This is a genomic window from Streptomyces sp. R35, assembly GCF_041053035.1.
GTDB classification, from domain to species: domain Bacteria; phylum Actinomycetota; class Actinomycetes; order Streptomycetales; family Streptomycetaceae; genus Streptomyces; species Streptomyces lutosisoli.
Genome location: NZ_CP163440.1, coordinates 8,849,515 through 8,964,857, shown reverse-complemented (window position 1 = coordinate 8,964,857; position 115,343 = coordinate 8,849,515). Strand labels below are relative to the sequence as shown.

89 protein-coding genes and 6 pseudogenes (2 of these 95 only partly in view) are annotated in these 115,343 nt (G+C 69.4%); 37 read left to right on the top strand and 58 right to left on the bottom strand.

Annotated elements, in window-relative coordinates; genetic code table 11:
• Positions 1-1,385, bottom strand: the 5' end (the start) of a protein-coding gene (locus tag AB5J50_RS40295; RefSeq protein WP_369263595.1) for a polysaccharide lyase family 8 super-sandwich domain-containing protein. Its footprint begins 1,510 nt before the window's first position; only the first 1,385 of its 2,895 coding nucleotides appear in the window; the start codon lies at positions 1,383-1,385; the stop codon falls past the left edge of the window.
• Between the two features lie 242 nt (positions 1,386-1,627).
• Between AB5J50_RS40295 and AB5J50_RS40290 the strand changes: the two genes are divergently transcribed.
• From AB5J50_RS40290 to AB5J50_RS40270, 5 genes are all read left to right on the top strand, one after another.
• Positions 1,628-2,638, top strand: coding sequence for a hydroxyacid dehydrogenase (locus AB5J50_RS40290; protein ID WP_369263594.1), 1,011 nt, complete (start codon positions 1,628-1,630; stop codon positions 2,636-2,638).
• 139 nt (positions 2,639-2,777) lie between these two features.
• Positions 2,778-4,202, top strand: coding sequence for an N-acetylglucosamine/diacetylchitobiose ABC transporter substrate-binding protein (gene ngcE, locus AB5J50_RS40285; RefSeq protein ID WP_369263593.1), 1,425 nt, complete (start codon positions 2,778-2,780; stop codon positions 4,200-4,202).
• A gap of 96 nt (positions 4,203-4,298) precedes the next feature.
• The gene (locus tag AB5J50_RS40280; protein WP_369263592.1) at positions 4,299-5,207 is read left to right on the top strand and encodes a carbohydrate ABC transporter permease; all 909 of its coding nucleotides are present in this window, start codon (positions 4,299-4,301) and stop codon (positions 5,205-5,207) included.
• 11 nt (positions 5,208-5,218) lie between these two features.
• Positions 5,219-6,166: a carbohydrate ABC transporter permease gene (locus tag AB5J50_RS40275; protein WP_369263591.1), complete on the top strand. Its 948-nt coding sequence runs from the start codon at positions 5,219-5,221 to the stop codon at positions 6,164-6,166.
• Between the two features lie 47 nt (positions 6,167-6,213).
• Positions 6,214-7,284 (top strand): LacI family DNA-binding transcriptional regulator, encoded by a 1,071-nt coding sequence (locus tag AB5J50_RS40270; protein WP_327433047.1) that lies wholly within the window; start codon positions 6,214-6,216, stop codon positions 7,282-7,284.
• Positions 7,285-7,553: 269 nt separating this feature from the next.
• Here the strand turns inward: AB5J50_RS40270 and AB5J50_RS40265 are convergent, their stop codons facing one another.
• The 8 genes from AB5J50_RS40265 to AB5J50_RS40230 all read right to left on the bottom strand — a co-directional run bounded on the left by AB5J50_RS40265 (position 7,554) and on the right by AB5J50_RS40230 (position 18,852).
• Complete coding sequence (locus tag AB5J50_RS40265) at positions 7,554-9,638, bottom strand: SWIM zinc finger family protein (protein ID WP_369263590.1); 2,085 nt, start codon at positions 9,636-9,638, stop codon at positions 7,554-7,556.
• Positions 9,639-10,144: 506 nt separating this feature from the next.
• Positions 10,145-12,994, bottom strand: coding sequence for a DEAD/DEAH box helicase (locus AB5J50_RS40260; protein WP_369265646.1), 2,850 nt, complete (start codon positions 12,992-12,994; stop codon positions 10,145-10,147).
• 101 nt (positions 12,995-13,095) lie between these two features.
• Positions 13,096-13,677, bottom strand: coding sequence for a sugar kinase (locus AB5J50_RS40255; protein ID WP_327433044.1), 582 nt, complete (start codon positions 13,675-13,677; stop codon positions 13,096-13,098).
• Entirely contained in the window at positions 13,674-14,816 is a 1,143-nt protein-coding gene (locus AB5J50_RS40250) for an ROK family glucokinase (RefSeq protein ID WP_327433043.1), read from the bottom strand. Before AB5J50_RS40250 ends, AB5J50_RS40255 begins: the two co-directional genes overlap by 4 nt.
• 144 nt (positions 14,817-14,960) lie before the next feature.
• On the bottom strand, positions 14,961-15,764 hold the full coding sequence (locus AB5J50_RS40245) for an ATP-binding cassette domain-containing protein (protein WP_327435277.1): 804 nt from the start codon (positions 15,762-15,764) through the stop codon (positions 14,961-14,963).
• 14 nt (positions 15,765-15,778) lie between these two features.
• The gene (locus tag AB5J50_RS40240) at positions 15,779-16,846 is read right to left on the bottom strand and encodes an ABC transporter permease (protein ID WP_369263589.1); all 1,068 of its coding nucleotides are present in this window, start codon (positions 16,844-16,846) and stop codon (positions 15,779-15,781) included.
• Entirely contained in the window at positions 16,843-17,847 is a 1,005-nt protein-coding gene (locus tag AB5J50_RS40235; RefSeq protein ID WP_369263588.1) for a sugar ABC transporter substrate-binding protein, read from the bottom strand. Before AB5J50_RS40235 ends, AB5J50_RS40240 begins: the two co-directional genes overlap by 4 nt.
• A 267-nt stretch (positions 17,848-18,114) precedes the next feature.
• Complete coding sequence (locus tag AB5J50_RS40230; protein WP_369265645.1) at positions 18,115-18,852, bottom strand: GntR family transcriptional regulator; 738 nt, start codon at positions 18,850-18,852, stop codon at positions 18,115-18,117.
• A gap of 126 nt (positions 18,853-18,978) precedes the next feature.
• On the opposite strand from AB5J50_RS40230, the gene AB5J50_RS40225 reads away from it, so the two are divergent.
• Positions 18,979-19,992, top strand: coding sequence for a Gfo/Idh/MocA family oxidoreductase (locus tag AB5J50_RS40225; RefSeq protein WP_369263587.1), 1,014 nt, complete (start codon positions 18,979-18,981; stop codon positions 19,990-19,992).
• A 318-nt stretch (positions 19,993-20,310) separates the two neighbouring features.
• Here the strand turns inward: AB5J50_RS40225 and AB5J50_RS40220 are convergent, their stop codons facing one another.
• Positions 20,311-21,483: a cytochrome P450 gene (locus AB5J50_RS40220; RefSeq protein WP_369263586.1), complete on the bottom strand. Its 1,173-nt coding sequence runs from the start codon at positions 21,481-21,483 to the stop codon at positions 20,311-20,313.
• 42 nt (positions 21,484-21,525) lie between these two features.
• A complete protein-coding gene (locus AB5J50_RS40215) occupies positions 21,526-22,197 on the bottom strand; it encodes a response regulator (RefSeq protein ID WP_369263585.1) in 672 nt (223 codons plus the stop codon).
• A gap of 275 nt (positions 22,198-22,472) precedes the next feature.
• Between AB5J50_RS40215 and AB5J50_RS40210 the strand changes: the two genes are divergently transcribed.
• The 8 genes from AB5J50_RS40210 to AB5J50_RS40175 all read left to right on the top strand — a co-directional run bounded on the left by AB5J50_RS40210 (position 22,473) and on the right by AB5J50_RS40175 (position 30,831).
• Positions 22,473-23,378 (top strand): arylamine N-acetyltransferase, encoded by a 906-nt coding sequence (locus tag AB5J50_RS40210; protein ID WP_327433036.1) that lies wholly within the window; start codon positions 22,473-22,475, stop codon positions 23,376-23,378.
• Positions 23,379-23,427: 49 nt separating this feature from the next.
• On the top strand, positions 23,428-24,990 hold the full coding sequence (locus tag AB5J50_RS40205; RefSeq protein WP_369263584.1) for a class I adenylate-forming enzyme family protein: 1,563 nt from the start codon (positions 23,428-23,430) through the stop codon (positions 24,988-24,990).
• Positions 24,987-26,549, top strand: a complete 1,563-nt coding sequence (locus tag AB5J50_RS40200) for an FAD-dependent monooxygenase (protein WP_369263583.1) — start codon at positions 24,987-24,989, stop codon at positions 26,547-26,549. The genes AB5J50_RS40205 and AB5J50_RS40200 overlap by 4 nt, the downstream gene beginning before the upstream one ends.
• 20 nt (positions 26,550-26,569) lie before the next feature.
• Positions 26,570-27,145 carry a flavodoxin family protein gene (locus AB5J50_RS40195; RefSeq protein WP_330308343.1) on the top strand — a complete coding sequence of 192 codons (576 nt, stop codon included), beginning with the start codon at positions 26,570-26,572 and terminating at the stop codon, positions 27,143-27,145.
• Complete coding sequence (locus tag AB5J50_RS40190; protein WP_369263582.1) at positions 27,142-27,786, top strand: response regulator transcription factor; 645 nt, start codon at positions 27,142-27,144, stop codon at positions 27,784-27,786. Before AB5J50_RS40195 ends, AB5J50_RS40190 begins: the two co-directional genes overlap by 4 nt.
• A gap of 323 nt (positions 27,787-28,109) precedes the next feature.
• Entirely contained in the window at positions 28,110-29,147 is a 1,038-nt protein-coding gene (locus AB5J50_RS40185) for a ketoacyl-ACP synthase III (protein ID WP_330308341.1), read from the top strand.
• 1 nt (position 29,148) lies between these two features.
• Positions 29,149-29,970 (top strand): enoyl-CoA hydratase-related protein, encoded by an 822-nt coding sequence (locus AB5J50_RS40180; RefSeq protein WP_327433030.1) that lies wholly within the window; start codon positions 29,149-29,151, stop codon positions 29,968-29,970.
• A 99-nt stretch (positions 29,971-30,069) separates the two neighbouring features.
• On the top strand, positions 30,070-30,831 hold the full coding sequence (locus tag AB5J50_RS40175; protein ID WP_369263581.1) for an SDR family NAD(P)-dependent oxidoreductase: 762 nt from the start codon (positions 30,070-30,072) through the stop codon (positions 30,829-30,831).
• 71 nt (positions 30,832-30,902) lie between these two features.
• Here AB5J50_RS40175 and AB5J50_RS40170 read toward each other — a convergent pair whose 3' ends face one another.
• Complete coding sequence (locus AB5J50_RS40170) at positions 30,903-31,856, bottom strand: NAD-dependent epimerase/dehydratase family protein (protein ID WP_369263580.1); 954 nt, start codon at positions 31,854-31,856, stop codon at positions 30,903-30,905.
• Positions 31,857-31,870: 14 nt separating this feature from the next.
• Positions 31,871-32,734 (bottom strand): thioesterase II family protein, encoded by an 864-nt coding sequence (locus AB5J50_RS40165; RefSeq protein ID WP_369263579.1) that lies wholly within the window; start codon positions 32,732-32,734, stop codon positions 31,871-31,873.
• A 284-nt stretch (positions 32,735-33,018) separates the two neighbouring features.
• Here AB5J50_RS40165 and AB5J50_RS40160 point away from each other — a divergent pair, with 284 nt between their 5' ends.
• The gene (locus AB5J50_RS40160) at positions 33,019-34,500 is read left to right on the top strand and encodes a helix-turn-helix domain-containing protein (RefSeq protein ID WP_369263578.1); all 1,482 of its coding nucleotides are present in this window, start codon (positions 33,019-33,021) and stop codon (positions 34,498-34,500) included.
• 82 nt (positions 34,501-34,582) lie between these two features.
• On the opposite strand, the gene AB5J50_RS40155 is transcribed toward AB5J50_RS40160, so the two are convergent.
• A complete protein-coding gene (locus AB5J50_RS40155) occupies positions 34,583-36,052 on the bottom strand; it encodes a flavin monoamine oxidase family protein (protein ID WP_369263577.1) in 1,470 nt (489 codons plus the stop codon).
• Positions 36,053-36,279: 227 nt separating this feature from the next.
• On the opposite strand from AB5J50_RS40155, the gene AB5J50_RS40150 reads away from it, so the two are divergent.
• On the top strand, positions 36,280-36,777 hold the full coding sequence (locus AB5J50_RS40150; RefSeq protein WP_369263576.1) for a cupin domain-containing protein: 498 nt from the start codon (positions 36,280-36,282) through the stop codon (positions 36,775-36,777).
• Positions 36,778-36,897: 120 nt separating this feature from the next.
• Here AB5J50_RS40150 and AB5J50_RS40145 read toward each other — a convergent pair whose 3' ends face one another.
• The 7 genes from AB5J50_RS40145 to AB5J50_RS40115 form a co-directional block, all read right to left on the bottom strand.
• Complete coding sequence (locus tag AB5J50_RS40145; protein WP_369263575.1) at positions 36,898-37,335, bottom strand: TIGR03618 family F420-dependent PPOX class oxidoreductase; 438 nt, start codon at positions 37,333-37,335, stop codon at positions 36,898-36,900.
• 281 nt (positions 37,336-37,616) lie between these two features.
• Positions 37,617-38,870, bottom strand: coding sequence for an IS701 family transposase (locus tag AB5J50_RS40140; RefSeq protein ID WP_369263574.1), 1,254 nt, complete (start codon positions 38,868-38,870; stop codon positions 37,617-37,619).
• Between the two features lie 152 nt (positions 38,871-39,022).
• Positions 39,023-39,478 (bottom strand): nuclear transport factor 2 family protein, encoded by a 456-nt coding sequence (locus AB5J50_RS40135; protein WP_369263573.1) that lies wholly within the window; start codon positions 39,476-39,478, stop codon positions 39,023-39,025.
• Positions 39,479-39,525: 47 nt separating this feature from the next.
• On the bottom strand, positions 39,526-39,930 hold the full coding sequence (locus tag AB5J50_RS40130) for a VOC family protein (protein WP_369263572.1): 405 nt from the start codon (positions 39,928-39,930) through the stop codon (positions 39,526-39,528).
• Positions 39,927-41,519, bottom strand: coding sequence for a GMC family oxidoreductase (locus AB5J50_RS40125; protein WP_369263571.1), 1,593 nt, complete (start codon positions 41,517-41,519; stop codon positions 39,927-39,929). The genes AB5J50_RS40130 and AB5J50_RS40125 overlap by 4 nt, the downstream gene beginning before the upstream one ends.
• A 14-nt stretch (positions 41,520-41,533) precedes the next feature.
• Positions 41,534-41,908 carry a nuclear transport factor 2 family protein gene (locus tag AB5J50_RS40120; protein WP_327433018.1) on the bottom strand — a complete coding sequence of 125 codons (375 nt, stop codon included), beginning with the start codon at positions 41,906-41,908 and terminating at the stop codon, positions 41,534-41,536.
• 22 nt (positions 41,909-41,930) lie between these two features.
• Entirely contained in the window at positions 41,931-42,353 is a 423-nt protein-coding gene (locus tag AB5J50_RS40115; RefSeq protein WP_327433017.1) for a nuclear transport factor 2 family protein, read from the bottom strand.
• 363 nt (positions 42,354-42,716) lie between these two features.
• Here AB5J50_RS40115 and AB5J50_RS40110 point away from each other — a divergent pair, with 363 nt between their 5' ends.
• Complete coding sequence (locus AB5J50_RS40110) at positions 42,717-44,702, top strand: MFS transporter (RefSeq protein ID WP_369263570.1); 1,986 nt, start codon at positions 42,717-42,719, stop codon at positions 44,700-44,702.
• Entirely contained in the window at positions 44,699-45,790 is a 1,092-nt protein-coding gene (locus AB5J50_RS40105) for an AMP-binding protein (protein ID WP_369263569.1), read from the top strand. The genes AB5J50_RS40110 and AB5J50_RS40105 overlap by 4 nt, the downstream gene beginning before the upstream one ends.
• A gap of 112 nt (positions 45,791-45,902) precedes the next feature.
• Here the strand turns inward: AB5J50_RS40105 and AB5J50_RS40100 are convergent, their stop codons facing one another.
• The 7 genes from AB5J50_RS40100 to AB5J50_RS40070 all read right to left on the bottom strand — a co-directional run bounded on the left by AB5J50_RS40100 (position 45,903) and on the right by AB5J50_RS40070 (position 55,132).
• Positions 45,903-47,480 carry a Na+/H+ antiporter gene (locus AB5J50_RS40100; protein ID WP_369263568.1) on the bottom strand — a complete coding sequence of 526 codons (1,578 nt, stop codon included), beginning with the start codon at positions 47,478-47,480 and terminating at the stop codon, positions 45,903-45,905.
• Positions 47,477-48,673, bottom strand: a complete 1,197-nt coding sequence (locus tag AB5J50_RS40095) for a low temperature requirement protein A (RefSeq protein ID WP_369263567.1) — start codon at positions 48,671-48,673, stop codon at positions 47,477-47,479. Before AB5J50_RS40095 ends, AB5J50_RS40100 begins: the two co-directional genes overlap by 4 nt.
• A gap of 1 nt (position 48,674) precedes the next feature.
• Positions 48,675-49,625, bottom strand: a complete 951-nt coding sequence (locus AB5J50_RS40090) for an alpha/beta fold hydrolase (protein WP_327433012.1) — start codon at positions 49,623-49,625, stop codon at positions 48,675-48,677.
• A gap of 90 nt (positions 49,626-49,715) precedes the next feature.
• The gene (locus AB5J50_RS40085; RefSeq protein WP_369263566.1) at positions 49,716-50,654 is read right to left on the bottom strand and encodes an NAD(P)/FAD-dependent oxidoreductase; all 939 of its coding nucleotides are present in this window, start codon (positions 50,652-50,654) and stop codon (positions 49,716-49,718) included.
• Between the two features lie 103 nt (positions 50,655-50,757).
• Positions 50,758-52,917, bottom strand: coding sequence for an AGE family epimerase/isomerase (locus AB5J50_RS40080; protein ID WP_327433010.1), 2,160 nt, complete (start codon positions 52,915-52,917; stop codon positions 50,758-50,760).
• A 132-nt stretch (positions 52,918-53,049) separates the two neighbouring features.
• Positions 53,050-53,736, bottom strand: coding sequence for an NAD(P)H-binding protein (locus AB5J50_RS40075; RefSeq protein ID WP_369263565.1), 687 nt, complete (start codon positions 53,734-53,736; stop codon positions 53,050-53,052).
• Positions 53,737-53,797: 61 nt separating this feature from the next.
• Positions 53,798-55,132, bottom strand: coding sequence for a sugar phosphate nucleotidyltransferase (locus AB5J50_RS40070; RefSeq protein WP_369263564.1), 1,335 nt, complete (start codon positions 55,130-55,132; stop codon positions 53,798-53,800).
• A gap of 383 nt (positions 55,133-55,515) precedes the next feature.
• On the opposite strand from AB5J50_RS40070, the gene AB5J50_RS40065 reads away from it, so the two are divergent.
• Positions 55,516-56,700: an IS701 family transposase gene (locus tag AB5J50_RS40065; protein WP_369263563.1), complete on the top strand. Its 1,185-nt coding sequence runs from the start codon at positions 55,516-55,518 to the stop codon at positions 56,698-56,700.
• On the opposite strand, the gene AB5J50_RS40060 is transcribed toward AB5J50_RS40065, so the two are convergent.
• Positions 56,697-58,637, bottom strand: a complete 1,941-nt coding sequence (locus tag AB5J50_RS40060) for a helix-turn-helix domain-containing protein (protein ID WP_369263562.1) — start codon at positions 58,635-58,637, stop codon at positions 56,697-56,699. The genes AB5J50_RS40065 and AB5J50_RS40060 overlap by 4 nt on opposite strands.
• 40 nt (positions 58,638-58,677) lie before the next feature.
• Positions 58,678-59,787, bottom strand: a complete 1,110-nt coding sequence (locus AB5J50_RS40055; protein WP_369263561.1) for a transaldolase family protein — start codon at positions 59,785-59,787, stop codon at positions 58,678-58,680.
• Positions 59,788-60,027: 240 nt separating this feature from the next.
• Here AB5J50_RS40055 and AB5J50_RS40050 point away from each other — a divergent pair, with 240 nt between their 5' ends.
• The 4 genes from AB5J50_RS40050 to AB5J50_RS40035 are packed head-to-tail and all read left to right on the top strand — an operon-like array spanning position 60,028 to position 64,573.
• The gene (locus AB5J50_RS40050) at positions 60,028-61,200 is read left to right on the top strand and encodes a 3-deoxy-7-phosphoheptulonate synthase (protein ID WP_369263560.1); all 1,173 of its coding nucleotides are present in this window, start codon (positions 60,028-60,030) and stop codon (positions 61,198-61,200) included.
• A 22-nt stretch (positions 61,201-61,222) separates the two neighbouring features.
• Positions 61,223-62,029, top strand: coding sequence for a 2,3-dihydro-2,3-dihydroxybenzoate dehydrogenase (locus AB5J50_RS40045; RefSeq protein WP_369263559.1), 807 nt, complete (start codon positions 61,223-61,225; stop codon positions 62,027-62,029).
• 46 nt (positions 62,030-62,075) lie between these two features.
• Positions 62,076-62,702: an isochorismatase family protein gene (locus AB5J50_RS40040; RefSeq protein ID WP_327433002.1), complete on the top strand. Its 627-nt coding sequence runs from the start codon at positions 62,076-62,078 to the stop codon at positions 62,700-62,702.
• Positions 62,699-64,573 carry an anthranilate synthase family protein gene (locus AB5J50_RS40035; RefSeq protein WP_369263558.1) on the top strand — a complete coding sequence of 625 codons (1,875 nt, stop codon included), beginning with the start codon at positions 62,699-62,701 and terminating at the stop codon, positions 64,571-64,573. Before AB5J50_RS40040 ends, AB5J50_RS40035 begins: the two co-directional genes overlap by 4 nt.
• Before the next feature lie 428 nt (positions 64,574-65,001).
• On the opposite strand, the gene AB5J50_RS40030 is transcribed toward AB5J50_RS40035, so the two are convergent.
• The 5 genes from AB5J50_RS40030 to AB5J50_RS40010 are packed head-to-tail and all read right to left on the bottom strand — an operon-like array spanning position 65,002 to position 71,889.
• A complete protein-coding gene (locus AB5J50_RS40030) occupies positions 65,002-66,513 on the bottom strand; it encodes an adenylosuccinate lyase family protein (protein ID WP_369263557.1) in 1,512 nt (503 codons plus the stop codon).
• On the bottom strand, positions 66,510-68,489 hold the full coding sequence (locus AB5J50_RS40025) for an FAD/NAD(P)-binding protein (RefSeq protein ID WP_369263556.1): 1,980 nt from the start codon (positions 68,487-68,489) through the stop codon (positions 66,510-66,512). The genes AB5J50_RS40030 and AB5J50_RS40025 overlap by 4 nt, the downstream gene beginning before the upstream one ends.
• Positions 68,486-69,724 (bottom strand): FAD-dependent monooxygenase, encoded by a 1,239-nt coding sequence (locus tag AB5J50_RS40020; RefSeq protein ID WP_369263555.1) that lies wholly within the window; start codon positions 69,722-69,724, stop codon positions 68,486-68,488. The genes AB5J50_RS40025 and AB5J50_RS40020 overlap by 4 nt, the downstream gene beginning before the upstream one ends.
• A 4-nt stretch (positions 69,725-69,728) precedes the next feature.
• Positions 69,729-71,297, bottom strand: coding sequence for a class I adenylate-forming enzyme family protein (locus tag AB5J50_RS40015; protein WP_369263554.1), 1,569 nt, complete (start codon positions 71,295-71,297; stop codon positions 69,729-69,731).
• Between the two features lie 40 nt (positions 71,298-71,337).
• Positions 71,338-71,889 (bottom strand): SRPBCC family protein, encoded by a 552-nt coding sequence (locus AB5J50_RS40010; RefSeq protein WP_369263553.1) that lies wholly within the window; start codon positions 71,887-71,889, stop codon positions 71,338-71,340.
• Between the two features lie 198 nt (positions 71,890-72,087).
• Here AB5J50_RS40010 and AB5J50_RS40005 point away from each other — a divergent pair, with 198 nt between their 5' ends.
• Entirely contained in the window at positions 72,088-73,059 is a 972-nt protein-coding gene (locus AB5J50_RS40005) for an NADPH:quinone reductase (RefSeq protein WP_369263552.1), read from the top strand.
• A gap of 260 nt (positions 73,060-73,319) precedes the next feature.
• Here AB5J50_RS40005 and AB5J50_RS40000 read toward each other — a convergent pair whose 3' ends face one another.
• Both AB5J50_RS40000 and AB5J50_RS39995 read right to left on the bottom strand, forming a co-directional pair.
• Positions 73,320-74,561 (bottom strand): sensor histidine kinase, encoded by a 1,242-nt coding sequence (locus AB5J50_RS40000; protein ID WP_369265644.1) that lies wholly within the window; start codon positions 74,559-74,561, stop codon positions 73,320-73,322.
• Between the two features lie 366 nt (positions 74,562-74,927).
• Positions 74,928-75,065, bottom strand: a pseudogene (locus AB5J50_RS39995) (ribonuclease domain-containing protein); the annotation flags it as partial.
• Between the two features lie 409 nt (positions 75,066-75,474).
• Between AB5J50_RS39995 and AB5J50_RS39990 the strand changes: the two are divergent.
• The 7 genes from AB5J50_RS39990 to AB5J50_RS39960 all read left to right on the top strand — a co-directional run bounded on the left by AB5J50_RS39990 (position 75,475) and on the right by AB5J50_RS39960 (position 83,593).
• Positions 75,475-76,980 carry a transcriptional regulator gene (locus AB5J50_RS39990; protein WP_369263551.1) on the top strand — a complete coding sequence of 502 codons (1,506 nt, stop codon included), beginning with the start codon at positions 75,475-75,477 and terminating at the stop codon, positions 76,978-76,980.
• Entirely contained in the window at positions 76,977-77,546 is a 570-nt protein-coding gene (locus AB5J50_RS39985) for a helix-turn-helix domain-containing protein (protein ID WP_369263550.1), read from the top strand. The genes AB5J50_RS39990 and AB5J50_RS39985 overlap by 4 nt, the downstream gene beginning before the upstream one ends.
• 196 nt (positions 77,547-77,742) lie before the next feature.
• Positions 77,743-78,459: a ParA family protein gene (locus AB5J50_RS39980; protein ID WP_369263549.1), complete on the top strand. Its 717-nt coding sequence runs from the start codon at positions 77,743-77,745 to the stop codon at positions 78,457-78,459.
• Complete coding sequence (locus AB5J50_RS39975) at positions 78,456-79,328, top strand: hypothetical protein (protein ID WP_369263548.1); 873 nt, start codon at positions 78,456-78,458, stop codon at positions 79,326-79,328. Before AB5J50_RS39980 ends, AB5J50_RS39975 begins: the two co-directional genes overlap by 4 nt.
• A gap of 122 nt (positions 79,329-79,450) precedes the next feature.
• A complete protein-coding gene (locus AB5J50_RS39970) occupies positions 79,451-79,762 on the top strand; it encodes a hypothetical protein (RefSeq protein WP_369263547.1) in 312 nt (103 codons plus the stop codon).
• 220 nt (positions 79,763-79,982) lie between these two features.
• Positions 79,983-83,180 carry a P-loop NTPase fold protein gene (locus AB5J50_RS39965; protein WP_369263546.1) on the top strand — a complete coding sequence of 1,066 codons (3,198 nt, stop codon included), beginning with the start codon at positions 79,983-79,985 and terminating at the stop codon, positions 83,178-83,180.
• A 17-nt stretch (positions 83,181-83,197) separates the two neighbouring features.
• Positions 83,198-83,593 (top strand): contact-dependent growth inhibition system immunity protein, encoded by a 396-nt coding sequence (locus AB5J50_RS39960; protein ID WP_369263545.1) that lies wholly within the window; start codon positions 83,198-83,200, stop codon positions 83,591-83,593.
• 42 nt (positions 83,594-83,635) lie between these two features.
• On the opposite strand, the gene AB5J50_RS39955 is transcribed toward AB5J50_RS39960, so the two are convergent.
• Positions 83,636-84,529 carry an IS5 family transposase gene (locus AB5J50_RS39955; RefSeq protein WP_369265643.1) on the bottom strand — a complete coding sequence of 298 codons (894 nt, stop codon included), beginning with the start codon at positions 84,527-84,529 and terminating at the stop codon, positions 83,636-83,638.
• Between the two features lie 34 nt (positions 84,530-84,563).
• Between AB5J50_RS39955 and AB5J50_RS39950 the strand changes: the two genes are divergently transcribed.
• Positions 84,564-85,058, top strand: coding sequence for a hypothetical protein (locus AB5J50_RS39950; RefSeq protein ID WP_369263544.1), 495 nt, complete (start codon positions 84,564-84,566; stop codon positions 85,056-85,058).
• Positions 85,059-85,287: 229 nt separating this feature from the next.
• Here the strand turns inward: AB5J50_RS39950 and AB5J50_RS39945 are convergent.
• The 4 genes and pseudogenes from AB5J50_RS39945 to AB5J50_RS39930 all read right to left on the bottom strand — a co-directional run bounded on the left by AB5J50_RS39945 (position 85,288) and on the right by AB5J50_RS39930 (position 90,428).
• Positions 85,288-86,148: pseudogene (locus AB5J50_RS39945) on the bottom strand (IS5 family transposase).
• A 37-nt stretch (positions 86,149-86,185) separates the two neighbouring features.
• Positions 86,186-89,275 carry a hypothetical protein gene (locus AB5J50_RS39940; protein ID WP_369265769.1) on the bottom strand — a complete coding sequence of 1,030 codons (3,090 nt, stop codon included), beginning with the start codon at positions 89,273-89,275 and terminating at the stop codon, positions 86,186-86,188.
• 237 nt (positions 89,276-89,512) lie between these two features.
• A pseudogene (locus AB5J50_RS39935) lies at positions 89,513-90,085 on the bottom strand (trypsin-like peptidase domain-containing protein); the annotation flags it as partial.
• 19 nt (positions 90,086-90,104) lie between these two features.
• A complete protein-coding gene (locus AB5J50_RS39930) occupies positions 90,105-90,428 on the bottom strand; it encodes a CU044_2847 family protein (protein WP_369263543.1) in 324 nt (107 codons plus the stop codon).
• A gap of 100 nt (positions 90,429-90,528) precedes the next feature.
• On the opposite strand from AB5J50_RS39930, the pseudogene AB5J50_RS39925 reads away from it, so the two are divergent.
• Both AB5J50_RS39925 and AB5J50_RS39920 read left to right on the top strand, forming a co-directional pair.
• A pseudogene (locus AB5J50_RS39925) lies at positions 90,529-91,389 on the top strand (IS5 family transposase).
• Positions 91,390-91,577: 188 nt separating this feature from the next.
• Complete coding sequence (locus tag AB5J50_RS39920; protein WP_369263542.1) at positions 91,578-91,964, top strand: ribonuclease; 387 nt, start codon at positions 91,578-91,580, stop codon at positions 91,962-91,964.
• A 428-nt stretch (positions 91,965-92,392) separates the two neighbouring features.
• On the opposite strand, the gene AB5J50_RS39915 is transcribed toward AB5J50_RS39920, so the two are convergent.
• The 4 genes from AB5J50_RS39915 to AB5J50_RS39900 all read right to left on the bottom strand — a co-directional run bounded on the left by AB5J50_RS39915 (position 92,393) and on the right by AB5J50_RS39900 (position 96,636).
• The gene (locus tag AB5J50_RS39915; protein ID WP_369263541.1) at positions 92,393-94,351 is read right to left on the bottom strand and encodes a DUF3732 domain-containing protein; all 1,959 of its coding nucleotides are present in this window, start codon (positions 94,349-94,351) and stop codon (positions 92,393-92,395) included.
• Positions 94,352-94,390: 39 nt separating this feature from the next.
• The gene (locus AB5J50_RS39910) at positions 94,391-94,873 is read right to left on the bottom strand and encodes a three component ABC system middle component (protein WP_369263540.1); all 483 of its coding nucleotides are present in this window, start codon (positions 94,871-94,873) and stop codon (positions 94,391-94,393) included.
• A gap of 2 nt (positions 94,874-94,875) precedes the next feature.
• A complete protein-coding gene (locus AB5J50_RS39905) occupies positions 94,876-96,108 on the bottom strand; it encodes an ABC-three component system protein (RefSeq protein WP_369263539.1) in 1,233 nt (410 codons plus the stop codon).
• A gap of 261 nt (positions 96,109-96,369) precedes the next feature.
• Entirely contained in the window at positions 96,370-96,636 is a 267-nt protein-coding gene (locus AB5J50_RS39900; RefSeq protein ID WP_369263538.1) for a helix-turn-helix domain-containing protein, read from the bottom strand.
• A 254-nt stretch (positions 96,637-96,890) separates the two neighbouring features.
• Between AB5J50_RS39900 and AB5J50_RS39895 the strand changes: the two genes are divergently transcribed.
• Positions 96,891-98,141 (top strand): tyrosine-type recombinase/integrase, encoded by a 1,251-nt coding sequence (locus tag AB5J50_RS39895; protein ID WP_369263537.1) that lies wholly within the window; start codon positions 96,891-96,893, stop codon positions 98,139-98,141.
• A gap of 379 nt (positions 98,142-98,520) precedes the next feature.
• Here the strand turns inward: AB5J50_RS39895 and AB5J50_RS39890 are convergent, their stop codons facing one another.
• The 8 genes and pseudogenes from AB5J50_RS39890 to AB5J50_RS39855 all read right to left on the bottom strand — a co-directional run bounded on the left by AB5J50_RS39890 (position 98,521) and on the right by AB5J50_RS39855 (position 109,579).
• Positions 98,521-99,897 (bottom strand): restriction endonuclease, encoded by a 1,377-nt coding sequence (locus AB5J50_RS39890; RefSeq protein ID WP_369263536.1) that lies wholly within the window; start codon positions 99,895-99,897, stop codon positions 98,521-98,523.
• 389 nt (positions 99,898-100,286) lie between these two features.
• Positions 100,287-101,084: a hypothetical protein gene (locus AB5J50_RS39885; RefSeq protein ID WP_369263535.1), complete on the bottom strand. Its 798-nt coding sequence runs from the start codon at positions 101,082-101,084 to the stop codon at positions 100,287-100,289.
• The gene (locus tag AB5J50_RS39880) at positions 101,081-103,150 is read right to left on the bottom strand and encodes a hypothetical protein (protein ID WP_369263534.1); all 2,070 of its coding nucleotides are present in this window, start codon (positions 103,148-103,150) and stop codon (positions 101,081-101,083) included. Before AB5J50_RS39880 ends, AB5J50_RS39885 begins: the two co-directional genes overlap by 4 nt.
• The gene (locus tag AB5J50_RS39875) at positions 103,150-103,935 is read right to left on the bottom strand and encodes a hypothetical protein (protein WP_369263533.1); all 786 of its coding nucleotides are present in this window, start codon (positions 103,933-103,935) and stop codon (positions 103,150-103,152) included. The genes AB5J50_RS39880 and AB5J50_RS39875 overlap by 1 nt, the downstream gene beginning before the upstream one ends.
• A gap of 115 nt (positions 103,936-104,050) precedes the next feature.
• Positions 104,051-104,779, bottom strand: coding sequence for a Crp/Fnr family transcriptional regulator (locus tag AB5J50_RS39870; protein ID WP_369263532.1), 729 nt, complete (start codon positions 104,777-104,779; stop codon positions 104,051-104,053).
• Positions 104,776-105,255, bottom strand: a complete 480-nt coding sequence (locus AB5J50_RS39865) for a Pycsar system effector family protein (RefSeq protein WP_369263531.1) — start codon at positions 105,253-105,255, stop codon at positions 104,776-104,778. Before AB5J50_RS39865 ends, AB5J50_RS39870 begins: the two co-directional genes overlap by 4 nt.
• A gap of 1,073 nt (positions 105,256-106,328) precedes the next feature.
• Positions 106,329-106,475: pseudogene (locus AB5J50_RS39860) on the bottom strand (IS256 family transposase); the annotation flags it as partial.
• 131 nt (positions 106,476-106,606) lie between these two features.
• Positions 106,607-109,579 (bottom strand): helix-turn-helix domain-containing protein, encoded by a 2,973-nt coding sequence (locus tag AB5J50_RS39855; RefSeq protein ID WP_369263530.1) that lies wholly within the window; start codon positions 109,577-109,579, stop codon positions 106,607-106,609.
• A gap of 127 nt (positions 109,580-109,706) precedes the next feature.
• Between AB5J50_RS39855 and AB5J50_RS39850 the strand changes: the two genes are divergently transcribed.
• A complete protein-coding gene (locus AB5J50_RS39850; RefSeq protein WP_369263529.1) occupies positions 109,707-109,907 on the top strand; it encodes a hypothetical protein in 201 nt (66 codons plus the stop codon).
• A 458-nt stretch (positions 109,908-110,365) separates the two neighbouring features.
• On the opposite strand, the gene AB5J50_RS39845 is transcribed toward AB5J50_RS39850, so the two are convergent.
• The 3 genes from AB5J50_RS39845 to AB5J50_RS39835 all read right to left on the bottom strand — a co-directional run bounded on the left by AB5J50_RS39845 (position 110,366) and on the right by AB5J50_RS39835 (position 113,321).
• Positions 110,366-110,932 carry a hypothetical protein gene (locus AB5J50_RS39845; RefSeq protein ID WP_369263528.1) on the bottom strand — a complete coding sequence of 189 codons (567 nt, stop codon included), beginning with the start codon at positions 110,930-110,932 and terminating at the stop codon, positions 110,366-110,368.
• A 70-nt stretch (positions 110,933-111,002) separates the two neighbouring features.
• Complete coding sequence (locus AB5J50_RS39840; RefSeq protein ID WP_369263527.1) at positions 111,003-113,072, bottom strand: NACHT domain-containing NTPase; 2,070 nt, start codon at positions 113,070-113,072, stop codon at positions 111,003-111,005.
• A gap of 99 nt (positions 113,073-113,171) precedes the next feature.
• Positions 113,172-113,321, bottom strand: coding sequence for a hypothetical protein (locus tag AB5J50_RS39835; protein WP_369263526.1), 150 nt, complete (start codon positions 113,319-113,321; stop codon positions 113,172-113,174).
• Positions 113,322-113,421: 100 nt separating this feature from the next.
• Between AB5J50_RS39835 and AB5J50_RS39830 the strand changes: the two are divergent.
• Positions 113,422-114,176 (top strand): annotated as a pseudogene (locus AB5J50_RS39830) (transposase family protein).
• Between the two features lie 310 nt (positions 114,177-114,486).
• Here AB5J50_RS39830 and AB5J50_RS39825 read toward each other — a convergent pair.
• Positions 114,487-115,343, bottom strand: the final stretch of a protein-coding gene (locus AB5J50_RS39825) for an SAV_2336 N-terminal domain-related protein (protein WP_369263525.1). It continues 2,236 nt past the right edge of the window; the window shows 857 of its 3,093 coding nt (coding positions 2,237-3,093); the start codon falls outside the window, past its right edge; the stop codon is at positions 114,487-114,489.

Below are 115,343 nucleotides of genomic sequence, written 5' to 3'. Positions count from 1 at the left end.
CCCCACCAGTAGGTCATGCCGGAGCCGGTGTGCCAGCCGCGCAGGTTCTCGCCGTTGATGCACTCGTAGAACGCCGTTCGCGCGGAGCACATGGAGACGGCGAGGGCCCAGGCGGCGCGGCGGTGGGTGGCCCGGTCCATGCTGCCGAAGACCCGGGAGGCGACCGGTTCGGCGGTCGCGGTGATCGAGGTGTCGTCGAGGACGGACTTGCCGAGTGCCAGCACGGGCAGCGTCTGATAGAAGTCCTCCAGGAACGGGGCCCAGTAGTCGCGCTCCAGCCAGCCCTTGGCCATCGCCTTCCAGGTGGCGGCCTCGTCGGCCGAGGCGGCGTCCGCGAGCATCAGGATGCTGCCGACGATGAGATGGCCGCGTACGTGGTCGTCCTGCTGGATGCCCAGCGCGTTGTCCACGGTCTTGACGCCGCGGCTGATCGCCCGCCCGGACACGCCGTCCATCATCAGCCCGTTGAACAGGAACGGGGCGAAGGCGTCGGTGACGGCGTCGAGGACGAGCTGCCGGTTGTCGTCGGTCACCTCCCAGGTCGATCCCGCCAGGAGCGAGAGCAGCCCGGCCAGTCCGCTGATCAGGACGGAACCGTAGGACCCGGTGTAGGGCACGTTGGTGTGCTGGATGAACGATCCGTCGGCATAGAGTCCGTCGCCGCTGCGGACCAGCGGGAACACGGCGGAGAGACCGGCGACACCCGTGGCGATCTTCGCCGAGCTCTTGGCGAGGATGCCGCGCAGGATGAGCACGCGGCACAGGTCGACACGGTTGGCTCCGGTGCTCACCCCGCTGTAGGAGGCGACCGCGGAGTCCGGCACGAAGGCGTCTATCGCCGCGAGGTAGTGGGCGAGTTGGGTGCTGCTGAGCTCGTCGTGGACCAGGCAGCTGATGTCGAGCGAGAGCCGCGAGGCGCCGATCTGCCAGTCCCACCAGTTGTCGTAGGTGGTGGTCGTCGGCGTGTACGCGGTCGCGTACATCCAGTCGAGGCCGGTCAGCACGGCGGCGAGCAGGTCGGCGTCGCCTGTCAGCCCGGTGCCGTCGAAGGCCCACGCCTGGGCCATCCACTTCAGGCGTACGTAGCTGGAGGTGACGTTGGCGCTGACCGCGCCGATCGGCAGGTCGTCCCAGAGCGAGGCGGTCGACGGGTTCATGTCGGACAGAAAGCCGGACGCGGTGCTGCCGGTGAGGGCGAGCAGGGTGGCGAACGGTTCCTGCGTGGCGTCGTAGCCGGTGCCCAGCAGGGTTTTGTCGATCCAGCGCAGGCGAAGGGTGTCGTATGCGTCGGCGGCGAAGGCGGGCCGTGAGCCGATCACGGCCACGCCCAGGGTGGCACCGGCCGTGGTGGTGGCGAGGCGTAGCAGCTGTCGGCGAGTGAGCATGGGGGATCCCCTCTGTAGGTGGGGCAGTTGGGCGGGGACGGTAAATCGGTTTCATACGACGAGACAAGACCTCGGGTCCAACTCGCCCTGAACTCACAGCTTTCCCATCAGCAAGGGTTCATTTCTGCGGAGAAGCCCTTGACGGAACGCATCCACGCTCAATAGCTTGACGGCCACCTCGCATGAAACCGGTTGCACGCATTGAAGCAACCATCGCCCAAACCCCAAGGAGCAGTGAATCGGTGAGCCGTCGCATGACCGTCGCGATCGCGATGCAGCCAGAGGTCGCCGCCCTCGCCCTCACCGAAGAGCTCATCGCTCGGCTCGACAAGAACGCGCAGGTCCAGCCCGATGTCATCGTCGACTTCACGGACCCTGCCGCCCGCCGAAACCTGGCGGACGCGGACGTGCTGCTCACCGGCTGGGGCTGTCCGCTCGTCGACGACGCCGTCCTCGACGCGGCACCCCGGCTGCGCGCGATCGTGCACGCCGCGGGATCGGTGAAACACCACCTCGCCCCCGAGGTCTGGCAGCGAGGGATCCTCGTCTCCTCGGCGGCCTCCGCCAACGCCCTCCCCGTCGCGCAGTACACCGTCGGCGCGATCCTGCTCGCCGGCAAGCGCGCATTCCGGCTGGCCCGCGACTACGCACGCGGCCAGTACAAGAACAGGCTCGCCGCCGACACCGGCAACCATGAGCGCGTCGTCGGGATCGTCGGCGCCTCCCGCACCGGACGTCTCGTGCTGGAGCTGCTCGCCCCGCACGGCTTCCAACTGCTGGTCAGCGACCCGACCCTGGACGCGCACGGGGCGGCAGGACTGCATCCGGCCGGACAGGTGGAGCTGGTCGGCCTGGACGACCTGCTGCGCCGCAGCGACATCGTCAGCCTGCACGCCCCGGCCCTGCCCGAGACCCACCACCTGCTCGACGACCGCCGGCTCGCCCTGCTGCGCGACGGTGCCGTCCTGATCAACACCGCACGCGGACAACTGATCGACACCGAGGCGCTGCTACGGCACTGCGCTGACGGCCGGATCGACGCCGTCCTGGACGTCACCGACCCCGAGCCGCTGCCCGCCGGACACCCGCTGCTGTCCCTGCCCAACGTCACGGTCACGCCCCACGTGGCCGGGGCGATGGGCACCGAGATACGCCGGCTCGGCGAGTTCGCCGTCACCGAGATCGAACGCCTCACCGCCGACGAGCCCCTGCACGGGCGCATCCGCGCCGACCAGTTGGCGCAGCTCGCCTGAGCAGGACCCCCCCCCGTACCGCCTCCGGTCCTGCTCGCCCGAGCACGCCCTCCCGTACCGCCCATGGCCCCGCGCCTGAGCACGCCCTCCCCTAACCGCCCCCTCCGCACAGCGAACCCCGCCGCACAAAGGAGCACCCGTGAACACCCAGCCCCCGAAGTTCTCCAGACGATCCCTGTTCAGGGCCACAGCAGTCGCCGCCTTCGCCGTGTCCGGCTCCGGCCTGCTGGCCGCCTGTGCCTCCGCCGACGGTGACACCGACGCCGGCTCGGCCAAGGGCAAGGCCAGCGCCACCAACCCGTTCGGCATCGACGAGAGCGCCCCGCTGGACGTCGTCGTCTTCAAGGGCGGTTACAGCGACGACTACGCCAAGTTCGACGAGAAGCTGTACGCCAAGAAGTACCCGAAGGCGAAGATCAGCCACTCCGGCATCACCGAGGTCCAGACCGAGCTTCAGCCGCGGTTCGTCGCCGGCAACCCGCCGGACGTCATCGACAACAGCGGCGCCAAGAAGATCGCGATGGGCACGCTGGTCGCCGACGGCCAGCTGGCCGAGCTGGCCGATCTGCTGAAGGCCCCCTCGGCCGACGACCAGGACACCGCCGTCGCGGACACGATCCTGCCGGGCGCGCTGGACGCGGCCACGTTCGACGGCAAGGTGATGGGCCTTCCGTACGTCTTCACCGTCAACGGCTTCTGGTACTCCCAGACGCTGTTCGACAAGCACGGCTGGACCTGGCCGACCACGTGGGACGGCCTGACCGAGCTGGCCGCCAAGATCAAGAAGGCGGGCATCGCCCCGTTCGCGTACGGCGGCACGACGGCGCCCGACTACTTCTTCAGCCCGCTCATGGCACTCGCGGCCAAGCAGGGCGGCGTCGACGTGATCAAGGCGATCGACAACCTGGAAGCCAACGCGTGGCAGGCCGAACCGGTCAAGGCCGCCGCCGCGGCGATCGCGGGGCTGGCCTCGTCCGGGTACTTCCTCAAGGGCAGTGAGGGCCTGGACCACACCCAGGCGCAGACCGCGTGGGTCCAGGGCAAGGCCGCGCTGTACCACTCCGGTTCGTTCATCGAGAACGAGATGAAGGCGATCACCCCGGACGGGTTCGACATGGTCTTCGGCCCGGTCCCCCCGCTCTCGGCGGACGGTGCCCTGCCGCAGAGCGCGCTGCACGCCACCGCCGGGGAGATCTACGTCGTCCCGGCCAAGGCCAAGAACGTCCGCGGCGGCAAGGAGTTCCTGCGGATCATGCTCTCCAAGAAGGCCGCGTCCAACTTCACCGAAACGACCCATGCCCTCACCGTCGTCAAGGGGGCCACCGGCGACAAGGACTTCGGTTCCACCGCGCTGGGCTCGGTGCTGAAGGCCGTCACCGCGGCCGGGGACGACCTGTTCGCCTTCCGGTTCACCACCTGGTACGCCGACCTGCTCACCACGCTGAAGTCCGAGATCGCCAACCTGCTCGCCGGACGCATCGACGCGAGTGAGTTCCTCTCCAAGATGCAGGCCAAGGCAGACGCCGTCGCCGCCGACTCCTCCATCACGAAGTTCAAGATCTAAGGCCTGTCCGGCCGCTCACGCCGCAGAGACAGAGGATCCGCCGCTCCTGGCCCACCGGGGCGGCGGACCCTGCCTTCCCCTTTCCCGGAGTCGTTCGTGAACCACGGAAAAACCCGCGTCGTCCTTCTCTTCCTGGTGGTGCCGCTCACCTTGTACGGGGTGCTGGTGGTCTCCCCCTACGCACAGGCGTTCTCGATCTCGCTGACCAGCTGGTCCGGGTTCACCGCCGACAAGCCCTTCGTCGGGCTCGACAACTTCCAACGCCTCTTCCAGGACCCGGACTTCTGGCGGGCCCTGGGCCACAACGGGCTGCTCCTGCTGGTGGTTCCGCTGGTCACGATCGTGCTGGGGCTGTTCTTCGCCGCCATGCTCAACGTGGGCGGCTCGGGCGGCAAGGTGGCGGGAGTCCGGGGCTCGGCCCTCTACCGCCGGGTCTACTTCCTTCCGCACATCCTCCCCGTGGTGATCACGGCGATCCTGTGGCAGTTCATCTACAACCCGCAGATCGGGCTGCTCAACGGCGGACTGGACGCGATCGGGCTGGGCGGACTGGCCCACACCTGGCTCGGCGACCCGGCCGTCGCCCTGTGGTCACTGATCGCGGTGATGGTCTGGGCCGGTGTCGGTTTCTACGTCGTGCTGTTCAGCGCCGCGATGCAGTCCATCCCGAAGGACATCTTCGAGGCCGCCGACCTGGACGGTGCCGGACGTTTCCAGACGCTGACCCGCATCACTCTGCCGCTGCTGCGGGAGACCGTCCAGGTCGCCTGGATCTACCTGGGCATCCACGCGCTCGACGCGTTCGCGCTGTTCATGGTTCTCACGCCCACCGGCGGCCCGGACAACTCCACCCTGGTGCTCTCCCAGTACCTGTACCTGTCCGCGTTCGGGAAGGGCAAGTTCGGCTACGCCACGGCGATCGGCGTGATGCTGTGCCTGCTGAGCCTGCTGCTGACGGCGTTCACCTTCCGCGGCTCCCGCGGCAAGAACACGATCGAGTTCTGAGGCCCACCACCATGAAGACTTCGTCCCACCCCACGCACACGGCCACGAGCCTTCCACGCCCCGCCGCGCATCAAGAGCATGATCAGGTCCCGGAGCCCGCCACGCGCCCGACTCGGCGGCGCATCAAGAGCGTTGGCGCTCACGCGGCCACCGGAGCCACCCACGCCCTGCTCGTCTTCTGGGCCCTGCTGGCCACCGTGCCCCTGCTCTGGGCCCTGATCAGCGCGTTCAAGGACAACCGGGAGCTGTTCGGCAACCCCTGGCAACTGCCCAGCACTTGGCACGCCGACAACTTCGCCCGCGCCTGGTCCAGGGCGAGTATCGGCGACTACTTCGTCAACACCCTGATCGTCGTGTTCGGTTCGCTGGTCCTCACGATGATCCTGGGCTCCATGGTCGCCTACGTGCTGGCCCGGTTCACCTTCCCCGGATGCCGGCTCATCTACTACGCGTTCGTCGCCGGAATGGCGTTTCCCGTCGTGCTGGCCCTGGTCCCGCTCTTCTTCGTCGTCAAGAACCTCGGCCTGCTCGGCAGCTACCACGGCATGATCCTCGTCTACACGGCGTACGCGCTGCCGTTCACCGTCTTCTTCCTGACCAGCTTCTTCCGCACGCTGCCCACGGCGGTGGCCGAGGCCGCCCTCATCGACGGCGCCTCGCAGGAGGCCATCTTCTTCCGGATCATGCTGCCCATGGCCAAGCCGGGCCTGCTGTCGGTCGGCATCTTCAACTTCCTCGGCATGTGGAACCAGTACCTGCTGCCGGTCGCGCTCAACTCCGACCGCGACAAGTACGTGCTGTCGCAGGGCCTGGCGAACCTGGCCAGCCAGCAGGGCTACGAGGCGGACTGGAGTGCCCTGTTCGCCGGACTCGTCATCGCGGCGGTCCCCGTGATCGGCCTCTATCTCGTACTCCAGCGGCGCATCCAGGCCGGTCTGACCGTGGGGATGCTCAAGTGAGCCCGTCGTCCCCGGAGGAAACAGACAGGCAACCGTATACTTCACGCATGCACGACCCCCAGGACGGGCCTCCGAGAGCCGCAACCATCCGCGACGTCGCAGCAAGAGCAGGAGTCTCCCCCGCGACCGTCTCCCGGGTGCTGACCGGCAGCCGCCCGGTGTCCTCCGCGGCGCAGGCACGCATCCAGCGGGCCATCAAAGAGCTGGACTACGTGGTCAACGCCCAGGCGCGCGCCCTGTCGGCCCCGCACTCGCGCACCGTGGCGATCCTGCTTCCGGCGCTGTCCTGGCAGTTCCACAACCGGGTGGCCAGCGGTATCGAACAACAGGCCATCAACGAGGACCGGCTCTGCGTCGTCTGTTCCACCAGAAGCAACCCGGACCGGGAGATCGCCCTGCTGGAGACACTGCGCCAGCACAACACCGAGGCGGTCGTGCTCATCGGCGGGACGGTCGTGACCCCCCACTACGCCGAGCGCATCGCCCGCTTCGCCCGGGTCCTCGACGCCAGCGGCTCCAGGCTGGTGCTCTGCGGTCGCCCCGCCCCGGAGCCCGACCTGCCGATCACCGTCGTGAACTACGACCATGAGGGCGGCGCCCACGCGGCCGTCAGCCACCTGCTGTCCCTGGGCCACCGGAGCATCGCCCTCCTCGGCGGCACGCCCCACCACACCACGACAGACCTGCGCATCGCCGGCTACCGCCGCGCGCACGAGGACCACGGCATCACTCCCGACCCAGGACTCCTCCACCTCGGAGGAACCGACCGGACCTTCGGCTACACGACCGTGCGCTCCCATCTGGCCGCCGGGCGCCTGCCGTACACCGCGGCCTTCTGCTTCGACGACTACCTCGCGGCCGGCGCCATGGCCGCCGCCCGTGAGGGAGGTCTGTCCCTCCCGGACGACCTGTCGCTCATCGGCTACAACGACGAGCCGATCTGCGCCGACCTGTACCCGCCGCTGAACTCCGTGCACGTTCCCTTCGACGAACTGGGCCGCACCGCGGTGCGCATGGCTCTGCACCGCGACGATCCGATGTACAGCGACCAGGACGTCATGTTGGGCACACACCTTGTCATGCGCCAGAGCGTGCGCTCGGCCCGCGCGAGACCGTAGGCAGGCATGTGGGCCCCGGCATGTGGGCCCCTCGGCCGGCCAGGACGCCGAGTTGCTCCTGATCGCTTCCTGATCACTCCTGGCCGCGGTGCCGGACCGCCGCGTCGAAACGGCAGCGCTGGGTGTTGAGGACGGTCGTCTCCGGCAGGGTGCGGCCCGTCGTTCCGGTGGCGCGGGCCGACCGGGTGTACGGCCCTGGAGTTGCCGGCCCGCCGGTCGGTGCACCGGGGGACCCGGCGCGGACGGCTCGGACGGCTCGCTTCGGCTTGTCAGAGCTCGCCGGGGGCGCCGAGGCCGGTGAGGGCGCCGACCGGGTCGAGGTCGGGGGTGCCTCGGGGCCACCAGTCGTCGTGGCCCGGTTCGGACTCGTAGGCGTACCAGAGGCCGTTGTGGCCGAGGCGGAGTTGGGCGTGGCCACGGGGGTGGGTGAGCTGGTTGCGCCAGGGGCGGAAGGCGGGGAGGTCGGCGGCGAGGAGGAGCGGGCGAGCCCGGTCGAAACGGCCCGCCGGTGGATCCCAGGGCTCTTCGAGGACGCTGAGCGCTTCGAATCCGCCCTGCCGCCACGCGGCGACCGCCCGCGCCAGGTCGGCCGGGGTACGCCCGGTCGCCGAGGCGAGCGAGGAGTACAGCGCGCGAGTGGCGGCGGTGAGGCCGGAACCTGGGCGGGCGGCGGCCAGGCGCACCGCGTCCTGCCAGAGCGTCAGCTCGGCGACCGGATCGCGGCCGGTGGTGAGCAGCGCGTGCGCGCGGACAGCCGCGTCCGTGGCCAACTGGTCGAGCGCGAACGGGTCCGGGCCGCCCGGCGCGCCCGGGTAGGTCGGCGGTTGTTCGGGATGGGCGGGCGGCGGCAACGGCGCCGGGAGGGGTGGCAGCGTACGCCGGGCGACGGCATCGCGGGCCCGAACGCCGGGGAGGGGCGCCGGTTCCTGGTCCTGGGCGGCGCGGGCCGCTCGGGCGGCGTTGCGGCGGGACAGCGCGTCCAGCAGCTCGCGTTCACCGCGGCCGCGCAACAGGAGCAGCACGAAGGGGTCTTCGTCCAGCAGACGTGCCATCTGGTAGCAAAGGGCGGCCGCGTGCTTGCAGGGGTGGCCGAAGTCGGGGCAGCTGCAGTGCGGTTCGAGCTCGCCGGGGCCGGGGAGCAGCGCGACCCCGCACTCCGCGAGCGACTTGGGCATCTCCTTGTCGAGCAGCGCGGCGATGTGCCCCGGCCGCTCGGCGGCCGCGTCCAGGAAACGGTCCCAGTCGCCGTCGGACAACGTCCGCACGCTGACCTGCACGCGATACGGCCGCGGCCGGCTCCCGTGCACATACGCGAGCACCAGCCCCGGGGTGACCGTGATGGCGTCGACGTACCCGTGCCCGGCGTACGCCCGCCCGCGCGCCAACCGCGCCGCGTCCAACGCCCCCTCCTCCAAGGCCGTCACCCACGCGTTCCCCCACCACGTCTCCGCGAAGGCGTCGGCGTCCGACACCCGCGCGGGGAAGGCGGGGAACGTACGGCGCAACTCCCCGTCGCGGCCGGGGGATGCCATGGACCGAGGGAGGCGGCCGGCTGGGGGGACGCTCCGGGGCTCTGCTCCGGGCCTCTCCAGAGGTGTACCGAGACGTGCCCGGTGCGTGCCAGGGGGCACCGGGGGTTGGCCGGGGTGCGCCTCACGCGCGGGCCCGGATGGCGCGGGCGCAGGACGGAGAAACGCGTCGCCTTCCTCACCGGGCTGCGCGGACGGCAGGTCCGCAGTCACCTCGCGCACGGCACCGGGCAGGGAGGGGTTCGGATCCGAGGTCACCTCGCGCGAGTCCTGGGGCCCCGTGGGATGCGAACCCGGGGCCACCTCACCCGCGCCCCCGAGCCGCAGAGAGTGCGAGTCCGAGGTCGCCTCACCCGCGCCCCCGAGCCCCAGAGAGTGCGAATCCGAGGTCGCCTCACCCGCGCCCCCACGCCTCACAGAGCGCGAGTCCGAGATCGCCTCTCCGGGCTCGCTTGCGAGCTCTGCCCGGTGCCCGCTCACCGCGTCGTCGGCGCGCGCCGAGGGTCCGGCGGCAGCCGCGCCGCCCGATTCTGTGTCGCCGGGCAACTGAAAGGCACCGGCGAGCAGATCCCGCAGGTCCCGGGCCCGGGTTCCCCGCTCCTCGCCCCGAGGGTTCCGCCGAGTCCGGGAAGCGGTCGGCGCCGGCTCGGCCGGCCTGCGCCTGGCCTCGACTCCCTTGGTTCCGGCGCCCGTTGCCCCTTCGGTTGCGGCGTCCGCCCCTTCCGTCCGCGCCCGCCTCGCCTCATCCCGCGCGGCACGCAACGCCTCACGCGCGATGTCACCCGGACGCGCCCCTCCTGAGACTCCCTCAGCGGAACGACCCACCGGAGGGGTCTCCGCCCCGGCAGGGGTTCCCACCGAATCGGCTGCCACAGCCTCGTCGGAAACCGGAGAGGCCTCGACACCCGCACCCACACCGGAATCCGCACCCGCACGCGCACTTACGCCCGCACCGGCACCGGCACCCAACCCTCTCCCCGCCCCGGTCGCCCGCCGCAAGGCCTCGCGCGCCACGTCGCCCGGCCGTGCTCCCGGGGAGAACGCCCTTGGGGACGGCGCACCGGCGGCGCCCCGCGCAGGAGGCGAATCCGGCTGGTCGTCAGCCGAGTCGGCCTCCCGAACCTCGCGCTCCCGCGCCGCCCGCAGAGCCCGCCGGGCCACGTCGGCCGGTCGCGCCCCGGCCTCGGGGCGTGGCCGCTCACTGTCCTCGACCCGCTCGCTGCATTCAACCCGGCCGCCTACCTCAGCCCGACCCCTGTCCTCAGCCCGGCCGCTTACCTCAGCCTGGCCCCTGTCCTCAGCCCGCTCGATGTCCTCACCCTCGGAGCCGTTCACGCCGACCTCCGAAGGGACACCAGGTCCGACAGCTCACGGTCGGTCAGTTCTGTCAGGGACGCCTCGCCGGAGCCGAGGATCGCGTCGGCGAGCGCGCGTTTCGCTTCGAGCATCTCGGCGATGCGGTCCTCGACCGTGCCCTCGGTGATGAGGCGGTGGACCTGGACGGGCTGGGTCTGGCCGATGCGGTAGGCGCGGTCGGTGGCCTGTTCCTCGACGGCTGGGTTCCACCAGCGGTCGAAGTGGACGACATGGCCGGCGCGGGTGAGGTTCAGGCCGGTGCCGGCGGCCTTGAGCGACAGCACCAGGACCGGCGTCGCCCCGCTCTGGAAGCGGTCCACCATGTGTTCGCGGTCGGCGACCGGTGTGCCGCCGTGCAGCAGCTCCACGGGGACGGCGCGGGCGGTGAGGTGGGACGTGATCAGCCGGGCCATCCCCACGTACTGCGTGAAGACCAGTGCCGAACCGTCCTCGGCCAGCAGGGTGTCCAACAGCTCGTCGAGCAGGGCCAGTTTGCCGGAGCGGGCGGTTGGACCGTGGGCGGCGGCTCGGGCGTCCTCCTTCAGATACAGCGCCGGGTGGTTGCAGATCTGCTTGAGGGAGGTGAGGAGCTTCAGGACCAGGCCGCGGCGCGCGATGCCTCCGGCGGTCTCGATCGCCAGCATGGACTCGCGGACCACCGCCTCGTAGAGGGAGGCCTGTTCGCGGGTCAAGGGGACCGGATGGTCCGTCTCCGTCTTGGGCGGGAGCTCGGGGACGATTCCGGGGTCGGACTTCTTGCGGCGGAGCAGGAACGGGCGGATCAGCCGGGCCAGGCGGGCCACCGCCTCCTCGTCCTCGCCGTTCTCCACGGCGCGCGCGTGCCGGGCGCGGAAGGACTTGAGGGGGCCGAGCAGGCCGGGGGTCGTCCAGTCGAGCAGGGCCCAGAGTTCGGAGAGGTTGTTCTCCACGGGGGTGCCGGTGAGCGCCACGCGCGCGGGGGACGGAATCGTCCGCAGGGCCTTGGCTGTCGCCGAGTAGGGGTTCTTGACGTGCTGTGCCTCGTCCGCGACGACCATGCCCCACGTCTGCTGGGCGAGCCTTGCCGCGGCCGACCGCATCGTCCCGTACGTGGTGAGGACGAAGCCGCCGTCGAGGTCTTCCAGCGTGCGGTCGGGGCCGTGGAAGCGGCGGACGGGGACGCCGGGCGCGAAACGGGAGATCTCCCGCTGCCAGTTGCCCAGCAGCGACGCCGGGCAGACGACCAGGGTGGGCTCGCTGCGGGCCCGGCGCAGATGCAGGGCGATGACCGTGATGGTCTTGCCGAGCCCCATGTCGTCGGCGAGGCAGCCGCCGAGGCCGAGGGAGGTCATGAGGTCGAGCCAGGCGAGGCCGCGGAGTTGGTAGTCCCGGAGCTTGGCGTCAAGGCCTGGGGGCGGTTCCACGGGAGCCACGCCCGCCGTCAAGCGGTCGCGCAGCGCGGCCAGCGCGCCGACCGGTACCGCCTCGACCGTCTCGCCGTCGATCTCCGCGGTGCCGGTGAGCGCGACGGACAGCGCGTCGACCGGGTCGAGCAGTCCCAGTTCACGCTTGCGGGCCTTGCGGACGAGCGCGGGGTCGACGAGCACCCATTGGTCGCGCAGCCGGACGACCGGGCGGTGGGCCTCGGCCAGGGTGTCCATCTCGGCCTCGCTGAGCGGGTCACCGCCGAGGGCCAACTGCCAGCGGAACTGGAGCAGTTCCTCGCTCTCGAAGAACCCGGTGCCGTCCGTCGCCGACCCTGGCGCGGGGCGCACCACCGCCGCCGCGCTCAGGTCGTGGGCGAGGTCCCGGGGCCAGTGCACGGCGACCCCTGCCGCGCCGAGCCGGGTCGCCGCGATCCCGAGCAGGTCGGACAGCTCCTCTTCGGAGAGGGCGAGTACGTCCGGCACGTCCTGCTCGGACAGCCGGTCCAGGGGCGGCCAGACGCGGGCCGCGCGGCGGACGGCGAGGGCCGCGTCGACGCGCGCGCGGGGGCCGAAGACAGCGTCGGCCTCCCCCGCCCACAGGGCCGTCGCGTCCACGACGAGGGTGGGGTCGGCGAGGCTGTGCACCTGGACGACGGCCGCGCCCGCGCGCCGCGCTCCCTCGCCGTCGTCGAAGAGCTGGTAGGCGGACAGGTCCAGGCGGAGTGAGATCCGTACGCCCGCGTCCATGCCCGCGGCGACCTCGGCGGCCCAGTCGTGGGCACCGGGCAGCCGCTGCGGCTCGCTCGCCGCGAACGGTTTCCCCGAGGTGTACGGCGCGGCCGGGGTGCGCGGCAGTGTGTCGGCGACCGCGTCCAGGAAGGACCGCATCAGCGCTTCCGGCTCGGGCAGCCGGAGCGGGCCCTTGCCGGGCAGCGGGACGGCGTGTCCCTCGTACGGAAGGGCTGCGGCCACCGCCCTGAGGTGGGCGATGTCGTCCTGGTCCAGCGGGCCCGCGCGCCAGGCGTCGAGCCCGTCGGCCGTCAGTCCCGGCAGCAGCCGTCCGCGCGCGACGAGCCGCAGCGCGTGCAGCGCGGCCGCGCCCCAGCAGGCCGTGGCGGGATGCGCGGCGGGGTCCCGGCGCGCCCCGGCCAGCAGTGGCAGGGCCTCGGCGACCGGCAGGGTGAGCGCGGGGACGGTGCCTCTGCGGACTCCGGGGCCGTGCCGCCGTACGACCGTCAGTTCGGTCCCCTCGCCCGACGGGAGCCGCTCGCCGTCCGGATCCCAGAACGCGATCCGTCCCTCGCGGGGAAGTGGTGCGGGCAGGAAGACGGCGGCGAGGCGCACGGACACCGCCGTGTCGGCCCCCACCGGCCCGCCCTCGGCAACCGCCGCACCCGCCGAATACACGCCGTCCCCCATACGCCCGGTCACCTCCCGCCCCTCAGTCGAATCAGTTGTCTTCGACTCTACGGGCGGGGTCTGACAATCGGCCTCGGCGACCCCGCGGGGCCGGGGCCGGGTCAGGGAATCGTGCGCGAGACCACGTAGACCATGGGGTGCTGGGGCTGGGACCAGTTCACGACGATGTCCTGGGTGGGCGCCGGGTCCTTCTGCTTGTGGACGAGCCCCCACCAGGGGCCGGCGCCGGTGAACTCCCAGCCGACGACCTTCTGGTCGCGGGCGCTGATGGTGATGTCGCCCTTCTCCAGGGCGTCACGGCTGGTGCCGACGTTGGCGAGGAACTTGTCCAGGCCTTCGTTGGTGATGCCGAACTGCACGTACAGGCGGCTGGTCTTCCAGTTGTTCGTCTCGTAGTAGGCGACGTCCGTGGACTTCCCCGGAATGGGCACCTGGTAGAGGCGGCGCTGGACGCGCGACGGCCAGCCCTCGGTGAGGCCGGTCGCCGAGTACTTCTCTTCCTTCTGCTTGCCGCTGTTGCGGCTCTGGTTGGCGGAGATCACCAGATAGCCGGCGGGTACGCCGATGAGCAGCACGATGATCAGCAGCGTGAGGGCACGGCGGCGGAACTTGCGGCGCGGGTCCTCCGGCGGCCGCTGCGGCTCGTCCGGCGGCGACGCCTGGCGTGGCAGCGAGGCCGTCACAGCGACTCCGAGGTGCGGCGCGACTCCACGTACCGCTCGTAGCGCTCGTATCGCTCCACCCGGCGGCGATTGGCGCGGCGGAAGCGGCGGGCGACGAGGCGGGCGAGGTCGGCGGCGCCGACCATGCCGGCCTCGGGGCCGAGCTGGGCGCGGGCGATCCGGGCCTCGGGGCGGTAGCCGCGGCCCGTGAGGTGCCTGCGGAACGCGTCCCGCGCGGGGCCGATCAGCAGGTCGTCGGCGGCGCTGACGCCCCCGCCGATGACGAAGCAGGAGGGGTCCAGGGCGGCGGCCAGGTTCGCGATGCCGACGCCGAGCCACTGGCCGATGTCCTGGAGCAGCTCGATGCACATGGCGTCGCCCTCACGGGCCAGCTCGGTGATCATCGGGCCGGTGATGTCGGCGATGTTGCCCTTGACGTGCTCGATGATCCCGTACGCCACCGGGGAGTCCGCGGCGGCGAGCTCGCGGGCCTCGCGGACCAGCGCGTTGCCGGAGCTGTACTGCTCCCAGCAGCCGCGGTTGCCGCACGGGCAGCGGTGGCCGCCGGGCACGACCTGCATATGGCCGAACTCGCCTGCGACACCGAACTTGCCGCGCTTGACCTGGCCGTCCTCCAGGATCGCGCCGCCGATGCCGGTGCCGAGCGTGATCATGACGAGGTGGTCCTCGCCGCGGCCGGCGCCGAAGCGCCACTCGGCCCAGGCCGCGGCGTTGGCGTCGTTGTCGACCAGGACAGGGACCGCGAGCCGCCCCGCGAGGCGATCGCGCAGGGGCTCGTTGCGCCACGAGAGGTGGGGGGCGAACAGGATGCGGTTGCGCTCCGCGTCGACCCAGCCGGCGGCGCCGATGCCGACCGCGTGCACGTCGTGCCGGTCGGAGAGGTCCAGGACCAGCTCGACGATGGTGTCCTCGACGACCTTGGGGCTCTTGGACTTGTCCGGCGTCTCGGCGCGGACCTTCTCCAGGATGTTGCCGTCGGCGTCCACGACGCCCGCCATCACCTTCGTACCGCCGATGTCGATGCCGACGGTGGGGACGCGGGGCGCCGTCAGGTGGGAACGGCGCTCGCGCGTCCCGACGGTCCGCAGGACGGTGGCCCGCGCGGAGCCGCGGTGTGCGAGGTCGCGGTAGGTGCTCATCGGGCCGATTCTGCCCTACGCTGCCGCGGGGCTGCACTGTGGGAGCCTTGGGCCGACCGTTGGCTGCGGGCCGCGTGTGGCTGGTCGCGCCCCGCGGCGGAGCCGCAAATGTCACAGCCCCGCGCCCCTTATGGGGCGCTCCAGTCACCCCGTGCTTTCCAGTTCATGGCGTAGATCGTCCAGCTCGCTGCCCCCGGCCATCTGGCGCGTGAGCTCCTCCAGTGTGATCTCGTCCCGCGCATAGCTGCCGTACATCGTGCCCCTCTTCAGCAGCACAAAGCGATTGCCCACCAAATACGCGTGATGCGGGTTGTGGGTGATCAACACAACACCCAGGCCTGCGTCCCGTGCGGCGGCCACGTATTTGAGGACCACACCGGACTGCTTCACGCCGAGGGCCGCGGTGGGCTCGTCGAGGACGAGGACCTTGGCTCCGAAGTGGACGGCGCGGGCGATCGCCACGCACTGGCGCTCACCGCCGGAGAGGGTGCCGATGGGCTGGTCGACGTCGCGCAGGTCGATGCCCATGCGCAGCAGCTCCGCATGGGTGGTCCTGCGCATGAGGTCGATGTCCATGCGCTTGAAGGGGGCGACGCCCTTCGTCGGCTCGGAGCCGAGGAAGAAGTTCCGCCAGACCGGCATCAGCGGGACGACGGCGAGGTCCTGGTAGACCGTGGCGATTCCGCGGTCCAGGGCTTCGCGCGGGGAGGACAGCCGGGTCTCCTCGCCCTCGATGCGCAGCGTGCCCGCGTCGTGCTGGTGCCGCCCCGCGATGATCTTGATGAGGGTGGACTTGCCCGCGCCGTTGTCGCCGAGCACGCAGGTGATCTCCCCGGCGTGGACCTCCAGCGAGACGCCTTCGAGGGCGCGGATGTTGCCGTAGTACTTGCTGACGTCGTCGAGCTCGACGAGCGCCGTACGGTCCGTGGCGGCCGAGTCGGTGGTCATGTCCGCGTCCGTGGTCACTTCGTCGCCTCCGCGCGCTTGCGAACCCAGTGGTTGAGCAGGGTCGCCAGGAGCAGCATCACTCCCAGGAAGAACTTGAACCAGTCCGGGTTCCACTCGGCGAACACGATGCCCTTGCTCACCATGCCGAAGATCAGCGCGCCGACCGCCGCGCCGACCGCGGAGCCGTAGCCGCCGGTGATCAGACAGCCGCCGATGACGGCCGCGATGATGTAGATCAGCTCGTTGCCGACGCCCTCGCCGGACTGCACGACGTCGAACGAGAACAGCAGGTGCTGGCCGGAGATCCAGGCGCCGAAGGAGACGCCCATATAGAGGCCGATCTTGGTCTTGTCGACCGGGACGCCGACCGCGCGGGCCGCTTCCTCGCCGCCGCCGACGGCGTAGATCCAGTTGCCGACGCGGGTGCGCAGCAGGATCCAGGTGGCGACGACGACCAGGGCCAGCCACCACAGGATGGTGATCTTGAAGTCGACGCCGCCGATGGTGATCGTCGAGGCGAAGACGTCCTTGGCGGAGGAGAAGCCCTCCATGTCGGAGATCGACTTCGTGGAGACCGTGCCGCTGATCAGCTTGGTGAAGCCGAGGTTCATGCCGGTCAGCATCAGAAACGTACCGAGCGTGATGATGAAGCTCGGGGGGTCGGTGCGGGTCAGCATGACGCCGTTGAAGACGCCGATCGCCAGGGTGACCAGCAGCGAGACGAAGACGCCGACCCAGACGTTCGCGGTCATCTGGTAGCTGAACATCGAGGAGATCAGCGCGGAGCTGGTCACCATGACGCCCGCGGAGAGGTCGAACTCGCCGCCGATCATCAGCAGGGCGACCGGGACGGCCATGATGCCGATGGTCGACGAGGCGTACAGCACGGTGCTCAGGCTCGCGGCCCGTACGAAGCTGTCGGCGAAGAGCGCGAAGAAGACGAAGACGGCGATCGCGCCGACCACGGAGCCCAGCTCCGGGCGGTTCATCAGCTTGCGCAGTCGCGAGGTCTTCAGGAGCCGCTCGTCGGCCTTGGTGTCCGGCGACGACGCGGGGGCGGGTGCGGGTGCCGTGGTGCTCATCGAGTCCCCCGCTTGGCGTAGGCCTCCAGCGCGGCGGCCTGGTCCTTGGTGATGATCTGCGGACCGGTGAGGACCGGCTTGCCGCCGCCGAGGGCATCGGCGTTGTACTTGTACAGCCAGAGCAGGTCCACGGCCTCGTACCCCTGGAGGTACGGCTGCTGGTCGACGGCGAAGCCGAGCGTGCCGCTCTTGAGCTCCGCGGCCACCTTCTCGTTCAGGTCGAAGGTGTCGATCTCGGCCTTGCTGCCCGCGTCCTGCTTGGCCTTGACCGCGGTGTCGGCGAAGGGGGCGCCGAGCGTGACGACCGAGTCGATGGACTTGTCGGCCTGCAGCTTGGCGCCGATGGAGGACTGCACGTCGGGCATGCTGGTGCCCTGGACGTAGAGGTTCTCCACGGTGCCGTGGAAGGTCTTCTTGATGCCCGCGCAGCGCTGCTCGTGGCCGACGTTGCCCTGCTCGTGCAGGACGCACACGGTCTTCTTCCTACCGCGCCTGTTCAGCTCCTCGCCGACGGCCTCACCGGCGATCGTCTCGTCCTGGCCGATGTGCGTGAGCGCGCCGAACGCCTTGGACTCCTCGGAGCCCGAGTTCACCGTGATCACCGGGATGCCGGCCTTCTCGGCGCGCGCGACGGCCGCCTTCATGGCGTCGGGCTTGGCGAGCGTGACGATGATGCCGTCGACCTGCTTGTCGACCGCGGCGTCCACGAGCTGCGCCTGCTGCTGCGCCTCGGCGTTGTGCGAGTACAGGAAGTTGATGTTGTCCTTGACGGCGGCCTGCTTGGCGCCGTTCTGCACGATGTCCCAGAAGGTGTCGCCGTCGCCCGAGTGGGTGATCATCGCGAAGGTCCACCTGGGCGTGTTCACCGCGGCCTTGCCCTGGGCTGCCGCCGCCTTGCGGGCGTCCTCGGCCCGCTTCCCGCCGGTGCTGCTGCATCCCGCGAGGGACACCCCCAGCGCCGCTGCGAGCGCGATGCTTACCCAGGTTCGAGTGCGTGCCACGAGGCCGTGCCCTTCTTGCTTGCTCCTTGGTGCGCCGGGCCCTGCGGGCCGGCCGGAGGGCCGTTCCGTAGGCCCTCGCGGGCCGGTGTCCCACCGGCCCAAACGTCCAAGTATCAATCACGGGGAACATGCACCCCACCAGCGGGTCCCACGCGCGCTGGACATCTCCCCCGGCGGCACGCCCTTCTCGGTGACGACGGCGGGCCTCGGTGGCACGGCGAGGCCCGCGCGGGGCGCGGGTCAGTCAGGCAGGCGTACGAGAACGGGCTACGGACGGACGAGGAGCTGGAACTCGAAGGAGTAGCGCGAGGCCCGGTAGATGTGGGTGCCGAACTCGACGGCCCGGCCCGTGTCGTCGAAGGTCGTGCGCTGCATGGTGAGCAGCGGTGCGCCGGCCGGTTCGCCGAGCCGCTCACCCTCCTCCGCGGTGGCCGCGCGGGCGCCGACGGACTGCCGGGCGCTGTGCAGGGTGATGCCCGCCGCGCGCATCAGCCGGTACAGCCCGGTGGCCTCCATCTGGTCGCTGTCCAGCTCCAGCAGGTCGGGGGGCAGATAGTTGCAGAGGTACGCCATCGGCTCCCCGTGGGAGAGGCGCAGCCGCTCCACACGGTGTACGTCGCTGCCCTCGGCCACGCCCAGCGCGGCCGCGACCTCGGCGGACGCCGGTACGACGGTATTGAGGACCACCTGGGTCGCCGGGCGCTGGCCCGCCGATTCCAGGTCGTCGTAGAGGCTGCTGAGCTCCATCGGGCGCTTGACCTGGCTGTGTACGACCTGGGTGCCCACGCCTCGGCGCCGTACGAGCAGGCCCTTGTCGACGAGGGACTGGATGGCCTGGCGGACCGTGGGCCGGGACAGCCCGAGCCGCCCGGCGAGCTCGATCTCGTTGCCCAGGAGGCTGCCCGGGGTCAGCGTCCCGTGCTCGATCGCGGCCTCCAGCTGTTGGGACAACTGGAAGTAGAGCGGGACCGGACTGCTGCGGTCGACGCTGAGCTGGAGCGACACGGTCGGATCGACATCTGGTTTCGGCACGCGCCGAGCGTAGCTCTGGGAGATGTTGACGGGAAGTTGTGAAGTTCGATTGTCCGGACAAACCATTGACACGGTGCCGGGTTCGCCCACACTGTTCCCATGCGCATCGGACTTATCGGAGCGGGTCGTATCGGTACATTCCACGCGACCACTCTCAGCCGTCACCGCGAGGTCGGCGGCTCCCTCATCGTCACCGACGCGGACACCGCGCGGGCCCATCGGCTGGCGGACCGACTGGGCGCGACGGCGGCGCCCAGCGTGGACGAGATCTTCACCTGGGGTGTCGACGCCGTGGTCATCACCGCGGCGACTTCGGCCCACGCCGAACTGATCGGTCGGGCAGCACGGTCCGGGCTCCCGGTCTTCTGCGAGAAGCCCATCGCGCTCGATCTGACGGGCACGCTGGCCGCACTCGCCGAGGTCGACGCCGCCGGGACGGTACTGCAGCTGGGCTTCCAGCGCCGCTTCGACACGGGCTACACGGCGGCGCGCGAGGCGGTGCGCTCGGGACGGCTCGGGCGGCTGCACACGGTCCGGGCGATGACGTCCGACCAGTCGCCACCCCCGGCCGACTATCTCCCGCTCTCCGGTGGGCTCTACCGGGACTGCCTGATCCACGACTTCGACATGCTGCGCTGGGTCACCGGCCGCGAGGTCACCGAGGTGTACGCGACGGGGTCTGACGCCGGGCCCGCGATGTTCCGCGAGGCGGGTGACATCGACACCGCCGCGGCCGTACTCACGTTCGACGACGGGACGCTGGCCACGGCTACGGCGACTCGGCTGAACGGTGCCGGTTACGACGTCCGGATGGAGCTCGCCGGAGAACTGGACCAGATCGCCGTCGGTCTCGACGACCGGACGCCGATCGCGTCCACCGAACCGGCCGGGCCACCGCCTGCCGACAAGCCGTGGATGGGGTTCCTGGAGCGGTTCGGGCCCGCGTACGAGGCTGAGCTCTCGGCGTTCGTCGAGGTGGTGCGTGGTGAGCGGGGCAATCCGTGCGACGGGCGTGAGGCGCTGGAGGCGTTGCGTATCGCCGAGGCCTGTGTGGTGTCCCGGCGGGAGCGGCGTCCGGTGCGGCTCGCTGAGATCCCGGGCGCGCGGGCCTGAGCCTGCGCTGTCTCGCCCCCGCCGCCCCTACCCGTCCCATCCTTCTGGGGCTCCGCCCCAGACCCCGTTCGGTTGTGTGTCGGCTGCGGGTAGGTGGGGGTTGCTCGCGCCCCGCGGCGGAGCCGCAAATGTCACAGCCCCGCGCCCCTGACGGCGCGGGGCTTCGCCCCGCGATCCCCCCGCCCGCCCTGGTTCGTTCGGCCGCGGGCCGGTGGGGGCTTGTTGCGCAGTTCCCCGCGCCCCTTAAGGGGCGCGGGGAACTGCGCAATCTTTATAGGGGGGACGGGTAGGGGCGGCAGGGGCGAAGGACTCCCGTGGTTACCAGCGGAGTGGGAGGTGGCGCAGGCCGCGCATCAGCATGCCGGACAGCCAGTCCCCGGGCGGCCCGTCGAGGGCGAGATCCGGGCAGCGCTCCAGCAGCGAGCGCAGTGCGACACGGGCTTCGAGGCGGGCCAAGGGGGCGCCCAGGCAGTAGTGGATGCCGTGTCCGAAGGCGAGATGACCCTGTGGGGCGCGGTGGATGTCGAAGCGGTGCGGGTCAGGGCAGTACGCCGCGTCGCGGTTGGCCGCGTCGAGGCCGATCATGACAGGGTCACCCTCCGCGATGGACTTCCCGCCGATCTCCATCGGCTCGGCCGCGTAGCGGTACGTCGCCGTCTCCACGGGTCCCTCGAAGCGCAGCATCTCCTCCACCGCGCCGTCCAGGAGGGTCATGTCGGCGCGCAGCGCGGCGAGTTGGTCCGGGTGGGTGAGCAGGGTGTGCACCCCGGTGGTGATCAGGTTGACCGTCGTCTCGTGGCCCGCGACCAGCAGGATGAACGCCATCGCGCGCAGCTCGTCGCCCGAGAGCCGGTCGCCGTCCTCCGCGCGGGTGCGGATGAGGGCGCTGAGCAGGTCGTCGGCCGGTGCCGTACAACGCTTGTCCTCGATCAACTCGTCCAGATACGCGGCCAGTTGCTCGATGGCGGCGAGTTCACTGTCTCCGCCGGACGGCGCCACGATCTCGCTCGACAGGGCGCGGAAGGCGACCCGGTCGATGTCCGGGATGCCCAGGAGCTCGCAGATGACCGTCATGGGCAGCGGATAGGCGAAGGAGTCCACGAGGTCGGCGCGGCCCTTCGGCAGCATCGCGTCCAGCAGTTCGTCGGTGATCTGCTGGACGCGCGGGCGCAGCGCCTCCACGCGTCGCATGGTGAACGCGCCCGAGACGAGCGAGCGCAGCCGGGTGTGCTCGGGCGGGTCGGTGATCAGCACATACCGGCCCATCAGCTCCTCGTCGAGTGAGTTCAGTCCCATCTTGGTGCTGTCCTTGGACAGCCTCGGGTCGGCGAGCGCGGCCCGCGCCTCCTCGTACCCGACGACGAGCCAGCCCTCGTACGCGCCCGGGGGCGGTGTCCGCACCCAGTGGACGGGGCCTCGCTCACGCAGCGCCGCGTACACCGGATACGGGTCTCTCGTGAACCCCGTCCCGTACTCCCCCAGATCAATCATGGTTCCCCTCCCGTTGCCCCGAACAACGCGTGCGGCCCCCGATCAGTGCCCGTCCTCCTCCAGAAGTCCGGCGTCGTACGTCAACAGGGCGATCTGTACACGGTTGTTGAGGTCGAGCTTGGCGAGGATGCGGGAGACGTGGGTCTTGACGGTGGCGACGCTCATGAACAGCTCGGCGGCGATCTGGGCGTTCGACCTGCCCTGCCCCACTGCGACGGCGACCTCGCGTTCGCGGTCGTTGAGGGCGCCGACGCGGTCGCGGGCGGTGGTACGGCGGGCGTCGGGCGCGCCGCCGGCCGCGTGCTCCATCAACTGGCGGGTGACGGAGGGCGACAGCACGGGATCACCGGCCGCGACCCGTCGTACCGCCGCCACGATCTCCGCGGGCGGGGTGTCCTTCAGCACGAACCCGGCGGCTCCCGCGCGCAGTGCCCGCAGCACCTGGTCGTCGGCGTGGAAGGTGGTCAGCACCACGACCTGGGGCGCCTCCTTGCGGGCGCGCAGCCGCTCCGTGGCCGTGAGTCCGTCGACCGTCGGCATCCGGATGTCCATGAGGACGACGTCCGGCCGGGTGCGGTCGACGAGCGCCTCCACCTCGCTGCCGTCGGCGGCCTCCCCGACGATCTCGATGTCGTCGGCGCCGCCCATCATGAAGGACAGTCCGGCTCTCACCAGGGGATCGTCGTCGACGAGGAGCAGTCGGATCGCAGTCATGGGACCCACCTAACCAGGTCGTCGGCCCCCGTACAGGAAGCCTCCGCTCAGGACGCCCGCCCCCGTACAGGGCGTCCCCGGTCAGCTCGCCGCGGGCCCGCGCGCACCGCCGACCTGACGGACTTCCCGGTCATCTGACGGACTGCGACGGCCGTCCTCCCCACCGGCTTCGGGCCCTCGCACACTCACCAGTGCGTAGTCGGCCGACAACGCGTCCAAAGCTCCCCGGTGGAGCTCGCCGATGCCTTCCCGTGCTTTGAAGAGAGGTTTGCCCGATGGCTCGCAGCGTTCTTCCCTTGCCGCCCGGTTCCGACTCGGAGTGGCAGACGGAACTGCTCGATCTCGACGCCTACTTGGCCCGTATCGGATACGACGGGCCGCGCACCCCCACCCTGGAGACCCTGCGCCGGCTGCACCGCGCGCACGCCGACGCCATCAGCTGGGAGATCGTGGACTCGGCCGTGGGCCGGCGTATCGCACTCGACATCGAGAGCGTGCAGGAGAAGATCGTGGGCCGCGGCCAGGGCGGCTGCTGCCTGGAGAGCAACCTGCTGTTCGCGGCGGCGCTCGACCGGCTCGGCTTCCCGCTGGTGCGCCACCTCGCGCGCGTGCGCCGCGGTACGCAGACCGTCCGTACCCGCTCCCACGCCGTGCTGCTGGTGGAGGTGGAGGGCGAACTCTGGTTCGCCGACCCCGGTTTCGGCGACGAGAGTCCGCTGGAGCCCCTGCCGTTCCGGCACGACGGCACCGTGACCGTCGGCGAGTGGACCTGGCGGCTGCAGCGCGACGAGGACGACTGGGTGCTGCAGAGCCTGCACTCCGACGGCTGGTTCGACGTGTACGCCTGGCAGTTGGAGCCGCACTACTTCCTCGACTTCGACATGGTGAACCACTTCTCGTACGCGGACCCGCGCTCGGTGTTCATGCCGCCGGGCGGACTCAGCCATCTGATCGCGCAGCGCGGCGACGACAAGACCCGGCTCGTCCTGAAGAACCAGGTGCTCACCACGCAGTACCCGGACGGCCGTCTGGAGCACGTCGAGCTGACCGCGGACGAGATCGTCGAGACCCTGCGGGACGCCTTCAAGCTCACCATCCAGCCCGCGGACGCGGAGTTCCTGCGGGAGCGCTTCGCCGCGCACCCCGCCGCCGGGACGTCCGCCCAGAAGTCCGCCAAGTAGTCGCGGGGCGGTCCGCCCGGCAATCGAGGCAATCGAGGAGAGAGACGCAATGCCCCGGATTCCTGTACGGCGCAGTGGGCTGTATCTCGGCGTGGTCGCCGAGCATGCGGCGGCCAAGCACGGCGCCACACCGCTGACGCTCGACCACGACCTGGACGTCCTGCCCGGTACCGGCCGGGAGCTGACCGTCGGTCAACTCGCCGAGCACGTGGATGACATGGCGGCCCGGCTGTGGGCCGCCGGCGTCCGGCCCGGCGCCCATGTCGCCATCCACAAGACGTCCAACTTCGACATCTACATCCTGGCCAGCGGCGCGTCCCGGATCGGTGCCGTGCCCGTGATGCTGTCCCCCGCACTGCCCGGGGACAGTGTCGCCGCGCTCCTCGGCCGTCTGAAGCGGCCGTATCTGGTGACGGACGTCGCGAAGCTCGACGGCTCGCTGGCGGACTTCTCGCTGGCGGAGCTGACCGAGCGGGTCGTGCTGGCCGCCGGGCACCGCGAGGGGGCGGTCTCGCTGACCGCACTCGCGGGCGCGCCCCGGCAGAAGCCGGTGTTCAACGATCCCGACCGGCCCGCGCTGATGACCCACACGTCCGGTACCACGGGGCTGCCGAAGCTCGTCGTGCACTCGGCGCGCACGCTGCGCGGCCGGTTCCGTCCGCAGAACCGGCTCGCCGCGCTGATCCGCAAGCGGGAGACCGTCGCCGTACACGTGTCGTTCGTGCACTCGCGGATGTTCCTGGCGATGGCGGTGCTGCTGCCGCGGGCCATGCCGGTGGTGATCATGGAGGACGGGGATCCGGAGAAGACCGCCGAGCTGTTCGCGCGGACCCGGCCGGGATTCCTGGAGACCCACCCCAACTCCTTCCTGGAGTGGGAGGAGATCGCCGACGACCCGCGCAGGCCGTTCGCCAACGTCAAGTACTTCAGCAGTACGTTCGACGCGATCCACCCGGGCACGATGGACCGGCTCCTGAAGGCCTCCGAGCGGCGCGCCCCGCTGTTCTTCCAGATCTACGGGCAGAGCGAGTGCGGCCCGCTGGTCGGCCGCGGCTACACGCGCAGGAACGCCCACAAGGCCAACGGCCGCTGCCTGGGCTACGCCATGCCGGGCATCACCAAGTTCCGGCTGGTGGGGCGTGGGGGCAAGCGCCCGTCGAGGGCCAACCCCGGGTACATCGACGTCTACACGCCGGGCCGTGCGGTGACGTACTACGGAGAGAAGGAGCGTTTCGAGAAGCAGGCGATCGGCACCTGGTGGCGCGGGATGGACATCGGCTACCGCAGCAAGTGGGGCTGTCTGCATCTGCTGGACCGCGAGGTCGACCACATACCGGGTGTGCACAGCACCCTGGAGGTGGAGGACGCGGTCCTGGCGAAGCTGCCGGAGCTGACCGAACTGGTCCTCGTACCGGGTCCCGGCCAGGAGCCGGTGCCGGTGGTGAGCACCCGCAAGGACGTGCCGCTGGACCCCGAGCGCTGGCGCGCGGCCGCCGCGGACTACCCGCAGCTCGCCGCCCCGGTGCAGCTGCCGCTGAGCGAACTGCCGCGTACGGCCACGATGAAGGTGCAGCGGATCGAGCTCGCGCGCCGGCTCCAGGAGCAGACGTGAGCGCGCGGCCCGTGGTGCGGGCCGACGTCGACGTGCTCGTCGTCGGCGGTGGCCCCACCGGTCTGCTGGCCGCCTGTGAGCTGCTCAGGCGCGGGGTGCGGGTGCGGATCGTCGACCGGGCCGAGGAGCCCATGACCGTCCCGAAGGCGCTGTCGCTGTGGCCGCGCGCCATGGACATTCTCGAAGACCTGGGAGTCGGTGAGGAGTTGAAGGGATCCTCGAACCGGATCAACGCCTTCTCCTACTTCTCCGGCGGCCGCCCGCTGGCCACCTTCGGCTTCGCCGAGGACCTGGCCTCGCGCACCCTCCCGCAGCCCGTGACCGAGGGCCTGCTGACGGCCCGGCTGCACGAGCTGGGCGGCAAAGTCGAGCGCGGCGTACGGCTGTTGTGCCTCGACGGTGTGGACTTCTCCGGGCGGATCGACGCCACGGACGGGGTGACCGCCCTGCTGGAACACCCGGACGGCACCCTGGAGCGCACCCATGTGCCGTGGGTGATCGGCGCGGACGGGGCGGGCAGTTCGGTCCGCGGCCAGCTCGGCATCGGCTTCCACGGCAGTACGTACGAGATGGCGTTCGCGCTGATCGACACGCGGATCGAGGGCGAACTGCCCACGGACCAGGTGCTGTACTACCAGGCGTCGACGGGCACGCTGGTGATCGTGCCGATGCCGGACGGTGTCTTCCGGTTCCTGTCGGTGATGCCGAAGGGCGGCGGCGAGGTCACCGTCGCGATGATGCAGCGGATCCTGGACGAGCGGGGCCCGCGCGGGGTGCGGATCACCGAGCCGGTGTGGCAGACCGTCTTCCGGGTGCACGCCCGGCACGCCACCGACTTCCAGCGCGGCCGGGTCTTCCTGATGGGCGACGCGGCCCACGTCCACAGCCCGGCCGGCGGGCAGGGCATGAACAACGGCCTCCAGGACGCGCACAACCTCGCCTGGAAACTGGCCGCGGTCGTCCACGGCAGCTCCCCGGCCGAACTGCTCCTGAGCTACGGCCCCGAGCGCGCCGAGGCGACCCGTCGCATCGTCCGCGACACGGATCTGCAGACCCGGGCGTGGATGGCCGGGAGCCGGCCGAAGGTGCTGGCCCGGGACGCCGCTTTCCGGCTGCTCGACCGCACCGGGCTGGTGTCCCGGCTGTACGCGCCCGTGATGGCGGGGCGCAGGCTGGCCTACCGGCCCGAGCGGGAGAGCCAGGTGCCCTCCGGCCGGCGCGGCTGCGGTCCACGCGCTCTGAAGCCCGGTTCCGTCTTCCCGCGGCCGCTCGCCGTGTCGTACGGGATCGCGGGCCCCGAAGTGGATCCGAACGCCTGGACGCTGGCGGTCAGCGGACCTGACGTACTCGCGGCGGCGGAGCAATTCGCCGAAGCCCACCCGCGGTTGAGGGTGGTGCGGCTGCGCAAGGAGCGGGCCGCACCGCTCACCGGCTGCCGGCGGGCGGGCTACCACCTGATCCGACCGGACGGACATGTGGCGGCGCACGGCCACGCGCGGGACCTGGACCGGCTGCGTGCCGAACTCGCCGTCGCGTTCACGCCCGTCGACCCGGACTGACCTCTCATTGGAGTACGCACATGGGTACCACGGTCGCCATCGCCTACCACTCCGGATTCGGGCACACCACGGTCCTCGCCGAGGCGGTGCGCGACGGGGTGGCCGACGCGGGTGCCGACGCCGTGCTGATCGCGGTGGACGGCATCACCGAGGAGGAGTGGGCCGCGCTCGACGCCGCGGACGCGATCGTCTTCGGCTCCCCCACCTACATGGGGTCCGCGTCCGCCGCCTTCCACGTCTTCGCCGAGTCGACGTCGAAGCGGTGGGCGGCGCGGGCCTGGAAGGACAAAGTGGCCTCGGGCTTCACCGTGGCGGGCGCGATGAACGGGGACAAGCTGCACACGCTGCAGTACTTCGCCATCCTCGCCTCGCAGCACGGCATGCACTGGGTCAACCTGGACCTGACGCCGGGCTGGTGCTCCTCGACCGGTTCCGAGCACGATCTGAACCGGCTCGGCATCACGCTCGGCGCCGGTGCCCAGGCCAACACCGACCAGGGCCCGGAGGCCGTCACCAAGGCCGACGCCGAGACCGCCCGGCATCTCGGCCGGCGGGTCGCCACGGTGGCCAAGGCCTTCGCGGGGGTGGCACGTTGAGCGCCCCCGGGATCACCGCGCTCGTCGTCCTCGACAACGAACTGCTCAGCCACGGAGTCCGCTCCATGCTGAAGAGCATCCCCACCATGGGATCGGTGTGGGCCTGCGGCAAGGCGGCGGAGGCGCTCGCGCTGCTGCCCGCGCAGCGGCCCGACATCGTGCTCTGCCTGGGCTCCGGCCCCGACACCCCCGCCCTCGTACGGGGAGCCGTCCAGCACGGCGCCAAGGCTCTGCTGCTGCTCGAAGGCCCGGACCCGGACGCCGTCGACGAAGCCACCCTGCTCGCCGCCCACGGGTTTCTGATGCAGGCGGAGGTGACCGTCGAGAAGCTCCGTGAAGCGCTGGACCGGGTGCACTCCGGGGATATTCCGCTCCCGCCCGGAATGGCCCGCACACTCATGTCGCGACAGACGCGGCGACCCGCCCGCAGAATTTCCCTCACCCCCCGGGAAGGAGAGGTGCTTCATCTGCTCGCCGAGGGCCTGAGCAATAAACAGATAGCCCGGCGACTCGGAATTTCCGAGCACGGAATAAAACGTCACGTCACCAATCTCCTGGCCAAGCTCAATTCCCCCAACCGGACTCTGGCGGTCGCCCTTGCCCTCCAAGAAGGGCTGATCAGGGCCGCACAGCCAGCATAATCCGCACATCTCCCGAATGGCGTGCCGCACTCGCGGCACGCCATTTTTTGATTTTCTCGGCAGGGTGCACCTACCCATTCGACACCCTACCCATTCGGGTACCCCGACCGAGCAGTCCACAAGTGCATTACCGCCTACTCCCAAATGCGCGATTCTATTTGTGCGGCAAGGAAATCCGGACCGATTCCCAAAAGGACGGGCCGGAAGGCCGAAAGCCCAGAAGGCCCCGGCTGTTCCGCAGGGCAGGGGAGGCGGCTCCACGCGAGCCGCCCCCGGCCCCCACCGTCCCGCCCAGGAAACCCAAACCACAGGAGTCGCGTCCGATGGAACTCACCAAGAAGACCTCGCACGGTGTCGGCATCAAGGCCGTAGGCGGCCGTATCCCGGACCGGGTGGTCACCAACGCCGAACTGGAGGAGCTGCTCGACACCACCGACGAGTGGATCAGCAAGTTCATCGGCATCAAGGAACGACGCTGGTCCGCCCCGGACGAGTGGACCTCCGACCTCGGCGCCGCCGCCCTCCTCGACGCCTGCGAGCGCGCGGGGGTCAGCCCGGACTCGCTCGACCTGGTCATCTGCGGTACCTACACGCCGGACCACATGATCCCGGCCGCGGCCGTGGGCATCATGCGCAAGGCCGGCATCCAGGGGGTGCCCGGCTTCGACGTGAACAGCGGCGGCTGCCCCGGCGGGGTCTTCGCCCTCGACGTGGGCGCCAAGTTCGTGAAGTCCGGTGACTACCGCCGGGTCGCGGTCGTGCTCGCCGACGTCAACACCAAGCTCTTCGACCCCGAGGACCGCACGGTGGGCGTCATCTTCGGTGACGGCGCCGCCTGCTATCTGCTGGAGCCGACCGCTCCCGGCACCGGGGTCGGTTCGGCGCTGCTGGCCAGCGACCCCAGCTCGTACCACACGGCGTATGTGAAGCGCGAGGAGCGGACCTGGCCGGACGGCACCCCCAAGCTGTCGGCGTTCGGCAACAACTACTCGTACATGCACGGCCGTTCGGTCCGCGACTTCGCCCTGGAGCACATCCCGGGCTTCGTCGAGCAGCTGGTCAAGGCGGAGGGAATGACGGTCGAGGACATCGACCTGATCATCTTCCACCAGGCCAACTACCACATGATCGAGGCCCTGATGGAGAAGGTGGGGCTGCCTTGGGAGCGTACGTTCACGACGGTCGAGCGGTACGGCAACACCTCGGGCGCGGGTGTCCCGCTGGCCCTGCGCGACGCGATCGACGCGGGCCGCGTCAAGCCGGGCGACAACGTCGTGCTCGTCTCCTTCGGGGCCGGCATGAGCCACGGCGGTACGGTCATCCGCTGGGCCGCGGAAGACGACTTCCTGCTGGGTTCCTGAGATGACGGTCACCACGGTCGCTGAACTCCCGCTCGGGAGCCGGGAGTTCAGCACGATCCGGGTCACCTGGGGCGGCGGGGTGGCGCACATCCTCCTCGACCGCCCCGAGCGGCGGAACGCCATCGATCTGACGCTCGCCCGCGAACTGCTGGACGCGGTGCACCTGGAGCCGGTGGCCCGGGCCCGGTGCGTGCTGCTCTCCGGCGCCGGCGCGCACTTCTGTGTCGGCGGTGACCTGAAGAGCTTCCGTGCCCAGCCGGACATCCCCGGTCACCTCCTGGAGGTGACCAGCCATCTGCACGCGGCGCTCGCCCGGCTGGTCGCGAACGACGCCCCCCTCGTGGTGGCGGCCGGCGGCCATGTCGCGGGTGCCGGACTCGGGGTCGCCTGCCTCGCGGACGTGCTGCTCACCGAGGAGGGCGCCACCTTCCGGTCGGCGTACGCCGCGCTCGGGCTCACCCCCGACGCCGCCACCAGCCATCAGCTCCCCCATCTCGTCGGACTGCGCCGGGCCCAGCGGATGACCCTGCTCGGCCATGTACTGAAGGCCGAGGAGGCCGTCGAGTGGGGGTTGTGCACCGAGGTCGTACCGGCCGGGCGGCTCGCCGAGCGGGCCCGGCAGGTCGCCGAGCAGCTCGCCGCGGGACCCACCCGCGCCTTCGGCGAGAGCGCGCGGCTGCTGCGCGCGGCGTCGCGCCGGGCGCTGGCCGAGCATCTGGAGGACGAGTCGACGACGCTGCGGGCCACCGCGCGCACCGCGGACGCGGCCGAGGGCATCGCGGCGTTCGTCGAACGCAGGCCCGCCGCGTTCCGAGGGCACTGAGGCCAACGGCCCCACTGAAGTCAACAGCCCCTGGCCCCCTGGGCCTCGACCAGCGAGACCCCACGGCACTGAGACACGTACCGGAAGAGACGAGGAGTCATGAACATCGAAGGGAACGTCGCCCTCATCACGGGCGGCACCTCGGGCCTGGGACTCGCCCTGGCCCGGCGGCTGCTCGCCGCGGGGGCCCAGGTCGTGCTGACCGGCCGCGACGCCGAGCGGGGCGCGAAGGCGGCGGCCGAACTCGGCCACGACATCGGCTTCGTGCGGGGCGACGTCTCCCGCGAGGAGGACGTCGAGGCCGCGGTCGCCGAGGCGATGCGCAGGGGCCGACTCGGTATCGCGGTCAACTGCGCGGGCTCCGCCCGGACGGGCCGGGTCCTGGGCCGTGGAGGCCCGCTGCCGGCCGCCGACTTCGAGGAGGTCGTCCGCGTCAATCTGCTCGGCACCTTCAATGTCGTACGACTGGCGGCCGAGGCGATGGCCGGCAACGAGCCGCAGGACGGCGACCGGGGCGTGGTGGTGTGCACGGCGTCCATCGCGGCCTTCGACGGCATGGCGGGACAGGCGGCCTACGCGGCGTCCAAGGCGGGCGTCACCGGTATGACGCTGCCGCTCGCACGGGATCTGGCCAAGCATGCGATCCGGGTGGTGACCGTGGCACCGGGGCTGTTCGAGACTCCGATGGTCGCGGGCCTGCGCGACGACATGCGGGCCTCGCTGGTGGCGCAGACTCCGCACCCCGGGCGCATGGGCAGGCCCGACGAGTTCGCCTCGCTGGTCACCCATGTCGTGGAGAACCCGATGCTCAACGGCGAGGTCATCCGGCTGGACGGGGCGGTACGTCTCGGTGTCGCGTGAGACGCACCGCCACCGCCTTCCCGGGATCAGTCAGCCGCTCAGGCCGCCGCCGGGTTCGGGCCGCGCGCTCCTCAAGCAGCGGCCGGCGAGGCCGTGTTGCGCAGTTCCGCGGTGAACCCGGTACGCCAGGTGGGGTACCGCGGGGTCCAGTCGAGCTGCAGCTTGGCGCGGGCGTTGTCCGCGCCGCGCAGCTGGGTCATGAAGGCGACGCCCCAGCCGCCGACGGCCATCCGGGCGAGCGCGGCGGGCGCGCCCTTGGGCCCCCGCGCGCCGAGGATGTCGGCCAGTTCGGGCAGCCAGACGTTCATCGGCGCGGGCTCGTCGTCCACCACGTTCAGTACGCCGTTGTAGTCGGACTTGAGCGCCGCGACCACCGCGGCGGCGGCGTCCCGGGTGTGGGTGAAGGAGAAGGTCGCGGTGCCGCCGCCGACCAGGGGCACCTTGCCCGCCCTCACCTGCTGGACGAACGAGCCGTCGGGGGCGTAGATCGTGCCCGGCCCGTAGAGGTGCCCGAGACGCAGGACGGCGCCCTCGGCGAGCAGCGTCTGCCGCTCCAGGTCACGCAGCGCGCCGAGCACCGGCACGAACTGCTTGGGCGGGTTCTTCCACAGCGGCGCATCCTCGTCGGCGGCGCCCGTGCCGCTCGGATCGTACGCGTAGGCGAGGCCCTGCGAGACGACCCGTTGTACGCCGATGTCGCGGGCGGCTTCGAAGAGGTTGCGGGTGCCTTCGGTGCGCAGCCGGTTGGTCAGTTCGAAGTCCTTGGCCAGGCGGCGCGGATTGATCTCGGCCGGGATGGCCGTGAGCATGTTGACGACAGCCTGCGGTGCGGCGGAGCGCAGCGCCTTGGCGACGGCCGCGCGGTCCAGGGCGTCGGCCTCGACGACCTTCGCGCCGAGCCGGTCGGCGGCCGTCGCGCTGCGTCCGGGACGGGACAGCACGACCACGTCGTGGCCCGCCGAGCGCAGCAGCGGCACCAGCTGCCGACCGATGACGCCGGTCCCGCCGGCGACGAGAACTTGCATGACAACTCCAGGAATCAGGCCCCGGCTGCCCGGGAACGATGGGTGACTTCAGGACGGGCGACGGTGCGCCGCTGCGACAGTTCGTCGATGTGATGCCGGTCACTGTCATAGGTGAACTCGCCGAGCTCGTGGGCGAGTTCGGCGAGCAGCGGCGGTGGTGCGTCGAGGAAGGCATGGTGCCCGCCGGGAAGGGTGACGCGGCGGAAGGCGCCCTGCGCCGAGCAGGCCGCCCAGCCCGCCATCCGCTCCGGCGCCACCTGGTCGTCGTCGCGCCAGCCGATGGCGTGCACACCGATGGGCAGGGGCACCGGGAGCTGCACGCTGTAGCGCCGGGCGGCGGTGACGTCGGCCCGCAGGACGCGCAGCCCCGCGGTGAGGGTGGCGAGCGACTCCGCGCCGCCCATGACCCGGGTGAGCCTGCCGATCTCGGTGACGAGCTGCGCGTCGGTCATCCGCAGCAGCGGCCCCCATGGACCGTGGTGGGGCGCCAGCTGGGAGGAGACGAAGAGCCTTGCCGGTAACGGCAGTTGCCGCCGGACCAGCCGCACGGTGAGCGCGAAGGCCTGCAGCGCTCCGGTGCTGTGCCCGAGGAGGGCGAAGGGCCGGTCGAGCCAGGGCAGCAGCGCGTCGGCGGCCCGTGCGGCGAACGCCTCGTACGTGCCGTAGTGCTCCTCGCCCCGGCGCGCCTCACGGCCGGGCGGCTGGACCCGGCAGAGTTCGGCGCCGCCGACGCGGTCCGGCCAGTGCCGGTAGGTCGAGGCACCGAGGCCCGGGTACGGAAAGCAGAACACGCGGGCGGTGGCGTCCGGCGCGGGCGTACGGGACAGCCAGGGTTCGGTCCTCGGCCGCGCGGGCGGCTCAGCGGTGCCGCCGGCCATCGGGCATCCTGGGCATGGTTCGACCCCTTCCCCAGAGGGAATTTGACTTCCGTAGTCAAGTCCATGCACATCGGACAGTCAATCAAATCTGACACAGTGTGGCGGTCAGCTGCGGCACAGCACGTCGGAGCGGGTGCGACGGCAATAGGAGGGGAACAGACTTCGGCCATTGAGTCGGCAGCCTCATTGACACACTGACAAATGGCGGTAAACAAGAAGTCGCACCGTGCCCGCAACCACCCCCCATGCTGTGCAAGGGCATGTCAGTAAGCCCCTGGAGAAACATGAAACCGCCACTGAGCGTGTCCAGCGGCATCGGCCGGCGTCTGCGTGAGCAGCGCCGGCGGCGCGGCCTCAACCAACAGGACCTGGCCTCCGAAGACATATCCGTCAGTTATGTGTCCCTGATCGAGACGGGCAAGAGAATGCCGTCGCCCGCGGTCCTCGAAGCGCTCGCCGACCGCGTGGGCTGCTCCGTGGAGTATCTGCGCACCGGACGCGACGACAACCGCGGCAAGGAGCTCCGGCTCAAACTCGCGTTCGCGGACATCGCGCTGCGCAACGGGGCGTACGGCGAGGCCCTCCAGTCCTACGCCGAAGTCCTCGAGTCCGCCCCGCTCCTCGACGCGCCGGCGCTGCGCAGGGCGAAGCTCGGGCAGGCCCTGACCATGGAACGACTGGGCCGCACCGAGCCCGCTCTCCACCTCCTGCACGCCCTCTATGAATCACCCGACACGACACCGGGCTCCGCCGAGTGGGCCCAGCTGGCGATCGCGCTGTGCCGTTGCTATCGCGCCGCCGGTGACCTGGACATGAGCATCGAGATAGGCGAGAAGGCCACCCGCACTCTGGACGATCTCGGGCTCGAGATGACGGACGACCATGTGCAGCTCGGCACCGCCCTGATGGGCTGCTACCAGCTTCGCGGCAACCTGCCCCGGGCTCATATGCTGGCCGCCCGGCTGGTCGAGACCGCGGACTCCACGGGTTCGCGGGCGACGCGCGGCTCGGCGTACTGGAACGCGGGCCTGGTCGCCCACTCCCGCGGCCGGACCAGTGAGGCGCTCGCCCTCATCGAGCGGGCCCTGGTGCTCATGGCGCAGACCGACAACGTCCGGCATCAGGCGATGCTCAAGGGTTCGTACGGCATCCTGCTGCTCGAATCCCATGCGCCGGAGCCCGCGCGGGCACTGCGGCTCCTCAAGGAGGCGCGGCGCGATCTGGCCGAAGTCGGCACCGCCCTGGAGTGCGCGCTCGCCGAAATGGGCGTCGCCTGGGCCACGTTGAGGTGCGGTCGCGCCGAGGAGGCGGTGACCCTCGCCGAGCGGGCGCTGGGCCTGTTCAGCGTGCAGGACACCGTGGAGGTCGTCGAGGCGCGGTTCATCCTCGGTGAGGCGCTCTTCGCGACCGGGGAGAGCGGGCGCGGCGAGTCCGCGTTCCAGGAGGCCGTACGGCAGTTGGGCCGGCTCGCACCAGGCAGGAAGACGTCGAAGCTGTGGCGCAGGCTCGGCGACTTCTGGCAGCAGCAGGGGCGGTCGGCCGAGGCGCTGGGCGCCTATCAGCAGGCGCTGGCGGGGGTCGGGCTGCATCCGCTGCCGGCGCCCGAGCCGGTACTGACGGAACACCTGCCCGCAATCGAGCCGGTGCCGACGGAACACCTGCCCGCGATCGAGCCGGTGCCGACGGAACAGTTGCCGGCGGCAGGGCCGGCGTCGGCGGAACGGTTGCCGGCGGCCGAGCCGGTGCTGACCGAGCGGCAGCGCTGAGTCGTGCGGGCGCGTCCCGGTCGGCCGGGATGCGCCCGCACGCCCGTCGAGCAGGGCTGATTCACCTGTGAGGAGGTCCGTCTCACCCCTTGAGGATGTCCGCGGCGGCCTGCTCGCCGGAGCGGACGGCGCCCTCCATGTGCCCGTTCCAGAAGGTCGCGGTCTCGGCGCCCGCCCAGTGGATGACTCCGGCGGTCTTCCTGATGGAGGAGCCGAAACGGGTGAGGACGCCGGGCGGCGTGAAGCCGGGGGCGCCGCCGCGGGTGTACTCCTCGGCGTCCCAGCGCCCCAGCACGAACTCGGTGGGCGTGGCCGCCTGGGAGCCGAAGTAGCGCGCCAGGTCGTCGAGGATCAGCTGCTTGATGGTGGCGTCGCTCTTGTCCTCGACCGCGCGCATCTGGTCACCGTCGAGGAAGGCGAGCAGGGCGCCGTACGAGCCGTCGGGAGGCGAGTTGTCGAAGGTGCTGCGGGTGGTGCCGGTCAGGGCCGCCACCTGGCCGTTGAGGCCCGCGTCCCGCCAGAACGGCTTGTCGTAGACCGCGATCGCCTTGCCGATGGAGGAGAGCGGGAAGCGCTGGGTGAGCTGGTCGCGGGTGGCGGGCAGCGCGGGGCTGTAGACGATGCGGCCGGCGAGGGTGGGCGGGAGGGCGACGACGACCGAACTCGCCGTCACCGCTAGGCCGTCGGCGACGACGAGGGCCGAGCTGCCCGACTGGACGATCCGCCGGACCGGGGCCTTGAGCACGACCTTGCTGCCGAGTGCCGCGGCCATCTTCGTGGCGAGCTGGTAGGGGCCGCCGACGAAGCGCGAGTCGCGGGCGCCGCCCAGGGTGCTGATGAGCCGGGTGAGGTTGCCCGGGTTGGTCTCGTTCCCGGAGACCGCGATGTAGTTCAGGATCCACAGCAGGGAGATGTCGCGGGACTCGGCGGACAGCGCGCCGTTGGACATCAGATGCAGGATCGTCTTCGCGTTGGCGTTGGTGACGTTGCCCTCGATCCAGCTCGCGAAGGTCTGCCCGTCGAGCTCCTCGGCCTTGGGCGCGGTCCAGGGCGCGTCCACGGGGATGGTCGAGGCGAGGGTGTCGAGCTGGTAGATGGCCTGGCCGAGGGCCTGGTAGGAGTCGTTGTCCATGGGCGGCAGCGCGCCGCTGTAGCGGATCAGGGTGCCGTCGGCTGTGTAGTAGATGCTCTCGCCGGTGTTGTAGCCGGTGAACGTCTTGACGCCGAGTTCGTCGGCCAGCGCCTGGAGCCGGGTCTGGGTGGGGCCGGTGAACTGGCCGCCGCGCTCTATGGTTCCGCCGTTGGCCAGACCTATGTCGTGGACCCGGCCGCCCACCCGGTCGCGGGCCTCCAGAACCAGCACCTTCTTGCCGGCGGCGACCAGCTTGCGGGCCGCGGTCAGCCCCGCGAGGCCCGCGCCGACGACCACCGTGTCGACGACGGCGTCCGCGCCCTCGGTGGTCTGCGCCCGGGAGGGGCTCGCCACGGCGGCCGTGGTGGCGGCGCCCGCCCCCAGGGCGACACCGGCGCCGAGGAGGCTTCTGCGGTTCATTTGCGGTCTCATGATTCCCCTTCGAATGCGTTGCGGTGGGTCGCGGTGCGTTGCCGAAGAAAGTGCGACGCAGCCCGTCCTATCAAGACTGGGTCGAGTGTTTCGAAATCACGTACGCACGCGGGGAATTGTCCGGGTGTCGTCGCCGCACTGCGTCAAGTTCCGTGGACAGGAATATGCGTTGTGGATACAACAGCAGTCACCGGAATTCTCGGGAGGGTAAAAGGATGTCTGCATTCCGCCATGAACCCGTGCTCGTTCGGGGCGCTGAGGCCGAGACCATCAGCCACTCCACCGGCGCGGCGTTTCTGCTCACCGACGCGGGCAGCACCGCGGGGGCGCTCAGCTGCCACCGGGTGCTGCTCGCCCCGGGCGCCGACGGCTCCGCGCCGCACTATCACGCCCGTTCGTCGGAGCTGTTCTATGTCGTCGCCGGCGCCGTGCAGTTGCTCAACGACGACAAGGTCGTCGAGGCGGGCCGCGGCGACCTGGTGGTCGTACCGCCGTTCATGCCGCACGCCTTCGCCGCCGTACCCGGCTCGGAGGCAGAGCTGCTGATCACCATCACGCCGGGCGTCGACCGCTTCGACTACTTCCGGCTGCTCGGCCGGATCGTCAACGGCGAGGCCCCGTACGCGGATCTGCTCGCTGTCGAGGACAGCTTCGACAGCCACTCGGTGCACAGCGAGATCTGGGCGGCCGCGCGTTCACCGCAGGCGGCCTGAGGGGCGCCGCGGAGGGCTCGCGAAGGCCCGTGGCATCCGGACCGGCAGGACGTCTTCACTGCCGGTCCGGGCGACCGCGGGCCTTTCTCGTGTCCCGTGTCTGCATGTGCCCGGGACCGCTCAGTCCCAGGGGCCGAAGCCGGTCACCCGGTCGATGGTGACGCGGACGACGAAGCCGGTGGCGTTCGCGAAGCGGTCCGCGGGCCAGGACGCTCCGGCGTCCAGGTACGGCACGGCGATCCGGCCGAGCAGGGCGACGGCGCCGCCCTGAAGGACTTCGGCGGTGCCGTGCGCCACGAAGTGGTACTCCATGCCGTCGGGGCTCTTGGCCCCCGACGCCATGGAGAGGGCGACCCGCGGGTCGCGGCGCAGATTGCGGATCTTCTGCTGCTCGTAGAGGTGGCCGGAGACGACCCGGTCCTCCTCGTCGAGTCCGACCCAGACACAGGCCACCTGCGGGCTGCCGTCCGGGTTGAGGGTCACCATGTGCGCGAGATGGCCGGAGGTGAGAGCCCGGCGCACCGGTGCGGTCAGCTGGTAGCGCGTTGTGGTGCTCACAGTGGTACCTCTCTCATGGCCCGGCCGGTGAAGGGGAAACAGCTCCCGCCGCCCGACCCCTGGCGGCGGGAGCTGTGCGGGGACACCGCTTCGGAAAGCGTCCCCGGTATGTGGGGGATTCATGGGGAGGGAAAACCGCTCGTGTGCATTCCCTCGCCTCGGTCAAGTCGCCTCGGTCCAGCACGAGTCACTCAAGCAGTAGTCAGTCAACCAAAGCCGAACTTCTGAATTCCGCCCGGGCGGTTCGCGGTTCGGTACTGCGTCATATGGCGCCGAATTCTTCATGAAGAGACGCTGGACACGACGGGAACGGCGGGAACGGCCCCGTGCCGGCGTATCGCGCCGGCCGCCCGGCGGGCCGCGAGCCGCTCCAGGGCCTGGAAGCCGTGGGCCGCGGAGGCCAGCGTCACATGGTGGTGCCAGCCCCGGAAGGAGCGGCCCTCGAAGTCGACGAGGCCGCACTCCTCGCGCAGCCGCCCGAGGTCGTAGCGGGAGCGCCAGCGCAGCTTCGCCGTGGAGACGAGATCGGGGAGCCGGCGCGAGCCGAGGTTGGTGACCCAGTACGTCCGCGGCTGCGGCCGCCCGGCCGGCCATTCGACGAGGAGCTGGCGGGGCCTGCGGAAGCGGCGCTCGCCGTGCCGGACGGCCGGGCCGCCGGGGCCCGCCGGGATCTGCGCGGCGAGGAACTGCGACTGCCTCACCCGGCTCTCGACGCCTTCGCGCCAGGCGAGGGTGACGCGGGCGCTGCGGCGGCCCGCCGTGTGCATCATGTCGGCGGCCGTGCCCAGCACGACGGGCGATCCGTTCGCCGAGGGGGCCGCCAGCAACGGTGCGCCACCGGCGACTTCGACGAGATAGCCGAGCCCGCGGGCCTCCAGCCCGTCGAGTAACGGGAGGACGTCGGGTTCGTGCCGCCAGTCGGCGAGTATCGGAGCGGGCCTGAGGTCCCACTCCTGCACCATCTCGTCGAGGCTGTGCAGCACATGCCGCCAGCGGGGCTGGTGGCGCTCGACGTCCGGCACCCGGGCCGCGCCGCGCCGCCGCTCGTCGTCGTCCCAGTGCGGCGGCATCAGCAGCCGCCAGTTCACCGGGATGCTGGCGTCCTCGGTGGCGAGGGACACGGCCAGGCCCAGTTGGCAGTTGGCGGTGCGGCCCTCGGCCGGCACGAACTGCCGGGCCACACCGGCCGAGTGGTTGCCGTTCTTCGGGAAGACCACCTCGTCCACCACCCAGGCGTCGGGTTCGGCGGCGAGGAAGACCTGCTCGGCGAGGCGTTTACGGACGTCCGTCACCTCCCAGGGACTCTGGCTCACGAACTGTTGCAGTGACTGGGAGGCGCGGCGGCCGAGGACATGCTCGGAGATACGGGCCGGAGTCTTGCGGCCACTGGCATCGAGCAGTCCGCGCACATAGACCTCGCCCCAGCGGCGCTGGTCGGAGCGGGCGAACGGCGAGAAGAGATACGCGCAGTATTCGGAGAGACCGTCTCCCCGGCCCCGCTCCCGCGTGGCGTTCAGGTCAGCGTTCAAAGACATGGAGACCCCCTGCGTGAAGCATCAATGCTAGTTAACTCCGGCTGTGAAAATCTGTCAAGTCACCAGTAAATCAGCGGTTTTGGGGGCTGTCATACGCCAACGGGCGGAGTCTCCGACCTGGAGACTCCGCCCGTTGCGGCAGTGGTGGTTGTTTACAGCGACGCCGAGCCCTCCATGGGGTCCAGGTCGTCCACGATGTACGTCTTCACCAGCGGACTGCCGTCCTCACCTGCGACGACGATCCAGGTCTGGTACGCGTCGAAGCCCAGCCACTGGCTGCGCGCCGCGGGCGGGTTCCAGATGTGGGCCTGCCAGTTGACAACCACCTTGACAAGCGCCTCACCGCGGGCGGTGGGCTCCACCTCGACGCTCTTGAGCTCGTGCACCTCGTCGAAGAAGCGGTTGGTCACCGCCTCGTACCAGCCCTTGAACTCGTCCAGCGTCGTGAGCGTCGCTTCGGGGAAGCGCATCTCCAGGCCGTCCTGGACGAGATAGGGCAGCACCTGCTCCAGCGGGACGTGCTGGTCCAGGGCGATGTACCAGTCGCGGACCGCGTCACGGATGGACTGCTCGGTCAAAGAGGGGCCGAGCAGGGTGGATTCGGTCATGGGAAGCCTTCTTCCTCGTACGCGTGTGATCGGTCTCTTCAGTCGATTCAGGCGTCCCGATAGCCCTCGCTGACCTCCACGATCACCCCGTCCGGGTCGGTCAGCCACACGCTCTGCCACCCGGGGATGAAGTCGTCGAAGTGCAGCGGGCCCAGCGTCACCGGGACCTCGTCGCCCACCTTGGTGAGGAAGGCGTCCAAGTCGTCGGTCTGGAAGGCCAGATGGCGGGCCACGCCCGGCTGGGCGGGACCGTCCCCGGCCGGCTTCACCAGCGGCTCGGTGTCGGAGTGGAACAGTTCCAGATAGACGTCGCCCTGCCGCAGGAACACGATCCGGTCGTCGTCCAGTTCCACCGTGCGCGCCCGGCTGAAGCCGAACCACCGCTCGTAGAAGGCCTCCGTCGCCCCCAGATCACGGCAGTTGAGCCCCACATGGGACCACCGCAGGCTCATGTGCCCCCCTTGATGAGGTCGGCGGCCCGCTCGGCGATCGCCGCGATGGCCGTGTTGCAGTTGCCCGAGGGCACCGCGGGCATCACGCTCGCGTCGACGACACGCAGCGCGGTCACCCCGTGCACCTTCAGGTCCGGGTCGACGACGGAGAGATCGTCGATGCCCATGCGGCACGAGCCGGCCTGGTGGTGGTAGCTGTCCGCGCGCTCGCGCACGAACCGTTCGATGTCGGCGTCGGTGCGCACGTCCGGGCCCGGCAGCAACTCCCCCTTGAGGTGCTCCTTGAAGGCCGAGGTGGCGAAGATGTCACGGGACAGCTTCACCGCCTGCACCAGCCGCTCGACGTCGGACCGGTCGCCCAGGTAGTTGGGGTCGACCAGCGGCTTGGCGAACGGGTCCGCGCTCGCCAGCCGCACCGAGCCCCGGGAGTTGGGGCGCACCACACCGGGCAGGATGCTGACGGCGTTGGGGTGCTGCTGCCCGACGATGATGTCGAATGGCACATGCACGAAGGCGATTTGCAGGTCGGGCGCGATCAGTCCGGGCCGCGAGGTGGCGAACAGCGCCGACTCGGAGAGGTTCTGGTGGCCCTGCTCGACCGGCTCCACGGTCTCGGCGATGAGCCCCGTGAGCACATGGTTGTGGAAGTTCTCGCCCACACCCGGCAGCCCCGCGGTGACCTCGATGCCCAGCGGCCGCAGCTGCTCGGGGGAACCGACGCCGGACAGCAGCAGGATCTTGGGCGACTCGATCGCGCCCGCGCACAGCAGGACCTCGGCGCCCGCCCGTACCGTGTGCTCACCGGGCTCGCCGGGCCGGGCGTTGCGTACCGTACGCCCCTCGCCGGTGAAGGCGACCTCCTGCTGGACGTAGGTGACACCCGTGCAGCGGCCGTCCTCGATCACCAGCCGGGCCACCTGGGCGCCCGTACGGAGTGTCAGGTTCGGCCGGTCCAGGGCGGGTTCGAGGTACGAGACCAGCGCGCCGCGCCGCCTGCCGTCGCGGGCATCGAGATGGTGCCAGCCCGCGCCGATCATCCGCGAGCCGTTGAAGTCGTCCAGCTCGGTGTGGCCCAGCTCCACGCACGCGTCGATGAAGGTGCGCGAGAGCGGATTGGGGTGGTGCGCGCCCGCGTTGGTGACGACCTGGGGTCCGCCGATGCCCGTCTCGGGTCCGTGCGGGTCCTCCTGGTCCTCCATCCTGCGGAAGTACGGCAGCAGGTCCTCGTACGACCAGCCGGCGGCGCCCTGGTACGCCCAGGCGTCGAAGTCCGAGGGGTGCCCGCGGACGTGCATCATGATGTACAGGTTGCTGCTGCCGCCGGGGATCTTGCCCCGCGGTTCGTACGTCGACCGCCCGCCCAGCGCCGGCTGCGGAACGCTCGTGTAGCCCCAGTCGACCTCGGAGCCCAGCAGGGTGAACCAGAGCGGTGCCTGGTCGACGTTGGCCGGGATGTGGTTGCCGCCGGCCTCCAGGAGCAGGACCCGTACCGCGGGGTCCTCGGTGAGGCGGGCGGCGAGCACGGAGCCCGCGGTTCCCGCGCCCACGATGATGTAGTCGTAGTCGCTGTGGTCCTCGTGTTCCGCCATGTCGGCTCCCGCCGCTAGTCGGTCCCGAGTACGGGCTGGAACGGGACGGTGTCGTGGTGGTTCGACATGTAGGAGATCCGCCCGTCGACCACCTGGAAGTAGTTGACGACGTCGGCCTCGATCGGCTCGCCGGAGTGCGTGGCCGCCGAGATGTGCGAGACGACGGCGGCCTGCTCACCCTCGATCACGATGTGCCGCGGGGTGTTGGTGAACGCGGCGTACATCGCGGGGAAGCCCTTCATCATGGCGCGCAGGGTCTCCCGCCCCTCGACGTGCCCGGCGAGCTGCTCGTCCATGGTCTGGCGCTCGGCGAACAGATCCGTCCAGGCCTCCCAGTCACCCTTGTTGGCCAGCTCGTAGTAGCTGTTCACCACTTGCCTGGTGTCCACGTGTGTCTCCCTCGGACAGGGATCAGACGGCGATGCGCTCGTCGATCGGCTTGAGCTGGAAGACGGTCCACATGAAGCGGTCCACGCTGTGCTGGTCCGCGGTGTGCACCTGGACGTCGGCGATCCGCCCGTCGCGGATGCCGTACGTCGTGGACGTCGGGAACAGGTACTCCTCGGTGTCCGCCTTCGCGTGGCCGAGGTGCTTCTCGACGACGGTGCCGTCGTCCAGTTCGCCGAAGTGGACGTTGTCGACGCTGACTCCGGCCTTGAACAGCTCGCCGAAGAAGGCCATGACCTGACCCGCGCCCCGGTGGTCGCCGGACAGCGGGTGGTGTCCGGGCATCTTCCAGGAGATCTCCGGGTGGAACAGCTCTTCCTGGATGCGGTCCAGCTGGCCGGAGTTGAAGTACTCGTACATCTTCAGTACGAGGTCGGTGTTCGACACAGCGCTCTCCTCGGATCGTGGTGGTTGTCTCACAGCGGCGGCCGGGCCCGGCGGGGGGTTCACGGTGCCGGGCCCGACGGCCGCTCGGCGGGACCCGCCGCGCGCCGTGAAGGGGGGATCGGCGCCTGCGGTCCGGCCGGCTCGGGTGAAGCAGCGTCGTACGAAGGAAAGTGAATTCTTTTGTCCCGGCAGTGCGGAATCAACGCAGTGCGGGATCAACTGACGCCTATTTCAGCTTCTGCAGTGCACCGCCGAGTACGAGTGAAGCCGCGGGGCCTCTCCCCCTGCGACAACATGCAATTACGTCGCCCACACTGTCGGAGGTCGGCGACGGACCCGCCTTCCGCGCACGAGACTTCCGGCATGGTGAGCACAGAGCGGGGCGGCGGGCGCGGCTGGGTGAGTCTCGCGGTGATCCTGGCCGGTGCTTTCATGGCCATTCTGGATGTGGCTGTCGTCAATGTCGCGATGCCCTCGATCCACAGCGATCTCCATACGAGCTTCGGCGCCGTCGAATTGGTGGTTTCCTCCTACACACTTCTCTACGCGAGTTTCCTGGTGACCGGTGGCCGACTGGGTGATGTCGTCGGCCGCAAAAGGATGTTCATCACCGGTCTCGCGGTATTCACGACGGCTTCCGCCCTCTGCGGTCTGGCTCCCGACATTCACATCCTGGTCGCGGCGCGTGCCCTTCAGGGGGTGGGCGGGGCGCTTCTGTATCCGCAGGTCCTCGCGATCATCCAGGTGACGTTCGACGGGCCCGAACGCGCCCGTGCCCTCGGCGTGTTCGGCTGTGTGGTGGGGGTCGCCGCGATCGCGGGGCAGATCGTCGGCGGGCTGCTGCTGGCCTGGAACCCGCTGGGGCTGGACTGGCGGCCCGCGTTCCTGATCAATGTGCCGATCGGTCTGGCCACCATGGTGGCGACCCTGCGGCTGCTGCCGCCGGACGAACCGCTGGAGCCGCGCCCCCACCTCGACTGGCGCGGCTCCGTGCTGTCCGTGCTGACCCTGGTGCTGTTCATCGTGCCGCTGCTGATGGGCCGCGACGCGGGCTGGCCGCTGTGGATGCTGCTGTCGCTCGCGGCCGCGCCCCTCGCCGCCGCCCTGTTCCTGCGGCACGAGCGCCAGGTGGCCGAGCGGGGACTCGACCCGTTGATCCGGCTCACGCTGTTCCGCAACCGCGGCTTCGCCGGCGGGGTGCCGATCGCCGCGATGTTCAGCTTCTCCTACGTCGGCTTCATGCTGGTCCTGGCCATGTATCTGCAGATCGGCCTGGGCTTCTCGGCGCTGCGGGCCGCGCTGGTCTACACGCCCAACGCCCTGGGATTCCTGATCACTTCGCTGCTGGCGGCACGGATCGCCCGGCTGCTGGGGCGCCATGTGCTGACGCTCGGCTATCTCGTCGCGGCTGTCGGGCTCTGCTCGGTCGCCGCCACGAGCGCCGCTCAGGGAGCCGGCCTCGGCGGCTGGGAACTCGCGCTGCCGCTGTTCATCGCGGGCCTGGGCCAAGGGCTCGGGATGACCCCGCTCATCGGCACCATCATCGGCACGCTCGCACCGCGCGACGCGGGGGCCGGGGCCGGTGTGGTGACCACCACGCTCCAGGTGGGCAACGCGCTGGGGGTCGCCCTGATGAGCCTGATGTTCTTCACGGTGCTCGGCGACGGCACCTCGCACGCCGCCTACGCGAGCGCCTTCTCGCAGGTGCTGCCGGTCGCCGCGCTGGTGGCGCTGACCGCCGCATTCATGGTCACCCGGCTGCCGCGCGGCACTGGTGCGTCGGGCAACGCCCTGCTGGAGCGGCTGCCCGGGCATGCCACGGGGTTCGCGTACTCCATGTATCTGATGACCGGCGGCCGCATCGGGGACCGGCTGTTCCACGAGATCCTCGGCCAGGTCGCGGAGCGCCGGGAGCGGGAGATCCGCGAGGCGCCGCGGGCCGCCGGGGACTTCCTCGTCTACCACTTCGAGTCCGCGCACCACGACGCCGCGTGGCTGACGTATCTCACGCGCGAGGCGCTCGCCTACGGCGGCGGACCCGTGCCCCACGAGGCGGAGCGGCGCGCCGTCATCCAGTCGCAGGTGGATGAGATCCGGCAGCGCCAGACCGGCGGGGAGCTGCGCCCCGAGCTCGATCCCGAGCTGCTGCGACTGCTGACCTTCGCCCTCACCAACTATCCGCGCCTGCTGCCGCAGATCACCCGGATGGCGACGGGCCTCGGCCCGGACGACCCCGGGTTCACCGCGCGCTGGGAGCTGTTCCTCCAGCAGCTGGGAGATCTGCTGCACGCGGGCCCGCCCATCACGTCCCTACCGCGCGCGAGCGCATCTTCCGGAGGACTGGAATGACGACCATCGATCCCTTCGACCCGCTCGACCCGCTCAGCTCGATCGACCCGCTGGGCTCGTTCGATCCCCTGGACTCGTTCGACCCGGTCAACCCGTTCGACGAGAACCTCGTCATCGATCTGCCCGTGTACGAGACCGTGCTCGGTGACGCCGCCGCCCGCGGCGCGAGCCCGGCGCTGGTCGACGGCGTGACCGGCCGCACCGTCGGCTACCAGGAGCTGGAGCTCGCCACTCGCCGGCTCGCGGCGGGGCTCGCCGACGCCGGTGTCGAACAGGGCGACGCCATCGCGCTGTTCAGCACCAACACCCTGTGGTTCGCTCCGGTCCTGCACGCCTGTGCCCGGGCCGGCGCGGTCGTCTGCGTGCTGGACAGCCAGGCCGACGAGGCCGAGCTGGCGGCCCAGTTGACCGAGAGCGCGACGCGGTGGCTGTTCACCACGCCCGCGCTGCTGCCCCTCGTGCGCAAGGCGCAGCGGATCGTCGGCGCGGGGCCGCACCCGGTCGAGGAGATCTTCACTCTGGAGCCGGTGGACGGCTGCCGTTCCGTCCTGGACCTCGTCGCCGTCGACGCGCCGGAACCGGTGGTGGACATCGAGCCGGTCACCGACATCGCCGTGGTGCACCACGCGGTCGGCTCCCGGCGCCGCGCCCAGCTCACCCACTCCGACATCGCGGCGGACCTCGCGGTGCTGGCCTCGGACAATCCGCTGGAGCCCGGGGAGCGGGTGCTCGCCGGGGTGCCGTTCGCCCAGCAGGACGGCCTCGCCTTCCTGACGCAGCACGCGCTGCGCAGCGGCGCCACCGTGGTCGTGGTGCCGGAGCTGCTGCACGCGCCCGAGCTGCTCGACGCGATCCGCGGGCAGCGGGTGCGGACCGCCTTCGTCACGCAGACCGTGCTCTACAGCCTGGTCGCGTCGGCTCCGGAGGACACCGGCGAGCTGGACTCCCTGGAGCGCGTCATCTGCGTGGGGCCCGAGCTGACGCCGGACACGGCGGAGACCTGCGCGGTCCTGCTGGGCGTACCGACGATCGAGTACCTCGGCCGACAGACGTTCGCGGGGATCGCACCGCCCCTGCCGGGAGCCTGAGCCGCACAGCGCAGCACAGGGTGAGGATGCGAGGGTGCCCCCGCCGGTCGTCCGGCGGCGGGGGCACCCTCAGCCGTAGGTGCCGGGGGCGCCCTCAGCTTGTCCGTACGGGTCACAGGTGCAGATCGCGGCTGAGTGCCGCCTCCTCGAAGTCGAGCTGATGGACGACCTGGCGGACCACCTCGTCGTCGAGACGGCCTTGGTCGCGCATCGCGATGAAGGCCTCGCGCTCGGCGGTCAGCATCTCCCGGCGCAGCAACTGGTAGGCGGCGGCCGGTGAGTGGGTGCCGGGCCGGCCGCCGTCGCGCAGCCGTTCCCAGGCGGCGACCCGCCGGTACTCGGCGACCTCCCGCAGCCGCAGGACCACATGCTGCGGGCAGTGCTGGTGCTCGCCGGCGACCAGCTCCTCCAGCCGGTGCTGGGCGTGCCGGGCGGCCTCCTCCTGCGCCTTGGCCTCGGCGAGGTGGTCGTCGTGCTCCCCGCCGCGGCCCGCGAGCCCGAGCCGGCGGACGAACGCCGGGAAGCCGAGTCCCTGCACGAAGAGCGTGCTCAGCGTGACCGAGAAGGTGAGGAAGAGGACGAGTTCGCGGTGCGGCATGTCGTCGGGCAGCGCGAACGCCGCGGCCAGCGACACGACTCCGCGGATGCCCGCCCAGGACAGCGCGGCCGGCAGCTGCCACGGCGGCGAGGGGTCGCGGGCGCGCAGCCGACGTGAGAGCCGGCGGGGCAGATAGGTCGCCGGGAACACCCAGAGGAACCGGCCGAGCATCACGGTCAGGGAGACGGCCGCCGCGTACCAGAGCAGGGACCACAGCGGGGTGTCGTCCAACGCCCTGACGACGGGCCGCAGTTGGAGCCCTATCAGGGCGAACACCAAGGACTCCAGCAGGAAGACGATCAGCTTCCAGGAGGCCTGCTCCTGCAACCGTGCCGCGTGCGAGGCGCGGTTGGAGTGATGGCCGAGGTAGAGCCCGGCGGCGAGGACCGCGAGCACACCGGAGGCGTGCAGATATTCGGCGAGCGCGTAGGTGACGAACGGCACCAGCAGGGAGACCGCGGTGTGTGCGACGGCGTCGCCGAGCCAGCACTGGAGCCGGCGCACCGGCCAGGCGATGAGCAGGCCCAGGACCAGTCCGCCCGAGCAGACGAGGACGAAGTCGCGGATGCCGTCGATGAGGGAGAAGCCGCCGCCCGCCACGATCGTCACCGTGATGCGGTACGCGGTGAGGCCGGTCGAGTCGTTGAAGAGGGACTCCGCCACCATGATCCGTACGAGCCTGCGCGGCAGCCCGAGTCTGCGGGCGACGGACACGGCGGCCACCACGTCCGTCGGTCCGAGGAGCGCACCCAGCACGAAGGCGACGGGCCAGGACATGCCGGGGACGACGGTGTGCGCCACCAGGGCCACGAGGGCGGTGGTGAACAGGACGAGTCCCACGGACAGCAGGGCGATGGGGCGCGCGTTGGCACGGAAGCTGAGGAACGAGCTCTCGCAGGCCTCCGAGTACACCATCGGCGGGATGAACAGGAACAGCACGAGGTGCGGGTCGAGGTGGTAGTCGGGCACACCCGGCACGAAGGAGGTCAGCAGGCCCGCAAGGACCAGGCTGACCGGCGCGGAGACCTCCATCCGCCGTACGACGACGGCGAGCAGCGTCACGGGGACGACGAGCAGCAGGACCTCGGTCACCTCGCATCGCCCGGTGCCGGGTGCAGATGCCGGCCGAGCCCGGCCAGCCGGTGCGGTTTCGGGCGGCAGCCGCAGTGGCAGCTGGGCGCGATCCCCACCAGCGCCGTCTCGGCGACCGCGGCCGCCGCCACGGGCGCGGTCAGCAGGGCGAGCGCGAAGAGCCCGGACCGGTCCTGCGCGACGAGGGGCACTAGCAGCGCGACGGCGGCGACCGCGAGGCGCAGGGTGACCACGGAACGCGGCAGCCCCCAGCGCGGCCACGCGAACACCGCGTGGAAGCCCACGGCTCCGGCGCACATCAGCCACAGCGCGGAGTCGTCCAGAGCCTCCTGCGGATGCGCCACGGCCAGCCAGACGCCGACGGCGATCGCGGAGACGGATCCGAGCAGGCAGTAGTGCCCGTACGCGAGCAGCTCCCGCACCACACGGCTCTGGTTGTCCTCCGTGCGCAGCTGGTGTGCGATGCGGCTGTTGCTGAAGTGGAAGTAGATCCACCACAGGGAGGCGACGAGCAGGAAGGCGATGGCCAGCGCCAGGGCTTGGCGGACGGAGAAGTCGTGCGGGATCTTCCCGCCGGCGTCCACGAACGGAACCCCGAGCGCCAGTATGACCACCAGGCCGAACCGCTCGGGCAGATGCAGGACGTCGACGTGTATGTGGTTCAGCCGTCTGCGCAGCACGAAGGTGCTGGACAGTTCCCCGGCCATCAGCACCGCCCAGGCCACCCGCTGCTGCTCGTGCGGAAGTCCCGCGGTGAGCAGCAGCAGGGGGGCGGTGCAGAACGCCGACACGGAGAAGGGGTTCAGGCGCAGCCCGCCGAAGACGTCCACCGCCCACCACAGCAGCAGGGCGCGCAGCAGCAGATAGGCGACGGCGAAGAAGACACCGTGGCCGTGCAGGGCGGTGGGCGCGGCGATGGTCATCATCGAGGTGATCAGGGTGATGGCGAAGAGCCGCAGCCGGTTCTTCACGTCGTGCAGGTCCGTCAGGTTGGACAGGATCCCGGTGCCCACCCACGACCACCAGAAGGGGGTGAACACGGCCCAGGCGTTGACCAGTCCGGTCCAGGAGATGTCGTCCGCGAGGGTGTGGGTGACCTTGTTGACCGCGAAGACGAGCACCAGGTCGTAGAAGTGCTCCGCCACGTTGATGCGTTTGGACTCGATGAGCGGTGCGACGCGGCTGGTCGCCATGTCAGCCTCCGGCTGTGGGCCTCACCCGGTCGAAGCTGTGCCGGAAGTGCGCGTCGACCGCCTCGACCGCGGAGCCCACCTGCGGGTCCCGGTCGTAGAAGTCGAACTGCGTGCCCTCCAGCCACAGCACCCGGGCCGCCGTCGGCAGCAGGGTCGCGAAGCGTCGTACGCCGTCGGGGAGCGCGGCCTGCTCGCTGTGCACCACGATGGTGGGGACGCTTATCCGGGTCGCCGAGGGGATCGGGCTGAAGGTGAGCCAGTCCCACCAGCCCATGACCGCGAAGCGGTTGGGCCACTCGGGCACGCCGCCCCGCGCGCGCGAGAGGTAGTAGTCGTAGGGCCCGTACATGGCGGCCTCGGGGTCCGTCTCGCTGACCGCCTTCACATAGCGGACGGTTCCGGTGCGCGCGTACTCCTCGCGGGCGAGCGCCGCCTCGTCGAGCTTGCGACGTACGGCGTCCTGGCCACCGTAGATCTGGTGCACCAGCGAGGCGTCGTGGAGCCAGGGCGCGACGAGGGCGAGGGAACGGACCCGGGGGTCGTTGGCGGCGGCCACCGCCGCGTAGCCGCCGCCCGCGCAGACGCCGAGCAGGCCGACCGACTCGGGGTCGACCATCGGGTTCTCCAGCAGGTGGCTGACCGCGCTGCTCATGTCGCCCACCTTGCGGCCCACCAGCTCGGTGTCCCTGGGGTGGCCGGTGGACTCGCCGTGCCCGGTGAAGTCGAACGCCAGGGCCAGGTATCCGAGCTGCGCGAGGCGCCTGGCGTACAGCCCGGCCATCTGTTCCTTGACGGTGGTCCAGGATCCGGCGACCACCACCGCGGGGCGCGGCTCCGCGTCGTCCGCCTGCGCCAACTGGTAGAGCGTGCCCACCAGTTGCTCACCCTCGCTCTCGAAGGTCACGCGCGCGCTGCGCACCATGGGCGTCTCCTCGGGGCGGTCCAGTTCCATGACTGTCATCCTCACGAGCGGTAAAACGGCGAGTCAAATGTCGGGGTGGGGAACGGCCGTACTGCCTGTAGTCACGGTCCGTGACCCGTGTCAGCCCGCCTTCAACTCGGCCGGGTAAAGGAAGTAGTTGGCCGCGGAGGCCGCCTGGGATCCCTCGTGGACGGCGGCGCTGACCTGGTGCGAGTGGAGCGAGGAGACGTCGCCGGCCGCGTAGATCCCCTCGGCCGAGGTCTTCTGCTCGGTGTCGACGGCGATGTGCCCGCTCGGCGCGAGCCGCAGGCCGAGGGCGCGGGCCAGGGCGATCTCCGGGGTCGCGCCCTGGATGCTGAAGAGCGAGTCGGCCTTCAGGTGCTGTCCGCCGCGGGTGACGACGGTGTGCAGCATGCCGTCCTCGCCCTCCACGGAGCGGATCCGGTCGTGCAGGACCGGGATGCCGGCCGCCTCCAGCCGTTCCCGGTGGAGCGAACCGATCTCGTCCGTACGGCTGTTGGTGAGCAGCTGGATGTCGTCGCTGAGGCTGTGCATCTGGAGCGCCTCGGCGGCCGTCGCGTCGGTGTGGCCCACCACCAGGATGCGTTTTCCGCGGTTCTCGTAGCCGTCGCAGGCGATGCACCAGAACATGGACCGGCCCACATACGACTCCCAGCCGTGGAAGTGCGGGAAGTGGTCGAGCACCCCGGTGGCGATGATCAGGGTCCGGCCGGTCCAGGAGCCGCTCTGCGCGTGCACGGTGAAGCCGCGTTCGGCGTCGCCCTCGGCGTGCAGCACCGCGTGGTGGACGAGGCGCGCCTGCGGATATCCGGCCAGCTGCGCTCGGCCCAGCTCGCGCAGCTCGACGGTCGGGATGCCGCCCGGGAATCCAAGGTAGTTCCGGTTGACCTGGTGATGGGTCGAGCGGCCGTGTCCGGTGTCGAAGACCAGCACCCGGCGGTTGTAGCGGGCCAGGCACAGGGCGGCGGACAGCCCGGCCGGGCCGCCGCCGACGACCAGCGTGTCGGCGTCGCGCGCCGAGGGGGCTACGGGTGCCATGAGGAGCAACTCCTAGGACATGCCGGTGACTTGACGGCCGGTCCTCGCCCCGCCGGGGCGGGCGGGGCGAAGACCGGAGCTCACAGCGGTGCCGCGCAGGTCGTCACTCGTCGTCGCACCGCGCGTGCGGGTCCGTGAGGAAGGCGTCCGTGGCGGCCAGCGCCCTGGTCACCTCCGGCGGGACCTCGCCGACGATGACGAAGTCGACGTCGAGACCCGCCTTCGTACGCTGGAACAGCAGTTCGTTGATGGGCTCGCGGGAGATCTCGGTGACCCGGCACATGTGGAACTCCACGCGCTCGGGCCCGGCCTCCAGCGCTTCATTGAGGGTGCGCCGCAGCTTCTCCAGCGAGTCCCGGCCGAGGACGCCCTCGCAGGAGACCCGCGCGGTCCTGCCGTCGAAGCTGCTGGAGATGCGCATCGGCATCTCGGTCGGCTCGATCTCGACGCGGACCTTCAACCGCGTGGTGGACTGCGGAAGTTGCACGGTGAGGTTCTTCGGGTCGAAGTCCTCGTACCGCTCCCCGTCGATCCACACCCGGGCGAGCCGGACGGCCTCCCGGGGCAGCAGGTCGGGCGCCACCCGCAGCGTACGGCCCGGGAAGGACTCGGGCAGCGGCCGGAAGTGCAGCGTGAGCGCGTTGTCGCCGACCAGCAGGTTGCCGTAGGTCGCGGCCAGGTAGCACAGCTCCAGCGAGTGGTAACCGGCCATGGCATGGCTGCCCTTGAGCCGCTCGGTGCCGAGCAGATACGGGATGCCGTTGGCCAGGACGTTGAAGTACACGCCGCCGTCCTCGTAGTCGAGGAAGAAGGCGTTGTAGAACGAGGCGGCCTCCCGGGCCAGTCGCCGGTGGTCGGGGTCGCCGGTCACGCCGGCCAGGATGAGGTAGGCGAGGATCGACTGCTCCTGCTGCCACCAGGCCTTGCGGTCGTGCCAGACCAGCCGGTGGTCGCCGAACCGGGGATCGGCGCGCCGCTCGACGACGTCGTACCAGCCGCCGCGCTGCTGGTCGCTGCCGACCGCCGGCATGATCTCCGCGATCCGCTCGGCGAGCGCCACGTACTCCGGTTTGTCCACCAGGCTGTTGATACGGATCAGGTTCCACGCGATCTTCAGGTTGTGGCCCACCACCGCGCGGTCCTGCTGCCAGCCCCAGGTGCGGTCGGGGCTCCAGTCCTCGTGGAAACGTTCCTGAACGAAGGGGCTGTTGGGCTCGTCCGGGAAGTGCCGCACGATGGTGTCGGCCGTCTCCTCCAGCATGTCGGCCAGGTCCGCCCGGCCGGTCGCCAGATAGGCGTTGATCAGGTACGCGGGCGCGTGGTCGCCCACCGAGTTCCAGTTCTTGCGCGCCCGGTTGCGCCCGAGGGAGTCCGCGCGCGGATCCATGGTGATCGGGTCCAGGTGCGAGAAGTAGCCGCCGCGGACGTAGTCCTTGAAGTAGCGGTGGAACAGCTCGACCGTGCGGTCGATGTCCGCGGCGATCCGCGGGTCGCCGGTGATCCGGTACGTCTGGGTCGGGCCGGCGAGCGCGTAGATCTGCTCGTACATGGGGATCGCGTCGAAGTCGTCGCCGAACTCCGAGGCGAACACCTTGCGCTGTCCGGCCTGGGTGATGTCGATCCCGTGGTACCAGTAGACGATCCCCTCGCGGTCGTCGGCCACCTGCATGTGCTCGCGCAGATACTCCGTGCCCGACTCGGCCGCCTCCAGGAAGCGGTCCTCGCCGGTCAGCAGGAAGGCGGTGGCGAGCCCGTAGACCAGCCGGGAGATCGTGTCGGTCTCCTGACGCACGTCCTGTCCGGCGAATTCCGGCACATGGGTGCCGCTGAGCGTCAGATGCGTACGGAACCGGCGCCAGTCGTACACGTCGTCCGGGAACTGGCCGCGCAGATAGAAGTCGGCTATCTCCCGGGCCTGCTGGACCCACCAGTTGGGATCCTCGAAGACGTAGGCGCCCCGGTGCTCTTCCGGGAAGGTGATGTTGCGGGCCTCGATGCGGGCGCCGCCGTCCCATTCGTAGAAGATTCCGTAGACAAAGACGTAACGGCCCTCGGCGAGCATGTCGAGGGTGGCTTCGCTGGTGTCGCGGTGCCCTTCGGCGAGATTGCGCACGATCTGGGAACCGAGGAGACCGTCCAGGTGGATCGTGAACTCGCGTCCGTCGGTGGTCCGCAGACCGAATCGCTGGTGAGCGGGCTCGTAGGCGGTGACATATCCGGCGATGCTGTCGCTGTACGTACGGCGTATCTCGGGTGCACTCATCGAAGGGTGCCTCCATCATCGGGGGGTGCCATGAGCAGCACGACGCTGCTTCCATGGGGGGTGGAAAGATGTGGCCTCGGACGGGGGTCTCCCGGCCGCGGCTCGGCGCACGGGAACTCGGCGCACGGGAACTCAGCCCACGGGAATGCGGTCCCACTCCAGTGCGGCGAAGGACGACTCCCAGTCGGTGACCGCGGGCCCGGACTCGTTGAACAGCTCGAAGGTCACGCCGATCGCCGAAGGGCAGTACATGGCCTGGATGCAGGCCTCCGCCGCGTCCTGCCGCGAGACCTGTCCGGTCCCGCGGTCGCCCTGTACCAGGCGTACCCGGGAGCCGGCCCGCTGGTCGTCCAGGAGCCAGCCGGGGCGCACCACGGTGTGCGAGAGCCCTGATTCGCGGACCTCGTCCTCACCGGCCCGGCGCCAGTCCAGCACTCTGCCGTAGGCGTTGAGCGGGTGCCCGTAGTGCGTGGCGTGGATCTGGCTGACCAGGACGACATGAGGGCGGCGGCCCGCTCCCACGGCCGACCGCAGCGCGTTGCGCACACCCAGGTACATGGTGGTCTCGGGCCGGTCGGGCCCGGTGTCGTCGGTGCCGGGCGAGACGCAGTAGACCAGTGCGGAGCAGTGCGCCAACGGCTCGTCCAGGGAGCCCCGTTCGCGAACGTCGGCCGCCGTGTAGCCCACCCCGTCGGGCAGCGCCTCCTGGGGCGTGCCGCGGCCGACCACATGGACGCGCTCGCCCAGGTCCAGCAGCCTGCTCACGACCAGACGCCCGAGTCGGCCCGAGCCTCCGATCACCACCACCGGGCTGTCCATCGATTCCTCCTCGTCTAGGGACTCGTACAGGAACTCGTGCGGGCACTCGTACAGGTCCGGTTCAGACCCACTGCAGGACGTCGTCCGAGCAGGTCAGCCAGGTGCCTGAGGGCACGTGGAAGTGTGCGGGGATGCGCAGCCGCGGATAGACGCTGACGCCGGAGAGCCGACTGCCGGGCCGGAGGCTGACCCCGTCGCCGATCGCGGTGTGCGACTCCAGGCGGACGGGTCTGCCCCGCTCCGAACGGATCACCGCCATGGGGCCGATGTACGAGTCGCTGAGTTCGGCGTGGGGCCCGACGAGCGAGTAGTCGCCCACGGCGACACCGCTGAGCCGTGCGCCCTCGCCGAGTTCGACGCCGTCGCCGATGTCCGCGTACTCCAGGCTGACGTCGTCGCCGACCTCGACATGGCGGCCGATGTGCACGCCGGGGCCGATCTTCACCCGGCCGTCCGCGATCTTCTCGGTGAGCGTGGTGCCGGACACCGGGTCGCGGGTGCGCAGACTGCTCTCGTCGATCCAGCAGTCGGCCGCGCCTGCCGTCGGCGGGCCCATCAGCCGGTTCAGCCGGCGGTACGCGCCGGAGAGCACGTCGCGCAGCGCGGCCAGATAGTCGGGCACGTTGCCCAGGTCGCCGAGGCGGGCGATCCGGTGGGCGGCGACCGGTTCGTCGTGCTCCACCAGCCAGGGCAGCAGGTCGCCGCCCCAGTCGAGCCGCTGCTGGGCGAGCCGCATCAGCTGTGGGTCGCGGGCCGCGCGGCGCAGCCGGTCGCAGTCGACCAGGTACATGCCCGCGCTGGTCGGCAGCGGCTCGTCGCCGCGGCCGGGGAAGAGGGTGCGCAGCTGCTGGGCGCTGGGTTTCTCCGCGAACCCGCGGACGCGTCCGGCGGGGTCGGTGCGCAGCACGCCGTACTTTCCGGCGACCTCCCGGCGGGTCCTGCCGACCGTGGCCACGGTGACCGTGGCGGCTGTCTCCTGATGGGTGCGCTCCAGTTCTTCCAGCGAGAAGTCCAGGACCGAGTCGACCGGCAGCACCAGGGCCCGGCCGGTCAGCTTCCACTGTTCGAGGTTGTGCAGGAAGGCCGAGCCCGAGCCCACGTTGTACGGGTCGAAGCCGGCACGCGAGTAGCTGATCTCCACGCCGTGGCGCTGGCCGTGGCCGAGCAGCAGCTTGATCTGGCTGCGGTTCTCCAGGCCCTGGGCGATCACGTAGAAGCGCCGAATTCCCTGGTCCTTGCAGAGTTCCACGACCCATTCGACGAGACGGCGCCCGAGGAACGGGATCACCGCCTTGCTGCGGATGTAGTCGGCCGATTCCAAGGTGATCGGCTTCGCTCGTTCCCCGCGCCCGCCGGCCAACATGACGGCCACGGTCTCGCTCGTCGCCCCAGGCATGCAGGCCTCCCCGCTAGTCGAAGCCTTTCCGTGCCTCTCCGTTCGAGATGGAACCCCGCGGTGTCGAATCCTGTCAAATGCCTTGTAAATTCAGGTCGGACCTCGTCAACTCGGGTGCCGCGAAGCTCATGTGAGAGGGATTCGGGCGGGAATTGCCACCGCGTTCGACACCCCTTCGAGCGCCGCTACGGGCCCCTGCGCGGTGGTCCGGCCACCACCCGGCCGGCCCTCGCGGTGGCCGCGCCACCGCCTCCGGCCGCGGCGGTTGTGCGGCCACCATCACTCGTCCCAACCGTGTGACGGGACCACCTGGGCGTGGCACTGAGTGCCGCGCACTGTGGAGCCAGCTCAACCGAGCGACTCCGAACCGAGGTGGGATTCCGATGACCGGCACCGAACTCGCGATGAGCGGGACTGAACTCTCGTCCACGTTGTTCGCCACCTTCCCGCGCAGCGACCAGCGCAGGAAGGGCGAGGAGTACATCCGTGGCCTCCTTGCGACCGAGGGCCGCAAGTCGATACGCAACATGGCGGCGCCGACCGGCGGTTCGGCCCGTGAGCAGAGCCTGCATCACTTCGTTTCCAGTTCAACCTGGCACTGGATGCCGGTTCGTGAGGCGCTCGCCCAGTACGTCGCGCGCACCGTGGCCCCGGAGGCCTATGTGATCCGCACGATGGTGATCCCCAAGGCGGGCGACAACTCGGTGGGCGTGTACCGGCGTTACGTCCCCGAGCTCGGTCAGATCCGGGGCGTGCAGCAGGCCGTGGGCGTGTGGGCGGCCGCTCAGGAGACCAGCGTTCCGGTCAACTGGCGGCTGGACATCCCGCAGGACTGGCTGGACAACGGACTCCGCCGGCGGCAGGCAGCCATCCCGGACAGCGTGCGCGAGGAGTCCCCCGAGGAGTCGGCGGTCGAGGCCATGCTCGCCGTACGGGACTGGGGGCTGCCCGCACGGCCGGTGGTGATGGACGCCCGTGACATGGACGCCATGTCCGTGGTGCGCCGCTTCCGGTCCTCCGGTCTACGGCACCTGATCCGGATCAGCGGCTCGCTGCGGCTGACCCCGGCGGACCCCGCGCAGATCGGCCGCGCGACACCGGAGGCGCTGCCCGCCCAGCAGATCATGGCCGCCGCCAAGCTGCTGCGCCGCCCGGCGGTGTGGCGCGACCACAGCCCCGAACACGCCATGCGCACCAGCCTGGTGGCCGCCGTACGGATCCGTGGCGCGTCCCGCGCCCCCGGCATGCGCGGCGGCGGCGACATGCTCCTCATCGGTATCGGCGACAGCGGAAAGGCATGGCCGAGCGAGCTGTGGCTGACCGACCTGGTGGACCTGAGCCCCGTCGCCCTGCTGCGGCTGAGCAGGCTCATCGGCCGGGTCGACCGTGACTTCTCGGAGATCTCCGAGCAGGTGGGCATCCGCGACTACGCGGGCCGCTCCTTCAACGGGTGGCACCGGCACGCCACGCTCGCCTCGGCCGCCCATGCCGTCGCGGCACTCGACGGGACGTACGGGACGTACGACGAGGAGCTGCGGACCGGCACCGACATCCGGCGGACCGCCTAGCTTGGCTCGGGCTCGCGGCCCACCAGGTGGCTCCGGATCCTGAACAGCCGCAGCGCCAGCTGCACTTCGAGCGCACGCCCGGGCTGCTGCCAGTCGTGGCCGACCAGCTCACTGATCCGTTCCAGCCTCCGGGCGACCGTATTGGGATGGACGTGCAGCCGCCGTGCGGCGTACGTGGGACTGGCCCCCGCCTCGAAGAACGCCTCCAGCGTCTGGGTCAGCTCGGAGAGCCGCTGCTCGTCGTACGCGAGAAGCGGTCCGAGGACGGACTCGATATAGCCCTCGGCGTCATGGCTTTCGGACAACAGCAGGCCGAGGAAGCCGAGTTCGCCCGCCGAGCCCGCCCGGCCCACCGCGCCGAGCGCCGTCATCGCCTCCAGACAGCGCACCGCCTCCTGGTAGCCGTGCCGCACTCCGGCGGGGTCCGCGACGGGCCCCGAGGCGGCCACCGTCACCGGATGTCCCAGCAGCGGCGCGAGCTCGCCGGACAGCGCGCGGGCCGCAGCGCCGGGGTCGGTGCCCGGCAGCAGGAACACCGCCGTTCCGTGCCGCATGCTCTTCAGACCGCTCTTGCGGTACGCGTACGAAGCCGCCCACACCGAGGCCCTCGCCGGTGTCTCCTCCTCCGGCCGGGCGACGACGACCACATGCGGGCCGTCCAGTTCGACGCCGAGCCGGCGGGCCCGGGTCCGTATCTTCTTCGGCGACAGGTCGGGATGGGTGAGCAGCTCGTCGAGCAGATCGTCGCGCACCTGGCCCTCGGCGATCGCCGCCCTGCTGTTCTCCAGGAGCAGCAGCACGGCCATGGCCTGGGTCGCGAAGCCGAGCAGCTGGACACCGTTGTCGGTGAGCGGCCTGTTGGGGTGCACCAGGACGGTGCCGAGGTCGACGGTGCCGGTGCAGATCGGCGCGGCCCACATGTCGTCCTCGTCCAGCGGCACGGGATGGCAGGCGCCGTGGGCGTCCAGGGCGCCCGCCGCGGCGTGCTCCCACTCGACCTCCGGCACCTCACCGGCGGTGGCGAGCACCACGCCGTCGGAGCCGCAGATCCGTACGGCGCCGTCGAGGAGCTTGCTGGTCTCCTCCGCCACCTCGTTCAAGTCGCCTCCGCCGAGCACCAGTTGGAGCATCTTCGCGTGCGCGTCGCCGGACTCCCGCAGGGCCGCGGACCGGTCGAGGAGCCGGGCCCGCTCCAAGGTGGCGCCGGCGAGTTCGCCGTACGCGCTCATCAGCGCCACCTCGTCCGCGGTGAAGTGCCGTACGCTCCGCGCGGCGATGTGCAGCACACCGAACGGCCGGGTCTGCCGGTTCAGCGGCACCGCCATCACGGTGTGCAGACCCTCGGCCCTGATCACCTCGTCGACGACGGCACTGCGCTCGATCCGCTCGTCGGTGAGGTAGTCGGCGGTCCAGAACGGCACAGGATCCGTCATCGCCATGCTCCCGGGGCCCTGGCAGACCGGCAGGGTCAGGCCCACGTCGAGCGTCGCGATCCGCCCGTCGGAGGCACGGACGCGGACCTGCGCCGCACCCTGACCGTCCCGGCCGGCCGGACCCCCTTGGCCGAACTGACCGCCCTCGTCGGCCTGGCCGCCTTCCTCGGGAAAGCAGACGTACGCCATGTCGAGCCCGAGCAGCAGCCGTGCCCGCCGGGCGATCGCCTGGACGAGCGCGCTCTCCGGCTGGTGGACGGCGCCGAGGTCGCGGGCGGCCTCAAGGAGCGTGGACAGTCCGCTCTCCCGCTGCCGGTGGCGCTCCCAGCGCGAGGAGATGCTCAGACCGAGCCGGGCGGCACGCTCCAGCTCCGCGAGTTCCGCGGCGTCCGCACCACGGTGTCTGGCCTCGTCCACAAGCGAGGTGAGCCGGTCGGCGGGGGCTCCCGCCGCCAGCAGTTCGAGTACGGCGGAACTGGCGTCCCGCGTCGGCTCCTGGGACACACTGCCTCCCGCTCCCCCGCGCGTGTGCTGTCGTACGTCGCTACCGGCCGGCGCGTAGCCGCAGTTGGGTGCCCACCGTCCCTCGGAGCGCCTCCCACGAGCGGACCAGCCGTTTCTCGCCATGTGCCGCGAGCCTCCCGGCGACCGCCTCGAAGCGTAGGCCGGTCCGTTCGAATTCGTCCAACACGCGCAGGGCGTCCCGCTGCCGGCCGCCGAGGGTGTCCCCGCGCGGCGTTCCCCAGCGGTCGGCGGCGAGCAGAGCGCGCAGCGGCAGGGCCAGGGCGGTGTGCCAGCCCACCAGCCGGGCCGCGTATCCGGCCTGGTCAGAGGTGTGCGGGCCGTCCACCGTCCACATCAGGCGCTGCGGCCGGGCGCCGGCGGCGGCGAGGGCCCGCCAGCGGGCGCAGCCCAGCTGCTCGTCGTACTGCTGGTACATCAGCCGGGCGAGGGCCAGGGCCATCTCGCCGCGCAGCGCGCCGGCTTCCGGGGCACCCAACTCGGCCAGTCGGGCGTCGCATTCGATGTCGATGCGGCTCACCGGCGTGGAGGCCAGCGAGGCGATGCCGTGCAGCGGCCGACCGGCGCGGCGGGCGATCTCGAGTCCGCCGCAGTACGCGTCCATGACCTCGCTGTGGCGCCGGGCCGTGTAGATCTCGGTGGCGTGCACGCCGATGCCCCGGCCGACGCAGTCCTTGATGGCGGCCAGCCCTTCGACGGTGGCCGGGATCTTCACCAGCGCGTTCGGCCGGGCGACGGCCGCGACCAGCGAGCGCGCCTCGGCGACCGTGGCGTCGGCGTCGTGAACGAGCCCCGCGTCCAGGTCCATGGAGACCAGCCCCTCGTGCCGGCCCGTGGCCTCGTAGGTGCGGCCGAGGTCGTCGCAGGCCCGGCGGATGTCCTGGACCTGGAGAGCCCGCAGCGCCTCGCCAACGCCCGTGCCCTCTGCGGCGAGTTGGGCCAGTTGCCGGTGGTAGGCGGTGTCGACGGAGAGGGCGGCGGCAAGCAGGGCAGGCTGTGCGGTCATGCCACGCACACCTTCCAGTGCGGCCGGTTCCACCGGCCGCCGCGCCTGCAGAAATCCCCGGTGAAATCCATTCAGCCAAGGGGAAACGCCCTCCGAAACAAGACGACGCAGAATTCCGCCCCGCATAACCCCTCCCGGCGTCGCGATCGAGGACGACGGACCAGCATGCGCGGTCCTGGCGCACTGCGCGGAATCTCTCCGCACACAATGTCAACTCGCCAGCTCTGAAGGCCTGTTGAAACGTCGCCGCGACCTGATGGACATGTGCCCCACCTGACGTACTCAGCGATGCGTCGTTGGCCGATTCACGCCGCCATCGCACTCTTTGGCACAAAGGAGCTCGAAGAAAAACTCTTGGAGACAACCGTGGACATTGATCTGCCCAGTGTCCGATCACGGACTGCCCTGCAGCAGCCGGATTGGGACAGGACAGAATTGATCCGTTCGGTCAGAGGGGAGTTGACGAACAGCCAGGCACTCGTCGGCCTCGACGACGTACTGGCCCTGCGCGAACTGCTGGCGCGGGTGGCCATCGGCGAGGCCCATGTGGTCCAGGCCGGTGACTGTGCCGAGGACCCCACCGAATGCACCGCGGGCTATGTCGCCCGCAAGGCCGGTCTGCTGGACGTGCTCGCCGGCACCCTGAAGATGATCACCCATACACCCGTTGTCCGGGTCGGCCGCATGGCAGGCCAGTTCGCCAAGCCCCGCTCCCGGCCCACCGAAGTGATCGGAGGCACCGAACTCCCCGTCTACCGGGGGCACATGGTCAACAGCCCGGAGCCCGACCCGGAGCTCCGCCGGCCCGACCCGCGTCGGCTGCTGGACGGCTACGCGGCCGCCCAGGAGGCCGTACGGCATCTCGGCTGGCTGGACGACGGCCGCCCCTCCGTGATCTGCCCGCCGGTGTTCACCAGCCACGAGGCGCTGCTGCTGGACTACGAACTCCCCATGGTCCGCAGGGACGAGGAGGGCGGGCTGCTGCTGACCTCGACCCACTGGCCGTGGATCGGCGAGCGCACCCGGCAGCCGGACGGCGCCCATGTCGCCCTGCTGTCCCAGGTCGCCAACCCGGTGGCCTGCAAAGTCGGGCCCAATATGTCCGTACGCGATCTGCTGACACTGTGCGAGAAGCTCGACCCGGAGCGGAAGCCCGGGCGGCTGACGCTCATCGCCCGCATGGGGGCCGACCTGGTCTCCGAGCGGCTGCCGTCACTGGTGTGGGCGGTACGCGCCGCCGGTCACCCGGTCATCTGGCTCACCGATCCCATGCACGGCAACACCGTGACAGCCCCCGACGGGCTCAAGACCCGCTTCGTGGAGACCATCGTCCGCGAGGTCGAGGGCTTCCAGTGCGCGGTGCGGACCTCCGGCGGGATCGCCGGCGGACTGCATCTGGAGACGACTCCGGACCATGTCACGGAGTGCGTCACGGGCGTGGCCGACATCGCTCACGTGGGCGACAAGTACACGAGTTTCTGCGACCCGCGGCTCAACCCGGTCCAGGCCGCCTCCGTGGTCTCGGCCTGGCGCGGATGACCGGACCAGGGAGGTCCCGCACATGGAGCACATCGAGCACATACAGAACCATCAGCAATGGGAGAACAAGGTCGCCCTCGTCACGGGCGCGGCGGGCGGCATAGGAGCCGCCGTGAGCCGCGCGCTCGCCGAGCAGGGCGTGCTCGTCGCTGCCGTCGACCACAACGCCGAAGCACTGCGCGAGTCCGTGGAGAAACTCACCGCGGACGGGCTGCGCGCCGAGGCGTTCGCCACCGACGTCAGCAGCGGCGCGGATGTCGAGGCGACGGTCGACGCCGTCGAACGACGCCTCGGCCCGGTGGAGTACCTGGTCAACGCGGCAGGCGTGCTGCGCCTCGGCGAGGTGCGGACCTTCACCGACGAGGACTGGCAGACCACGTTCGCGGTCAATGTGAACGGCGTCTTCCACGTCAGCCGCGCGGTCGTCGACCGTATGGCGGCGCGTGGGCGCGGCGCGATCGTCACGGTCTCCTCGAACGCCGCGGCGACCCCGCGCACCGAGATGGCCGCGTACGCCGCGTCCAAGGCGGCGGCCACCATGTTCACCCGGAGCCTGGGCCTGGAGGTGGCCCGGCACGGCATCCGCTGCAACATCGTGGCGCCCGGCTCCACCGACACCCCGATGCTCAGCTCGATGTGGCACGACGAGTCGGGCCCGCGCGGCACCGTCGAGGGCCGCGCGGACGCCTTCCGCGTCGGCATCCCGCTGGGCCGGATCGCACAGCCCTCGCACATCGCCGACGCCGTGGTCTTCCTGCTGTCGGACCGCGCCGCGCACATCACCCTGCACATGCTCACCGTCGACGGCGGCGCGTCGCTGGGCGCCTGACCTCACCCGGGGCCGCCCGAACTCACGTATATCCGAAGGGACTTCCATGGCCGGCATACCCACCATCGAGCCGTACGCGATGCCCGCCCCGGGCGAGCTGCCGCCCAACGCGGCGGCCTGGGCGGCGGACCCGGAGCGCGCGGTGCTGCTCGTCCACGACATGCAGCGCTACTTCCTCAAACCCCTGCCCGACCAGGGGCCGGGCGACGAACTCGTGAGCAACGCCGCGCTGTTGCGGGACCGCTGCGCCGAGCTCGGCGTGCCGGTCGCGTACACCGCCCAGCCCGGTGGGATGTCCGCGGGACAGCGCGGTCTGCTCGCCGACTTCTGGGGCCCGGGCATGCGGGTGGACCCCGTCGACCGTGAGGTCGTCGAGCCGCTCGCGCCCCGGGAGGGCGACTGGCTGCTCACCAAGTGGCGCTACAGCGCCTTCTTCCGTACGGACCTGCTGGAGCGGATGCGTTCCGCGGGCCGCGACCAGCTGATCATCTGCGGTGTGTACGCCCACGTCGGCGTGCTGATCACCGCGACCGAGGCGTTCTCGCACGACATCCAGCCCTTCGTCGTCGCCGACGCGGTCGCCGACTTCTCGGCGAAGGACCATCGCACCGCACTCCACTACGCGGCCCAGCGCTGTGCCGTCGTCATCCCCGCAAAGGAGGTCTTCGCATGACCGGCGCCCCGCGCGACCTGCTCGACCAGGTGCTGTCCGGGCACACGCCCGCGTACGCCCTGCTGCACCGGCCCGCGGCCACCGGCCGCTCCGCACTGGAGGTCGTCGTCGGCGAGGTGAGCGAGCCGGGGACACTGGCCGGCATTCCGCTCCCCGCCGCCCCCGCACCCGGTCACCAGGTGCTGGCGCTGGTCCCGTACCGGCAGATCGAGGAGCGCGGCTACGACGTCGCCGACGACGGGACGCCGCTGCTCGCCATGACGGTCACCGGGCAGCAGACCCTGCCGGTGGCGGACGTCCTGGCGCGCGTCCCCGATGTGCCGATCCGGCTGGCCGGCGGCCACTTCGACATCGACGACGCGACCTACGCGGACACGGTCCGCCGGATCATCAAGGAGGAGATCGGCGAGGGCGAGGGCGCGAACTTCGTCATCAAGCGGTCGTTCACCGCCGACATCACCGGCTACTCGCCGGCGAGCGCGCTGACGCTGTTCCGCCGGCTGATGGAGCAGGAGTCCGGAGCGTACTGGACCTTCCTCGTGCACACCGGGACCCGCACCCTCGTGGGGGCGAGCCCCGAACGGCACATCAGCGTGCACGGCGGTACGGCGGTCATGAACCCGATCAGCGGCACGTACCGCTATCCCGCCGCCGGCCCGACCCTCCCCGATGTCATGGACTTCCTCGCCGACCGCAAGGAGGCCGACGAGCTGTACATGGTCGTCGACGAGGAGCTCAAGATGATGGCCCGGATCTGCGAGACGGGCGGCCGGGTGGTCGGCCCGTATCTGCGGGAGATGGCCCGGCTCGCGCACACCGAGTACTTCATCGAGGGCGAGACGGACCGCGATCCGCGCGAGATCCTGCGCGAGACACTCTTCGCGCCGACGGTCACGGGCTCTCCCCTGGAGAGCGCGGCGCGCGTCATCCGCCGTCATGAGCCGCACGGCCGCGGCTACTACAGCGGTGTCCTGGCCCTGATCGGCCACGACGCGCAGGGCGGGCGGACGCTGGACTCCTCGATCCTGATCCGTACGGCCGACATCTCCGCCGAGGGCCGCCTGAGCATCGGCGTGGGCGCCACGCTCGTACGCCACTCCGACCCGGACTCCGAGGTCGCCGAGACGCGCGCGAAGGCGGCCGGCCTGCTCGCGGCGCTCGGCACGGAGGAGCCGACGCGGTTCGCCGAACACCCCAGTGTGCGGGGGGCGTTGGCGGCTCGGAACGCCACGATCGCGGGGTTCTGGCTGGCCGAGGGCGACCGGCGTGCGCCGGTGGCGGACGCCCGCAGGGTCCTCGTCGTGGACGCCGAGGACACCTTCACCGCCATGATCGCCCACCAACTCCGCTCCATGGGCCTGCTGGTGACGGTCCGTCGGTTCGACGAGCCGTACTCCTTCGGCGACTACGACCTCGTCGTCATGGGCCCGGGCCCGGGCGACCCGCGCGACCTCACCCTCCCCAAGATCGCCCATCTGCACTCGGCCGTCCGCGAGTTGCTGGACACGCGCAAGCCGTTCCTCGCGGTCTGCCTCAGCCACCAGGTCCTCAGCCTGGAGCTGGGGCTCGACCTCAACCGCCGTGCTGTGCCGAACCAAGGGGTCCAGCGCGAGATCGACCTCTTCGGCCGGCACGAACGGGTCGGTTTCTACAACACGTTCGCCGCGCGCAGCGCCGCGGACACGGTCGATGTGGCGGGCGTGGGCGTGGTGGAGATCTGCCGGGACCCCGGCAACCGCGAGGTCCACGCCCTGCGCGGCCCCGGCTTCGCCTCCATGCAGTTCCACCCCGAGTCGGTCCTCACCCAGAACGGCCCCACCGTCCTCGCCTCCCTGATCCAGAACCTCCACGCCCCCCTCCAGACCACCTGACCCCGTCCCCACAGGCCCCGGCCCCCTTCCCCCAGGGGGCCGGGGCCTCCACCATGCCCTGATGCCGACGGCGGAGGCAGGTGTGCCTTCTTCGCCCCCGCCGCCCCTACCCGTCCCATCCCGTTCCTGGGGGCTGCGCCCCCAGACCCCCTAAGGGATTGCGCCGTTCCCCGCACCCCTGAACGACGTCTGCGGGCCGGTGGGGGCCGTTCGCGCAGTTCCCCGCGCCCCTAAAAGGGGCGCGGGGAACTGCGCAATCCTTCAGACCAGCCCCCACCCACCCGCACCCGACACACAACCGAACGGGGTCGAAGGGGCAGAGCCCCTGGGGGATGGGACGGGTAGGGGCGGTGGGGGCGAACAAAAAGGATCCGCTCCCCCAGCGCGCCGGGGAGAGCGGATCCTTGGCTCCGTACGAACAACTCGGTCTACGCGGCCCGCGGACGCAGGGCCCGGTCCACCAGAGGGCCCGCGCCCCCCGTGTACCCAGCCGGATCGCACAGCACCGCCAACTCCGCGGCACTGAGGAACCGAGCAACCGAGGGCTCCTCCGCAAGCACCTCCGGCAACCCCCGCCCACTCTCGCGCACAACACCCACCGCATCGCTCAGCACCTGCTTCGCCCGAACCTTGCCCAGCCGCGGCGCGAGCACGGCAGCGATGCGCTCGGACACGATCTGAGCCCCACTGTGCGCAAGGTTGTCCCGCATGCGCCAGGGGTTGATCACCAGCCCCTCGGCCAGCTCCACGGCCGTATGGGCAGAGCCGCCCACCAGCCGCAGACACTCCCGCAGAAGCTGCCACTCGGCATGCCAGGCACCGGCGGAGCGCTCGTCCTCGGAGAGCAGACACTGTGTCAACCCGGCTGCCATCACAGGGACTTGAAGCGCGGCGGCACGCATCAGCGTGGCGAGCACCGGGTTGCGTTTGTGCGGCATCGCCGACGAACTGCCACGGCCGGCCACCGTCGGCTCGGTGACCTCGCCGACCTCCGTCCGGGTCAGCGACTGCACATCCACCGCGATCTTCCCCAGCGCACCGGCCGTGAAGGCCAGCACCGAGGCGACGTCCGCGATCGGCGTGCGCAGCGCATGCCAGGGCAGCACGGCGGGCGCGAGCCCCGTCTCGGCGGCGAACGCCTCGACGAGCCGGTCGAGATAGTCGCCCGCGTCCTCGGCCACACCCTCCACGCCGACGCCACCGACGCCACCGTCGTGACCGTCGTGACCGTCCAGGCCTACGTCACCGACCGTGCCCATGCCCTCCGCGCCGGCGATCGCCGCGTACTCCAGATATCCCGCCAGGGTCCCCGCGGCACCCCCCAGCGACACCGGCAGCCCCCCGTCGAGCACCCGCTCGACCCGCCGTGCGGCGTCGAGGACCAGCTCGCGCCACCCCGCCGCCTTGAGCCCGAAGGTCGTCGGCACGGCCTGGAGGGCCAGCGTGCGGCCCGCCATCAGGGTGTCACGGTGCTCCAGGGCCAGGGCGCCCAGCGCGTCGGCGATCCGGGCCAGGTCGGCGCGCAGCAGCCGCAGCGCCCTGGCGGTGACCAGCATCGCCCCGGTGTCCAGGACGTCCTGGCTGGTGGAGCCCCGGTGCACGTACTCCGCCGCGCCCTCGTCCTGGGCCGCGACAGCCCGGGTGAGCGCCTGGACCAGGCCGACCACGGGGTTGGCGGTCTCCCGGGAGGCGAGCGCGAGGGCGCGTGCGTCGAAGCGGTCGGCGCGCGCCGCCCGGGTGATGATGTCCGCCGCGGGCTTCGGCACCGTCCCGAGCCGTGCCTGGGCACGGGCCAAGGCGGCCTCCGCGTCGAGCATGGCCTGAAGCCATGCCCGGTCGCAGACGGCCGCCTCGACGGGGGTACCGGCACGCACGGGGGACAGCAGACCCGAGTCGGTCAGCACGTCCGTCTCCTGGTGTGCGTCCAGTGCGTGGGTCACACGATCACTCCTGTCAGATCGGTGTCGTCGGTCACCGGCCGTACCCCGGCGGGTACTTGGGCGGCCGGGGGCAGTCCGAGGACGGCGCGGGCGATCGCGTCGGAGTCGCCCAGGGTCACCGAGTCGACGCCGGGCCGGATACCGGCCGCGGTCACCCAGTGCACGGACTCGGTGGGCACGCCGTAGGCGAACCGGCGCGGGTGCGCCCGCCCGCGGGCGTCGAGGAGCCGGTTGGGCCGCTCGGTGACGGCGAGCCCGCCGGTCTCGTAACTCGTGCCGCAGGAGCCGTCGATCCGGAACGGGCCCGCCTGTTCGGTGTTGATCAGATGGCTGAGCAGCGGGTCGTCGGTGCGCCGGATGTCGGGCTCGGGCAGCCGCGCCTCGATCAGTGCGGTGGCGCGGATCGGCTTGCCGGGTACGGCGGTCGAGTCGGCGACGAAGACCTGGTTGAGGGTGTCCAGGCGGACCTGGGTGCCAGGGCCGGTGATCTCCAGGACGCCGGCCTCGATGAGCGCGACCATCTGCTCGATACGGGCGGCGGGCGGGCCGATGGAGAGGAAGGCGTTGAGGGGTGTGTACCAGCCCTCCAGGTCGTCGCGGTGCGAGTTGCCCTCCAGGCCGCCGTGGTCGACGGCGAGCCGGATCTCGTTGCGCAGGTCGCGCAGGACGTCCAGGGCCGCCTTGAGCGGTCCGCTGACGTTGCCCGAACGGGCCTCCACCACGTCCTGGCGCAGATAGCCGACCAGCCACTCCTGGAAGTCCTCGCGGTCGGCGAACTTCCGCTTGCCGTACGGCCGGGAGAGCTTCTCCCAGTCCCAGCGCTCGCCGCTGTCGATGCCGTACGAGTCGAGCAGCGCGTCCGGGCTCTCCCCCTCCTCCAGAGCGAGGTAGGCGCTCACCAGCGCCTCGCGGTCGGCGTCGCGGCCCTTCGCGGAGAGCAGCGTTCCGTAGTAGACGCTCTCCACCTCACGGGAGATGTACGGCCACAGGTCGGCGGTGAAGTTGACGCGCTCGCCGTCCTCGGAGCGCTTGCGCAAGTCCTCGATGTACTGGCCGGTGAGCAGCTTCGGGTAGTAACGCCCGTACGCGCCCTTCTCGTTCTCGCCGCGCGCGTGGTACGGGACGCCGCGCCGCGAGAAGGCGTACAGCTTGGGCTCGCGGCCCGAGGGGTGGTAGACGAGCTTGCCGTCCTCCTCGGCGAAGCTGCCGCCGCGGCCCAGGGTGAACAGGGCCATGTGGTCGAAGAAGTTGAGGCCGAGTCCGCGGATCAGGACGTTCTGGCCGGGGGCGATGGAACTGAGGTCGGCGTCGGCAGGGTTGCAGGGCGTGATGTAGGTCAGGTAGTGGATCCGGGCCAGGCTCGCGGTGCGGGCCTCGCGCGGGGTGAGGCGCGCCGGCAGGTGACCCTGCGCCAGGATGATCGCGTCCAGCTGGTTCAGCCGGGTGCCGTCCTCCAGGCGCAGGCCCTGCGGACCGCCGGGGACGCCGTGCGTGTCGGCCATGGCCACCGCGCGGGAGGAGTGCACCGTCACCGTGACGTGCTTCGGGGCGCGGGCGACGACCCGCTTGAACGCGTCGTGCAGATAGCGGCCGTAGAAGGCGCGGCTGGGGTACGAGTCGGGGCCGAGGCGTTCGGCCTCCTCAAGGGTGTCGTTGTCGTAGCCGCCGAACTGGCCGAGCAGGGACAGGCCCTGGGCCCATTCGTACAGGCTCGGCCCCGGCTCGATGGGACCCTCGATCTGCGAGCTGTCGTCCGTGTAGACGGTGATCTGCGAGGCCACCGTGTTGGTGAGCAGATGCCGGGACTGCTGGGCGCGCCAGACCGCTCCGGCACCGGCCGGGGACGGGTCCACGACGTGCACGGTGACGTCCGTGTGCGTGGGCCGCTTGCGCTCGCCCGCGCACAGGCGCTCCAGTACGGACAGACCGCGCGGTCCGGCGCCCACGATGGCGACCTGGAGACGGCTGCTGCTCATTCCTGAACTCCATTCAGATTCGGGTGGGTGGAGAGGTAGGCCGGTGCGGGTGTGGTCGCGCCGAAGTCCCGGGCACCGTGCATCCAGGCCACCTGGTCGTGCAGTTGGCCGGGGGTGAGCTTGGACAGGAGTGCGTTCCTGGCGAGCGCGGCACCGCCGGAGGGGTGCCACAGCCGGGTGCTCTCGCGCGCGGCGAGCTGGATCGCGGCGGTGCGCTCACGGCGGTCGGCGGTGTACTTCTCGAAGCGCTGGGACACGTCGTCCCCGCTGCCCTCCTCCAGCAGGTCGCCGAGGTGGACGGCGTCTTCGAGGGCCTGGCAGGCGCCCTGGGCCGCGTAGTGCAGCATCGGGTGGGCGGCGTCGCCGAGGAGCGTGACGCGGCCGTCGGTCCAGGTGTCGACCGGGTCGCGGTCCACGAGCATCCAGGACCGCCAGCCCTCGCCCAGCTCGACGAGGCGCTGCGCGTCCGGCCCGAGGGCAGCGAACTGCCGTCGTACGTGCGCCTTTTCGGCGGGGACGCCCGCGAAGGCCCGGGTGCCGCCGTCGTCCTTGCTGCCCGCGAGGTTGAGGTGCTTGCCGCCGGCGATCGGGTAGTGCACGAAGTGGCAGCCGGGGCCCGTCCACCACACCACGGAGGTGTTGCGGCGCAGTTCCTCGGGCACCCGCTCCATGGGGATGACCGCGCGGTACACGGTGATCCCGGAGACGCGCGGGTCGCCGTCGCCGACGAGCTGTGCGCGGACGGCGGAGTTGATGCCGTCGGCGCCGATCAGCGCGTCGCCCGAGACCCGTTCACCGCTCTCCAGTACGGCAGAGGCGCTCGTACGGTTCTGCTCATAGCCGGTGACGGCGCTGCCGCCGCGCAGTTCGATGGTGTCGAAGGCCCGGCACGCGCCGAGCAGGAGGGCGTGCAGCTCGGCGCGGTGCACGACGACATAGGGGTTGCGGAACCTGCGCTGGTACTCCTCGGTGAGCGGCAGGCTGGTCACGTGCTCGCCGCTCACGCCGTCCATGAACCGCAGTTCGTCCATGTGGACGGCCAGGGCGCGCGCCGCACCGCCGACGCCCAGTCGGTCCAGGGCGTGGATTCCGTTGGGCGCCAGCTGGATGCCGGCGCCGATCTCGGCGAACTCCGGGGCCCGTTCCAGGACGACGGCACGATGGCCGCGCTGTGCCAGGGCGAGCGCGGTGGCGAGCCCGCCGATGCCTCCGCCGGTGATGACTGTCCTGATCATGTCGTCACCCACCCTGGTTCGTGAGCACGCGGGCCAGTTCCAGGCGCTTGATCTTCGTGGTGGCCGTCTGCGGCAGATCGGCGAGCCGCCACTGCACGGGATCGGCCATGGGCGGCAGCCCCTCGGCCGCGGCCCGCCACGCTTCGAGATCCAGCGGTACGTCGTCCTTGGTGCACACCACGGGTACGGCCCTGCCGTCCGCGCCGGGGATGATGATGACCTCGGCGAGGTCGTCGAGCCGGGCGAACAGCCGGTCCTCGGCGGCCAGCGTGGAGCCGAAGCCCTCGATGACGTCGACCTCCCGGTCCAGCAGATGCAGACAGCCCCACTTGGTGCGGTAGCCCACGTCTCCCATGCGCCACCAGCCGCCCTCCGACAACTGCTTGTCGTAACGCGCCTGTTCGCCGAGATAGGTGACGATGCGGCCGTCGCTCTTCACCTCGATGAACCCGGGGTTGTCCTTGGACGGCGGCTGCCCGTTGCGGCTGACGACCCGTACGTCCGTCATGCCGGGGAAGGGCATCCCCACACAGCGCCCGTCGGCCTCCGCGGCCCGCCGCCTGCTGAAGGAGCGCGCGACGGCCGGCCCGATCTCGCTCTGCCCGTACAGCTGCCCGAAGACGGGCGCCCGGCGGTCCGTCGCACCCAGCAGCCGCTGTACGGTCCGCGGGTGGATGGCGTCGAACGTACTGCTGTAGAGCTTGACGTTGGACAGGGGCCGGCGCGGGTCGTCCGCCAACTCCTCCCATTTCATGAAGGAGTTGGGGTGGGCCTCCAGAATTCCGGGCCGCAGCCGCGCGAAAAGCTCCCCGACATGAGCGGGGTCGGAATCGGCGAGTACGACGATGGGAAATCCGCGATGCAGTGAGATCGCGAGCGCCGTGAACAGCCGGGAGTGCACGAACGACACATGCATGGCGATCGTCTCGCGCCCCCGGACGATCGGCGTGACGACAGAGGCCTGGGGCCGGTAACGCGCCTGCAGCGTCCGCCCGGTGTGCACGGCGAGCTTCGGTGTGCCGGTGGTGCCCGACGTGTGTGTGATGAGCGCCGGGTGCTCGGGCGGCATGGTCACCGCGGCGACGCGCTCGACTCCCTCGAACTCGCTCAGCGCGGTGGCGGCAGGGTGGCTGCCGGAGGTCAGCAGCACTCCGGACGCCAGCCCGACCACCGAGCCGGGCAGCTCCTGCTCCAGCTTCGCCTGGTCGGTCACGAGATACGGCCGGTCGGTGCGCCGCACCAGCTCGGTGACCGTCTCCCCGTCGAGCTTGGGCGACAGCAGCACCGGTACGGCGCCGACACGGGCCGTGGCACACGCCAGCAGGGTGATGTCGAATCCGTCGGACTTGTAGATGACCACGCGGTCGCCGGGCCTGACCCGTGCCGCCCACAGCCGGGACGCGAAGTCGTCGACCAGGTCGGCGACTTCGGCGACCGTGGCGCGGCGCCCGAGGCCGGGCGCGATGTCGAGATCATGGTCGAGAATCAGTATGTTCGCGGGGTGCCGGGCGGCCGCTCGCTCGAAGAGCGTCCCGAGCCGGATTCCCCGGTTTCCTATCCGTTGCAGCAACACGTGCTCGCCCTCTCCTACCCAGGCTTCACAGGCTCGGAATTCAGCTCTTGAATTCGCCTTCGATGACGTCCTTGATGCGCTCCACGGTCGCCGCCAGATCCTTTTCCAGCTTGGCTCCCCAGTCGGCGAAGAACGCCTGCTTCCGCTCCGCGTCCATCTCCGCGGTGATCCCCCGGATTCCCTCCGTCGGGGCGCCCATCCTGAAGTGATGGACCAGTCGGCTGCCGGCGCCCTCGCCCTCGATGTCGAAGGTCCAGACGCTCTCCTGCTTCCGCCCCGTCGAGTCCTGGATCGCCCACGAGAAGGTGACGCCTGCCTCGGCCGCGACCACCTCGGAACGGGTGCTCCAGGCACCGCGCACGACGGGGGCCCACGCGACCACGTCCTCGTCACGGTGGTTGTCACCGCGGAAGACGGCACCCACGGTGGCGGCTTCGCCCTCCACCCACTCCCCGCCGACGCACTCCTCGCTCCAGTCGCCGCTGCGGCCGAGGTCGCTGACGACGGAGTAGACCTGAAGGGGCGTGGCGTCGATGTGCACGTCGGCCGCGACCTTGAACAGAGAGCTTTCCTCAACGACGTTTTCACTCACGGTCTTGTCACCCACGGTCTTGTCACTCCCGGTGTTTTCCGCTGATGCCGGAATGCTGCGCCGATTGGAGGGCGTGGGCAAAAGGGCGTGTGAGGGTCCGTCAAGTCCAATGGGCGGTGCCACCACGGGACTTGGGACTTGACGAAGAATGCGTGGGCTTCGCGCGAGTGTCCTCCCCCGGTGGAAGAATCCAGGGCCATGCGTGCCGCCTATGCCGAACAGCTCGGCTCACCCGACGTCATTCGCTACGGAGAGCTCGCCGCACCCGTGCCAGGTCCCGACGAGGTCCTCGTCGACGTACGGGCCACCACGGTCAACCCCGTGGACACCTTTGTCCGTTCAGGGGTCTTCCGTACGCCGCTGGAGTTCCCCTTCGTCATAGGGCGCGACCTGGTGGGCACGGTCGCGTCGGCCGGGGGCGGGTTCGCCGTCGGCGACGCGGTGTGGTGCAACAGCCTCGGCCACGGCGGCCGTCAGGGGGCGGCGGCCGAGCAGGCGGTGGTGCCGGTGGACCGGCTCTACCGGCTCCCGCCGGGCGTAGCCCCCGAGATCGCGGTCGCCGTGGTCCACCCGGCCGCCACCGCGTATCTCGCCCTGTTCACCCACGGCGGTCTGTGCCCGGGCGAGACGGTTCTGGTCGCCGGGGCCGCGGGCAACGTGGGCGCCGCGCTGGTGGTCCTCGCGGTGCGCGCGGGTGCCCGTGTGATCTCGACGGCGGCGCCTCGCGACCACGGCTACTGCCGGAGTCTGGGGGCGGCCGAGGTCGTGGACTACCGCGACCCCGACCTCACCCGCCGCCTCGCGGAGCTGGCCCCCGCCGGAGTCGACGTCCACGTCGACACCTCCGGCCGCAACGACCTCACCTCCGCCGTCGCCCTCCTCGCCCACCGCGGCCGCATCGTCCTGCTGGCCGGTGCCAAGGACGAACCCGTCCTCCCGGTCGGCCCCCTCTACATGAAGGACGCCTCCGTACGGGGCTTCGCCATCTCCCACGCCACCCCCTCGGAACTCGCCTCGGCGGCGACCACCATCAACGACCTGCTGTCCCGGGGCCTGTTGCGCCCCCGCGCCATGGAACCGCTGCCCCTCAGCACCGCCGCGGACGTCCACCACCGCATGGAACGCGGTGAACTGCACGGCAAACGGGTCGTCCTCCACACCAACTCCTGAACCGCCACGGGGTTCCTCGCCCCCGCCGCCCCTACCCCTCCCATCGGTTGTGTGTCGGGTGCGGGTGGGTGGGGGCTGGTCGCGCAGTTCCCCGCGCCCCTTAGTTTTTTAGGGGCGCGGGGAACTGCGCGAGCAACCCCCACCGGCCGGCAGCCGACTGCTAAGGGGCGCGGGGAACGGCGCAATCTTTTAGGGGGGGTCTGGGGGCGCAGCCCCCAGGATGGGACGGGTAGGGGCGGCGGGGGCGAGGAAACCCACCGTCAGCCGCCCCACGGCAGCCACGCCCCCACCCGGAACCCCCCGTCCCCTCCAGCCCCGTGCTCCAACCAGCCCCCCGCCAACGTCGCCCGCTCCGTAAGCCCAATGAGCCCCTGCCCCGACCCGGGGACATGGGGGACGTCCCCCGGAGGCGCGGGGTTGTGGACGGACACCGTCAGGCCGTCCCCGGGCGCCCCGCGGAGCGTCACCGTGACCTCCGCACCCGGCGCGTGCTTACGCGCGTTCGTCAGCCCCTCCTGAGCAATCCGGTACGCGGTGCGCCCAACGGACGCGGGCACGGCGCCCGGATCGGCGACACGGTTGTCGAGGACGACCTTCATGCCGGCCGAGCGGGACTCGGCGACCAGCCCGTCGAGCCCGCCGAGCGTCGGCTGCGGCCGCCCCGCATCGTCGGAGTCCCCGGCCCGCAGCACCCCGATGATCTCCCGCAGATCCTGCAACGCCTCGTGCGCGCTCTCCCGGATCACCCCGGCCGCCCGCGCGACCTCCTCGCGCGGCGCGTCCGGCCGGAACTCCAGCGCCCCCGCGTGCACGCTCAGCAGGGTGAGCCGATGCGCGAGCACGTCGTGCATCTCGCGCGCGATGGCCTCGCGGGCGAGCCGCTGCGCCTGCTCGGCCCGCAGCTCCGCCTCGGTCTCGGCCCGCCGCGCCCGGTCCCGCAGACTCAGCATGAGCTGGCGCTTGGACCGTACGAACATGCCCCAGCCGACCACCGTCGCGGTGAGCAGCGCGGTGACGGCGACCGCTGCGGCGTACGGCAGGTCGGGGTCGGGACGCAGCCAGAAGAACAGCGGGGTCAGCGCGAGCGAGACACCGGCGAGCCATCCCACGTATTTGAAGGGCCGGTGCACGGCGAGGGTGAACAGGGCGACCATGGCCGCGCCGCCCGCGGTGTTCGAGACCAGCCCGACCGGGACCATCGCCACCGCGAGCCCCAGCGGCCGGCGCCGCCGCAGCCAGACCGCCGCGCAGGCGAGCGCGCCGAGCCACTGGTCGGCGACGGCGAGACCGTGCGGGGTGTTCGGGTCGTGGTTCAGCGTGTTCGCGGCCGCCAGCCCGATGACGACGGCCAGCAGGAAGCATCCGAAGTCGACGATCCAGTCGCGCACGGTACGGCGCGGCCGCCCGCCCCGGCCCGCGCGTTCGGCGTCGGGGTCCAACTCGGCGACCACGGCCGAGGGCAGCAGCCATCGCCGCCCGGGCAGGGCCTGCCCCGCGAGCACCGGCCGCCCGGCCAGTCCCTCCGTCGAAGACGCCGTCTCGCGCGCCGGATGGTCACCAGTCACGGTCGACAAATCTACGCAGGCGCGCCCGCCGCTACCTCCCCGGCGACCGGGATCACCGACCAAAGTCGCACCACTTCAGACTTTCGTCCCGCCCCGTCGCGGCGACCCGCGACTTCGGCCGGACATGCCTCACCCCGCGGCCGATGAACGTGGGGGAGCCGCGGGGCGAGGGTCATGACATGAAGCGGATTCTGGAGCTGTTCGGTTGTGCCGCCCTGGTTCAGGGCGCCCTGGGCCTGGTGCACGGGATCACCGGTGGACCACCGACGGGTCACCAGCCGATCAGGAGCCGATCGCAGCGGATCAGCAGCTGAAGTTGATCAGCTTGAAGGTGACGTAGTGGTCCGAGGTGTAGTAGTCCTCCTGCGTCTTCTGGCCGGTCACGATGCGACGGGCACCACGCGTCGAGGAGCCGGGCGTGATGACCGTGTACTCGTGGTAAATCCGCCGCACCCTTCCGACCTGGGCTTATGAAGGCCGGAACGGCTGTGACCTGCTAGGACGGGTTGCAGAGGTGATCGGAGGCAGTCAGAGGAAAACGCTCTGATTCGACCCTGGTTCGACCCGGGCCGCTCAGAGCCGGTCAGAGGCAATCGCCCTCTGTTCCCGGCTCCGACTCGGCCGAGGTCGGGCGGTGTCGATCAGGGCGTGAGTCCCCTGACGGCCATCCCGATTCACCGTGGTCGAGCCGTGATGGGGACGCCTGCCTCCACTCGGGCCAGGCATACGAATGCCTCCAGGACGGCAATCCTGGAGGCTTCGCTGGCACCGATTGGAGGTCGGTTCCGGACACCACCCGTGGTTTTAGCGGGCCTGGGTGGCGTCCCTGTCTTTGCGAGACGACCCCACCGTGCCACACCTCACCCATCAGGCAGAGCCACAGCAACAGCTCACTCACCCATACGGCCGACTGGGCCTCCATCAACTGCCGTCGGCTGCTGCCGATCTCATCCTGCTCGGGGACCTCACCGGCCGCTACGCGACGGGCAGTTACAGCAGACTCGGCTCCGACGGCCGAACTCTGGTCCCACGTGAGGACCGTCAGGGCGCATCCGAGCACGGACACAGGATCACAGCGGCCATCGCCTGCCACGTGGCCCGCGCCAGCGGAAGTCTCGACCAGCTGACCCAACTGCTGCTGCACCCCGAGCACGAGGGCGGGCGGCACGCCCGGAACATCGCCCTGCGCTCCGGACAGGCCCGCGCCCTCGACTACATCCGCCGGGTATGGGCCAGCGCGACGGCTGCCGTCAACAGCACGATCGGGGTGGAGTCCCGCCACCACGCCCACGAGGTCCTCGCCGCACTGCGCGACCGTATCGAGACGACGCCCTGGCGCGGTGAGCGGGGGCGCACCGCGCTGCGGGTGCTGCGGGCGCATCTGAACTTCGCCGAGATCGCGGGCAGTCCTCTGCACCACGCCAGCGAGCGGCAGACCGCGGAGGAAGCAGGGATCTCCCGCACGACTCTGCGGGTGGTCTACGAGAGGGTCCTCAAGCCGGGAGGCTGGCTGCGCCGTCTGCGGGTCGGCCAGGGCCGGGAGGGCTCGACCTGGTACCTCAACGGGGGCAGCACCCACGGCCAGGACTCCCGCGCCCTGCTGTCTCGTTTCCGGACCACTCAGTACCCCCCCGACCCGGCACTTGAGGAGTGGCCCACTCCTGGGACAGCCACGACGGCCGACATCGACTCCACCGTGATCGCCCGCCTGATGGGCCACGACGCCTTCGCTCACGACGGCCTCGGTAGCTCCGCCCTCATGCTCCTGGGCGCCCTGCACATCCGGCCTGTCCAGACGGCCGGTGAACTTGTCGGCACGGCCTCCGTCTCCCGCGCGACCGCCTACCGGACCTTGCGACACCTGGCCGGGCTCGGTCTCGTGCACCACACCGGCGAGACCTGGTCCCTCGCTCCCCGCGCCCTGGAAGGTTTCGGCAACCGTCCTCAGGCGGCCGTCACCGGCCCGATCCCGCGCCGGGCACAGGGCTGGGACGAGGTCGCCCAGCTGTACGGCACCACCGGGGTCGCGGCCCGGCGCAAGGCCCTTCACGCTGCCCAGCGGGCGGCATACCGGGAGGCACTGGACCGGCTCGCGGAACACCGCAGCAAGGCCGTGGTGATCATCCGCGACGGGCACCAGGTCCTGGTCCCCGCCCCACGTCCCGACGAGATCCCGGCCGCCTGGCACGCCCCCGACGGGTCCGTCCTCGACCCGGCCACCGGCCGCCCCGCCACCGGCTGGCGGGCCGCCACCGATGGCCGACTGATCCTCATCACCCCATCTGACCAGCGCAGTTACGACGAGCTGGCAGCTGCCCATGCCGAAGCCCTCAGCGAATGGGAGTCCGCCGCATGAACCCACAACCTCCACCCGAAGGTTCCGAGACCGAAGCCATCACCGCTCCAGCGCTCCGCGAGCAGTACGAGGGCGGGGCCACGGTCGCCGAACTCGTCGCCACCAGCGGCCTGTCGTACGGCACGGTGATCAACCGGCTGCACGAGGCCGGAACCGTGATGCGCACCTCGTGGCAGACCCGCAGAATGCGCGACGGGCAAGCCCGCCGCAATCTCGCAGTCCGTCTGCGCCACCTCTACGAGCAGCACGGCGCGACACTCACGGAGTTGGCCGCAGCCGGGGCCGGGACGCGACGTGCCGCACGGCGGCTACTGATCGAAGCCGGGGGCACGCCCCGCACCACCCAGCAGACCCTCCGCATCCGCTCCGCAGCGGATGCCGCAGTGCGCAAGAAGCTCGCGGCGTCCTTGCGGGCGCGGTACGAGGCCGGCGCCACGGTCCCGGAACTCGCCAAGGAGTGCAACTACTCCATCGCCACCGTCTACCGACTCCTGCACCAGGCAGGCACCCGTATGCGGCCCCAGCACCGCCATGGCCCCGCTCGCCGCGCTGGGAAACGGGCATGACCGCACCAAACCAAGCCCTCAATCGCTTCGCCCACCGTGTCCTTCAGACGCGGAACCCTCCCGAGGGCCATCCCGGCTGCGGCTCCCTGGCACGGGCGCCTCCCCAGTTCGCCAGGAGTCGTGCTCCCAGAACGGCACGGGTTCCACCGACCCCCACGAGACAACGCACCTTCCATTTTCAGGAGATCAAGCACACGTGAACGAGAACACCCGTGACAAGACCCTGGCGGCAGCCACGGCCCGCGCCTGGGACGCCTTCGTGATCGTTGTCGGCATGCTCAAGGGCGGCACCGGCAAGACCACCTCCGCCTGGTTCATCGCCCTCTACTACACCATCGTCCTGGGACTGCCGACGCTGCTGCTGGACGCGGACGCGACCAGCCAGTCCGCCTACGACTGGTTCAAGATCGCCCAGGCCGAGGGCTACGAGATCCCGGCAAATCTGGTCGTCGAGCGATATCCCTTCGACGACATCGCCGAGTACATCCGGGCCAAGCGCGCCGAGTTCGGCGCGATCGTGGTCGACGCCGGGGGCGGCAGCGCCAGGATCTTCCACGAGGCTGTCACCGTGGCGAACCTGCTGCTCGTGCCGGTCGCTCCCACCAAGATCGAGCGCCGTAAGCTCTTGGCCACTTTCGACGAGGCCGAGCGCGCCGCCGCCCGCAACGACCGCGACGTCACCGCCCACGTCGTGCTGGTCAAGGCCGACGATCGCACCAGCCTGCCCCGCAACGCGAAGGACAAGCTGCTTGAGCCCGCCGAGGGCGAGGGGGTCGGGCCGGACCGCAACGAGCCGTTCCCGCTCGCTGAGACCGTCATCCACTCCTGGGTGCACTACATGGAGGCCTTCGGCGAGGTCCCGACCGAACTGAGTGAGTACGCCGAGCTGATGAAGGAGCTGACCCAGGCATGACGGACAAGAATGAGAAGCTGAAGCCTCCGCCGCGTCGCACCGGCCGCACCCTGGGCGGGGCCAAGAAGACGGCTCTTCCGCCCCCGCCCCCGACCGCCGAGCTCACTCCCGAGCAGTTCGCCGCCGAACAGGCCACCGCGGAGGGCGAAGGCCGTGCCGATGCCGGCGCGCCGCAAGTTCAGCCCGCTCCTTCCACCGATCCCGTCGAGGCGTCGGCGCAGAGCCCGGGCGAAACGAAGACCAAGGTGTCGCAGCCCTACCCCCAGCTGACCGTTGAGGCGACGCCGAGCGGTCCCGTGCAGGAGGCGACCGCCAGTCAGCAGGCTCACCCGGCCGTCATTGTCCCCGAGTTCCGGATGGAATCCGCCGTGCATCCGATAGAAGGGCAAGTGCCGCCTGGGGCCCCGGCTGCCCAGCCTGCGGCACCTGCGGTCCAGCCCACGCAACAGGCCGAGCCGATCGCTCAGCACGGGCTGTCTCAGGTCCCATTCGCGGCATCTGGTGCGGCCCCGGCCGCCGAAGTGGCCGTTCGCCCGGCCGTTGCTCCGGTCCCAGGCGGCACGGCCTTCCCGGTGAGGACCGACGCTCCGGGATCTCACCAGGAGCAGGACATGCGCTCGCCGGCGGCGCCCAGCGAAGGGACGCCGTGGGCTCAGGGCCCCGGTCGGCCCAGGGACATTCCCGAGGCCGCCGTCGTCCTCAACCAGCGCATCATCGCGCGCGAAAGTCTCGACTCGTCGGTCCCCGCCGCGCTGAAACTGAAGAAGCGGATCAAGCGCTTCGCGCTGGACAACGAACTCGACCACCTGCCCATCGGCGACATCGTCTCGGTCGCGCTGGACGAGTGGCTCAGCACCCGCGGCTTCTGAGGCGGCGTCATCTCGCAGGGGTGTTCGCGAACGCTTCTCTCGTTCGCGAACACCCGTCCCCGCAGCTATTCCACTAGGCAGCTAGCTATCCGCCTACCCGGACCGACCGGAGTAACCCTCTCGTGCCCGATCACTCCCACTACGCCCGCCGACTGCGCGACATCGCCGACGCACTCGACGCCGAATCCCAGCCGGGTGACGACCCGCTGACGCCGCACGCGGAGACCCTGGACATCATCAACAGCCGCCGCACCAAACGCGGACAGCTCAACTACGCCGTCCCCAATCAACTCCAGTTCCAGCGGCGCATCCGCAGGTATAACGCCGACACCGACATCCCCCACGGCGACATCGTCGCCCTCGCCCTCGACACCTGGCTCCGTGCCAAGGGCTACCCGCCCGACCTCAACTCTCCTCCGGCCGATGTTTCGTGAACCCGAACAGCCACGCCATCCGAAGGCGACCCATGCGCTCATCGGCAGCAGCGCAGGGGGAGGTCCAGGCGCCCCGGGTGTCTCTTGCGGAGCGTCCGGCACCCCAGGATTCAACCGCGTTGTCAGTGGCGCCTCTTATCGTGTGATCCAGGCGAACCGTGCGTCTCTTGCACCCGGTCTCGCTACGAGAGGGGCAAATGGTCCCGGAGGCGAGGCAACGGTGCTGCACGGCAGTCATGGCGGTCTGGATCCCGACGACCTTATCCAGGACAGGGAGGTCGAGGACGCCCAGAGCGATCGTCTGGCACACAGTCACGTCGCCGATCAACTCCGCGATGTGTCGCTCTCGGTCCCGGCCCCGACGAATGTGGCGGTCTGGGGTCCCTGGGGCTCAGGAAAGTCCGGTGTGGCCAACCTGCTGAAGGGGCAGCTACAGCGGGAACGCGACGTCCGGTTTGTTCACTTCGACGCATTCAAGTATGCAGAGAACCCCCTGCGCAGAAACTTCATCATCGCAGTCGCCACTGCTCTGGGAATCAAGGATCAACGCTTCCATGAGGAGCTGTACAGCGGCCGCGTCACGGCCGAGCTGAAGTTCGGGCAGGGCGATATTCGCCGGCTTCTCATCACCTTCGCCCAGATGTTCGGGGCCGTCGTCGCCTTCTTTGCTGCAGCCATGGCGCTCCTGGCCTGGGTTCGGGGTGGGGCGTTCCGTCCCGCCTTTGCGGACCTGGCCACCGGAGCTCTTAAGGCAGGAATCGCACCGGCAGCTCTGCTGACTTCACTGACGGTGCTGGTGTCGCGCACGCTCACCCGCGAGCACAAGACGGAAGCCGCCGGCAGCGACGAGCAGTTCGAGAAGCTCTTCGCTGAGCTTGTGGCCCGGTCCAGGATGAAGCGTCTGGTGATCTTCGTCGACGAGCTCGACCGCTGCGCGCCGAAGGACGTTGTGGCCACCCTGGATGCACTTCGCACATTTCTGGGGGTGAATGGGTGCGTGTTCATCGTCGCCGCCGATCAGCAGGCCCTGGAAGAAGCCCTCACGCGCGCTCTGGAACAGGCCACGCCCGCCGACACCGTCAATCCGTACTACAGCAGCGGTAGCGGCTACTTGGACAAGGTCTTCCAATACCAGATCAGTCTTCCGCCGTTGCTGGTGCCGAAGGTGACCGGGTTCGCTGCCGGCCTTGTCCGCGAGCGCGGCGGGCTGTGGGCCGAGATTGATGTCGACCTGATCGTCAGCATTCTCGTTCCCTCACATGTGCGCAGTCCGCGACGGGTGAAGGCGCTGCTGAATACCTTCGCGCTGACCTACCGGCTGGCCGAACGCCGGGCCGCGGAAGGGCTGTTGGAGACCAATCCGGCTACTCGCGCGGAGGAGATTGCCAAACTGGTCTGCCTGCGTGTGGAGTTTCCCCTTTTCGCGCGGGATCTGCTGCTGGATCACCGGCTGTGCGAGTACGTACTGGCACTCGATGCGGACAAGGAGGCCGATCTGGGTGCCCATGTGCGCCGCCAGGTCAGAGATGCTGCGTTGAGATACGCCAGCCTGGAAGCCGCCGTGGACAGGCAGCTGAGCTCCTCCAACGGGGAGGACGGCGAGGAGTCCAGTGTCCGCACGCACCATGGACGACAGCTCGTGGCTTACCTCAAGCGCACAAAAAAGGTGGCAGGTCCAGGGCGGGACCTCGTCTTTATGGAGACCAGCGGCAGCATCTTCGGGCTGCCTGCTTCCCTGGCCGAGGCGCTGGAGCAGCAGGCTCAGAATGCCGACCTGGACCAATTGTCAGCCTCCGTGGCCGGGCTGCCTGCAGCCGAAAGACCCGCTGTTCTGGCCTTGCTGCTTCAGCAAGTACGGGACGCGATCGGCCTGGAGGAGACGAACATCGCCACGGCTGTCCTCTCAATGTGTGGAGACGAGGCGGTTTCCCTCAACGCATTGGCAGATGCAGCGGTGGAAACGCTGGCTCCCATTCTGACCATGAACCCTCAGGAGCTTCCCGAGGAGGTATTGGCCGGCTGCTGGCGCCTGGCGCTGGCCAGCGACCGGCCCGCGGCCCTGGAGATGCGGCAGGTGACTCTGCGACATTCCGCGCTGGACGACAGCGCGCCGCTGGCCGCACAGCTGCTGGCCAGCCCACAGCCCGCACTGACCGCAGATCCGCAGCGCGTTCACGCTCTGGTGTGCCGGCATCTGGTGGGCGAGGACGACGCCATGGCCAACATGCTCACTGCGGTCTCCCCACAGGACGCGGCTGCCATGATGGCACTGGTCGGCGCGGAGCTGTCCAAGCAGGTGCTGGCCGTCTTCGAGGCACACGACGAATGGACCGACAGCCAGACGACGCAGAGTGAATCAGTCACCGTTGCCCCCGACGAAGCGGATGATCTGCCTGAGCCCCTGGATCCCTCCGTGGTGCTGGAGCGGCTCAGCGGACTGCTGGAACACTGGTGCCGCACTGCCCGGCCAGCAGCGCATGCCGTCGTGGGGTTGCTTCTTGGCCTGAACCACAAGCAAGGCCGCGACATCGTGGAGCAGTTTGCGGCTGAGATTCCTCCAGTGACGGACGTGGCACTGGCCCGTAGCGTGCTGTCCGCCACGGAACGACGCCACGTACCCCTGTGGTCTCGCTGGCTTGGTCTTCTTGACGCACAGCTCGCCATCGGTGACCTGGAAGAACAGTTCAACAGGCTGTTGGCAAAGCTGTGGAACGAAACCCGCTCGGCTGACAAGCCGCTGAACCCTGCCGTCGTCACTGAAGCTGCCGACAGCTTTATGCGCCTGTTCAACCAACCTCGCGGCGAGCACCCGGACATCACCCCCTTCATCCTGCAGCAGTTGTCCGCCCCCACGAGCGATGAAGAAGCCGCCGAACAGATGCGGCTGCTCACAGCACGGCTGCCCATGGAAAGCAGCGGACTGCTGGATCGCGCCGCGTTCACCAAGTACCAGGCAGCAACAATGGCTGAACTCCTCTCGGACGCCGGCGAGCCGGACTACTCCTTGGACGGACCGCTGTTGGCCTACGTCGAAGCGGTCACAGGCGACTGCCTTCGCGATCTCGGCTCCCCTGTCGACGATGTTCTCGATGCGCAGGAAGCCTGCGCTCTGGTCCGGGCCATCGACGGCTGCAGCTGGCTTCCCGCGCACGACCACACTCAGTTGCGTATCAGGGCTCGCAGTCTGCTTACAGAAGGCGGAGTGGGCACGGATGAACTGCCGCCCCTGCCGACGGCATCCGACATGGCCGACTATGCCGCTCACCGTCGCTCACGTGCAGGTGAGGTTCTCGCCGACTGGGTTACGCTTACGCAGCCTTCGGCAACAGTGCTACTTTCCGCTGTCTCGGCGGCCATGCGCCAGCCTTCCAGCCTGCAGACAAACCCAACGCTGCTTCAGACCGCGTTTGAGATCTGACATGGGACGATCGGTCGGTGACTCGACTCGTGAACCGTGACCTCTCCCTTGAGGAGCTTGAGCGCGACCGTTGGTCGGTCCCGTCGGGCGGTGAAACCCGGCTGATGGCGACCGTGCGCCAGCTTCGGCGCAAGCCGATCGGCGGCCTGACGGTTGAGGACACGCGGCTATTGATCAGGCAAGACATGGGCCTTGCCTATCTCCTGCCCCTGGCGGTGGAGGTCCTCCGGATCGACCCACTGGCGGAAGGCGACATGTACGAGGGTGATCTGCTTGCCGCCGTGCTCACCAGAAGTGCGGAGGTCTGGAGCGAGTCCGCCGAACTCGAGCGGGATGTCCGCCTGATCGTCTCGGAGTTGGCCGACGTGCCGCCTGCCCTGAAACGTGAGGTTGAGAGGTTTCTGGCTCTGTAGCTCGCCGACAGCAGCTGCCGCGGCGAGGGGCCGGCAGGTTGTCTACGAGGAGTGCCGCACGAGCGGTCGTGGGCCGGGACGCATCGCAGCACGGCCCCGAGTGAGCCGGCGGACCATGACGCCGATCATGGCCCATCGAATCATCGTCTCGGCGTGGGCCGGACTGGTCTCGTAATCCCGGGCCAGGCGCCGGTGGGCGGTGAGCCACGAGAACGTACGCTCTACCGCCCACCGCTTGGGCTGGACCTGGAAGCCGCGCTGGTCAGGGTCCTTGCGGACGATCTCCAGGTCGCGGCCGAGGATCTGTGCGGCCCACTCGACCAGGCGGCCGGCGAAGCCCTGGTCGGCCCAGACCTTCTTGACGCTGGGGTGGTCGAGCCTGGTCCACAGCAAGGGCCGCTTTGCGCCGTCGCGGTCCTGGATGCTCGCCGCGACGACGTGGACGGCCAGGAGTAGACCCAGGGTGTCGGTGACGATGAACCTCTTGCGGCCCTTCACCTTCTTGCCCGCGTCGAAGCCTCTGGTGGCCGCGGGGACCGTGTCGGCCGTGCGGACGGACTGCGAGTCGATCAGACCCGCGCTCGGCTCCACGTCGCGGTCGTCAGCTTGACGGACCTTGCCGCGCAGGGCGTCGTGGATGCGCTCGACGGCGCCGTCGTCGTGCCACCAGGTGAAGTACCAGTACACCGTCGGCCACGGGGCGAAGTCCTTCGGCAACTGCCGCCAGGCACAGCCGGTCCGCACCACGTAGAAGATCGCATCCACGATCCGACGCCGCGGATGCTTCTCCCGCCGCCCGCCCTTCGGACCCACCCGCGTCGGCGGGAGCAAAGGCTCCACCAGCGCCCACTGCTCATCCGTCAAGTCTGACGGATACCCACCCCCACCACCGCTCACGGTGAGCTCAACGAACGCCGCAGCAACGGGACACGGCAGATCTCAAACGCGGTCTCAGACCGTCGCTGCACGGTTGACAGCGCTGCAGACCGCCGACCAGTCCGCCTTCTGGCAAGGCCTTGTCTCCAGCCCGGCCAGCCGCATCCCGCATCAGACCCTGGCTGCCGCAGGATGGTCGGTGCTTCCGGATGCAGAGGCGGCAAATCTGCTCACTGACCGCTACAGCCGCACCACCAGGAATCCGGACCGACAGGCCGTGCTCGGACTCTGGAAGGCTGCATCAATCACGACCCCAGCAGCCCGCGTCGAGCTCATCCAACGGATCCTGATCCCCATGCTCGAAGTCGGCCAAGGCGCAGCCGATTCAGCGCTCGCCTATCTGCCCCAGCTCATGGACTCGGTCCCCAGAGGAGTACGGACCGAGCTGCGTACCGCCGTAGCGGGCGCCAGCAAGCGCTGGCAACGCCTCGAACAGCGCGGCACCACAGCGCTCAAAGCGGTCGGGTACTCCACCGAACGTACGGGGCTGCTGCGCCGTGAACGCATCAGCCGCAGCAACGACGATTGACCGCCGAGTGCCTGCCGATGCAGGCCGCAAGCAAGGTCAACTCGCTCGGCTCCTGTCGGCGACGCCTGAATCCTGGTTCTTGATCACTTTCAGTGCCGGGGCCACGGAGGGTCACCACTCAATCGGCTCGCGCCTACCGCGAGCTCGGCAACGTTGACCTCTCCCATAGGCATCACTTCACGTCTTCGCCCTCCACCACGATCTCGACAACTAGGTTCTGTCTCTTTGGTCAGCGGCGGGTCCAGATGAGGATGCCCGCGAGGTGGAGTGCGGCCTGGTAGGCGATCGCGAGTTTGTCGGTTCGTGTGGCGAGGCCGCGCCACTGTTTGAGGCGGTTGATGCACCCGCTCGACGGTGTTGCGCTGCTTGTAGGCCTCCGCGTCGAAGCCGGGCGGACGGCCGCCGAGTCGGCCTCGCCTCAGGCGGTGGCCGACTTGGTCGGAGGGCTGCGGGATGACGGCACGGATGCCCCGGCGTCGCAGGTGGCTGCGGATGGCGCGGGATGAGTACGCGCGGTCGGCCAGGACAAGGAGAGGACGGGTCCGTGGCCTGCCCGGCCCGCTTCGGGGCACGCGAATGAGGGACATCACCGTCTCGAAGGCGGCTGCATCACCTGCCTGGCCTGCGGTGACGGTGAAGGCGAGGGGCCGTGCGCGGCCGTCTGAGGCCAGGTGGACCTTGGTGCTCAGCCCGCCGCGGGAGCGTCCGAGCGCGTGATCGGCGGGCTCGCGGAAATGGACCGCCCCCTTTTGAGTGCTCCGGCGGCGTGCTGGTGGGCCCGGACGACCGTGGAGTCCACCGACACCGTCCAGTCGATGTCGTCGTCGGTGTCCGCCGCCGCCAGGACGGCGGCGAGGAGTATCTCCCACGTGCCGTCAACGGCCCATCTGATCAGCCTCTTGTGAGCGGTCCGGAACGAGCCGAGCCCGTCGGGAAGGTCCCGCCAGGGCGAGTTGGTGCGATACTTCCACGCGATGGCCTCAAGAGTGCGTCGGTGGTCGGCCCATCGCCGCCCGCGGACCGGATCCGCCGGCATCAGCGGCTCGATCCGGTCCCACATCGCATCGGTGATCACTAATCGGACAGGCACATCCGATCAACTCACCAATCCATCAAAGAGACACGCGCTAGCCGAGTTGACTCGGGTTGCGCAGGCCACGAACTGGCTCGTACGGCGGAAGTCGGCGGGTTCGCAGGCGTTTCGCGGTGCCGTTGCCTCTCTCTGCGAGCTGATCAAGAATCTCAAGTCCCTGTGTGGAGATCCGATGCGCGGAAGTGAATCTTCGCCGTTCCCGGAGAAGGCCGTGCAGCCGTATGAGGGAGGCGTAGAACTGCTCCGTGTCGGACCTGCGTCTCTTGTCGGTGCTGCGGTCCTCGGGGAACTCGAGCAGCGCACGAATGCTCAGGGTGAACGCTTCGTCCGCCAGCGGCACCGCGCTGTCCCAGTCCTCCATCGCCGCGTAGGTGTCGGCAAGGTACCCGAGCCCCCGCAGTAGTTCGGCCGCACGGACGTCAGGCGCATGTGCGGTATCCGCTGTTCTACGCAGTTCGACGCACTCCGCCAGCATCGGGAGCGCATCGGAGTACAGGCCTGCGGTGGCGAGGGCGAGGCCGGCACCCGCCAGTGTTCCCGACAGGTCGCTGTCCGCGTCCGTGCCGGGCTGCCCGCGAAGCCGCCGCGCGGTGTTCACGGCTTGACAGGCCGCCTCCTTGACCCTGCGCTCGGCCCCAGCCATGGAATAGAGGCGCGCCGCGTTGATGTACGCGCCCGCGAGGTCCTGACCGTAGCGGCGGAAGTCCGATGCGGCGAGACGCTGGACGATGGAGAGGCGTTCGGCTTCGGCGATCAGGGCTCGCTGCCGGAGCCCCGCCGAGACCAGCCTCGAAGCCAGCGCGGCAAGAGCACTCGCCACGTGGCGCCACCGGGTTCCGTGCTCCTTCTCCGCCAGCTCCCTCAAGATGGCCACCCCTTCCTCGGTCGGATTGACAGCTCCGAAGGCATAACCGGCCGAGCTCAGACGGGATCCGAGCACGCTGAGCGCCCTGGCCAGCGCCGCTTCGTTCTCGGACGTCGGGTCCAGTTCCGCGATCCTTTGGCGCAGACGAACGATCTCCTTCTGTGTGTCGACGATCTCTTCCCGGTTCATCCCGTGGCCGAGGCTTGTTTCTGCGACCAGCGTCGCGCTCAACTCCGGTCCGTAGCTCGGGAAATCGACGTCAAGCAATGAGCGGCAGAGAGACTCCGCGTCCCGCAACGCGTCCATCGCCTGTGTCTCCCTGCCCAGCTTCTTGAGGTTGGACGCCAGAGCCCGCAAGGCCCCGACCTTCTCGGCTTCGGGGCGTTCTCCGGTGGCGGCGGCTTCCATGCGTGCTTGGTGAAGGGTTTCGAGGGCTGTGATCAGCTGGTCACCATCGACGTACGGACGCAATACAGTGAACGACTCCTGCATCTTCTGAGCGGCCTGAGCCCGTGTCCGGGGATCGTCGATCTCTTCCAGCCTTCTTAGCAGGGCCAACTGAGCGGTGGCATACCTCTTGGCGTCCTCGCCCCTGCCCAGGGCGGCGCTCAACCTCGACAGCTTCGGAAGCGTGTCGGCAAGCATCCCGATGCGCCATGCGGGATCCTCGTCGGAGTCGGCCTCGACGATCTCCCTCGCCTCATCGAGGATGCCTACCGAGTCCCACTCCCGCGCGCCGTCCTTGAGCCGTTCGGCAGTCTGCAGGAGTTGCTCCGCCAGCAGGCGCGTCGGCGACGGGTCTCCCGCCGTGGCATTTTCGCGTACGGCCGAGAGCGCCTCGACGCTGGTGTCGGCGGCCTCGGAACGGCGGCCGATCTTGGACAACCGAACCGCCAACCGGTTCAGCAGGTCGGCGACGGACGGACCGTCACTCTCCCTGGCAGAGTCGATCGCCTTCCGCCACAACGTGATCCCGGCGTCCTGCAGTACCACGCTGCGCACGGGGATGGACTCCGCCAGTTCCAACATCGCCGCACGGTCGGGAGCGTCGCCTTCGCTCATCCCCGCCATGACCTTGAGGAACACATCCTGCAGAGGCCCCTCGGAACGCTCGGCGACGGAAACCAGCGAGCGCAGCATGCCCACGGGTGCGCTGCGCAGAACCTGTTCGATGAAGACGATCAATCGTGCGTCACTGGTGCAGGCACGATCCAGGATGAGCCACGCCCGCTCTGCCGATTCCGGCGGCACGGTGGCCAGCGATTCGAGCATCGTGGGGCAGTCGACGAGTGTGTCCGACACCAACTGTTCGAGCAGCAGGTCGGGTTGGAGGATCTCTGTGTCGTGGGCAACCCCTGTCGTGTCCGCCGTGGGGAAGAAGCTCAACGCCCAGCGCGCCATTGTGTGCAACCGTTCCGCGGACGCGTCGGCGAGATCCGGGATGGTCCTGAGCAACTGAGCGGTGTGGACCTCCTTCTGAGCCCCGAACAGGGCCACCGACGTCACCACGCGTCTGAGCAGTTCGTCGTCGATGGACAGACCGGCTGCCGCCGAACTGCGGCTCCAGTAGGAGGACTCACGGTCGAGTACACTCCGCACGATGACCCGGCGCGTGTCTTCGTCCCCGACGCCGTGGCGGACCGCGCTGTCGTTGTCCAGTACCTGCAGCAGGGCCGACATGTGCAGCACGAGGATGGGCTGCGTCCCCATCTGCGGCATTCGCCCCGCGGACACAGAGGCAGCGGCACCGAGCCGGGCGGCGAAGGCGGCAGCGGCAGAGGCGTGGGCGTCGCGGCGGGCTTCCCGGGTCACGACGAGCGGGGCGAGGTCGGCCTGCACCACCGGGATGTGACTGGCCGCCTCCCGGATCCGACGTGACCACGTCTTACGGTTGCGTGCGAGAACCAGCAGACGGGTGGGAGGCGCTGTCCCCTCGGGTGCGTCGAGTCGGCTCAGCAACTCATGCAGGCCGGTATGAGTGTCCCCGTAGTCCAGCACGGCCAGTACCGGATCGCCTCGTTCCCTCAGCCGGTCCAGGACCTTCGGGCTGCCGTCACCCGACAGAAACCCCGCGGTCCAGCTCTGCCGCGCCATGGCGTCGCACAGCTCGGCCGCCAGGCGCGTCTTGCCTGCCCCGGCCTGGCCGGCCAGCAACCGGACCGCCGCCTGTTCCCCTGACGTGCACCATGCCATCAGCTCATCGAGTTCGGACTTCCGCCCCAAGAAGGGCACGACTCCGTACTCGGGCCGCAGCAGCACGCTGGGAGGAACGTCACGCGAGGTCGTGAGCGACCGATACGCGGACCTGAACTCCGTTCCGGTCTGGGCGTACAGGGCATCCTGCCGAACGGCGAACCACCGCTCGTGCTGGACTCCCGCAGGCTCTTTCGCGGGCCATATGTGTCCGGCGAAGGCGTCGAGGGCACGCCCGACGGGAACAGCCCAGCCGCCGAGATCGGACTGCGCGTCACGGGTGCGGGTCAGCATGGCGCACACTCGTCCAGTGCGCTCGTTCAGTACGGGGGCTCCGCTCATCCCGCCGGAGATGCGGCCGTCCCGCAACTGTAGGCGCCAGGCGTCTTCCCCGGTGTCGTCGCCGTCATCCTCGCCGTCTGCCCAATCGGTGTCCAGGAAGCCACCCTCGTACCGCAGCGACGCGGGAATGAGACGCGGCCGTCCTCTGCGCTCGAAGGTATCCGTCCATCCGGCCGTGTACAGCCGATCAGGTTCCGGATACAGCACGGGCTCGGCGTCCTGGCACGAGACCCAGGGGTGGTCGTCGGCCGCGAAGCCGAGCAGCGCCGCGTCGGGGAACGGGTAAGGATCGGTTATCCGGTCCTGCATCGGCTCGCACCGGCACTGCTCGACGCTCAGTCTGCGGTCGCGTAGTCGCAGAGTGATCCGGTCCGGCTGTCCGGCCGCCACCGCGACGACGTGTGCGCATGTCAGCGCACGGCCCGGCGCCACGAAGAAGGCGGTGCCGCGCGGTGATCCATCGATCAGCACCTGAGCTGTGCATTCGGCGAGCAGTCGGTGCAGCCCTCTTGGGCCGCCTTCTCTCACGGTCATTATTCAGTCCCACCAGCCGTTACTCGGCCGGAGCCTCCCAGCCGAGGCGCACCGTGAACGCCGCGGTCCCTCCGGCCTTCGTGATCAGGCCGAGCAGCTTGCCGCCCTCCACCGTGAGTGAGAGCCCGAACTCCACCTCGACCGTGTCGGGTGTCGCGTTGCGGACGGCCTCTCGCACCATGTCCGCCACCCCGGAGAGCGCGTCCTGAACGGCGTCGAAGCGGAACGCGTCCGCGAAGCCGACATCCTGCGCGCCGCCCCCCGCCTCCGTGACCGCGTGTACCTTGACCACCGCGCCGTTCGGCAGCGTCGCGTCCACCAAGGCCAGTGCGTCGTCCTGCATGTAGGCTCCCCGTCCGCGTGTCAGAGACGCCATGGTAGTTGCGGACGGGGGCCCGTAGGCTAGCGCGTGTCTCTTTGATGGATTGGTGAGTTGATCGGATGTGCCTGTCCGATTAGTGATCACCGATGCGATGTGGGACCGGATCGAGCCGCTGATGCCGGCGGATCCGGTCCGCGGGCGGCGATGGGCCGACCACCGACGCACTCTTGAGGCCATCGCGTGGAAGTATCGCACCAACTCGCCCTGGCGGGACCTTCCCGACGGGCTCGGCTCGTTCCGGACCGCTCACAAGAGGCTGATCAGATGGGCCGTTGACGGCACGTGGGAGATACTCCTCGCCGCCGTCCTGGCGGCGGCGGACACCGACGACGACATCGACTGGACGGTGTCGGTGGACTCCACGGTCGTCCGGGCCCACCAGCACGCCGCCGGAGCACTCAAAAGGGGGCGGTCCATTTCCGCGAGCCCGCCGATCACGCGCTCGGACGCTCCCGCGGCGGGCTGAGCACCAAGGTCCACCTGGCCTCAGACGGCCGCGCACGGCCCCTCGCCTTCACCGTCACCGCAGGCCAGGCAGGTGATGCAGCCGCCTTCGAGACGGTGATGTCCCTCATTCGCGTGCCCCGAAGCGGGCCGGGCAGGCCACGGACCCGTCCTCTCCTTGTCCTGGCCGACCGCGCGTACTCATCCCGCGCCATCCGCAGCCACCTGCGACACCGGGGCATCCGTGCCGTCATCCCGCAGCCCTCCGACCAAGTCGGCCACCGCCTGAGGCGAGGCCGACTCGGCGGCCGTCCGCCCGGCTTCGACGCGGAGGCCTACAAGCAGCGCAACACCGTCGAGCGGGTGCATCAACCGCCTCAAACAGTGGCGCGGCCTCGCCACACGAACCGACAAACTCGCGATCGCCTACCAGGCCGCACTCCACCTCGCGGGCATCCTCATCTGGACCCGCCGCTGACCAAAGAGACAGAACCTAGTCAGAGACAGGGGCCCTCCGGGCGCCATGCCGCGCCGGCGACCGGAACGTGCAGGCCTCATTGAGCCCTCGCGCGCCACGTTAACTTCCCGAAAACTCATCGGACTTGACGGGAAAATCTCCGAAGTTGTCATTGACATGCCACTGTCTACGCGCGTCATCATGAGGGCATGAGATTCCCCCCACGAATCACCCGCATCGGCGCCGCAGCCGCCGTCCTGTCCGCCCTCCTTGTCGGCGGCACCGTCACCGCCACCCCGGCGGCCGCCGCGGTCGGCAGCATCTGCTACAGCGACCTGCCGTCCCAGGCGTACGACACGCTCGACCTGATCGCGTCGGGCGGCCCCTTCCCGTACTCGCAGGACGGTGTCGTCTTCCGGAACCAGGAAGGCGTCCTGCCCAGCCAGTCGTCTGGCTACTATCACGAGTACACGGTCAAGACGCCTGGCTCGTCTACGCGCGGAGCGCGCCGCATCGTCACCGGTAAGAAGACCGAGGAGGACTACTACACCTCGGACCACTACGCCACGTTCGACCTGATCGACTTCGGCTGCTGAGCCGACCGACCAGGTACGACCGCTGAAGGAACGGTGCGACCAGCCAGAGGCCCGTCCAAGCCCACCCGGATCTCCGGTCTCCGGCTCCGATCAGCTGCATCCCGGTTCGACCCTCGCCCCGCGGCTCCCCCCACGTTCATGGGCCGCGGGCGAGGCACGTGGTGCCGTTGCCGACAGCCAAGTCGGCTTCTGCGGCCCGTTTTGCGGACCGATGCGCACCAGGGAGCCAGCCGAGCAAGTACCCCGTGCCGCAGTGGCACCGGCCATGGTGGATCGCATCTGATCGGTGGCACGGTCGGCCATGCGCTAACCGGTTGCACACTGCTCGGTGCGGACACGAGTGGTTCCGCCAGACCCGGTTGGATGCCCCGAAACTCAGGCAGGGCGGGTCTCTCCTTGTCTTGTCCTGCGGCCGGTGAGCGACAGGCTCAGTCGAGCCAGTCGACGGGAATCAGTGCCCTGCGGCGGCCGTCCTGGGGACGCCAGTTTTCGACGACGGCGTCCTGGAACCAGTCTTCGGGGAGGTTGGCGTGGTCGCACACGATGATCTGCAGGCCTCCCTCGGCTTCCTCTGCCACGTCGTGCAGCAGTTTGAAGTAGGTGGTGACTGCTGCCCAGTCGGCGTCCTCGACGGTGGCGGCGTCGCGGATCTTCTCGGGGAAGAAGGCCTGTGTGGGCTGGTCCAGCATCAGGAACCGGGGTACGGGCCTGTGGTTGCGCAGGAAGTACGTGTGCAAGGCCAGGTGAGCGACGAGGTGGTAGCCGATCCAGTTCTTCGCGCTGCCGATGCGGGTCAGGGGCAGCCGTCCTGCGGGACGGCGGACGACGACGTTCAATTGGGAGAGGCTGATGCGGACCTCTTGGGCCGTTGCGGCCTGGCCGAGGCTCAGTCGCTGTGCCCAGGGCGTCATAAGCGTGGCGATGTCGGTGAGCCGGCGTTCCGTCTCAGCGGTGACGTCGTCCTCGTCGACCAGCTCCTGCAGGGCCTCGACCCTTTCCTGAGCCAGTGTGAGGTCGTTCTGCAACCGGCGTACGTCGTTGTCTGAGAGGTCACCGGCAGCGGTGCGTTCCTGCGCGATGCGCCCTTGGACGTAGGCGACGCGCACCTGCTGGTCCTGGAGGTTCCTCATCCGCTCGTCGCTGGCGTTGATTTCCTTCAGCTGAGCGCCGTTGATGCTCAGGCGTTCGGCGACGGTGTCGCGTTGGGTCTCCAGGCTGCGGCGGTGTTCTTCGCGTACGGGCTGCAGGGTCTCGGCGTGGGTGAGTTCGTCGGCCAGGTGACGGGTCAGGGCGATGATGTCGGCGGCGGAGGGGTCGGGATCGTCCAGTGGGCGTGCGCACATGGGGCACACGTCAGCCGACTGGTCCTCGACTTCGGGCCCGAGCAGATCGAGGGTCTTCAGCCGGTCGAGCTGCAGGTGGAGTTCTCCGGTGAAGGCATGGCCTTGCTCGTGCCAGCGGTCGACCATGGCCAGCGCGTCGTTGAGTTGCTGCCAGCGCTCGCGCAGCTCCCGCCGCTCCTGGGTGAGAATCTGACGGCGGTCTTGCAGGTCGGCGGGTCCGTCCGCAGTGGTCAGAGGGAGCACGGACAGAGCCTGGTCCAGCAGGGCTTGGGTCTGCCGTGGGTCCAGGGCCGGCGGAAGGTCACGCAGGAGTCCTTCGCGTTCCGCCAGGCGCAGCAGTGCTGCTTGCCGGGTGTCGATTCCGTCCCTGCGGCGCAGGGCGTCATCGAATTTGCGTTGGGCGGCGCGTTGTTCGCGCAGTGCTTCACCGAGTTGGTGGCGCCGTAGGGCCTGTTCGGGGCCAGCCGCGCCCAGGAAGTACGGCAGAGTGTCCTTGATGGCCTGGCCGATGCCGTTTTCGCTCTGGCGGTGGAAGAGAGCGCTCTGGTTGGCGATCTCGTTCTGCTTCTGGAAGCACAGCAACGCTGCCTGGGCGATGGAGACGTCGAAGGGGTAGCGGGCCGCGCCGGTGGGCGGCTGGAAGCGGAAGTCCTCGATGCCCAGGCGGGCACTCAGCTGGCTGCGGAGCGCGGTGACATCAGCGTCTGCTACCAGCTCATCACCCCGGGGAAGGTCAAGGCTGTCGTCACCGAAGCGGATCATGGCCTTGGTCGTGGAGTCCCCGGCCGGGCGTGGCCGTGCCAAGACCATCCGTGTGGTCCCGAATGTGACCAGGACGGCGTACCAGCCGACGGTCTGGTCGATGGGCTCGTCGGGGAAATTGGGCTTCTTGCGCCCCAGGCAGTACTCAACGATGTCGAGGACCTCGGACTTTCCGGTCTCCGATTCGCCGGTGAGGATGTTCAGCGCCCCGGGGCGGAAACGGATAACCCGGGGAACAGGTCGGCCGTCTCGGTGGTAAAGGGCCAGGGCGAGCAGCTGCATGGCGGGTCTGTAGCTCCTTTGCAGGGTGATCAGAAGGTTTTAGGGACGAATGCCGAGAAGAGTGAAGGCCGTGACGGGTTCTGTTGCCGCAAGCCACCGACCAACCAGCGCAGCACGCCGTGCACAGTCAGCCACTTCGCTGCCGTGGTCGGCCGTAGCGGGGCGCGGCGCGCGGGGGCAGCGCAGGCCTTCTCCGGTGATCTCCACGGCCCGGTGGCGCAGGCCGGTGCGCAGGCTGGCTCGGGTGTAGTCGGTCAGCGCGGCTGCTCGGTCGGCGAAGGCCGCCTGGTGGCGTGGGTGTTCGGTCAGCCAGGCGGCCATGGTGCGGCTGGCTTTGGCTGGCAGGTCTGAACGGGTGTCCGTGGGAAGGACGAGCGGCAGAATGAGGAAGGCGCTGGGCCATGGCACGGGTTTACGCGTTCCGGTCTTGGTGGCCGCGTTGATGCTGCAGGCCAGCAGATAGGCCCCGAAGGCGGGATTCAGGAGGGCCTGCGCCTCGGGGAGGCGCCGGGTGGAGGCCATGGTCATTTCTCCTGCTGGTCCGCGCGTGACTGGCACAGCGCGGTGAAGTCGGGGTGCCAGCCAGGGCCTTCGTCAGGGTCAGCGCGGTCGGCGAGGCTGTGCATGGTGCCCCGGCCCACCCAGCCGACGGTATTGCTGCCCAGGCGCGCCGGCTCGTCGGCCGCTTTGTCCATCGTCCTGCGCAACACATTCTTGCCGACACTGCGCTTGGCGGCCTCATCGCTGTCGTCGTCGAGATCGTCGGTGAGGTCGACGAAAATGTGGTCCCACTCGTCCCACAGCCGCTGATCGTACTCCGCCAGGCCTTCCTCGGTGATCTTGAAGGTGCGCAACCAGGCGGAACGCTGGGCGCGCGCATGGTGATAGTCGCGCAGGTAGGTGGCAATGGCACGGTTCCTCAGACCGATCCACCGCATCTGCGCTACAACCAGGTCATCGTCGTAGACGGCGACCTCCGCGTCGGTCAGCCGATGGAACGCCTCGGTGATGGGCAGGTTCTCCCCGGCAAACTGATCACTCACCTCATCGAGACGGCAGTGCAGTTCCTGGGCCGTCACCGATGCACGCTGCCGCCTTGGGTTCTTGCGCTCCAGCAGTTCTACAGCCACGCGATACCACCACCCCTTGATCTGCTCGAGGATCGCGTCTTGCTGATTGGCCCTGATCCCCATCGCTTTGGCCAGACTAGGGTCGAGGTCTGACATCACCGGGGAGCCGTCGCTGATCACCAGGGCGTCGACGAACTGGTAGCGCTGCGACGGGGACAGGTCGAGGAACATCTTGCGTTCGCCGGCCGTGCCCTGTGGGCCGTCCGCGGCCGCCACCTGTTCCATGCGGGCCAGGGCCGCGCGCACGTCCCGCTGAGCTCCTCGCCGAAGCTGGTAGTAGAAGGTGCCCTGCGCGGCCACTTGTGTGGTCACCAGCCGCAGCAGGGGCATCGAATCGGAGCCAGGATTTCCGAGCGTGTTCAGTGCGTCGATCCACGAGGCGACCGAACGCCAGAAGTCCTTCCCCGTTTCGCTGAGTTGTCCGGCCTCGCCGCGGTGCTTGGACTGCAACAGCTCCGCCGGAGTTCCGCTCCCGTAGAGGAACTCGATGTCGTCGAGCACCTCCATGCGCACCTCGGCCGCAGCGTCCTCCCAGCTGCGTTCGGCCAGTTCCAGCAGGGCCAGCTCGCACTGGTAGAGATACCCGATCATCTGCCCGGCCGCCGAATGCGATCCTGCTTGGGCCACGTTCCCCACTAGTTGATCGAGTACTGAGCCCTGCAAGGCTTCCGCCTGCCCTGGCAAGTCCAGGGGCAGGCCGAAGACATGGCGACGAACTGTCCGAACGGCAGGCGACAGTCGGCACCGTTGCAGCGCCTACCGATTATCACCTTTGCCCAGTTGCTGGCAATCGACAGCTCATCGCTCAATGTGCCTGGGCCGGGAACCGCCACCGCCGCTACAGGTAACGCATCTCGCTCACGGGCGGTTCCACAGGGCAGGAGTGGTTCACTGCCCAGACCCGGTCCCCTCGTGCGCCTGCGAGACGTCTTCGAACAGCCTGGCCGGCGCCACGTTCAGGCCGGACGCGATGCTCAGGATGGTCAGCACACCCGGATTGCGCCGCCCGTGTTCGATGTAAATCAGTCCGCGAAAGCTCAATCCGCTGCGTTCGGCGAGCTGCTCAAGGCTGTAGCCGCGCTCTTCTCTAAGACGCCGGATTTGCATTCCGAGGGACACAAGTCGCGGATCCGGCAGCGATTGACTTTTGGGCACACGGTGACTCGATCGTCACACCATCGAAGTGCACCATGAACAGCTGTGCATAACTACCGGGTGTAGCGGAAAGCATCGTTCTGGTCGGCCCTGCACAGACACCAGACGCACCGGTTACACGAGGCGCACTCCACCGGCAGCAGCCGTCACCGACGTGAACCTCCGGCGCGCCCGTAACGCCACATCGCCAGGCCAGTACGAGGACGGCCACTCGCACACAATGCACCACACAACACCGATCTACGGGCGGAACATTGAGCAAGCCAACCGAGCCGTTCGATCGCTGGCACAAGAGATATCCCAAACCAGAACGCGGCGACGAGCCGTGCCGATGCGGCACCAATAAGCGCCCCCTATACCCGTCCGCGGATCACGGCCGGGGCCGGCGATGGCAAGCGCGCTACACCGATATTGACGGCACAGAGCGAAGAACCTGCCTGGCCACCTGGCAGGAAGCGCGCGAGCACCTGGACAAGGCACTCGCAGAAATCGAAAGGAAGAAATCACCAAACCCCGCTGACAGCATGCGCGTTGCATTCTACGCGGCTCAGATGATTGAAAGGAGACGCAAGCGACGAAAGAACGCCAATACCACCGCCGCCTACGAAGGCCAACTCCGCAACCATGTCCTGCCGTTCATCGGAAGCCGTCCGGCCAGCACCCTGCGCCGTCGGGACTCCACATCCTTCATCGACTATCTGATCGACAAACCCGGCATCAACTCGCCCCGCACGGTTGTCCAGATCTTCAGGATCTGGCGCCTCCTCATGCACTACATGGTCGACGAGGATGTCCCGCTCCCACCCAACATCGTCTCGCGCATCGAACTCCCGGAAGCCCTGCCACGCGTCAAGGTTGCACTGTCGCCTGGACAAGTCACAGCAGTCGCAGCTGCGATACGGCAGGTGGCGCCCCGCTACGAGGTCCTGATCTGGCTCGGCGCGTGCGCCGGCCTGCGTCTGGGCGAGGCCTTCGGCCTGAAGCGAAGTCAGGTGGCCTGGGAACACGGCTTGCTCCGCATCGTGGAACAGCGTCAGCGAGGCAGGGCTGTACGCCTCAAGACCAGATCCAGCTACGCGACCTTGCCGGTGGATCGCTTCCTGATCAAGCGGCTCGCCCGCCACACTGCACAATTCTCCGGCCCAGAGGCAGCGTTGTCCTACGCCGAGCGCCGCAGGCAGGAGCACCACCCCGTCGACCCGACGGAGAAGGACCTTCTCGCCACCAACCGGATCGGCCACCCCGTCCTGTACAGCGACTTCTATCCGAAATGGCGAAAAGCTGTGGGGCAAGCCGGACTTCCCGAACGAACTCGCTTCCATGACCTCAAGCACTTCTACACCAGCACGCTCGCCGCCTCCGGCAAGCATGACCCGAAGACCGTGCAGGCGCTCTCCCGGCATGCCGGGTTCTCCGAGACCTGGGACACCTACGCCCACCCACCGCTGGCGGTGGAAGAGGTCACGGTCACGGTGTTCGGCACCGCGTTCTCAGACGTCGCATAGGCTGCTTGCGTGCGGGTCAGGGCTGCACGGCGGCCGGATTCGGCGCTAACGATCTTGCGGCGTCAACCACGGGACCGATCCGGCGATCGTCTACATGTACAACCTCGCACTGCTGGCTGGGAGTCCTGCTGATCATCTTCGGAAACACCACCCGCTGGAAGCCTCGGGGTACGTCTCACCGTTCCTCGTCGTGTTCGAGCAGAGGCGCTAGTCCGTCGGCGGCGGCCGCCCCCCTTGAGCGGCCGTCGCGCTCTCGACGCCGTCAGCACCACGACCCCACGGCCGGACGCCCCTCGTCATCGCGCCCATCCGAGTCAAGTTGCTCGGTTGAACCAATGATATTCGCGCGGAGTCACGATCAGTTTCAAATTAGGGACCCTCAGGCAGCAGGGTGGAGTGCTTCGGGCAACGGTAGACCGTCAATCGCCCAGCGCCTCAACTCACGCCTGCCGACCAGAATCAGACGCTGCTCATCTCTGGCCCAAGCCATGCATTCCACGGTAAACCCAGTATTGGTGACGAGAAGCGCCCGGGGCAAGGGATGACGAGCGGATGCCGCACCGAACAGATTCCGGGCAACGGGCGAGCCCACCCTCGGCTTGGCGTCTTGGAAGTGTTTGCACTGCACGATCACGGGATAGCCCAGTGGGTCTACGGCATGGACATCAATTCCTCCATCGCCGGCTCCTCCCCCAGCCTTCTGCACTCGATATCCGTCCCGCTGCAGGAGATCCGCAATGAAGTGCTCAAAAGCGGAGTGGTGGAGTGCATCCACCTCGGTCATCAGATCCACCGCGGGAGATGGCCCACGGACCGACTCCTCTTCAAGATCTTGCAGGGCGTCTGCAATTGCATGTCCGAGGGCTCGGGGGACGCTGGGAGGGGTTGACTCTACGATTTGTCGGAGGACATCCCGCGAGCTACCGGCGAAAGTCCAGTCGCGCGGAAAGTCTCGGAGCAGTGCAGCCTGTCCCAGTGTGAGGCACGGCCCGGCGGGGCCGTACAGGGATGCTTCAGGATCCCGCCTATCATCTGCCAGCTGACGGATCTCGATTCCGCAGCCACGCCAGGCGTTAACGTCGTTCGGATAGAGGGCGTCTGCCTCACCTCCCACAGCCAACACGTCGATCAGGCGAGGAGAAAAGGATCTTTCGGCCCTCTTCGTCCACACCTGCCAGGCGTCACGGAACCTCGGGTCTCCGCTCGCTTCGAACCGTTGTCGCATGCTCTGAGCAAGGACGGAATAGAGATTCGGGACAGGCCTTCCCTCGGGTTTCGGAGGGTTGAAGAAACCCTTCTGGTCGCTCCGCATGGCAACAAGGAACGAAGCGCTCCAGGGACTTGCTGCGCCGTACTCCCTGCCGTCGTAGGTCGCCCATTGTGCAATGCTGTACCCAAGGCTCTCCAGCACCCCTCGGACCCATTCACGATAGCTGTGGTGACGGTCAGCCCAGATACCGGCATCGGATTCTAGGATGAATACTCGCGGCTGGAGTCTGTCGGCGTATTGAACCAGCGCAGGAGTGTCATCACGGGGGCCATCCACACTGCCAATATTGCGGGCGTACAGAAGGTCCAAGTGCTCTTCAGGGAACAGATCTGGCAGACACTCGCGTATGTCCGCCTGCAGGACAGGAAGACCAGCGAGCCGGAGGGTGTTCGCTCGGTTCAGATCCGGCTCAACTGCGATCTCAGTAGAGAAGCCAGCCTGGCTCAGTCCGACGATCTGCCCTCCAGCTCCCGCGTTGAGGTACATAGCGGTTAGCGATCGACCGTTACTCAACTCGCTTCTCTCCCACAGTAGTTAGAGCCCACACGGGAGCCCGTTCGTCCCGCGTCCTTGCAACGACCGAGGTGAGCAAGGTGTTCCCCATAGAGGGGCGACCAACTGGGCTGGGTTGGTCAATGATGCGATGGCCTCGACGAGCCGTTGAGTCTTCCCTCTCCAGATGTCTCACCACGCTTCGTCACTGGAGTCTTCGGCGAGGTGCCCGTGATGGCGGTAAACCATTTCGTCGGGGTGGCGTGTCACTCGGGCCAGCCGCCAGGCCGCGTCGTAGGACATGCGTCCGCGTTCTTGAGCACGAAGCCGTAAGGCCAGGAGGCTGGTTGCCGGGTCGAGCAGCCAGCGCAAGGCTGGTAGCTTCATCGGGCCGTGCCCCCCTCAGCGACGGGGCGCAGCTCTCCCCCGTCACCGCGGACGCTTTCGGGCGAATCAGCGGCTGATGGCTCGCCCGGCGCCAGCCAGGCGAGCGCGTCGTTCCATCCCATCTGGTCCAGGACGGCGCGGACGGTGGTGATGAAGCGTGCGTGGTGTCCTGGGTTGTCGCCCAGCTTCTCCCAGACGTATAGGAGGGTTTGGGCGATGCGTTCGGCCTTGGATTGGATGTCGTCGGCCGCGCCGACCAGCGGGAGGATCTTCTCCTTGAAGACGTCCCAGTTGAGGGAGTCGAGGTCGTCCAGGTGGCGGTCGAGCCACCAGATGCGCGTGGCGTCCGGTGTGCCGAAGACCGCTTGTCTGAACCGTTCTCGGCGTTCGTGTTCCTGTGCGAGCTGGAGCGTCACCTCGCGTATGGCGTCTTGGTATCTCTGGGCCCGGTCCGCTTCTTGCTGGGTGAGCATCAGGGTGATGCGTGCCTTCAGCCAGAGGTCAGGGGTGTTTTCGGAGGTGTGCCAGTGCGCCGCGGCGAGGGTGAGGCGTTCCTGTGCGGTGGTGAGCTGTTCGGGCATGTGGCGCTCGCTAATGCCGCGGCCGAGTTCGTCCAGGGCGAGTCGTGCGGCGGCTCGGGCAGCGGCTGTGCCGCCTGTCTTGAGGGGGGCGGGTGCCCGGTAGGTGAGTGTGCCGCGGGCGCAGAAGCGGATACCGGGCAGACGTGTGGGCCACTGGGCCCGGATCCGACTGCGCCGGCGGCTCCACCACGGGCCGGGTCCATCGATCGTCAAGAGGTCGACGCCTCCTCGGACGTCCGGTAGCGGTAGGCAGCCCGTTCCAGGACCTCCCGCCAGAACGGATCGATCGCCGACTCTTCCGTTACCATGAGCCCGTCGAGGCCGGAACGGCGGCTGGGCGGGCTGAAAATGTCCGCGAGCAGGTCCAGCACCGGTTCCCGGCGCTCGGGGTCGCCTTGGAAGCGTTCTTGCCACCGGGTCAGTTGCCTGTCGACCGCCTCCACAGCGGCGTCGGTGGACAGCAGCTTCTGCCACGCGCGAACGAGGCGCAGCCGGGCCTCGGCGGCGGGTAGTACTTCGTTCAGGACCAGGTCCGTTCCTTCGTCGCTGGAGACGAGAGCGAGGAACGCTCGCAGCGTCTGACGGCGCAAGGCCTCGTCGGATTGTCCGCTCTCGGCGTCGCTGAGCCATTGGTCGACGGCCTTGCGCACCTGTTCCGGCCGTTGCAGGGCGAGTTGCTGGAAGGCGTGGACGACGGTCGCGGAGCCGAAGTCCTTATGGCCTGCCGCCTTGCCCAGACGTGTCAGTGCGAGCGCTGGCTGGTTGGTTCCCCAAGTGCTTGCGCAGATCTCGATGACGAGGTCGACCTTGTTGTCCGAAGGGGCCTTGGCATCCATCCACTGGCGCAGGCGATCCCTGATGTAGCGGCCGAACTCGGCATCCCCGGCCGCGTCGGTCAGGGCTTCCACGGCCAGGACCCGTCGGGGGCCTTGGAGGTCGCTGGCCAGCGCGTCGAGGATGGCTCGATCGTGGCGGTGCACCGCCAGCTTCAACAGCGCTGTGGTGACCCTGCGGGCGTCCTCTTCCGGGATAGTGCGGTCTGCTGCGATGCCGATGGCCCACGTGCGCAGGAGTTCGTGCTGGGTGGGGAACTCGTCCCACAGGTGACGCAGGATGGCGGCAGGCAGGCCTTCCTTCTGCGTGTCGTGGAAGGCACGGTCCCCGTCGCGAGTGATCTCCGCGGCGTCCAGTCGAGTCGACGTAGTGGCGTCGGTCAGAACGTTGACAGGGTTGCGTTCGAGGCCGAGTCGGGTCAGGAGGTCATCGGCTGCCTTGATGACGGACCTGCGTTGTCCTCCGTGCAGCAGGGCGCCGGCCCAGACCGTGACCCGTGTGGACAGCAACTGCGCGTCGCTCCCCCTCGCCCGATTCCTTCCGAGGAGGTTCTCGACTTCCGTGTGCCAGTCGCCGAACTCATCGACGATCATCTGGATCTGCTCTGGGCCGGATACCTGGAGCAGACGGTCGGCCAGGCGCCACGCGGCACGCGCGGACGGGTTGGCTTTCCAGATGTCAGCGAACTCCGTCCTGTCCAACCAGGTCACACGATCGCCGCAGTAGTGCGCCCGGAATTCCGCTGTGACGAGGGCCCGCGCATCGGGAGACTCCAGCCGGACGGTGAAGGGCAGTGTGGGTTCAGCCCAGTGGCCGTACCAGTCGGCGGGCGTGGCCAGGATGACGAGGAAGGAGTTGTTCTTGCGCAGTTCCGCCCCATAGCCGACCAGGTCGGTGCCCAGCCGCTCGCCGGGTTGCTCCGCGAGGTCGGAGAGATCGAGGATGTATCCCGTCCCCGCGTCCTTCGGCAGCGGGCGGACCGAGGGCTTGGACCATTCCGGGTCGAGGTCGAAGATGGCCAGCGGAGCGTTGGTCACCGTACGCAGCAGGCGTATGGCAGCCGTGCGGCGGCCGGTTCCCTGGGCTGCGCAGAGAACGATGACTCCGTATTCGTCCAGCAGCTTGGAAGCAACTTCCCACTGGTCTGCGTTGCGCGGCGGGACGAACCGGCCGTCCTGGCTCGCCCTGTAGTCGGCGTCGCTCTCGGTGATGGGGACAGGGATCGCCTGATCGCCGTTCAGGTGCAGGTTGTAGGCCTGGATGCCGTGCTCACCGGAGTGGCTGAAGCTCACTGGGCTGGACTGCGGTTGACCATTCGGCTCGCCGCCTTCTGGCGGTGGGGTGGAGACTGTGGGCGCGTTCGGCTCGACGAGCTCCGACAGTGGCTCCACCGACGGTGACGTGGTCTCCGTGCCTTCCTGCTGGCCCTGCTCGTCGTCGATCATCACTGCCCCCGTCCCGTGCCGAACAGGTTGTACGTCTGGATGCCGTGCTTGCCCGTGTGGCTGAAGCTCACCGTGCCCGGGGCCGAGGAAGCCGCCTGGGGTGATGCTCCGGGTGCAGGCGCTGGCTGTTCAGTGGCCGCGTCCATCGTGTCGAGGGGTTCGAAGATGTCCGGGTCCGCAAGCCGCCAGTCGAAGCCGGGGATGTGGACATAGGCCGGCTGCTGGAACTTCTTCACCTTCGCCAGGTGCCGCATGAACTGATCGGGCAGGACGTCGCCGTTGACGCATCCGCTTTCGAAAACGTCCTCGTACACGCGCTGCGAGATGATCACCACGGTGTTGGTGATCTCCGCGTTCGCGCGGTTCAGTACGGACCGCAGCGCGTCGTCGTCCAGGAGCCGGTGGGTGTGCACCATCGGCACACCCAGTCCACTGGTCGGCAGCGGGCCGACATGAATACTGACCCGCAGTTGCAAGGGCGTGCTTGCCGGGGTCTCGGCACGTCGGCTGGCCAGGGACTCCCGGAGGGCGTCGGGGAAGCAGCCCACCAGCGCGGGCAGGACTTCCGGGTCCATGCCGGCGACATAGCCGTCGCCGGTGTGCTGACCGAACATCCGCCGCTCCCAGTGAGCACTCACGTTGCTGGCGCTGAGCGCCTGCGCCAGCAACGGCGGGATATCGGCGTTCACTTGCTGCATGCCCTTGCTGTCCAGAGCACTGAAGTTCCGGGCGTCCACGGCCAGGACGGCCCGATAGGGCCACAACGGCTCCCATGACGGCAACATGTGCCGCTCCTCTCATCACATGACGTGGTTTCGCCGCGCATCACGACGAACGCCACCCTCGTCGAGAGGCAAGGACGCAATAGTCCAGCGTTGGACGGTACGGGCGTGCGGTGAGTCACAACGCGGGTGTGGCGTCCTTACGGCCTTTGCAGCCGGGGAGTTCTTCGCCCCGGGCGACTGCCCTGAGGCGTGCCACGTCCGTGATGACCAGGCGCCGACGACCGAGTGTGAGGATGCCGGCTGACTGGAGCTCACCCAGGGCTGCAAGTGCTGACGAGCGGCGCATCGCCGCCATGGTGGCCAACTCCGTGCGGGGCATGCCCAGTTCGACGAGCAGGCCAGCCGCCGCCTGAGGGCGACCGACTTCGTCCGCGAGATGGCTCACGACTCTGGCCACCCGCGCTGTGGAAGACAGGTTGACCAGGTCTGCCCGCAGGCGTTCGTGGCTGTTGAGCCGTTCCACGGTCAGTCGGTAGATGACCGCCTCCAGACGATGGCGCTCCACGTAGCCCCGGAAGGCATGAGCAGGCAGGACGACTCCGGTACAGCGGCGCGCGGCCGTGACGGTGGCGGAGCGTGGACGATCGAGCAAGGCGCCCATCTCCCCGAGGACTTCGCCCGGTCCACGCAGCATCAAAGTCAGTGCGTCTCCGCACTCATTGCTCTGAGCGACCTTTACAAGGCCGTCGAGCAATGCGATTACGCAGTCGGGCGACTCTCCCTGAGCGAGGAGCACGGCTTTGGACGGGTAGGTCCGCCGACGTCCGCGGTCGATCAAGTCACGCCATACATCGGTGGAAACCAGAGAGCGGAAGTTCATCGCGTTGCCCTCCCGGTGTGTCATCCGACGACGGTCGCCAGACCGAAGGCGGCACCACCTGCGACTGGCAACAACAGCGACCACTGCACCTGGCGGTGCTTGTTCCAGGCGATCTCACTCATCACCACTACCTGCCGGGACAGCGACGGCAACGGGTCCTTGTCCCCAAGCGCCGGGTCCAGGTGCCGGACATGCCCGAAGTACAGGAAATCGTCGTCCTCCTCCGGCCCCCGTCGCTCCTTGCGGAGGTTGGGCGAGATCGCCCAGGCCGCACAGCTGACTCCGGCCGCCATGAGCAGGACGCCGATGCATAACAAGAGCCGAGCCACGGTGGAATCGAGATCACCGGCCGCTCGCCCCGAAGTCGCCAGCAGTCCCAAGACAGCCAACGCCGTGGACTGCATCGTCAGAGCGAACGACGCCTTCGAATCAGCCTTGGCCGTCCAATCCGCGACAGCTGCCTGGATTCGCCACGCGGTCTCCGTCGGCTCAACCGCCATCAAGCCACCCCCTAGCCGTTAACCAGGCGCTCACGCGCCGGTCCCGGGCGGAAGCCTGGACACAGAAAGCAGACGGAAAACCCACTTGGGGCACTTTGGCTGAGAGCGGACACTCCCTTGTCGCCCTACGGAGAGGGCTGAGCCCAGCTGAATCGGCACAGTTGGGTTCAGACGACCAACCAGGGATCTGTGACGTGGTGGATGGCCCATCCTCGTTCGGCCAAGGTTTTGGTGTGGGGTTCTGCCCGCTCTCTCAAGGCAGCCAGGGCAAGCAGGTGAGTGGGCCGGGTGGCCCCGACGAAGATGAGTTGTGCCGCGCGGCGGACCGTCGCGGGGGCACGGGCGAGGTCGCGAGCGCCGGCAAGCAGTGCCAGTGCCTCGGTGACGTCGTGTTTCTTGCCCGTTCTGTCGAGGCACTCAAGAACGAGGGTTGTCGGCGTACTAGCTCATCTGCAGAACGATGTGCAGGCTCAAGTACAGAGTCCGGTGTACTCCAACTGGCCTACACGCGGCCGGTGCCGGGGCCATCCGATCTGGAAGTGTGCGGGCCGCGCCGAGCGGTCAAGGGCGCCTGCGGCGTCGCTCCGCGATGGGCTTCGCCCACCCTGGACAGCTCGTCCCGACCCAACGATCAGCTGGCTATCGGATGGCCCCGAACGAGTGACGCCCGGCCTCTGCACTGCGGCTTGTACGGGGCTCTGCAGATGAACCTGTACGCGGACAAGGGTCGCGGCGTGCGTTTCGCCTTTGGCGCTCTGAATCGTGCCCGCCACGGAAGCTGGCTGGTCGGACTCTGAAGCTTCCCCTTGATCGTGGACAGGAGACTGCTCCCACGCTGCCGCACCGGCAAGGGCCGGAAGGTGCGGGCTTTCAACTCGGCCCGCAACTCCGCAAGGAAGCCCTCCAGTCCGCGCACTTCCTTGATGTAATCCGACCGCACCTCTCTGACCTGGACTTATGGAGGCCGAAGCGGCCGTGACCTGCTAGGACGGGTTACAGAGGCGATCGGAGGCAGTCAGAGGAAACGCTCTGATTCGACCCCGGTTCGACCTGGGTCGCTCAGAGGCAGTCAGGAGCTGGGGCAGCACCTCGCTGTTCTTCGGGGACTTCCGTGCCCAGGGCGGCAGGATCGCCGAGGAGAACCGCTTGCGTTCGCCCGTGGCCTCGTCGATGCGCTTGTCGTTCACGCGCGGGGCCTTGACGCATTGACTACCGTGAGCACGGGCGTGCCTTCCCGACCGGCGCTGCGAACGCCGGCCTACTCGGTGACCTTCAATCGATCACTCGGGAAGGTACGCCCCTCGCGTGCCACCCGAGCCTCGATCCACAGGTCTTGAGCATTGCTCTCGTATCATTGGGGCCCCTGAGTAGGGGGCTCGGCTTCACTCCGCTTACTTGCGCTGATCGACCAGGGCTGAGTAGGCGTGCCGTCCGGGTCGAGACCGTGCGGCCAGATGACAGTTAGGGCGGGGTCCAAGGCTCCGGCAGCGTCTGCTGCCTGCCGGTACAGGTGCTCGACGCCTCTGAGGGGACTGTTCTCTTCCCTTTTTTCAGCCAGTTCAATCAGTACCTCAGGGTGTCCGCTTGCCGCGGCCCGGCGGGCCAACTCCTCGGCGGCTTTGGGGCTCCCGTCGTTTTCGCGAGCTCTGACCAGCTCGCTGAGGGCGTCTGGCCTTCCGGCCTCTACTGCCCGTACGGCCAGGAGTTCCGCGTCTTCATGATCGCCAGCCTCCTCCCGGATCAAGGCGAGCTCGGTCAAGGCATCCGGGTGCTCGGCTTCCAGAGCTCTCTCGTAGAAAGCGATCGCGGCTGTGCGCTCACCTGACTGCTGGTGTTGCCAAGCCAGCTCGACGATGGCGTCGTAGTGGCCTGCACTGACAGCGCGGCGCGCCAAGGTATCGGCTCTCTCGCAGTCGCCCACGTGCCACCAGAAGGAGATAAGCCGGCACAAGGGTTCCGTATTGCCGTGCTCCGCGCACTGCATCGCCAAGTCTTCAGCCCCGGCGTAGTCCTTCTTGCTCACAACCCGGAGTTTCACCACGTCGGCCAGCCCTTCCGGGTCGCCGGCAGCGAATGCCTCACGGTAGAGGGCTTCTGCAGTCGCGAGATCGCCGTCCTTTTCCCGGTCTCGTCCCAGGTCTGCCAGCAGGCGATGATGTCCGAGCCTGGCGGCCTTCCGGGCGAGAGCCTCAGCCTGCCTGGTGTTACCTGCAGCTTCGTTGAACTGAATCAGTGCAACCAAGGTAGCTGGATCATCAGTCTCGGCTGCCTGCTGCAAGATGGTCTCCGCTGCGCTGTCCTCGCCGTTGTCCGCCATCATCTGCAGCAGGTGATAGAGCGCGTAGTCGTCGCCTGCTGCGGCTGCTCGCAGGTAGAAGTCTTCGGCGGCATCAAGGCGTTTCATTGCGCGGGCGGCGTGCCCCAGCCGGATCAAGGCGCGGGGGTCTCCTGCTTTGGCAGCGGCGCGAAAGAGCTTTCCCGCCGTTCTGCGGTCACCTGCCTCTTCTAGCAATCTCGCACGTTCATTCAGGACATGAACGTGGCCTGCTGCGGCCATACGACTGGTCAGTGTTTCCGCGCTGACTTCGCTCTCAGGCCGCTCCCGCAAGCGGATCAGGTCTAGCGCTGCACTGACGTCGCCAGCCGCTGCTGCCTGTAGTGCAAGGGCCTCCGCAGATGCGTGGTCTCCACGTGCCTCACGCATTCGGCAGAGGGCCTGCAGTGCACGGCGCCTTCCCTGACTTGCTGCTTTGTGGGCCCACGCTTCCGCTTCAGCGAATAGGCCAGCGCCTTCTAGGGCTTCGGACAGATCAGCCTGAGCATCAGGGTTCCCCAGTTCAGCTGCCCGGCGGCATAGGTGGTGGGCCCATTGGGTGCGGTGTCTGATGCGGGCTTCTGAGGCCAGTCTGTAGAGATCGTCAGCGTGCGCCAGGTGGGTGTAAGCCGCGGCCCAGAACGAGCCGGGGGGACACAGAGTACGGCGAGAGGTACGCCCCCGCTGCTCCAGGAAGTCGGCGAGCCGGTACACCGGCTCTGCGGTGGCGGATAGGCGGAGCTCAGGCGGTGGGGTGCCCGGCGGGCGACGATGGGGGCGCGTAGCGGTGCGTCGCAAGGGAGCCTGTTTGCCGTGAACCGGTCGGGACAGATCGGCATAAGCGGCTACTTCCCAGCCTTCGGCGATCTGGTCGTACTCGTCCTCACTGAGATAGTCGAGCGCGGCGTCGGCGAGAAAGGCTTGGGGCAGATGCAGGCCAGCGCCGAGGCGGCGCGCATCCATTGCTGCATCCAACAACGACCTGGCAGCCGGAGCGGCGTGTGTGTAGCGTCGCAAGAGTTCCGGGGCTCCGGCGAGTTCCTGAGCCAATTTGCCGCTCGCGCGGGTCCGTGTCAGAGCGTCTCTCAGGAGCCGGTCGCCGTTCTCGGCAAGGGCTGCTGCGGCTTGCAGAGCACTGGCGTTGAAGGAGTCGGGGACCGCTACCAGGCGTCCGGCCAGGAGTTCCCTTACCCGGCTGTGGGGATCAGGCCCGCCTGTAACTGGCAGGGCAAGGTACCGGTCGGCGTATTCCGGCCATAGGGTGCCCAGGACGAGGACCGGCCCGCGTTCGGGTTCGGTGAGCAGGCGATGAACGGCAGCGGCAATTCGTTCGCCATGGACGGGGTGACCGAAGTAATGCTGGGCCTCGTTAAGCCACAACACCGTCCGCCGCCCGAGCCGGTGGAGGTCGTCGAGCGCGGCATCGGCCCGGGTGGGGTCGAATGGATGCCACAACCGCCAACCTTGATCCGCGAGCGGCTGGACTGCCTCCCAGCAAGATCGCGTCTTCCCCGTTGAGGAGGTGCCGACCAGTATCAGTAGTTGGCTCTGGCCGTTTCCCGCGTGCTCGACTGCATCCATGAGAATGCTGTCATGCTCCCGCCGGACATAGGCAGGCAACCCAAGAAGAGAACCGCTTGATGCTGACGGCCCAGAAACTGGACCGGCGGGGTGCACCTCCAGTTCGTGCGGATGCCAGGCTCTGATCGGGCGACCCAATTCGTCTGTACCTGGCACTCTCTCGGTCTCGGACGCCGCGCGCTGCAGTTCCAAGAGTTCACCGTCCGGCAAACGCAACACCTTGCACAGCGCCACGACCGTCTCCGGTGACGGCATGGTCGATCCCCGGAACGCCTGTTGCACCGTCGTGCGCCCTAGCCCCGCCTGCGCAGCCAGCTGCGTCTTGGTAAGCCGTGCCCGCGCCAGACCAGTGGTCAAGCGCGCCCGGAGTTCCGCAAGAGCATTCTCCGCGATCGCACGATCGTCCTGTCCTTCGTGCTGCTCGTACACGTACTCCTCCGGGCTCCAAGCGTATGCGGTGTTCGCCAGTGTTCATCTTTGACCGTCTGAACCGCGCCGCACAAAGCTTCCGAGACCTTGAGTCACGCAACCGTCCCCACCATTCATAGGAGTTGTCGTGTCGGGTCTCTCCACCATCCTGCTCACCTGCGCCCTGATCATCGTGGTCGCCACACTGACCGCCGCCGGCGCAGGCAAGCTAGCCCGCCTGGCCGGAGCTGCCTATCCGACCGCTATTCTTCGTGCCGCGGCCGCGTTTGCCGCAGTTCTCACCCTTGCTGCCGCCGTAACAGCTGCCCTAGCCGCAGTTCTTCCCTAAGCCCTGACAAGACTTCCGACGGACCGGCAACGTGGGCGGAACGTTTTGCCACGTCGTTCTCACGGAGGCCAGCTGCTGGCTGAGCGTTCAGCCGAGCCGTGGGATGCCCTGAGTGCCGCGTGGAGAACCTGTGATGGGGGCGCGGCCGAGCAGGCCGCGGACGGTCTGGCTGACGCACAACGTGCCGTCGGTCGTGCGGTCCTGCGATGAGGCCACGATGGGAGGTCGCCGCCTGCAACAGCCACGGCACCGAAGGACGCATCCGGGCGACCCGTTTCCCCTCCCGCAAGCCCCGTCCAGCGGTCGGCGGCGGCCGGCCATCGCTGCTGCGGCTACCCAGCGCGATCATGCCGGGGCCGCTGAACGACGTCACAGCCACGCTGACGGACGGGCCCTGTCCCAGAGTTCGCCGACGGACCGGACGCTCGGCCACTGGAGGTGCGGCGATCAGCGGGGGCTCACACGGCGGGGTCGATTCCCGGGTCCGGTTGGTAGGACTCGACCACTACCTTGTCGATGAGCGATTCCTTTCCCACGATCGGCTGGTTCGACGGAATGCGTAGGAGACGCAGGAGGGGGTGGGCCGCCAGTGAGGAGATGTCCACGGCCTCGGTGCTCGGGTCCAGAGTGAGGGTGTCCAGGCGTGAGAAAGCCGCCAGCCAGTACCAGGTGACGGACTGTTCGGCCGGGAGCCACAGGTGGGTGACCCGGTCAGGGCGCAGTGCCTGAACCAGGCGGATCGTGTCGAAGCCCTTCGACACTCGAATCCGCGAACGGCTGCCCATCCTGCTGAAGACCGATAGCTCCTCCGGCGTGGTGATCTCGAAATGGACGTCGTCCTCCGGCAGATCGGCGAGCACGCCCTCCGCATAGGAGACGGTGTCGAAACGATGCCACGCACTGCACAGGAGCTGTCGTACTTGCGGGTCCGGATGGTCCTGGTAACGGCCGAGCAGCGGGATGGCGGCGTCCCCGCCGATGAGAACGGCCGTATGTGCGGTCAGGAGCGCTTCCTCGTCCGACAACTGCTCGGGCCCCGGAAGGAGTTCCAGCGCGACGGACCCGATACCGGCGAGGTCGTGGGCCTCACTGGGGCTATGGGGGCGGGATGAGGGCGCTCGCGCGATCACTGATCGCGGCCCGGACGCGGGGTTCGAGCTCGGTGGCGTGTTCGACGGCCGCGGTGGCCAGCAGGTGCAGCTGGCTTCTGCGGTAGCCGGAAGTCGAGCCGTCCCCGCGTCTGATCAGGTCCATCAGAAGCTCCGCGCCCTCCTTGGGTCGGGCATGCGCCACCGCCATGCGGATGACGTCCTCCCACTGGGACTCGACCGCGCGCAGGACGAGCAGGGCCAAGTCACCCTCCTCGACGGCGGCCTTCGCGCCCAGGTAGTCCTGGAAGGTCCGGTGAATGAAGTCGATGGTGCCGACGGCCGGTTCGCGCAGCAGACCGCTGCGCAGCAGGAGGTGCTGGAAGATCGCCGCGGCGTCTCCCTGGGCTGCCGCGACCGGCACGCTGGGCAGGGTGTCGGCGATGACGCGTTCGGCGTGACTGCGGTCGAGTTCGGACTTGCCGTTGAGGATGAACTTGTAGGCCAGACGTTGCAGTAACCGGACCTTGGGCTCCTCGGTAAGTACGATCCCGTCCGGCGCCTCCATGTCACGCTCCCGGTCGCGCCGCGCCAGCAGCATCGACAGGGCGGCGTCGTACAACTCCTTGCGGCCGCTAGGCAGATAGCCGCGCCGGTCGCAGTGCAGTGCGCAGATGAGGCCGCACATCAGCGGGTTGGTAGCGAGGCGGGCGAGATCCTGTTTGGTGCGGACCGCTGTGACCAGCGAGGACTCGTAGGCGTCGAGCTGGTTGCGCTCCTCCGGCTCGCTGACGCTGCGGGCGGCGTTGTGCCATCGATGGATGAACGAGGTGACGTCCTGCCGGCTCATCGGCGCGAGCGACAGTTCGGTGAACTTCTCCGTCGCGAGCCACCTGTCGCGCACGGCCGACGGGCGGGAGGTGACGAGCCAGACATTCCTGGGGTATGTGGCGAGCAGGTCCTGCAACCAGCGCCGCGTACGCTCACGCGTCCGCTTCGACACCTCGTCGATACCGTCGATGAGCAAAAGCCCCCGCCCCAAGGCCAACACCCGGTCCGCCCAGCCGGTCGGCTGCGCTCCGGCCAGGGGACAACGGGTGCGATGCAGGAACTCGTCCGGAGCCGGCAGGTCGTCATGCTGACGGGTCAGCGTGCGCATCGGGAGCACGAACGGCACCCGCCCGATGAGCGACGCCAGCGGGGCACCGCTGTCGAGGACGGCCAAATCCTGCTGGGCCGTGGTGACCGCCAGCCACTGTACGAGCGTCGTCTTGCCGGAGCCCGCGACGCCCCGGAGCAGTACGCGATCACGCCCGTTGAACGCATGCTCCGCCCGGATCATCGCATGGCGAGTGTCCCGGTCAAGATCGGCCTCAAGACTCAGGTACGCCGTCCCGAGCGGCCATTGTTCGGGCGATCGCGAGAGATCGATCCCATAGATGGTGAGCATCCCGTGCTTCTGGATGATGTGCGCAGCGTACCGCTCCTCGAACAGGGTGTCCTTGGTGACGGGTGAGGGGTTACGTGCCAGCAGGAGGTCCGTTTGGGCGATCACTTCCGCGAGTTGGCTGCTGTGTTCGACGAGCGTGCGTGCCACGAACGTCGAGCGCTGCGTGAAGAAGTGGAGGATGTGCAGGCAGGCACTCGCCAAGAGGGCGTCGTGGAGATAGGCCCCGTCGGCGGACAGGTCACGCGTACTGTCGGGTCCCGCGGCCTTCAGCGTCTGGGCCAGGGCCTGCGGGCCCATTTGGACAGCTTGTACGTCGTCCATCTCCAGGTCGCCGAGATAAGTCAGGGTACGGGCCAGGGCGAGGGCGACCGCCTCCTCCTCGCCCGGCGCGACGGGCCGTTCACCGATGGCGTGCGACCCCACCGCACTGCGCAGCAGCCCGCGGGTGAGCTTGTACAGATCCGCGTCCGTCAGCCTGCGTTTCTCACCGGTGAAGGACACCAGCGACGAGATGCGTACCGGACGACCGACAAGACCCGCGCCCGGTCCCTCGCTGACGAACAGCTTCTTGACCAACGGGGTGATGACACCGGAGGCGAGGCGAGCCGCAATTGCACCAGCATCCATGATCCCCCTTGGCGGCCGCATGTTCCCCGGCGTGCTCAGCTGATACCTGACCGAGAGCCATTGCATTCCCACAAACGCCCAGCGGTATCCACATGTCCGCTACGAACCGGGGCGGCCGCGCCCGGCTGCTCGGGTCAGTTCGCGGTGGCGGTCGGCGAGGGGGAGCTTGGGGTGGTCCGGGCGTACGGAGAACGACGTATCACCCGCCATCGCCACGATCGCGTCCTTCACCAGCACTGAGCTTTCCAACTTGGCGGTGGTGAACGCGTGTTGGACAGTTCCGCGGAGCGCGAAGCTCCTGGTAGTCGGGTTCACGACCAAGATCACCCATGCTCACCAGGAGCTTCGCGTGCTTGTCTACCCGTCGGCGATCGATCTGTCCAACACGCACCTGCGCCATCTCGCCGCCAAGTGGCCGTGCACTGCCGTGACATGGGCTCACGCTGGAGGCGCCTGACTCCCGGACAACAGACCCTGCTGGTCCTGGCCCATCTGCGATGCGGTGATACCTACGCGCAGCCCGCTGCCGGGTTCTGCATTGGGATCGCGACCGTCCACCGCTACATCCGCGAGCCCGTCGAAGTCCTGGCCGCACTAGCGCCCGGCCTCGCCGATGCCGTGCAGGCTGCGGGCCGTCTGGCCTTCGTGATCCTGGACGGGACGCTGCTGCCGATCGACCGGATCGCCGCCGACACCCTGTACTACTCCGGCAAACACAAACGCCACGGCATGAACGTCCAAGTCCTGACCGAACCGTTCGGACGGCTGTTGTGGGCCTCGCCCGCGCTGCCCGGCGCCACCCACGACCTGCCGGCCGCCCGCACGCACGGCATCATCGCCGCCCTGACCGAAGCCGGGGTCAAGTGCTGGGCCGACAAGGCGTACCAGGGCGCCGGCCGCTCCATCCGTGTCCCGTTCCACGGCCGTCAGCTCAAGTGGTGGCAGCGTCGGCACAACACCACCCATGCCAAGATCCGCTGCGTCGGCGAACAGGCCATGGCCACCCTCAAGAACTGGCGCTTGCTATGGAAGCTCCGCTGCAGCACCAACCGCATCACCGACATCGTGAAGGCCGTCCTCATTCTTCACCACCCGTCAGCATGAGGTTGGAAACCACTCACTGTGTTCGACTGGCCAGAGTTCCAGTCGGTGGTCAGTCCGGCAGTCACGGCGTCGATCGGCGTGCAGGCCGTCGGCGAATGCGCTGGTCGGGTCCGCTGCGTCTGCCAGTTCGGGGCTTAACGGGGCAGGCTCGGCCCAGCAGCGTATGTCCCTGGCGGACGCCGAAGTCGACTTGCCGTCCGCGCGCCGCCTGGAGGTCTACGACCGCATCTCCGGGCGGTACGGGCACGGGTCTCTCTGATCGGAGACACCCGCGCGGTGATCGGGATCGCCTCGCACACCACGGTCGACATCACACCTGGGGCAGGCCGGGCGGGCCGACCATGTGGTCCGGATCGTCGAACAGGACTGCCAGGTGACGGCCGATGTGTCCCTCCCACTCCTCCGGGCCCACCATCAGGGCCTCGCGCCGCAATCTCGTAATGCGGTCCACCAGGCTGCCCAGGTTGCCGTCCTGCACGATCTCGCCGACTGCTTCGCGGAAGGCGGGGTTCGTGCAGTCATGGCGGTGCCAGATCATCGCGGGCACGCCGGCCCGTAGTCCGGCGAGCAGCTCGCGACCACCCCTGCCTGACGGGTCCGACGGCGGCTGGCTGAGGATCAGGCACACCACGCTGGAGTCCTCCTTGAGTTCGCGCTCAAGGTGAAAGGGGCTTATGTCGTTCGCGCCCGGCCTGCTCCAGTAGGCACGGCTGTTCTGGTAATCATCGGTTAGTTGCCGCCACCGGTTGCGCCAGGGGCGGTGCCAGGAGGCGCGTCGCAGACGCTCCAAGCTGCGCAGCACGACCGGGTAGTCCATGACCAGCGGCGTGGGATAGGCCGAGTCGGGCTCCTTCAGCCACCACTCGACGGGCTCGTTCATCAGCGCGTGGGGAAGCATGAATTCCAGGACCACCGGCTGCCGCAGATCCGCCCACCTCTCCTCGGTCTCCTCGACCACCTGCCCGACCGCGCCAGGAAGTTCGTCGCGATACACGTGGACGGTTTCGCCGGGCACCGAGTGCGGGCCCTCGGACCGGCGCCAGTGAGAGAGGTAGTAGCGGTTTTCATCGACTCGGTCGGGCTCGAACTGGATGGTGAGGACGGCCGCCTCTGACCGCACAGGCGCTGTCGGAGGGTGCCATTGCGCCAGCACTTGAGTCAGGTTCA

Excerpts from the sequence above, each read along its gene's own strand:
- AB5J50_RS39840 (WP_369263527.1), bottom strand. The coding sequence starts at position 113,072 with ATGGATGCTGGTGCAATTGCGGCTCGCCTCGCCTCCGGTGTCATCACC.
- AB5J50_RS40160 (WP_369263578.1), top strand. The coding sequence starts at position 33,019 with ATGAAACCGCCACTGAGCGTGTCCAGCGGCATCGGCCGGCGTCTGCGT.
- AB5J50_RS40195 (WP_330308343.1), top strand. The coding sequence starts at position 26,570 with ATGGGTACCACGGTCGCCATCGCCTACCACTCCGGATTCGGGCACACC.
- AB5J50_RS40075 (WP_369263565.1), bottom strand. The coding sequence starts at position 53,736 with ATGGACAGCCCGGTGGTGGTGATCGGAGGCTCGGGCCGACTCGGGCGT.
- AB5J50_RS40125 (WP_369263571.1), bottom strand. The coding sequence starts at position 41,519 with ATGGCGGAACACGAGGACCACAGCGACTACGACTACATCATCGTGGGC.
- AB5J50_RS39875 (WP_369263533.1), bottom strand. The coding sequence starts at position 103,935 with ATGTTGCCGTCATGGGAGCCGTTGTGGCCCTATCGGGCCGTCCTGGCC.
- AB5J50_RS40130 (WP_369263572.1), bottom strand. The coding sequence starts at position 39,930 with ATGAGCCTGCGGTGGTCCCATGTGGGGCTCAACTGCCGTGATCTGGGG.
- AB5J50_RS40090 (WP_327433012.1), bottom strand. The coding sequence starts at position 49,625 with ATGGAACTGGACCGCCCCGAGGAGACGCCCATGGTGCGCAGCGCGCGC.
- AB5J50_RS40055 (WP_369263561.1), bottom strand. The coding sequence starts at position 59,787 with ATGCGGGGCGGAATTCTGCGTCGTCTTGTTTCGGAGGGCGTTTCCCCT.
- AB5J50_RS40245 (WP_327435277.1), bottom strand. The coding sequence starts at position 15,764 with ATGACCACCGACTCGGCCGCCACGGACCGTACGGCGCTCGTCGAGCTC.
- AB5J50_RS40035 (WP_369263558.1), top strand. The coding sequence starts at position 62,699 with ATGACCGGCGCCCCGCGCGACCTGCTCGACCAGGTGCTGTCCGGGCAC.
- AB5J50_RS39910 (WP_369263540.1), bottom strand. The coding sequence starts at position 94,873 with ATGGCCTCCACCCGGCGCCTCCCCGAGGCGCAGGCCCTCCTGAATCCC.
- AB5J50_RS40170 (WP_369263580.1), bottom strand. The coding sequence starts at position 31,856 with ATGCAAGTTCTCGTCGCCGGCGGGACCGGCGTCATCGGTCGGCAGCTG.
- AB5J50_RS40095 (WP_369263567.1), bottom strand. The coding sequence starts at position 48,673 with ATGGCGACCAGCCGCGTCGCACCGCTCATCGAGTCCAAACGCATCAAC.
- AB5J50_RS40005 (WP_369263552.1), top strand. The coding sequence starts at position 72,088 with ATGCGTGCCGCCTATGCCGAACAGCTCGGCTCACCCGACGTCATTCGC.
- AB5J50_RS40080 (WP_327433010.1), bottom strand. The coding sequence starts at position 52,917 with ATGAGTGCACCCGAGATACGCCGTACGTACAGCGACAGCATCGCCGGA.
- AB5J50_RS39975 (WP_369263548.1), top strand. The coding sequence starts at position 78,456 with ATGACGGACAAGAATGAGAAGCTGAAGCCTCCGCCGCGTCGCACCGGC.
- AB5J50_RS40085 (WP_369263566.1), bottom strand. The coding sequence starts at position 50,654 with ATGGCACCCGTAGCCCCCTCGGCGCGCGACGCCGACACGCTGGTCGTC.
- AB5J50_RS40065 (WP_369263563.1), top strand. The coding sequence starts at position 55,516 with ATGACCGGCACCGAACTCGCGATGAGCGGGACTGAACTCTCGTCCACG.
- AB5J50_RS40210 (WP_327433036.1), top strand. The coding sequence starts at position 22,473 with ATGGCTCGCAGCGTTCTTCCCTTGCCGCCCGGTTCCGACTCGGAGTGG.
- AB5J50_RS39865 (WP_369263531.1), bottom strand. The coding sequence starts at position 105,255 with ATGGCGGTTGAGCCGACGGAGACCGCGTGGCGAATCCAGGCAGCTGTC.
- AB5J50_RS39920 (WP_369263542.1), top strand. The coding sequence starts at position 91,578 with ATGAGATTCCCCCCACGAATCACCCGCATCGGCGCCGCAGCCGCCGTC.
- AB5J50_RS40250 (WP_327433043.1), bottom strand. The coding sequence starts at position 14,816 with ATGAGCACCTACCGCGACCTCGCACACCGCGGCTCCGCGCGGGCCACC.
- AB5J50_RS40215 (WP_369263585.1), bottom strand. The coding sequence starts at position 22,197 with ATGACTGCGATCCGACTGCTCCTCGTCGACGACGATCCCCTGGTGAGA.
- AB5J50_RS39930 (WP_369263543.1), bottom strand. The coding sequence starts at position 90,428 with ATGCAGGACGACGCACTGGCCTTGGTGGACGCGACGCTGCCGAACGGC.
- AB5J50_RS40220 (WP_369263586.1), bottom strand. The coding sequence starts at position 21,483 with ATGATTGATCTGGGGGAGTACGGGACGGGGTTCACGAGAGACCCGTAT.
- AB5J50_RS40205 (WP_369263584.1), top strand. The coding sequence starts at position 23,428 with ATGCCCCGGATTCCTGTACGGCGCAGTGGGCTGTATCTCGGCGTGGTC.
- AB5J50_RS40070 (WP_369263564.1), bottom strand. The coding sequence starts at position 55,132 with ATGCCTGGGGCGACGAGCGAGACCGTGGCCGTCATGTTGGCCGGCGGG.
- AB5J50_RS39985 (WP_369263550.1), top strand. The coding sequence starts at position 76,977 with ATGAACCCACAACCTCCACCCGAAGGTTCCGAGACCGAAGCCATCACC.
- AB5J50_RS40275 (WP_369263591.1), top strand. The coding sequence starts at position 5,219 with ATGAAGACTTCGTCCCACCCCACGCACACGGCCACGAGCCTTCCACGC.
- AB5J50_RS40180 (WP_327433030.1), top strand. The coding sequence starts at position 29,149 with ATGACGGTCACCACGGTCGCTGAACTCCCGCTCGGGAGCCGGGAGTTC.
- AB5J50_RS39880 (WP_369263534.1), bottom strand. The coding sequence starts at position 103,150 with ATGATCGACGACGAGCAGGGCCAGCAGGAAGGCACGGAGACCACGTCA.
- AB5J50_RS39870 (WP_369263532.1), bottom strand. The coding sequence starts at position 104,779 with ATGACACACCGGGAGGGCAACGCGATGAACTTCCGCTCTCTGGTTTCC.
- AB5J50_RS40175 (WP_369263581.1), top strand. The coding sequence starts at position 30,070 with ATGAACATCGAAGGGAACGTCGCCCTCATCACGGGCGGCACCTCGGGC.
- AB5J50_RS40155 (WP_369263577.1), bottom strand. The coding sequence starts at position 36,052 with ATGAACCGCAGAAGCCTCCTCGGCGCCGGTGTCGCCCTGGGGGCGGGC.
- AB5J50_RS40225 (WP_369263587.1), top strand. The coding sequence starts at position 18,979 with ATGCGCATCGGACTTATCGGAGCGGGTCGTATCGGTACATTCCACGCG.
- AB5J50_RS39890 (WP_369263536.1), bottom strand. The coding sequence starts at position 99,897 with ATGTACCTCAACGCGGGAGCTGGAGGGCAGATCGTCGGACTGAGCCAG.
- AB5J50_RS40185 (WP_330308341.1), top strand. The coding sequence starts at position 28,110 with ATGGAACTCACCAAGAAGACCTCGCACGGTGTCGGCATCAAGGCCGTA.
- AB5J50_RS40020 (WP_369263555.1), bottom strand. The coding sequence starts at position 69,724 with ATGATCAGGACAGTCATCACCGGCGGAGGCATCGGCGGGCTCGCCACC.
- AB5J50_RS40025 (WP_369263556.1), bottom strand. The coding sequence starts at position 68,489 with ATGAGCAGCAGCCGTCTCCAGGTCGCCATCGTGGGCGCCGGACCGCGC.
- AB5J50_RS40165 (WP_369263579.1), bottom strand. The coding sequence starts at position 32,734 with ATGGCCGGCGGCACCGCTGAGCCGCCCGCGCGGCCGAGGACCGAACCC.
- AB5J50_RS40105 (WP_369263569.1), top strand. The coding sequence starts at position 44,699 with ATGACGACCATCGATCCCTTCGACCCGCTCGACCCGCTCAGCTCGATC.
- AB5J50_RS40270 (WP_327433047.1), top strand. The coding sequence starts at position 6,214 with ATGCACGACCCCCAGGACGGGCCTCCGAGAGCCGCAACCATCCGCGAC.
- AB5J50_RS40240 (WP_369263589.1), bottom strand. The coding sequence starts at position 16,846 with ATGAGCACCACGGCACCCGCACCCGCCCCCGCGTCGTCGCCGGACACC.
- AB5J50_RS40260 (WP_369265646.1), bottom strand. The coding sequence starts at position 12,994 with ATGGGGGACGGCGTGTATTCGGCGGGTGCGGCGGTTGCCGAGGGCGGG.
- AB5J50_RS40135 (WP_369263573.1), bottom strand. The coding sequence starts at position 39,478 with ATGACCGAATCCACCCTGCTCGGCCCCTCTTTGACCGAGCAGTCCATC.
- AB5J50_RS40110 (WP_369263570.1), top strand. The coding sequence starts at position 42,717 with ATGGTGAGCACAGAGCGGGGCGGCGGGCGCGGCTGGGTGAGTCTCGCG.
- AB5J50_RS39915 (WP_369263541.1), bottom strand. The coding sequence starts at position 94,351 with ATGCAGCTGCTCGCCCTGGCCCTTTACCACCGAGACGGCCGACCTGTT.
- AB5J50_RS40140 (WP_369263574.1), bottom strand. The coding sequence starts at position 38,870 with ATGTCTTTGAACGCTGACCTGAACGCCACGCGGGAGCGGGGCCGGGGA.
- AB5J50_RS40040 (WP_327433002.1), top strand. The coding sequence starts at position 62,076 with ATGGCCGGCATACCCACCATCGAGCCGTACGCGATGCCCGCCCCGGGC.
- AB5J50_RS40045 (WP_369263559.1), top strand. The coding sequence starts at position 61,223 with ATGGAGCACATCGAGCACATACAGAACCATCAGCAATGGGAGAACAAG.
- AB5J50_RS40150 (WP_369263576.1), top strand. The coding sequence starts at position 36,280 with ATGTCTGCATTCCGCCATGAACCCGTGCTCGTTCGGGGCGCTGAGGCC.